The organism is Caulobacter sp. GW821-FHT10A10 (genome assembly GCF_059415745.1).
This window is the reverse complement of record NZ_JBWKNV010000002.1, coordinates 556,663-668,716: the sequence shown is the minus strand read 5'-3', so window position 1 is coordinate 668,716 and position 112,054 is coordinate 556,663. Positions and strand designations below refer to the sequence as shown.

The window sequence follows — 112,054 nt, the reverse complement described above, 5'->3', positions numbered from 1 at the left end:
TGCGAAATATCGCCATCATCGCGCACGTCGATCATGGCAAGACCACCCTCGTCGACCAGCTGCTGGCCCAGTCTGGCGTGTTCCGCGCCAACGAGGCGACGACCGAACGCGCCATGGACTCCAATGACCAGGAGCGCGAACGCGGCATCACCATCCTGGCCAAGTGCACCAGCGTCCTGTGGAACGGTGAAGCGGGCGAAACCCGCATCAACATCATCGACACCCCCGGACACGCCGACTTCGGCGGCGAGGTCGAGCGGATCCTCGGCATGGTGGACGGCTGCGTCCTGCTGATCGACGCCGAAGAAGGCGTCATGCCGCAGACCAAGTTCGTGCTGACCAAGGCGCTGAAGATGGGCCTGCGCCCGATCCTCTGCATCAACAAGGTCGACCGCGCCCACGCCGATCCGGACCGCGTGCACAACGCCGCCTTCGACCTGTTCGCCGCCATCGGCGCCACGGACGAGCAGCTGGACTTCCCGCACATCTACGCCTCGGGCCGCTCGGGCTGGGCCACGCTGGACATGAACGTGCCCAGCGACAACCTCGCCCCGCTGTTCGACCTGATCGTGCGCCACGTGCCGGAACCCAAGCAGATCGCCAAGCGCGACGAGCCGTTCCAGATCCTGAACGTGCTGATCGAAAGCGACCCGTTCCTGGGCCGCCTGCTGACCGGCCGCATCGAAAGCGGCAAGGCCGTCCCGGGCATGGCCATCCACGCCCTGGACCGCAACGGCAAGGAAATCGAGCGCGGCCGCATCACCAAGGTGCTGGCCTTCCGCGGCCTGAAGCGCCAGCCGATCGACGAGGGCGCGGAAGCGGGCGACATCGTCGCCATCGCCGGCATGTCCAAGGCGACCGTGGCCGACACCCTGTGCGCCCTGGAAGTCACCGAGGCCCTGCCCTCGCAGCCGATCGACCCGCCGACCATCTCGATGACCGTCTCGGTCAACGACAGCCCGCTGGCCGGCCGCGAAGGCGACAAGGTCCAGTCGCGCGTCATCCGCGACCGCCTGCTGAAGGAAGCCGAGAGCAACGTCGCCATCCGCGTGACCGAGAGCACCGAAGGCGACGCCTATGAAGTGTCGGGCCGCGGCGAACTGCAGCTGGGCGTCCTGATCGAGAACATGCGCCGCGAAGGCTTCGAGGTCTCGATCTCGCGTCCGCGCGTCGTGTTCCAGGCCGATCCGGAAACCGGCAAGCGCCTCGAGCCGATGGAAGACGTCATGATCGACGTCGACGACGAGTTCTCGGGCATCGTCATCGAGAAGCTGTCGCTGCGTAAGGCCGAGCTGAAGGACATGGGTCCGTCGGGCGCGGGCAAGACCCGCATCCAGCTGACCGCTCCGTCGCGCTCGCTGATCGGCTATCAGGGCGAGTTCCTGACCGACACCCGCGGCTCGGGCGTGCTGAACCGCGTGTTCAGCCACTACGAGGGCTACAAGGGCGCCATCGACCAGCAGCGCAAGGGCGTGCTGATCTCGAACTCGGACGGTGAAACCGCGGCCTACGCGCTGTGGAACCTGGAAGAGCGCGGCACCATGTTCGTCGGCGCCGGCGAGAAGACCTACCAGGGCATGATCATCGGCGAGAACGCCCGTCAGGATGACATGGACGTCAACCCGATGAAGGCCAAGCAGCTGACCAACGTCCGCGCCTCGGGCAAGGACGAGTCGATCCGCCTGACCCCGCCGCGCAAGATGACCCTCGAGCAGGCCATCGCCTACATCGAGGAAGACGAGCTGGTGGAAGTGACCCCGAAGAACATCCGCCTGCGCAAGCAGACCCTGAACCCGTCGTTCCGCAAGAAGCGCGTCAAGGAAGACTAGTCTTCCTGGCCCTTCGGGGATCTTCAGGGACATGAAAAGGCCGCCGATCCGAAAGGGTCGGCGGCCTTTTTCGTTTGGGCTTTGGCGCCCGGCCCCTACCGCCCGCTCACCCGCCAGATCACGTTCCCCACGTCGTCGGCGACCAGCAGCGCGCCCTTGGCGTCGAAGGCCACGCCGACCGGGCGGCCCAGGGCCTCGCCCTCGTCGTTGAGGAAGCCCGTCAGCACGTCACGCGGCGCCTCCGACGGCTTGCCGCCGGCGAAGGGCACGAAGATCACCTTGTAGCCGCTGTGCGGCCGGCGGTTCCACGAGCCGTGCTGGCCGATGAAAGCCCCGCCCTTGAACGGCGACGGCAGGGCCGAGACCGCGTCGAAGGTTAGGCCCAGCGAGGCCGTGTGCGGCCCCAGCGCGTAGTCGGGAACGAGGGCCCGGGCCACCAGGTCGGGCCGCTGCGGCGCGACCCGTTTGTCGACGTGGGCGCCGTAATAGCTATAGGGCCAGCCGTAGAAGCCGCCGTCCTTCACCGAGGTCAGGTAGTCGGGGACCAAGTCGCTGCCGATCTCGTCGCGCTCGTTGACCACGGTCCACAGGGCGCCCGTCGAGGCCTCCCAGCCCATGCCGTTGGGATTGCGCAGGCCGCTGGCGAACAGTCGCTTGGCGCCGGTGGCCAGATCGATCTCCCAGATCGCCGCCCGCCCTTCTTCTGCCGCCATGCCGTTCTCGGCGACGTTGCTGTTGGAGCCGACGGTGGCGTAGAGCCGCTTGCCGTCGGGGCTGGCGATCAGGCTCTTGGTCCAGTGGTGGTTGCGCGGCCCGGCCGGCAGGTCGGTGACCCGCACGCCCTTGGCCGTGATCGTCGTCTCGCCGCCCTTGTACGGAAAGCGCAGCACCGCGTCGGTGTCGGCCACGTAGAAGGCGTCGCCGACGATGGCCATGCCGAACGGCGAATTCAGCCCCGACAGGAAGGTCGCGCGCAGGTCGGCCACGCCGTCGCCGTCGGTGTCGCGCAGCAGGGTGATGCGGTTGGCGCTCTTGGTCGCCGCCCCCGCCCGCTTCATGACGACAGCCTGGATCTTGGCCTTCAGGCCCTTGTTGTCCTCGGGCTTGGGCGGAGCGTTGGTCTCGGCCACCAGCACGTCGCCGTTGGGCAGGACCTGGATCCAGCGCGGATGGTCCAGCTTGTCGGCGAAGGCCTTGACCGCCAGGCCTTGCGCCGGCTTCGGCGTCGCGCCTTCCGGCCAGCCCTTGGCCGGCGCTATGTTCAGCGTCGGCAGCAGGGTCTTCTTGGGGGCCGGCAGCTGGGGATTTGGGCCCGTGCCGGCGGCGACGTCGAGCCTGGCCCGCTCGCCGCAGGCCGCGACGCCCAGCAGGGCCAGGGCCGCGGCGGCGGTCAGGACACGTTTCATGTTCGGGCGCGCCACCCTCAGGCGCGTCGGCGGAAGAGACCCAGCAGGGCCAGCAGCACCACCGCGCCGATCGTCGAGATCACCAGGCTGCCCAGCCATCCAGTCGCCCCCAGACCCACCATGCTCGCCAGGAAGGCGCCGATCAGCGAGCCCACCAGGCCGACCACCAGATTGGTCAGCAGCCCATGATCGCGCTTCATGATCTTCTCGGCCAGCCAGCCGGCGAAGACGCCGATGATGATCGCGCCGATGAAACCCACGCCGTTCATGCCGTCATTCTCCTGTTCGCCCTCGGGTGTCAGGAAAATGCGTAGGGTGCGGCAGAGGTTGCCTGCCGCCTGCGGCGCCCCCTCAGTCGCTCCGCGACAGCTCTCCCAGAGGGGGAGCATCTTGACGTCGAAGATCCTCCCCCTTTGGGGGAGGTGGCCCGGAGGGTCGGAGGGGGCCGGCGCGGCGGAAAGTCTTGGCGCCTCGACCTCGCCAAGCCATGGTCCCCGCCCACACCGCCCGAGCCTCCCATGGTCCACCCCGTCTTCGCCGACCTGCCCGTCACCGTCTTCGAGGAGATGAGCGGCCTCGCCCGCGATCTGGGGGCGATCAATCTGGGTCAGGGCTTTCCCGACGACCAGGGGCCGATCGCCTTGCGGCGCAAGGCCGGGCAGGCGCTGATCGAGGGCTCCAACCAGTATCCGCCGATGCGCGGCCTGCCCCAGCTGCGCCAAGCGGTCGCCGCCCACTACGGCCGCACCCAGGGCCTGAACCTCGACCCCGACCGCGAGATCATCGTCACCTCGGGCGCGACCGAGGCCCTGGCGGCGGCGTTCCTGAGCCTGATCTCGCCCGGCGACGAGGTGGTGCTGTTCCAGCCGCTCTACGACGCCTACCTGCCGATGGTGCGACGGGCCGGCGGCATCCCGCGCCTCGTTCGCCTGACGCCGCCGCACTGGCGGTTCGACCGGGCGATGCTGGAGGCCGTGTTCAGCGAGAAGACCAGGCTCGTCGTGCTCAACAGCCCGCTGAACCCGGCCGGCGTCGTCACCCCCGACGAGGACCTGGCGCTGCTGGCCGAGTTCTGCGTGCGCTTCGACGTCACGGCCGTCTGCGACGAGGTCTGGGAGGCCGTGGTCTTCGACGGCCGCGCCCACAGGCCGCTGATGACCTTCCCCGGCATGCGCGAGCGGACGGTGAAGATCGGCTCGGCGGGCAAGATGTTCGGCATGACCGGCTGGAAGGTCGGCTTTCTGTGCGCCGCCCCGCCGCTGGCCAAGGCCCTGGCCGGCGCCCACCAGTTCCTGACCTTCACCACCCCGCCCAACCTGCAGGCCGCCGTCGCCTTCGGGCTGGAGGAACCCGGCGACTGGTTTACGGCCATGCCCGCCGGCCTGCAGCGCTCGCGCGACCGGCTGGCGGCGGGGCTGCGGGAGGCCGGTTTCGCGGTGCTCGACAGCGGCGGGACCTATTTCCTCAATGTGGACCTTACGGCCTCAGGGATCGACGAGCCCGACCGCGCCTTCGCGCTCAGAGCCGTTCGCGAGCATGGCGTGGCGGCTATCCCGGTCTCGGCCTTCTACGCGGAAGACCCGGTCACCAACGTGCTGCGGCTGTGCTTCGCCAAGGCCGACGACGTGCTGGACGCGGCGGTGGAGCGGCTGGCGCGGGCGAAGTGACCCCGCATCTCGCGGCGCTGGACAACCCGACATTGGCCTGACCAATATCCCCGCCAATGACGACGCCGGCATTACCAGCGTTGCGCGACAGGGAGAGGTGGATGCGGCGGATCTTCGGATGGGCCTTGGCGGTCGCGGCCGCGTTCCTGGCGACCTCGGCGGCCCTCGCCGGCCCCACCCTGAACCGCGCCGACCTGCGCGCCGGCCAGGACCTGTCCGGAACCTGGAACTATTCGGTCGATCCCTATCGCGACGGCGTCGCCGGTTTCCATCGCGGCCCGCCCGGCGTCGGCCACCGGCGCTATGACGACAGCGACGTCGACCAGGTGACCCGCGCCGATCCCAAGGCGCTCTACGAATACGACATGCGCCGCTCGCCGACGGCGACCCTGCCCGCCTCGTGGCTGACCCATGCGCCGGAGATGCGCCACTACCAGGGCCTGGTCTGGTACCAGCGGCGGTTCGACAGCGTCGCCCTGAAGCCCGGCCAGCGCGCCTTCCTGCGCTTCGAGGCCGCCAACTACACCGCCAAGGTGTTCTTGAACGGCCAGGCCGTAGGCGAACACGAGGGCGGCTTCACGCCGTTCTCGTTCGAGGTGACGGGCCTGCTGCGGGCCGGCGAGAACCAGGTGACGGTCGGCGTCGATTCCACGCCGTCGGCCGACGGCGCCCCGCCGCCGGTCACCGACTGGGAGAACTATGGCGGCGTCACCCGGCCCGTGCGGCTGGTGATCACCCCGTCCACCTTCGTCGACGAGGCCTGGGTGCGGCTGACCCGCGACGGCAAGACGATCGCCGCCGACGTGCGCCTGGACGGCCCATCGGCGGCCGGCCAGACGGTCAGCGTCAAGGTCGCCGGCCTGAACCTGACGGGCCAGGCGGGCGCCAACGGCGTGGCGACGCTGTCGGCCCCCGCGCCCAAGGGCCTCAAGCGCTGGGCCCCCGGCGCGCCGGCGCTCTACGACGTCCGCGTCGAGGCCGGCGACGACGTGCTGACCGACCGCGTCGGCTTCCGCACCATCGAGGTGCGCGGCGGCGAGATCCTGCTGAACGGCAAGCCGGTGTTCCTGCGCGGCATCTGCCTGCACGAGGAGGAGCTGGGCGAGAACCCGGCCCGCACGATCACCGAGGCCAACGCCCGCGCCCTGCTGGGCGAGGCGCGCGACGGCCTGCACGCCAACTTCGTGCGCCTGGCCCACTATCCGCACTCGGAGGTCACCACCCGCGTCGCCGACGAGATGGGCCTACTGGTCTGGAGCGAGATCCCGATCTACTGGCTGGTGGCCTTCGACAATCCCCGCACCCTGAAGCTGGCCCGCGACATGCTGGCCGACTCCATCCGCCGCGACCGCAACCGCGCCTCGATCGTGCTGTGGAGCGTGGCCAACGAGACCCCGGTCAGCGACGCCCGCAACGCCTTCCTGGGCACCCTGACCGACGACGTCCGCGCCCTGGACGACACCCGCCTGGTCACCGCCGCCCTGCTGGCGGCCCGCAAGACGGTGGACGGTCATGCCGAGCAGTGGATCGACGATCCGCTGGCGGCCAAGCTCGACGTGCTGGCGGTCAACACCTATGCCGGCTGGTACGGCGACGACCCGCTGGACGCCGTCTCCAAGATCACCTGGCGGGCCACCGACAAGCCGATGGTGTTCTCCGAGTTCGGCGCCGACGCCCTGGCCGGGTTCAGCGACCCGGTGCTGATGCGCAAGTTCTCCGAGGACTTCCAGGCCCGCTACTACGTCCAGACCCTGGCCATGGCCGCCAACGCCCCGTCCTTGCGCGGCATGTCGCCCTGGATCCTCAAGGACTTCCGCTCGCCCCGCCGCCAGCATCCGGTCTACCAGCAGGGCTGGAACCGCAAGGGCCTGATCTCGCCCACCGGCCGGCGCAAGGCGGCTTTCAAGGTGCTGGCCGACTACTACGAGAAACTGGCTGGTCAGGGGCGCTGAAGCGAGGCCAGTTGACGCCTGTACATTGAATGATGAAACTACGCGCCTCGGTTGAAGGGGCGCAGCGTGTACAAGCAAGTCTTCACGGCGGGCCTGTTGCTGGCCGGCGGAATTGTGGGCCTGACGGCGAGCCCCACCTGGGGGGCCAAACCGGCGTCGCCCGCCGTCCAGCCCGTGGTTCTGGCCCTGACCTCGCCCGTCCGCCAGCTAGAGGCCCAGAGCGGGCGCGGCGAACCCGACGCCCAGTACGCCCTGGCGATCCTCAAGGCCCGTGGCCTGCGCGGCGTGGTCCGCGACGAGGCCGGCGCCCAGGCCCTGAAGGCCGCGGCGCTGGCGCCCAGGCCGCCGCAGTCCATCACCACCTATATCGCGGGCCTCAACGGCGCGCCGGGGCGGGTCTCGACCATCATGGTTCCCGACGCCGGCCTGTCCGCCCCGGTCGCCAGGCAGTCGGAGGCTTGCGTCGAAGCGTTGGCGGGCATCTCGCCCTCGGCCCAGGCGGCTGCCTGCGGCGCGCAGAGCGCCACCTTGAGAGGCCTATGGATCAAGGCGCAGCCGTGGCGCCCTCACGCCCTGCCGTCGTGCTGGGGCGACGACCGCCGCTGCCGGGAGCTGCGCGAGCGGGTGGCGCGCCTGAACGCCCGCGATCCCGCCGCCGAGGCCGCCGCCGCCATCCTGCGCGGCGACTTCCGACTGGGCGGGACCAACCACATCGGCCCCATGCCGACAGGCTGGAACCTGCCGGGCGTCGCCTGCCGGACCTGGTCGCGCGAGATGATCGGCAAATGGCATGTGAATCAGGACGTGATCATGCCGGGCGACGCCGAGCACAGCGGCGCGTCCGAGGATTTCATCGCCGCCTATAACCGCGCCATGATCGCCAACCCGGGCTTCGCCTATGCCGACATCTGCTTCGACGAGGACGGCAAGCCTTCCGGCGCCTACGAAGGGCCGGTGCGCACGGCGGCCGAGGCGGCCCGCTCGCGGGACGTTTCCAAGCTGAAGGCCCTGCCGACCGACGTCGATGTCAACGCCCGGGACCCGTTGGGCGAGACCGCGCTCGGCTGGGCCATGGCCAATGGCGACGAGGCGCTCGCGCGGGGGCTGCTGGAACGCGGCGCCGATCCGAACCTGCGCTCGGAGGACGGCCCGGCGCCACTGGCCCTGGCGATCGAGCGCGGCCAGACGAGCCTGGCCGCCCTGATGACCGCCAAGGGCGCGCTCATGACCGGCTTCACGGGGCTTTGCGACTTCCGGGACGAGGGCCTGTCTCCCGAGTCGCCGACCGTGCGCGGCTGCACCTGGGCCGGGCTGCTGGCCAGGAAGCGGGCCTATGACCAGCTGGATGCGGCCGGCGCGGCCGGCCTGCTGCATACGATCAAGCCAGGCGGCACGATGCTGGACGGCATGGACGAGGTGCACGTCGCCCTGTCGGCGGCGCTGAAGGCGGGCGACCGCGAGGCGGTCGATCGCCTGCTGCCGCACGCCGGAGCGGACGACTGGCGGATCTCAGCGGTGTTCGACGAGCTGCGCGCGGCCGGCCGGGGCGATCTGGTTCTGGCCTATGCCGCCGGCCGCGGCGCCGATCTGGCCCGCAGTCCGGCCGAGGCCGAGCTGTGGCGGGCGGCGGCGAAGGGGCGCAAGGCCGAGGCGCTGAATTTCCTGCGCGACTACGGCGCCGACCTGAATCTGCTGCCGGCGAGCGAGCTGGACGACTGCCGAACGGCGGCGCGCAAGGGCGACGAGGCGCGGCTGCTGGCCTGCGTCGAGGCGGCGGCGGCGCGACGCGCCCGCCTCGAGGCGGCCGTGACGGCCGGCGACGTCGCCGGCTTCCAGGCCCAGATCGCCGAGGCGGCCGACCTGCGCGAGCGCGGCAAGCCGACCCTGCTATGGCTGGCTTCGACCACCGGATCGGCGGACATGGTCCAACTCGTGGTGACCCGTGGCGCGCGCGAGGCGCGGGCGGCCGAAACGAACGCCCCCTCGCTCTATGCCGGCGCGTATCGACCGACGGCCACGCCGCGTCCCGGCGCGGCCTATCCGGCGGCGGCGGGCGGGGGATCCTTCGCCATCGCCACGGCGGCCCTGCGCGGCGACGCGGCGACGGTGCGACTGCTGGCCGAAGCGGGGATCGAGTCGCCCGAAGCCGCTCTACGGAGCCTGGGCGGCCTCGGCAATCCGCCGCCGGGCCAGAGCCGGAATTTCCTAGACGCCGACGTCGACACCTCTTCCCTGCCCGCCGGTCCCGAGCCGGCCAAGCTGGCGGCGATGACCCTGCTGGCGGCCGAGGCGGTGCGCCTGCGCGGCGGCCAGACCCTGGACGACGCCTTCGCCAGCGCCGTCTACACCGGCTATGACGACGTGCTGACGATGATGATCGCCGCCGGCTACCAGCCGGCCAAGGCCAAGGAGCCGGGCCGCGTCTGGTTCAACTGGGCGGGCCTGGGCAATCCGTGCAAGCCGTCGACCGGCCGCCTGCTGCTGCGGGCCGGCCTGCCGACCGACTACCCACCGACGGCGTTCAGCGCCTGGCCACCGCTGCACACCCTGGCCGCCGGCTGCATGAACCCGCGCAGCGTCCCGGTGCTGCTGGAGGCCGGCTACGACGTCAACCGCCTGGACGACGAGGGCCGGACGGCGGTCGACCAGGCGCTCACCTACCGGCGCGACGCCCTGGTCGCGGCGTTGCGCGCCGCCGGCGGCAAGACCGCCAAGGAGCTGGACGCCAAGGCGGTCGCCCGCCGGTCCGAGAAGCGCGCCGAGGAGATCGACCTGGATCTCAGCCAATGGGTGGACCAGGAGTCCTGAGGCTCAGAGCGTCGCGGCCAGGGCGGCCATCTGGTCGGCGGCGATCCCCCAGCCTTCGTGGAAGCCCATCTGCTCGTGGGTCGCCTTGTCCTCGGCGCTCCAGTGGCGGGCGGTGGCGGTGTAGCGGGTCTTGCCCTCGCCCAGGTCCTCGAAGCGGACGACGCCGACCATGAACGGTTTCTCGGAGGGAACCCAGGCGCTGGTGAAAGCGTCGGTGAAGACGATCAGCTCGTTTTCGATCACCTCCAGATAGACGCCGGGATTGGGCATTTCCTCGCCGTTCGGGCCGCTCATGACGATGTAGCTGTTTCCGCCGCTGCGGACGTCCATCTGCGCGTAAGACACGCGCCAGGGCGGGGGGCAGAACCACTTGGGCAGCAGCTCTGGCGTGGTCCAGCACTTGAAGAGCTTGTCGGCCGGGACGTCGATGATCCGGGTCAGGGTCAGTTCATGAGCGGCGGCGGGCGGCGTGAAGGCCATGGCGGGTCTCCGTCTTGCTGGAAGGACTGTTCGGCCCAAGGACGCTTGCGGTCCAGCCGCCCCGACATCGCACGCCGCATTTTTCGTCGGCGGTTGACCGGACCGCGCGCGGCGGTCACTGTGCGGACAATTCAAACAAACGTTTTAGGGAGCGCGCCGTGAGCCTGTTCGACCTTTCCGGCAAGGTGGCGATCATCACCGGATCCTCGCGCGGGATCGGCAAGGCCATCGCCGAGCGGATGGCGCAGCACGGCGCCAAGGTGGTGATCTCGTCGCGCAAGGCCGGTCCCTGCGAGGAGGTCGCTGCTGCTCTCAACGCCCAATACGGCGAGGGAACGGCCATCGCCGTTCCGGCCAACATCGCCTCTAAGGAGGACCTGCAACGGCTGGTCGACGAGACCCGCGCCGCCTTCGGCCGCGTCGACATCTGCGTCTGCAACGCCGCCAGCAATCCCTATTACGGCCCCTTGGCCGGCATCGCCGACAACCAGTTCCGCAAGATCCTCGACAACAACATCATCAGCAATCACTGGCTGATCTCGATGGTCGCCCCGGAGATGCGCGAGCGGAAGGACGGCGCGATCATCATCGTCAGCTCGATCGGCGGCCTGCGCGGCAACGCCATCATCGGGGCCTACAACATCTCGAAGGCCGCCGACTTCCAGCTGGCCCGCAACCTCGCCCACGAGTTCGGCCCCGACAACGTGCGGGTCAACTGCATCGCGCCGGGCCTGATCAAGACGGATTTCGCCAAGGCCCTGTGGGACGATCCCAAGACCCTGGAGCGCTCGACCGCCGGGGTGCCGCTGCGGCGGATCGGCGAGCCCGACGAGATCGCCGGGGCGGCCGTCTACCTGGCCTCGAAGGCGGGAAGTTTCATGACCGGCCAAGCCATGGTGGTGGACGGCGGGGCGACCATCTGAGCCAGGCTCCACCTGCGCGCGATAACAGCGATCTTTCGGTGCGGCCTAGGGACGCGGCCGTCCGAAATTAACCTCCAGCGGAGAACCTTGACGCTAGGAAAGGGCGGATGTTCGAGGACCGCCGCCCGTGAAGCGCATCCTGCCCCTGCTGCTCGCGCTCGTCGCCCTGGCCGGCGTCGTGGCGCCAGCCCGCGCCGCGACGACGCCGGCCTCGGCGCAGGCGCGCAAGCTGGAACAGCTCTATCGCGAGATCGGCGTGCAGCGGGCCGGACCGGCCCCGCAGGACAACGAAGACGTCGAGCGCGCCGGCCGCCGGGCCCTGCGCCAGCGCGGCGACACCCGCCTCTACGCCCTGTGGCGCGTGCTCTACGCCTACAAGAGCAACCACGTTCAGAAGGCCTTCGACGACTGGGAGGCGACCGTGCGCGCCACCGCCCGTGTCGACGACGATCCCGAGTTGGCGGCGCTGGCCGACCTGATGCAGGCCGCCTACGACCTCGACGCACGTGGACCGACGGGCATGGACGACGCCCGCTGGGCGCGGTTCCTGGGCGGCTCCGGCCGCGAGATCGGCCTGATGGCCGGGGTCGAGCGCATCCGCACCCTGGCGCGCAGCGGCCGCTGGACCGAGGCCAGCCATTTCGCCGGCCAGCTGTTCGAGGACCTGGGCGAGCGCGGCTCGATCGCCCGGCCGCTGCTGGCCGAGGCCCACCAGGTGCATTCGTACACGCTGTCTGACATCGGCGACAAGGACGGCGCCCTCGACCACATGGCCGAGGCCGCGCGCCTGGACGAGCGCGACGCCTTCTACATGCGCAAGATCGAGCGGCTGTACGACATCGCCTACACCGCCGCGGAGCTGGGCGAGATTCCCGCCGCCGAGCGCTTCGCCGAGGTGCACCATCGCATGAGCGTGGGGTCGGGCGATCCGGACCTGCTGACCTGGGACCAGAACCTCTGCGCGGTGATCGCCGACGCCCGCGACGATCCTCAAGGCGTGCTGCGCTGCCTGCGCGACGCCGGCGCGGTGCTGGTCGCGCCGCAGGACCGGGTGGCGGTCTCGATGCTGCGCCTGCGGGCCAAGGCCCTGGCCCAGACGGGGCGAGCCGAGGCCGCCCGCCGAGACCTGACCCTGCTGGACACCGCCCCGCCCCGCGCCGCTCGCCCCGATCCTGTGGGCCGCATGCTGGTCGAGGCGTTCATCGCCAACGCCGAAGGGCGCGGCAAGGACGCCTTCTCGCTGCTCGACCGCTGGCGCGTGGCCCATTCGCGCGAGACCAACGCCGCCCAGGCCGCCACCGCCTCGCAGATCTCGTCGGCGCTGGAAGCCGAGTTGCAGTCCAAGCGCACCGAGAGCGAGCGCCTGACCGCCGAGGTCGAGCTGACCCGGCGCCTCGCCCAGGCCACCGGCGTGATCGCCGCCCTGATGGCCTTGCTGGTGGTCGGCGGCGTCACCTGGGCGCTCTACATGCGCCGGGCCCAGGCCAATCTGAAGGACGCCCGCGGCCGGGCCGAGGCCGCCAGCGAGGCCAAGTCCTCCTTCCTGGCGGTGATGAGCCATGAACTGCGCACGCCGCTGAACGGCATGCTGGGCATGGCCCAGGCCTTGCGCGGCGAGAGCCTGGGCGCGGGCCAGCGCGAGCAGGTCGACCTGCTGATCGATTCCGGCGAGACCCTGCTCGTCCTGCTCAACGACATCCTCGACCTGTCGAAGATCGAGGCCGGCAAGCTGGAGATCGCGCCCACGGCCGGCGACCTGGCCCAGGCTGTCGGCCGGCTGGTCAACGGTTTCCAGCCGACGGCGCGCGAGAAGGGCCTCGACCTCACCTTCGACGTGGTCGGCGATCCGCCGCCGTGCCTGATGTTCGACGTCGTGCGGGTGCGCCAGTGCGTGGCCAACCTGGTGTCGAACGCCCTGAAGTTCACCAGCGAAGGCAAGGTCGCCGTGACCCTGTCTTGCGCGCTCGAGCCAAACAGCGGCCGCCAGTCGGTGCGGCTGACGGTCAGCGACACCGGCATCGGCATGACGCCGGCGACGCTGAACAAGCTGTTCGGCGCCTTCACCCAGGCCGACGCCTCGACCACCCGCAACTACGGCGGCTCGGGCCTGGGTCTCAACATCACCCGCCGTCTGGCCGAGATGATGGGCGGCTCGGTGACCGTGCGCAGCCGCGAGGGCGAGGGCTCGCTCTTCACCCTGCGCTTCCTGGCCGACGTCGCCGTCGGCGAGGCGGCCGAGGCGCCGGCGGCCGAGCCCGCGGCCCTGGAGCTGGACGCCCTGGCCTCGCTGGGCGGACGCCGGGTGCTGGTGGTCGACGACCATCCGGTCAACCGCCGGGTCATCCGCCTGTTCCTGGAGCCCTTCGGCTGCGAGTTGATCGAGGTCGAGAACGGCCAGGAGGCGCTGGACGCCGTCGCCGCCCACCCCTTCGACATCGTGCTGATGGACGTCAACATGCCGGTGATGGACGGACTGGAGGCCACCCGCCGCCTGCGCGCCGACCCGCGCTGGGTGCGCCTGCCGATCGTCGCCCTGACCGCCGACGTGATGCAGACCCAGATCCGCACCTGCCTGGAAGCGGGCATGGACGCCCACGTCGCCAAGCCGATCGACATGCGCAACCTGCTCTCGGTCCTGGCCCAGGTGGTGGTCGCCGCCCAGGCCCCGGGCGTTGCCCGCGCGCGGACGGCGGAGCGGGTCTGAGAACCTCCCCCTGTGGGGGAGGCGATCGCGCAGCGATCGGTGGGGAGAGGACGCACCTTCCAGCGTATCGAAAGCTGAAAACGGCCCCCCTCCGGCCTTTGGCCGCCTCCCCCAAAGGGGGAGGTTCTTTCAGTCGATCTCGAAGGTGTCAGGGCCGGAGGGCTGCGGGGCCTGCTGGGGCTTCGGGGGCGGCGGGGTCACGGGCGCGCGGCTTTCGGCGGCCAGCAGGGCCGAGACGCGCTTGAGCAGGTCGGCGGCGGTGAACGGCTTGACGATGTAGCCGTTGGCCCCGTCGTTGAGCGCCTGCTTGACGGTTTCGATGTCGCCCCGGGCGGTCATCATCATCACCGGGGTACGCAGGCGGCGCAGGCGGCGGATGACACGCAGGGCCTCCAGGCCGTTCATCCCCGGCATCTGGATGTCGAGCAGCACCAGGTCCGACTTGGCGTGACCCAGGGTCTCCAGGCCGACCGCGCCGTTGGGCGCCCCCGAAACGCGGTGGCCGGCCTGGCTCAGCACCAGGTCGACGAACTCGCGGACCAGCGGATCATCGTCGATCACCAGGATGGAGTGGGGCATCGGCGGGCTTTCGGGGGAACGCGTCGGGTACTCGACCAACTATAGCGCGCACGCCCGGCGCCTCGCACCCCCGCGCGCCGAATTCCGGCGGGGCGCGCTCTATTGTCGCGCTCAGCGGCAGAGGCGGTAGGCGCTGAGGTCCAGATGCAGATGGTCGGCGTGCGCGGCGTTGTAGTCCGGGCTCAGCACCGCCCCGAACACCTCGCAGGCCCCGGCCCGCGCAGTCCGCAGGAAACGCCCCTCGGGACCGGGCTTGCGGAAGTCGGCGGCCAGTGTCAGGCGGCGGCCGTCGGCGAGGCGGACGCCCGAAACGTCCAGGGCAGCGGCGCGGGCGTGCTGGCTGGGCCGCTCGCCGGGACGGCCGTAGATCGTGCGGCAGGCATAGGTCCCGAAGTGATCGACGCGGGTCAGCGGGCTGCCGAGAATCCGCTCGGCGGTCGGCCCCAGCACCTGCCGCTCCCAGACCGCGTAGCGTAGGGCCAGCGGGCAGGTCATCACCGGGGCGGCCGGCGACAGCAGGCTCGACGCCCGCACCGTGTCGCGGGTCGAGCAGAAGCCCTGGTCGCGCACCGGCTGGTCGATGGGCTCGATCCCGCCGGCCCGCAGCGCGGCGCGGCAGGCGGCCGGATCTGCGCCGATGCGCGACAGCTTGGCTTGCGTCGCCAGACCCAGCGGCTGGTCGATCGAGAACGGCTTCCACGGCAGGTCCTGCGGCGGCGCGATGCGATCGACCAGAGCGAAGACCAGCAGGCCGGCGAGGGCCGCGTCGAGCAGCAGGCCGCCGATCTCGGCCAGAACCAGGGCCTGGGGCGAAGCGGGTTTCACCCGCCTTCAACGGCGGGGCGAGCGTTCCGGTTCTGTGCAGCGGCTTGGCGAGCGGCGCGGAAACGGGCATGACCGCCTGCCCGGCTCGCAAGGGCCGCCGAAGAGACCGTCGATGTCCGTCGCCGCCGACCGCACCGCCCTGCTGGACCGCGCCCTGCTGCCGCGTTTCGGCCTGCTGTGCCTGGGCATCTGGCTGAACGCCGCCGACACCCTGGTCACCGCCACCATCATGCCCAGCGTCGCCCGCGAGATCGGCGGCCACCAGTATTTCGGCTGGTCGGTGGCGGCCTATCTGATGGGCTCGATCGTCGCCGGGGCGTGCAGCGGCAAGTTCTCGCAAGGCCTGGGCCTGCGCCGGGCCACAGCCTTCGCCGGGGTGGTCTACGCCGCCGGCTGCGCCATGAGCGCCCTGGCGCCCGAGTTCGTCACCTTCGTCGTCGGACGCCTGATCCAGGGGCTGGGCGCGGGGGCCGTGGTGGCCCTGTGCTACGTCGCCATCACCGCCCTGTTCCCCGAAAAGCTGTGGCCGCGCGTCTATGGCGCGGTGGCGGGCGTGTGGGGCGGGGCGACCCTGCTGGGACCACTGTTGGGCGGAGTCTTCGCCGCCGCCGGCTTCTGGCGGGGCGCGTTCTGGGCCTTCGTTGTCCAGGGCGTTATTTTCGTCGTCGCCGTGCTGGCCATGCTGCCGGGCGAGAAACGGTCCGAGAGCCGCACGCGCATCCCCAGCCGCCAGCTGGCCCTGCTGGTCGTCGGGGTCAGCCTGATCGGCGCGGCCGGGGTCGTGGCCTCTCCGGCGACCGCCGGGATCTGCGCCGTGCTGGGCGTGGCCGCCATGGCCGCCATGCTGGCCGTCAACCGCGCATCGCCCGACCGTCTGCTGCCGCGCTCGGCGGCCGACCTTTCCACCGCCACCGGCCTTGGCCTGCTGGTCATGTTCGCCTGCGAGGCGGCCGCCATCGGCTTCACGGTCTACGGCCCCGCCTTCATCCAGGCCCGCCACGGCGCCTCGCCCCTGGTGGCCGGCTACGTCACCGGCGGCATCGCGGCCGGCTGGACGGTCTGCGCCATGCTGGTCGCCCGTCTGAAGGTCGAGCACGAGCCCCTGGCCATCCGCGCCGGCGCGCTGGTGATCCTGGCCGGCGTCGCGGCCTCGGCCCTGGCGGTGTCGCGCGGCGGCCTGTGGAGCACGGGCCTGTCGCTGCTGGCCGTCGGCTGCGGCTTTGGCCTCTGCTGGGCGTTCCTGGCCCGTCGCACCATCGCCGGCGCACCGACGCAGGAGCAGGCCCTGGCCTCGTCGGCCGTACCCACGGTGCAGCTGATCGGCGGCGCGACCGGCTCGGCCGCCGCCGGCGCCATGGCCAACCTGCTGGGCTTCGGCCACGGCATCGACCCGACCGCCGCCTTCGCCCACGGCCCCTGGCTGTTCGGCGCCTTCGTGCCGCTGGCGCTGATCGGCTTCGCGGCGGCCTGGCGGCTGGCGCGGGACTGAGCTTGCGGCGAAGCTGGTCGGCGGCCACAACGCCAGGATGACCGACGATCCCCGCTTCGCCGACGCCGTCGCCGCAGACCGCCGTGACCAGATCACCCGCCGCCTGGCCGAAATCGCCCGGGAGGAAGGCGTGCGCATCCTGCTGGCCGTGGAATCCGGCAGCCGCGCCTGGGGCTTCCACTCGCCCGACAGCGACTACGACGTCCGCTTCGTCTACGCCCGGCCGGTCGCCGACTATCTCGCCCTGACCCCGCCGCGCGACGTCATCGAGCGGCCCATCGACGATGACCTCGACATCGGCGGCTGGGACGTGAGCAAGGCGCTGAAGCTGGTGGCGCGGGGCAACGCCGTGGTCTCCGAATGGCTGTCTTCGCCGATCCTCTACGCCGAGGATCCCGGTTTCCGGCAGGTATTCGAACCGGTGGCGGCAGCCTGGCGCGACCTGCACGGCGACGTCGCCCACTATCACGGCCTGGCCCGCCGCCAGTGGGGCAGCTTCATCGAGGGACGCGAGCAGGTGCGGCTGAAGAAGTACTTCTACGTCGTCCGCCCGGCCGTGGCCCTGCAATGGCTGCGCGAACACGGCGAGGCTCGGCCGCCGATGAGCCTGCCGCGCCTGCTCGACCAGGTGCGCCTGCCCGCCGACGCCGCCGAGGCTCTGGAGGACCTGCGCCGCCGCAAGCAGGCGGCCGGCGAGACCGTTGGCGTAGGCGAACGCATTCCCGCCATCGACGCCTATGTCCGCGAACAGATGGCCTGGGCGGTCGGCGCCAAGCCGTCGGTCGCGCCGCGCGATCCCGCCCTCTGGGCGCGGACCGAGGCGGCGTTTCGAGCGCTGGTCGGCTTCGAGGGCTGAAGGCGGCTCAGCGGTCGCTGGAGCTGCTGAGGGCGATCAGGGCCAGGGCCGGGTTCTGGGCGACGGCGAGCATCGACACGGCGGCCAGGGCGCTGTCGTCGCGGCCGTCGGCCTCGGTGGCCGCCCCGGGAATGGGCGTGACGATGGAGTCGGGCGGCGCGCCCGGCGCGGGGCCGATCTCCAAGTCGGGACGGTAGCGGAAGATCTCGGCGCGGACGGTGTCGACGCCCAGCGCCAGGGGCGCAAGGTCGATCTCGACGTCGCTTCCCACCGCCCGATCGGCGGCGTCCAGGCTCGGCAGGTCGTTGGGACCCAGCCGCAGGTCCAGCTTGCCGAGGCGATGGCGAACGCGGGGACGCACGGCCTGCAGCACCGGCCAGGGGATGGTGCAGCCCAGTTCGCGGCTGTAGAGGCCGGCCGCGTCGATCCGCAGCTCGACCCAATCCTCCAGCGGCTTGCGTCGCCAGGCCAGCCAGCCGAAGCCGGCGCTGACGGCCAGGGCGTAGACCACGCCCCAGGCGTCGCCGTACCACCAGGACTGTCCGGCCAGCACCAGGCCGATGGCCAGGCCGCCGAAGGGGACGCGGCGCTTCCAGCGCGCCTGGAACAGACTCTTGCGGCTGACGCGCCACACGCCCAGCTCCGGCTGGTCGGGGGCGTCCTCCTTGCGGTTGGCGAACCAGAAGGCGGCGACTGAAACCAGGCCGGCGACGAACAGCGGCGGGGTGACCTCCGGCGATCCGCCCCAGACGCCCAGCAGCAGGCCGCACCAGATCGCGGTGGTCGCCATCTCGTGCGCCAGTTCGCGGGTGGGCAGGTTCGCCTGCACGCCGTCGGCGACCTTGCTCAGGGGACTCATGCCATCCGAGCCGCGATCGGCCGGGACGTCTGGATCATCAGGGCGCGCATCGCTCATCACCCTAGGATAGCGCGACCATGGCGGCGCTCAACCCGCTTCCGCCAGGGCCGTCGCCTCGACCAGCCGCACCACGTCGCCCATGATCTCGGTGATCCGGAAATCCTTGGGCGTATAGATCCGCGCCACGCCCATCTGCTTGAGGATCAGGGCGTCGGCCTCGGGAATGATGCCGCCGGCGACGACGGGGATGTGGTCCAGCCCTTCGGCCCGCATCAGCCGCACGACCTCCTGCACCAGGTCGAGGTGCGAGCCCGACAGGATCGACAGGCCGACCACGTGGGCGCGGCTCTCCTTGGCGCGGCGGACGATCTCCTCCGGCGTCGAGCGGATGCCGTCGTACACGACCTCCATGCCGCACGCCCGGGCCCGGGTGGCGATCTGCTCGGCGCCGTTGGAGTGGCCGTCCAGGCCCGGCTTGCCGACGAGGTAGGTCAGGGTGCGGCCCAGCACCTGCGAGACCCGCTCGACCTCGGCCTTCACCGCCTCGACGTCCTCGGCCTCGCCGGTGGAGACCACGATCGCCACGCCCGTCGGGCCGCGATATTCGCCGAACACCTCGCGCAGCGCCCCGGCCCATTCGCCGGTGGTGACCCCGACCTTGGCGGCGGTGATCGAGGGTTCCATGATGTTTCGGCCATCAAGCGCGGCGGCCTTCAGGTCGGCCAGGGCGGCCTCGACGGCGGTCGCGTCGCGATCCGCGCGCCAGGCCTGGATGCGAGTGACGACCTCGGCTTCGAGCTTGGGATCGATCGTCTCGATGTTGCCCTCGCCGGCCGACAGGGGCGAGGGCTCGCTGTCGGTCCAGCGGTTGACGCCGACCACTGTCAGGTCGCCGGTCTCGACGGCCCTCACCCGCTTGGCGTTCGACGAAACCAGTTCCGCCTTCATGTAGTCGATGGCGCTGGCGGCGCCGCCCATCTCGTCGATCAAAGCCAGCTGCTCCAGCGCCCCCTTCGACAGCTCGGCGACCTTGGCCTCCACCACGTGGCTGCCGGCGAACAGGTCTTCGTATTCCAAGAGGTCGGTCTCGTAGGCCAGCACCTGTTGCAGCCTCAGCGACCACTGCTGGTCCCACGGACGCGGCAAGCCCAGGGCCTCGTTCCAGGCCGGCAGTTGCAGGGCCCGGCAGCGCGCGTCCTTGCTCAGGGTGACGGCCAGAGCCTCGATCAGGATGCGGTAGACGTTGTTCTCGGGCTGCGGCTCGGTCAGCCCGAGGGAGTTGACCTGCACGCCGTAGCGGAACCGCCGGGCCTTCTTGTCCTGCACGCCGTAGCGCTCGAGCAGGATCTCGTCCCACAGCTTGGTGAAGCTGCGCATCTTGCAGAGCTCGGTGACGAACCGCACCCCGGCGTTGACGAAGAAGCTGATCCGCGAGGCGACGATCTCGAAGTCTTCCTCGGGCACCTGACCGCCGGCGCGGACGGTGTCCAGCACGCTGATCGCCGTGGCCAGAGCGAAGGCCAGCTCCTGCTCCGGCGTCGCGCCGGCCTCCTGCAGGTGGTAGCTGCAGACGTTCATCGGGTTCCATTTCGGAACCTCGCGATAGCACCAGGCGATCATGTCGCCGATCAGCCGCAGGCTCGGCCCCGGCGGGAAGATGTAGGTGCCGCGCGACAGGTATTCCTTGATCAGGTCGTTCTGGGTGGTGCCTTGCAGCAAGGCCCGATCGGCCCCCTGCTCGTCGGCCAGGGCGACATACATCGCCAGCAGCCAGGCGGCCGGGGCGTTGATGGTCATGGAGGTGTTCATCTTCTCCAGCGGGATCTCGCTGAAGAGGGCGCGCATGTCGCCCAGATGGCTGATCGGCACCCCGACCTTGCCGACCTCGCCTCGGGACAGGATGTGGTCGGGGTCGTAGCCGGTCTGGGTGGGCAAGTCGAAAGCCACCGACAGGCCCGTCTGGCCCCGCGCCAGGTTCGAGCGATAGAGCGCGTTGGATTTCTCGGCCGTCGAGTGGCCGGCATAGGTGCGGAAGATCCACGGCGGATCGGGCGCGTGCTGATAGGCCTTGTCCGACATCCTGCGCTCCCGGCGATCTTTTCTGGTTATCGCCGGATGATGCGCCGGTGTTGGGTGCGGTGCAATATGAGGCTTCGCAGGTGCGAGGGTGGCCGAGCCCAAACCTCAAGGAACCTCCCCCAGAGGGGGAGGTTCCTATTCGCGCGTAAAGCTCTCCGGCACTTCCGGGTTCTGCCCAGCCTTGCCCCACAGCACGATCTCGTTGCCCCACAGATCCCGGAAGGCGTGGTTGTAACCGTTGAACTCGGCCCAGTAGTGGTCGCGCCAGAGCAGGGTGGCGCCCAGGCTCTGCGCGGTTCCCAGGATGCGGTCGGCGCTGTCGTCGTCGCCGATCAGGATCCAGATGCGCGGCTTGCGGCCGTCGGTCGACAGCGCGCGGGGCTCGACGCCCGTGCTTTCCGGGTGCGGGCGGGCGTTGGCGGCGTCGAAAATCCCCAGATGCAGGTTGCCGATCTGGCTGTCGGAGCCGTCGGGGTTCTTGAACTGACCGCCCGGGACCATGCGGTGATAGATCCCCTGCGGCCGGGCGTCGTTCTGCCAGCCGAACACCTCAGCGTAAAACTCGCCGGCCTTGGCGGGATCGTCGCTGGCCAGGTCGACGAAGATCAGGGTGTTGGTCACGGCGGAGTCCTTTAGGTCAGTCGAAGGCGATGGAAAGGGAAAGGTCGCGCCAGGCGTCGATGTCGGCCTTCAGGCCGTCGGCGGCGTAGGCGGCGTATTTCAGGGCGTCCTCGCCCAGCAGCAGGTGCAGGGGCGGCTCGGGCGCATCGACGATGGCCAGCACCGCCAGGGCGGCCTTCTTCGGATCCCCGGGCTCGGACCCGGCGTGGTCGGCCATGATCCGCTCGGCGTCGCGGGCCAGGCCCTCGTAGTCGGCGAGCTTGTCGGCGACGATGGTCTTGGAGCCCTTGGCGAAGCTGGTGCGCAGGCCGCCGGGGGCGACGTTGACGACCTTGATCCCGAGTTCCGCGACCTCGGCCGCCAGGGACTGGGTCAGGCCTTCCAGCGCCCACTTGCTGGCGCAGTAGACGCCAGTGCCGGCCCAGACCGCCAGGCCCGATACCGAGGTGATGTTGACGATCCGCCCCGAGCGCCGCGCCCGCATGGCCGGCAGCACGGCTTTGAGCACACTGAGCGGCCCGAAGACGTTGGTCTCGAACTGGGCGCGCACCTCTTCCAGCGAGGCTTCCTCCACCGCGCCCACCAGGCCGTAGCCGGCGTTGTTGACCAGCACGTCGATCTGGCCGGTCAGGCCTTCTGCGGCCTTCACCGCGTTCTCGACGGCGACCGGGTCGGTGACATCCATGACCAGGCCGTGGGCGCGGCCGGGCGCCAGGGCCTCGAAGGCGGCGACGTCGGCTTTCTTGCGCACCGTGCCGGCCACGACGTCGCCCCGCGCCAGGGCGGCCGCGGCGATCTCGCGCCCGAGCCCGCCGGACACGCCGGTGATCAGCCAGGTCTGGGTCATGGTGGATGGTCCTGTCGAACAAGATCCTCCCCCTCTGGGGGAGGTGGCCCAGAGGGCCGGAGGGGGGACGTTATCAGCTGACTAGGCGTTGGCCGTGTTCAGCAACAACTTCCCCCTCAGTCGCTCCGCGACAGCTCCCCCTTCAGGGGGAGCGTCCATTAATAGGGCTTATCGCCCTTCACCCACAGGCGGTGCATGGTCCGGAAGTACTTCTGGTCGTCGTACAGCGTGCCGGTGTGCAGGGTGCAGCGGTTGTCCCACATCAGGATGTCGCCAGGCCGCCACTTGTGGGCGTGGACGAAGCGCTCCTGCGTCATGAATTCCACCAGCTCATCGAGCAAGGCCAGCCCCTCGGGGCCGGGCTTGCCGATCACCTCGGTCACCGTGCCGGTCGAGGGCCACAGGGCCTTGCGGCCGTCCGAGGGGTGGGTGCGGATCAGCGGGTGCTCGACGTCGGGATTGGCCGCCTCCATCTCGGGCGACAGGATCATCTGCTCGCCGAAGGTGCGGGTGGCCATGAAGTGCTTGTAGCTGTGGTGCAGTTGCAGCGGCAGCAGCTCGGCCTGCTTCTCGGCGCTGAGTGCGTTCCAGGCGGCGCAGCCGTCGGCCAGCAGGGTGTCGCTGCCTTCCTCCGGCGCCTCCACGCAATAGAGCATGGTCAGCATCACCGGCTCGGGCTTGTAGCTGTAGTCGGTGTGCCAGCCGACGCCGTCGTTGTGGGCCCCGATCGGCTGGCCGTCGACGACGCGGTTGGAGAGGATGAAGATCTTCGGATAGCCCGGCAGGGTGAAGCGGGTCTGGGTGTGGTCTTCCGGATCGCCGAACCGGCCGATGAAGGCCATCAGGTCGTCCGGGGTCATCTGCTGATCGCGCACCAGAACCGCGCCGTGGGCGTGGAAGGCGGCCACGACGCCGTCCAGTTCGGCGTCCGAGGCGGTCGGCAGGTCGATGTTCAGGATCTCCGCGCCGAAGTCATCTTGCGCGCCCTTCTTGAGGGGCTTGGTGGCCAGGGCGGGCGGTGCTTCGGCGAGCATGGGATCGACCTTCGGGTGACTGTATGGCGGCAAGCCTAGGCGGCTGAAAAACCACGGTCTTGCCTCAGAGCGCCCTGTCTCTTTACCCCATCTCGTGCGCGTACGGTCAAAAGCCCGCCTCCTGTACGTCCCGGCGACAGCAGCGCCCGTTCGACGGGCGACGGCGCGGCGCGCCCCTGCGGCTGACCAAGTTTTCGTGCGCGCTGGAGCAAGACCGGGGCGTGTCACGGCGCCAGCCTTGAGGGGTCTTCTTTCCCTTCCCCAAACCCTTCCTCAAAGCGAGCGCCCGGCCGTGACCCTGTTCAGCGACGCCTTCTTCGACGGGCTGTCCAGCTCCACCCACGAGGTGGGGACGGCCGAGACCCTGCCGCCGGCCTGCTACACCGACGCCGCATTCTACGACTTCGAGAAGGCCGCCTTGTTCGACCGCGAGTGGCTGTGCGTGGGCCGGGTGGACCAAGTGCAGGAGCCCGGCGACTTCTTCACCACGGAGATCGTCGGCGAGCCGATCCTGGTCACCCGCAACCGGGCCGGCGAGATCAAGGCGATGTCGTCGGTGTGCCAGCACCGCGCGATGCTGGTGGCCGAGGGCAAGGGCAACGCCCGCGGCTTCGTCTGCCCCTATCACCACTGGGTCTATTCGCTGAACGGCGACCTGGTGAACGCCCCGGCCATGGACCGCACCTGCGGCTTCGACAAGAAGAAGATCAGCCTGCCGACCTTCAAGGTCGAGATCTGGCTGGGCTTCATCTTCATCAATTTCGACGCCGAAGCCGAGCCGCTGGCCCCGCGCCTGACGGCTGTCGAAGCCGCCATCGCCAATTTCGACCTCGAGACCGCCGAGGCGCTCGAACCCATGACCGGCCAGTTCGCCTGGAACTGGAAGGTGATGTTCGAGAACAACAACGACGGCTACCACGCCAGCAAGCTGCACCGCGGCGTGCTGCACGACTTCATCCCCAGCGAGCTGGCCAGCTTCCCGGAAGCTGAGCCGGGCGACGCCGGCTTCCTGCGCTACAACGGCACCCTGCACCCCGACGCCAGCTTCAACCCGACCCAGAAGGCGGTGCTGCCGATCTTCCCCAAGCTGTCGGACGAGGACCGGGGCCGGGCGACCTTCGCCAACATCCCGCCGACCCTGTCGCTCGTCATGACCAGCGACATGATCATCTACCTGATCCTGCGGCCCACCGGCCCGGAGACCATGGCCCAGGACACCGGCATCCTGGTCGCCCCCGGCGCGCGCGATAGCTACGGCTTCAAGGAGCGTCTGGAGATGATCATGACCTCGGCGGGCCAGATCATCGCCCAGGACATGCATGTCGACGAGCTGGTCCAGAAGGGCCTGCGCTCGCGCTTCGCCATCCGTGGCCGCTACTCCTGGCAGGAGGGGGCCCAGGTGCAGTTCAACCGCTGGCTCGCCCCGCGCTACCAGGCCCAGTGGGCGCGGCTGAAGGGCGCCGACGCCGCGCCCTCGACCCCGGTGGAGGCCGCCTGAGATGACCTCGCGCCTTCCCGTCGTCTTCTTCGGTCACGGCAGCCCGATGATCGCCCTGGAGACCAACGACACCACCAAGACCTGGCGGTCGATGGCGGCCGAGATCGAGGCCAAGCACGGCAAGCCCAAGGCCATCCTCTGCGTCTCGGCCCACTGGATCACCAAGGGCGTCGGCGTCACGGCGATGACCAGCCCGCGCACCATCCACGACTTCGGCGCCTCGTTCCCGCGCGCCCTGTTCGAGGTGCAGTACCCGGCGCCGGGCTCGCCTGACCTTGCGGCCCGTGTGCGCGACCTGCTGGCCCCGGAGATCCCGGTGGTGCTGGACGAGCGCCAGTGGGGCTTCGACCACGGAACCTGGTCGGTGCTGTGCAAGGCCTATCCCGACGCCGACGTGCCGGTGATCCAGCTGTCGATGGACGGGACCAAGTCTCCCGAATGGCACTACGAAATGGGCCAGCGCCTGGCCCCGCTGCGCGACGAGGGGGTGCTGATCGTCGGCACCGGCAACATCGTCCACAACCTGCCGGCCATGGACTGGGGCGACCGGCACTGCGCGCCCTACGACTGGTCGCAGCGCTTCAACGAGGCGATCAAGACGGCCATCGCCGATGACCAGCCGCTGACCGCCGTCGAGTTCGAAAAGCTGGGTGAAGACGCCCGCCGTTCGGTGCCGACCCCCGACCACTACTGGCCGCTGCTCTACGTGCTGGGCGCGCGCCTGCCCGGCGACGTCGCCCGCTTTTCACCCGACCACATCGAGCACGGCTCGCTGAGCATGACCAGCGTCACGCTGGCTGCGGCCTAAACGGAGATTCCGATGCCCTTCATCTGCGAACCCGGCCAGGTCCGTCCCGACGTCGCGCCCGGCGCCCTGCACCACCTGAAGGCCACGCCCGAGACCATCCACTGGGGCTATTTCGACCCGTCGATCAAGCCGGCCCTGCGCATCAAGAGCGGCGACCTGATCCAGGCCGAGGCCATCACCCACCACGCCGGCGACGCCCCCGACCTGATGATGGACGCGGCGATCACCAAGATCTTCACCGAGGTGCCGGAGGACGACCGCAATCCCGGCGTCCACATCATGACCGGCCCGATCTACATCGAGGACGCCAAGCCCGGCGACGTGCTGGAGGTGCGCTACCTGCGCATGGTCCCGCGCAACAACTACGGCTCCAACCTCGCGGCCAACTGGGGCTATCTCTACAAGGAGTTCGGCGAGAAGGAGCGGGTGACGATCTACGAGCTGGACGCCGACTACAACACCGCCAGCGCCCTCTACGCCTACGACTTCCCTGGCAAGTACCTGACGCCGGGCACGATCACCAACTGCCCCGAATGCGATCGCCAGAGCGCCCTGCCCGGCGTGCGCATCCCGGCTCGGCCGCACCTGGGCACCGCCGGCGTCGCGCCGGCCGTCGACGGCCGCGTCAGCACCATCCCACCCGGCCTGCACGGCGGCAATATCGACAACTGGCGGATCGGAGCCGGGGCGACGATGTACTATCCCGTGCAGGTGGAGGGCGGACTGTTCTCCATCGGAGATCCCCACGTCAGCCAGGGCGATGGCGAACTTTCAGGCACCGCGATCGAAAGTTCGCTCAACGTCCTGATGCAGATCGTCCTTCGCAAGGATTTCGAGACCCCCGGGCCTTTGCTGGAGACCCCCAAGTGGTGGATCGTCCATGGGTTCGACGAGGATCTCAACGTGGCCATGCGGCAAGCCTCCCTCAACATGCTGAGCCTGCTGTCCGACCACGTCGGCCTTTCCAAGAACGACGCCTATTCGCTGATGAGCGTGGCCTCCGACTTCGGCGTGACCCAGGTGGTCGACGGCAAGCAAGGCTGCCACGTGCGCATCCCGCGCGACATCTTTCCGAAGAAGACCTAAGGCCTTGCGCGCCTGGTCGTTCAGCACCGACAGCTATCCCCGCGCCGAACGCTCGGACGCCTGGCGCGAGGCCATGTCGCGCCTGGGCTTGCCGGTCGAGAGCCTGTCGGAACTGGAGCCGGCCTCGACTTCGGTGGTCTGCCTGACCAGCCCCCTGGGCATCGAGTTTGCTTTGGTCAACGCCGGCGCCCAGACCATCTCGGGCCGCCTGACCAACCAGCCGGCGGCGGTGTGGATGGCGGTGCTGCTCGACGGCCAGGCGGCGGTGGTCAGCGACGACCTGGCCGAGGACCTGTCGATCGGCGACATCGCCTTCGGCCCCACCGGCCAGGCGGCCGCCCTGCGCCTTTCCACCCGCTGCCGGCTGATGTTCGTCCGCGCACCACGCGTGGCCCTGAACCATCGTCTGGTCGCGCCGCGCGCCCTGCGGGTCGGTCGCCTCCGGGGCGAAGGCGGGGTCAAGCACATCCTCTCGGGCCTGCTGCGCTCGACGGCGGATTCGCTGGAGGACCTGACCGTCGACCAGCTGCGGCCCGTCGAGCTGGCCCTGGCCGAGTTCCTGGGCCTGTGCCTGCTGGAGGCCGGAGAAGAGCGCGGCGCCGCCTGGCCGACCGACGCCCGCAGCGCCCACCTGCAGCGCCTGCGCCAGACCATCGAGACCCTGCTGCCCGACCCGAACCTGACCATCCGCCGGGTGGCCGACGAGGAAGGCGTCTCGCCGCGCTACGTGCAGAAGCTGTTCGAGGGCGTCGAAGAGACCTTCAGCCACTATCTGCGCACCCGCCGGCTGGAGCGCTGCCGCAACGACCTGGCCAGCCCGCAGTTCGCGCGGCTGTCGATCTCGGAGATCTGCTTCCGCTGGGGCTTCAACGGCAGCGCCCACTTCAGCCGCGCCTTCCGCGACCAGTACGGCTGCTCGCCCCGGGATTTCCGCCGCAGCGTACGCGACGAGGAGCGGGTGGCGGCCTAGGTTCCAAAAGCCGCTATGGCGTCCGGGCGGCGGGCGTTGCTATGGTCACGCGCGGCGAAAGGCGGAAGGCCTTCGCGAGACCCATCCCAGTGGGTTGTCACCGTGTCTGGGAGGGGCGCATGGATTCCGACGACTTGGCGACGAACACGGACAATCCCGCGGGTCGGGCGGGAGGCCCGGCCACGCCGGCGGAGCTGCTGGCCGATGTCGCCAAGGTCGCCAAGATCGAGGTGGTGCCCCAGATCCTGGAAGTGATCTGTCGGACCACCGGCATGGGCTTCGCCGCCGTCGCCCGGGTCACCAAGGATCGCTGGGTCGCCTGCGCCGTGCGCGACGAGATCGGCTTTGGCCTGCTGCCCGGCGGCGAGCTGGAAGTCGCCTCGACCATCTGTGACGAGATCCGCGACAACGAGACCGCCGTGGTCATCGACCACGTTTCCGAGGACCCGGTCTGGCGCGATCACCACACGCCGCTGCAATACGGCCTGCAGAGCTACATCTCGACGCCGATCCACTACAACGGCCAGTTCTTCGGCACCTTGTGCGCCATCGACCCTCGCCCCGCCAACCTGCGGGGAACCCAGGCCCTGGCGACCTTCGAGCTGTTCGCCAAGCTGATCGGCAGCCATCTGGAGGCGCAGGATCGCCTCGTGGAGAGCCAGGCGGCCCTGGCCACCTCGCGCAACGACTCCGAACTGCGCGACCAGTTCATCGCCGTGCTCGGCCACGACCTGCGCAATCCCCTGGCCGCGATCAACGGCGGCGCCCGCCTGCTGCGCAAGCAGCCTTCGGGCGAGAAGGCCGAGTTCATCCTGGGCCAGATGGAGCAGAGCGTCGCGCGGATGGCGGGGCTGATCGACGACGTCATGGACTTCGCCCGCGTGCGGCTGGGCGGCGGCTTCGGGCTCGAAGCCCGCGCCGTCCCGCCGGAGGCGCTGAACCCGTCGCTGGAACAGCTGGTCGCCGAACTGCGCAGCGCCCAGCCGCACCGGCGGATCGAGTCCGAGATCGCCGTGAGCCAGACGGTCGTCTGCGATCCCGCCCGGATCGCCCAGATGCTGTCGAACCTTCTGGGCAACGCCCTGACCCACGGCGACCCGGCCCAGCCGGTGAGGGTCGAGGCCGCCACCCGCGACGGCCTGTTCGTGCTGTCGGTGGTCAATGGCGGTCCGGCCATCCCGCCGGAGACGATGGCCAAGCTGTTCCAGCCGTTCACGCGTGGGTCAGCCGAGATGCAGCAGGGCCTGGGCCTGGGGCTCTACATCGCCTCGGAGATCGCCCGCTCCCATGGCGGCGCCCTGGCGCTGGAGTCCGACGACCAGGAAACCCGCTTCTCGTTCTCCAAGCGGCTTTAGGGAGCGCGCCTATGAAGACCTTGCTGGCGATCGTCATGAGCCTGGGCTTGGGTCTTGTCGGCGGTGTCTCCGCCGCCTGCGCCGCCCAGTGGCCGAACGGGGCCAAGGCGGCCGTGGCCCTGACCTATGACGACGCCCTGGTCTCGCAGCTCGACAACGCCGTGCCGGCCCTGGACGCGGCCGGCTTCAAGGGCAGCTTCTTCCTGTCGAGCGTCAAGGCGGCCGACATTCCGCGCTGGCGGGCCGCCGCCGCCGAAGGCCACGAGCTGGCCAACCACACGATCTTCCACGCCTGTCCGGCGGCCAACTTCCCGGCCGATCCGCGCTATGTCGCCGAGGCCTACACCCCCGCCAGCCTGCTCAAGGAGATCGAGCAGCAGAACGTCCTGCTGACCGCGATCGACGGCAAGACGCGCCACGGCTTCGCCACGCCCTGCGGGGCCAGCAAGGCCGGCGGCGTCGACTATCTGGAGGCGCTGCGGGCCTCGGGCCTGGTGACCTACGCCCGGGGCGTGGTGACCACGCCGGAAGACCTGGCCGGCGCCAGGATCGACCCGATGCATGTGCCCTCGCGCGGCTTTCCGGAGAGCGTGACCGGCGCCCAGCTGATCGACTTCGCCAAGAGCGCCGCGGCCGGCGGCGGGGTGGCGGTGTTCCTGTTCCACGGCGTGGGCGGCGACTACCTCCAGGTCTCCAACCCGGCGCACCAGGAATTGCTGGCCTGGCTGAAGGCCCATCCCGACCAGGTTTGGGTGGCGCCGTTGCAGGAGGTCATGGACTGGGCCGCGGCCCACCCGTGAGGCTCTAGGGCTGATCGACATTCACCGGCCTGGGCTCATTTTCCACCGAGCCTCCCCGCGAAGGCGGGGATCCAAGCCGCGTTTGCGGTCGATCCACGGTCACGCCTCATCCTGAAATCCAGCTTGGGTCCCCGCCTTCGCGGGGATGCGCGGATTTGAAGGTCGCGAACAGCCGAATGTCGATCCGCCCTAAGCCTTCGGGCACTTGGCGCCGGTGTCGATCCAGGCCTGCACCAGTTCGCCCAGCTGCGCCTGCGTCCCCGGCGCGGGCTTGCGGCCTTCGCCGGGGTTCCAGGCCCAGCCGACCAGGTGGTCGTGGGCCATGTGCTGCTGCAGCTGGGCCAGGGTCTTGCCGCCGTTGCGGGCCGGATCCTTCAGCTGGGCGCAGATCGCCCCCAGCGACTTGCCCTGCCAGGCCATCTTCGCCGGGGCCACGGCCCATTTCGGATCGCCCGGCATGCTCTTGATGTGCTCGCCGAAGGTCGCGACGTTGGCCGGGCCGTGACACGACCGGCACGGCAGGCCGTCCGGCCCATGACCGGCCTCGCCGGCCACCATCGGCGGGTCGTGCGGATGCAGATCATCGCCCTGGGTCGGGACCCGCGTGGCCGGATGGCAGTTCAGGCAGCGCGGGCTCTGGATCACCTTGCCGGCCTCCGCGAACAGGGCCAGCGACCGGGCGGCCGGATCCTTGATCGACTGGAAGTCGGCTGCGGTCTTCAGCGCGACCGGAGGCGCGGCCGCCCCGGCGGGTACTTCGCCCTGGGCCAGGGCGCCCGCCGCCAAGGCTCCACCCGCGAGGGCGAGGCCGGCGATCAGCAGCAGGGCGGCGGGGCGGGACATCGGCATCTCCGTTTCCCCCCGCCTGCAACGGCCAGGATCAGGCGCCGGTTGCCTCGTTCAGGAAGCGCTCGATCCAGACGGCGATGCGGCGGCTGTCGTTGGGCGCGGCCAGCGAGGCCACCGCCGCATCGGCCTCGGCCTCCGAGAACCGCGTGCCGCGCCGGCTCTCGATCAGCGCTCTGGCGTAGGCGACGTCGAACTCCGGGTGGAACTGCATCGACATGGCCTTGTCGCCATAGGCCAGCACGCCGAACGGGGTGAAGGCGCTGCCGGCCAGCACCCGCCCGCCGGGGGCCAGGGCCACGACCTGGTCCTGGTGCGAGCCCGGCGCGCTGACGCTGGAGCCGTCATCCATCCAGCCGGCCGCGTGCGAGACCGCATAGCTCTGCAGGCCGATGCCCCAGCCGCGCTCGGACTTCACGGCGCTGCCGCCGAAGGCCTCGGCCATCACCTGGTGGCCGAAACAGACCCCGACGATCGGCGCCTTGTCGCGGGCGTTGGCCAGGAAGCCCTTCAGCGGCGCGATCCACGGCAGGTCGTCATAGACGCCCGCCGAGCTGCCGGTGACCAGCCAGGCGTCGCAGGCGTCGACCGTCTTGGGCAGCTCGCCGGCCTGGACGTCGAAGGTCGTGTAGTCGTGGACCGGCCCCAGCAGCCGCTGGAACATGCCGCCGTAGCGGCCGTGGTCGGGGATCAGGCTTTTGGGCGGCTCGCCCGTCTCCAGGATACCAATACGCATCGTCTTCCTGCCGCAGGTCCTATCGCGTCGCGCCGGGCTTCCACAGCACGTCCCGCGCGCCGTCGGAATTGGCGCGTCGGGCGGCGACGAACAAGAGGTCCGACAGGCGATTGAGATATTTCAGCGCCGGCTGGCCGACGATCTCGCCCTCGGTGGCGGCCAGGGCCACGCAGGTGCGCTCGGCCCGGCGGCAGACGGTGCGGGCCACGTGCAGGGCGGCCGACAGCGGCGAACCCGCCGGCAGCACGAACGAGGTCAGGGGCGAGAGACGTTCGTTGATCAGGTCGATCTCGGCCTCCAGACGCTCGACCTGGGCCTCGACCACGCGCAGCGGCTCCCATTCGGGCTTTTCGTTCTGCTCGGGGGTGGCCAGATCCGCGCCCAGATCGAAGAGGTCGTTCTGGATCCGCTCCAGCATGGCGTCGAGCTCTAGATCCTCGCCCGCGTGCTGGCGGGCGACGCCGATGAAGGCGTTGGTCTCGTCGACCCCGCCATAGGCCTCGACCCGCAGGGAGGCCTTGCTGACCGGCTCGCCCGTCGACAGCCGCGTCGAGCCCTTGTCGCCCGTGCGGGTATAGATGCGGTTCAGGACGACCATATGGTTACCCTCTGAAACAAAGCTGCAAAATCAGCGGGCTAGAGCAAGAGCATGGCAGCCGAAAGTGTTCGCGGTTTCGGCGCCCGCCATGCTCCAACTAATGAATCCTAGCGGTGGCTCCACCAGAAGGCGGCCACCAGCACCAGCACGGCGACGAACTGCAGCACCACGCGCAGCCGCATCAGCCGGTTGGAATAGGACCGGCCGAAGTCGCCGCCGCGGAACAGGGCGTAGATCCCGACGCACAACGTCGCCAGCACGGCGAACAGGGCGACGGGGATCAGGATCTGAAACAGGTTGGCCATGGCGCCAACCTAGAGGGTGACAGCCGAAATCGAAACGATTTCGGCGGCCGTCACCCTCCAAATTTCGATGGCGGGCCTCCAGGGAACGCCAGCACAGCCAACTCACCCCAAAGTTCACAGAACACGTTCGGCGAGTGCGTTCGTTGAGTGCATTTGTCGCATCGACGGACGATGAGCGCTACCATAGAACGAAAACCAGCCAAGGTTCATCGATTTTGGCTATATTTGTGGGTTGAAATCCCTTGCGCACAAGGGTAGACGCCCCCACTTGAATTCACAGTGCGCGTTCGTTGAACATGATCGACACCCAGCCGCGGATCGTTCAGCGCAGTTTGTTTCCGCGGTCGGTCTGGAGAGAAGACGACATGTCGCAGAGCGCCCGGCTCACCGCGGCTCCCTCCGAACGGGAAGAAGCCCTGGCGGAAGTCCGCCAACTGATCATCGACCTTCGCGACGCCGCCCAAGACGGCCGCGATCTCGCCCGCCGCTACGCCGACGTCCTTCAAAACGTCGTCGACGAGTACTGCATCGAATTTGAAAAGCGCGCTGAAGCCGCGCTCGCCCGCCTGGAGGCCGCCGCATGAGCTTTGTTTCCGTCAACATCGAGTCCGGTTCCGAAACCCCGGTGAAGCTGACCCGCCGGGCGCTCGCCAAGCAGCGCACCCGCGAGCGTGTCCTGTCGGCCGCCCGCCAGCTGTTCAGCGAGCGCGGCTACGAGGGCGCCACGATCCGTGACATCGCCCAGGCCGCCGGCATGTCGACCGGCGCGGTGTTCGCCAGCTTCTCGGACAAGAGCGAGCTGTTCGACGAGATCCTGACCGCCGACTACGAAGTCATCTACGCCCAGATGAAGCAGGCCGCTCGCGACGGCGAGAACGTCGCTGACGCCCTGCTGGGCCTGTTCGGCGTCGCCTACAGCTTCCACCTGGAGCAACTGCCGCTGCTGCAAGCCAGCATCGCCGTTTCCTGGACCCGTTCGGACGCCGCCGAGAAGCGCGCCCGCGGCGACATCAAGCACCTGTTCGCCCTGATCAACGACGCCCTGGAGCGCGGCGTGAAGGCCGGCGAACTGAAGGCCGACGTCAACACGAAACTCGTGGCCGAGATCGCCTGGGACGTGTATGTGGCCAACTATCGCCGCGCCGTCTTCGACGGTTGGACGGTCGAGAACCTGGTGGCTCACCTGCGCGAACAGCTCACGCTGATCCTCGCCGGCGCGCGCGCCTGAGGACGGTCCCGCCGGGGGGCGGATCGTCCCCCGGTCGACCAGGCCAACGAAAAGAATGACGATGCGGACGTCCGTTGGGGTCGGGCGTTCGGGTCGATGTGCAATCAGCGCTGCGTGTCCGGAGGGGGAACTGCGTGGGCGTACGTGACGAACAGAAACAGGCGACGCGCGAGCGCGTGCTCGAGGCCGCGCGCGACCTGTTCAACGAGACCGGCTACGAAGAGACGACCATCCGCGCCATCGCCGAACGGGCGGGCGTGTCGGTGGGCAGCGTCTTCACGACCTTCGCCTCCAAGGCCGAGGTGCTCAGCCATGTGATGCAGCGGCGGCTCGGCGATCTTTATGCCGAGTTCGACCGGGTGCTGCCGTTCCTGCGCGGAACCACGGCCGATCGACTGTGCTCGATCTTCGCCATCCACTACGAGTTCGAGACGCGGCGCGTGCGGCTGTTCCTGGCCCACATCGCGGCCTCCTACAGCCCGACCAACGACCCGGGGGTCACCCCCTACGGCCGCAACGAACACCTGGCCGACATGCTGGAGATGGTGCTGCGCGACGGCGTCGGCCGCGGCGACGTGCGCCCCGACCTCGACTTCGCCCTGACCGTGGAAGTGCTGAAGGCCTGCTACGCCTCCAACTACCGCCTGGCGGCCGCCCAAGGCGCCGACGCCGCGACGATGTCGGCGGCCATGGACCGCCAGATCGGCCTGATCGCCAACGGCTGGACGCCTCGGGCGTAGGATCCCTCTCCCCTTGCGGGAGAGGGTGGCCCCGCGGAGCGGGGTCGGGTGAGGGGTCTCTCAGAAATCGAAGCTGGTGCGGTGTCCAGGCCGGGTGAGGCGTCTCAAGTCTGAGAGCCCCCTCATCCGTCGGCCTTCGGCCGCCACCTTCTCCCGCAAGGGGAGAAGGACCCTAGTTCCCGTCTTCCAGCAGCCGCCGCGCGATCACCTGCGCCTGGATCTCCCCCGCCCCCTCGAAGATGTTGAGGATGCGGGCGTCGGCCAGCAGGCGGCTGGCGGCGTATTCCATGGCGAAGCCGTTGCCGCCGTGGATCTGCAGGGCGTTGTCGGCGGCGGCCCAGGCGACGCGGGCGGCGATCAGCTTGGCCATGCCGGCCTCCAGGTCGCAGCGCTTGCCCTCGTCCTTCTGGCGGGCGGCGAAATAGGTCAGCTGGCGCACGCCCATGATCTCGGCCGCCATCATGGCCAGCTTGTTGTGCACCCGGGGGAAGGCGAAAATCGCGTCGCCGAACTGCTTGCGGTCCAGCGCGTAGGACAGCCCGACCTCCAGCGCCGCCTGGGCCACGCCCACCGCGCGAGCGGCCGTCTGGATGCGGGCGCTCTCGAAGGTGGCCATCAACTGCTTGAAGCCCTGGCCCGGCACGCCGCCCAGCAGGTTCTCGGCCGGCACGGCGAAACCGTCGAAGCCCAGCTCGTATTCCTTCATGCCGCGATAGCCGATGACGCCGATCTCGCCGCCGCTCATGCCCTGGGCCGGGAAGTCGTCGCCTTCGACGCCGCGCGGCTTGGGGGCCAGCAGCATGGACAGGCCGCGATAGTCGGTGGTGGCCGGATCGGTGCGCACAAGCAGGGTCATGACGTCGGCGCGGGCGGCGTGGGTGATCCAGGTCTTGTTCCCGGTCACCACGTACCGGTCGCCCTCCAGCACCGCGCGGGTGCGCAGGGACCCGAGGTCCGAGCCCGTATTCGGCTCGGTGAAGACGGCCGTCGGCAGGATCTCGGCGCTGGCGATCTTGGGCAGCCAGTATTGCTTCTGCTCCTCCGTGCCGCCGGTCAGGATCAGCTCGCCGGCGATCTCCGAGCGGGTGGCCAGCGAGCCGACGCCGATCCAGGCCCGCGACAGCTCTTCGGAGACCACGCACATGGCCGTCTTGCCCATGCCGCTGCCGCCGTATTCCTCCGGGATGGTCAGGCCGAACACGCCCAGCGCGCCCAGTTCCTCGACCAGCTCGATCGGGATCAGCTGGTCCTTCAGGTGCCAGTCGTGGGCGAAGGGCGTGACCTTCTCCTCGGCGAAGGCGTGGAACTGGTCGCGGATCATCTCGAAGGTCTCGTCGAGACCGGTATGCTCGAGCGTAGGACGCCCCCGAGCCTCGGCCAGGCGCTGGGCGACGCGGGTCTTCACCGCTTGGGTCCCGCCCTCGACCATCAGCTTCATGATGCCGTTCGAAAACAGGCGGTTCATGACGGCGCGGTCGGTGACCAGGTGGGCGGGGCGCACGATCTCGCCCTGATTCATCGGCACGCCACCGATCAGCTGGGCGGCGTATTCACTGAACAGAAGCTGGGCCAGCAGGGCCTCGATCTCGCCGAACCGCCCCTCGCCTTCCAGCCGCTCGGCCCAGCCGGCGACCTGGTTCATCAGCTCGGCATAGGCGGCGTACCAGCCAAAACCATGCACGGCGTGCTGCTGGGCGTCCGCCAGCTTGCGGTCGATCTTGCCGTTCTCGCCGCTGACGGCCGCCTTCACGGCTGGCTTGGCCTCGGCCACGAACAGCTGCGCCGAGGTCGCCGCTTCGCGCAGCAGACCGGTCAGGCCGGGAAGGATCAGGGACTTGGACTCCTGGGCGACCGCGTCGGTCATGGCTCTCGAACTCCCCTGCGCCGTACTTTTCTTTTCCGGCACTCTGATCTCTTTCGCACCTGCGAGCAATGCCGCGACGCAGCATGCGGTTGCGCGCGGCACACCGCCTAGTGGAGCGCCCTGAACAGCCCGTTGAACGTGAGATCTTCTGGCCCGCACAGCCTTTCGAGCAAAGGATCGGAAAGCTCTTCCCGCCAGGACGTCGCGGCCGCTTGCAACCACGATAAGGCCTGCGCGACGCTATTGGCCGGCTGGAGCTGCAATCGATGCCCTTCGCGCTGGTAGCGGCGCAGATTCTCGCTTTCCGCCCCGCTGAGCTGAGCAAGCTTCATCAGATAGATCGCCGCCATGAACACAGCACCGTATTCCTGAGGATAAGACGCGACCAACCGGTTCGTGACGACGCCCAGCCCCGACAGGCTGTTCGCGATACGCAGGCTGGTCAGGTCTTCGATCGTGGCGTCATCAGCCAGCGATACCGCCAGCAGCCAGCCGTCCCGGATGGCGCCGAGCCCGCTCCTGTCACGCTTTCCTTCGGCGATGCCCCATTCCGTGAGGAAACCCCGGTAAATCCGTCGATAATCCTGTCTTCGCTGAATATCGGGAAGAGCCCCCCGGCAGAGCTCCGCTGCTTCACCTGACATATCGAGCAGCCTCATGGTGTGGGCGAGGGTAACCGTGCAGCCCAGTGAGACATTCTTCTGTTCGGCCGCTTGCTCTGCGGCTTGTAGAGCGATGGTCTTGCGTGTCTCCTTATCGAAATCGGATGGCAGGCCTTCGACCAACACCGGCCCAGCGTGCAACATGCTATTATAAGTCTTTATGAGCGTCGTCTCTCCGGTATCGATCGTCTGGCGCACAAGATTGCGCCACAACTCGCCCAGATCGGAATAGAATGCCTTTTCGGCGACTGTGATAATAGCGACCGCCACGTGAGCGTGCCGGGTCGTAATCTGCCCACCATGCATGATGGCGGCCGCTTCTTCACCGAGACGCTTTACGACCCTATGCATGATCTGATGACGATTGACGCCCAAGAGATCCGCCAGCACGTCCCGCTGCACGCCTGCGATGCCGACCGCGTGCGGCGAGGCCACGTACAACAAGGCATCGAACAACGTGTGTGTCGTTCCTTCAATCTGAACAGACCGCAAGCGTTCCAGCATCAACTGCACGTGCCTGCGAAGGCCCGCCGCATCGTACCTAACGCTGAGAAGACCTCCATAGAAGGATAGCCGGTCAATCTCAGGCCGCCCCTCGACCGCGCGTAGCAACAGTTCCACGCGATGCCGATGGGACCCTGCCCTTTCCACAGGGCCGTCACCCAGCGCCTTGGCGCTGCTCCAGGCATGGATGACGGCATTGGCTTCCGAAGGGTCAATGCCTCGCAGCACCGCATCGGGTTCCTTGGTCAGCTGAGCCTCGAAGACCAGCTTGCCGCAGCCCTGCGAGATCCAGTCGATATCCCGAGCCGCCAACAGGAAGGTCACATTCGACTGTTCCCGTTCCGCAAGAGCCTGGGCGCAAACCAGTACATCCTTGCAAATGTTCTCGGCGTCATCGACGACCACTAGAATGTGTTTTGCCGCATCAAGGGACATCAGCGTCTCGGGCGAAAGGGCGCTGTCCGTCCGCTCCCGCCATAAGACCGTCCAGCCGCGCTGACACAGATCGGCCGCCGTTTGATAAAGAAGCGTCGACTTTCCTTCCCCGCTCGCGGCCACGATGGCCTGCATCACGCAGCGCCCTCCGTTTCGCGCCAGCACTCGCAGCCTTTTGGACAACTCGTCCGCCTTGCTACGTCTCGCTATGAGCGTTGACCTGCCATGTCGCCAATCAGGAGGGGAACCATCGAAAAACTGGCGGAGCGCCGTCTGGCTGAGTTCCTGTAGCTGTTCGAGATCCTCGGTGGTGATCACGCGCCAACCGGTGGCGCCAAGAGGCGGCGGAGCTCCGATCTCCTTGCGCCCAGATATTTTCGGCTTGGCCGGCAAGGAGCGTTCCGGCACGGGAACCACCGGCACCGGCACGGCGGCAGGCTCCGTAATCACCTGTTCGCGCGGCGCCTTTTCGACGTTGTCGGCCCGATCGTCCGCTAGTTCCATCCTGGCGGATAGCTCCCCGAAGATCGTATGTACGTCAACACCGCCGTAAGCAACGAAACGGCCGCGATCTATATAGGGCCTGAGCTTAGTGAATAGGTCCTGGTATTTTTCGTTGATGATCCGCTGATTTTCTTCCCGGAAGCACCACAGGATGTTCAGCTTTAAACTCTCGCTTCTCGACATCTCGGAAAGAGCGGTAGTCACGACGTCGTCCCAGCCGCTGTAGCCGACCACCAGGAGGTTTCTCTGTTGCAGCAGACGCGAAAGCGAAGCTTTCAGGATCGGCCTATCACGCATCAATTGGCCTTGCGTATGGAGCGTATCGCTAAGACGCCAATATCCATGCAAATGAACAATCTCGACTTCACCCCGCTCCATCTCGGCTAGGCGATAAAACTCACCATCGCCATCAAGTACGCGCTTCCTCGGCACCAGGCCTTTTTGCCTTAGCGCCAGTGAAATGAACGGATCGAAGTTCGTCGTGAGAATGGGGCCTGGAAACTGCTCCACGTGCCGACAAAGGCTCGCCAATTGAGTCACGCCTGCCGTCAGAAGCCAATCGTCAGGACATCCGTCGTCAATGAAATTATCGGGTGCGCCGGGGAGACGAGCACTGCGGACGGCGCGATTGAGAATTTTCTCGATACTTTCGGGACCGAATGAGCCATTGATGAAGCTCATCGTGTTTCGGTACTGGTCGCCTGGAGCCTCGCTGCGTCTCAGCCTTTCCTCGAAGCGTTCGAGGAACTCTTTCTTCTCGCGAAACGAGCGTCCCCGGTCTTCGATTTCGCGACGGGCCGCCTCGATCATTCCTTTGACGTTCGGAACGCCCTTGCCGTCCTGAAACGAGACTGCGGATCCTACGAGAAACGCCACGGGCAGGTCTCGTCGCGTAATGCCGTACAACTCGTCCTTCGGATGAATTTCGATCATGCTTGCCCCCTCGGCGAGCAAAGCAGCGATCGCCACAAACGCAAAGCACCTCCGCTCGAAATGTCCGTTTTTCACCGCCGCGTAGCTTGCCTCGGAACAAATGCCCCAAGCCCGTTCCACTGGTCGCCCCGAAAAAATTTCAACATGAACGAATTCTGTCGAACGACCTGACGGCTCGGTTCAGCTTCGCCCTGCCATGTTGCGTCTCACGGGGCCGACGCGCCCCGGCAAAATCATAAGGGACGAAGGACTCTCGCCATGCAAAAGACCACCACTCTGAAGACCATCGGTCTGACCATCGCCGCCGCCGCCACCGCCTTCACCATGGCCGCGGCCCCGGCCGCCAACGCCGTCGAACAGCGCCTGGGCGGCGTCGTCGGCTGCGAGGCCTCGGGCAAGAAGCAGGAAACCGGCGCCGTGATCGGCGGCCTGCTGGGCGCCGTCGCCGGCTCGAACCTGGCCAAGAACGACCGTGGCACGGGCACCGCCATCGGCGCCGTGGTCGGCGCGGGCGCCGGCTCCTACGTCGGCTGCAACATGCAGAAGAAGGACGCCCGCAACGACGTCGGCGGGGCCTACAAGACCAGCAACGGCATCCGCATCTCGCACAACATCGACGCCGCGCCGATGACCAAGATCAGCGGCAAGTACGTCGCCCGCTCGAACCTGAACCTGCGCGCCTCGGCCTCGACCCGCGGCCAGCGCGTCGGCTCGGTCGTCACCGGCGAGACCTTCCAGGCCCTGGGCCGCACCGGCGACGGCAAGTGGATCCTGGTCGGCCAGAACGGCGTCGGCGTCGGCTACGTCTCGAGCGCCTACGTCTACCGCGCCTAACGAACGCTAGGGGCGCGCCCCCAACCCCGTCCCCGCGCGCTCCGTGCGAGCCCGCCTGGCCCATCCCCCCTGGCCAGGCGGGCTTTTCGCGTTTGAGCTCCCTGCCCCGTCATCCCGGCCGAAGCGAAGCGTAGAGCCGGGACCCAGGGGCGGTCGCACAGCGTCGGCCAACGCCGGGGCGGTGAACCTAGGCGCCGCGCCCAGTCCCCCTGGGTCCCGGATAAGCCCTGCGGGCTTTCCGGGATGACGAACTTAGGGTGCAGTGGAAATACCCCCTCACCCCAGCGCGCTGACCCCGCCGAGCCAGGTCTGCCACACGATCACGAAGCCGCCATGCAGCAGCACCGCCGGCCACAGCGAGCCCGTCCGCAGCCGCATCAGGGCGCAGGAAAGCCCCAGGACCGCCGTGCACAGCAGGAAGTCCCAGCGCAGGAACGTCGTCGCGTGCGGCAGGAAGGTCAGGGTCTCGAACGGATGCCAGGCCACGTAAAGCGCGGTGGAGACGGCGACCCACAGCCAGGGCCGCCGGGTCTCCTCGCGGCCGGGCAGCAGCAGGCCCCGGAACGGAATCTCCTCACCCAGCGCCGGCACGATCCACACGATCAGCACACGGATCATCAAACCCGGCGCGGTCTCGGTCAGGCGATAGAGGCCGCTCGAAAAGCCGATCGCCGCCATCAGCGCGCCGCAGATCACGGCCGCCACCGCGCACCACCGCCAGCCGGCCGCGTCGGGCAGGGTCGTCAGGACGGCGACGAGGCGCCGCCGGAAAAGCGTCAGCCAGGCAGCCGTCAGCTGCGCCACTTCAGCGTGGTTTCCTTGACCGGGTTGACGAAGGGGCGACCCTCGGCGCGGCTGGCGGTCCATTCGCGCTTCAGCTGCTGGTACCACTTGGCCTGGGTGTCGGCGTCGTCGATCCAGATCAGGGCCGGGTCGTACTTCAGCCCCTCGTTCTGCAGGTTCACCATGCGGCCGTCCTGGCGCAGGAACTCGCGGGCGAAGGGGGCGATCAGGGCGCGGAACATCATCACCGGATGGTCCGACCAGATCAGCTGGCTGATCCGCGTGCTGGTCTCGGTCAGCGGCGTCAGGCAGGTCAGGGCCAGCACCTGACGCTTGCCGACCACGATGTGCTCCCAGCGATAGCCGGGGAGGCGGAAGGTGATCTCGATTTCGGGCGCGCCGCCGAGGATGTCGTACAGGCGGTTGGCCTTGCTGCGCCCGTGGCGGCGCATGACGAACCCTTCCGGAGAAGGCGCGAAGACCTTGGTCTTCTCCGACTGGCGTTTGGACGAGCGGGCCCACCAGGCCTCGTGCACGTAAGGCGCATGGGTGGGGTCCATCAGCCCGACCACCGCGTGGTCCATGTGGGTCTCGAAGATCATCGAGTCGACGATCTTGGCGTCGCCGCCGACCACGCCGGGGAAGGACGGCGGCGGCTCGGGCGGCTCGCCGTCGAAGCGCGGGTCGCCGCTGATCCAGACGAACACCATCCCCTGGCTCTCGGCCGCCGGATAGCGCCGCACGCGGATGCGCGAGACCTCCAGGCTCTGATCGCCGGTCAGCGACGGGATCGACGCGCAGACGCCGTCCGAGCCGAACCGCCAGCCGTGATAGGGGCATTCTACGCTGGAGCGGCCGTCGGCTTCCTGCGTCAGCTTGCCACCCGACAGGGGCGCGGCGCGGTGCGGGCAGACGTCGCGGATCGCGAACACCTTGCCGTCCTTGCCGCGGCTGACCAGCACCGGCTCGCCGAGGATCTCGTAGCGGACGAGCTTGCCGGTCTTCACCTCGCGCGACAGGGCCGCGTAGTACCAGGCGTCGAACAGGAAGCCCTTGCCGAACTTGGCGGGCGGGGCCTTGGCGGTCTTGGTCGCGGCGGGAGCGTCGTCTGCTGGCATGGGGCGGTTCTAGCGCCAGTCCGTTGGCGTTTTAAGTCCGCGCGACCCCTTACCCGTAAAATCCCCGCGAAAGCGGGGACCCAGGCTTTTTCTGCAACCCGCGGCGCTCGACGATAAAACACCTGGGTCCCCGCTTTCGCGGGGATTTTACGGAAGAGGTGTCAGCGCCCCGCCGTCTCCACCAGCCGCTGGTAGAACCGCACCATCTCTTCGAGGTTGGCCACGGTCATGTGCTCGTTGGTGCCGTGGATCATCTTGGTGCCGTCCATCGACAGGGTGATCGGCTGGAAGCGGTAGATGTCGTCGGCGATCGGCGACATGAAGCGGCTGTCGGTGGCGGCGATCACGAGCCCCGGGGCGACCGGCGCGCCGCTCTCGTTCCCGGCCAGCGAGGCCAGGGTCTTCCAGCCGCCCGACGCGGTCGACGAGACCGGCGAGGGATCGTTGGGCGCCCGCTCCCAGGCGAAGGTCACCGGCAGGTCGCCGACCGCCTTCCTGGCGCGTGCCATCACGGCCTGCGCGGTGTCGCCCGGCGCGATGCGGTAGTTGATCCAGGCCGTGGCGTCCTGCGGCAGGACGTTGTCCTTGGGCGAGCCCTTCAGCATGGTCGGGGCCGTGGTGGTGTGCAGCATGGCCGCCCCGGCCGGCGAGCGAGCCGTCTGCTTGATCAGCAGCGGCGAGAACAGCCAGGTGTTGGCCGCCGCCATCTTCACCACCGGCGAGGCGCTGGGGGCCAGGGCCTTCAGCATGTCGGCGCCGGGGCCTTCGAACTTCATCGGATGCGGATGGTCGGCGATGGCCAGCACGGCGCGGGCCAGGGTGGTCACCCCGGTCTGGGCCGGCGGGGTCGAGGAGTGGCCGCCCGGGGCCGGGGCGGTGATCCGCATCGTGCCATAGCCCTTCTCGGCCACGCCGATGATCGCCGCCGGGCCCTGGGTGACCGGGTTGTCGGCCACCACCACCATGCCCTCGTCGAGCACGAACCAGGCCTTGACCCCGCGCGCCTTCAGCGTCGCCGCCACGGCCCGGGCGCCGGCGCCGCCGACCTCCTCGTCATGGCCGCTGGCGATGATCACGGTGCGCTTGGGGGCGAAGCCGGCGGCGGCCAGGCCGTCGACCGCTTCGAACAGGCCGATCAAGGAACCCTTGTCGTCGACCGAGCCGCGCCCCCAGACCGCGCCGTCGGCCACCACGCCGGCGAACGGCGGATGCTTCCAGTCCTTCTCGGTGCCGGGGGTGACCGGCACCACGTCCTGGTGGGCCATCAGCACCAGCGGCGGCAGCGACGGGTCCGAGCCTCTCCAGGTGTAGATCAGGGCGTGGCCGCCGACGACCTCACGGGTCATGGCCTTGTGGGCGGCGGGATAGGTGGTCCGAAGCCAGGCGTGCAGAGCGTCCCACTGGGACAGGTCGTTCTCGGCGGCGTCCTGGTGGCTGACCGTCTGGAAGCGGACGGCCTCGCCCAGGTGGGCGGCGGCCTTGGCGGCGTCGAACGGACGGGCGGCGGCCAGGGGGACATCACCCGCCGGGGCGGGGGGCTTGAAGGTCGCCGTGCGCACCAAGACCACCCCAGCCAGCACCGCGACGACGCCGACCGTGCCCAGCGCGACCTTGCTCTTCCACCCCATGACGCCCCTCCGCGAATGTCAGGACGCGACTGTGCGACGGGGCGGCGTGGTTGCCAATCCCCATTTCGATACGCGATGGATCGAAATTTAGAACTGCCTATTCCCTACCCTTCCCGTCATTCCCGCCCTTGTGGCGGGAACCCCTCTGACAGCCGCAAGGGCGGATGGGGCGGACTGCCGAGCAGTCCGCTGGCGCTTCACTTGCGAGCGGAACCAGGGTTTCCCGCCACAAGGGCGGGAATGACGGGAGATTGGGAGAAAGCCCCCTACCCCTTCACGTGCGTTGTCGGACGGTCATGGCCGTCCGACAGCTCCTCGCGCCACTGGCCGCGCTCGTCCTCGTAGGTGATGCCGACCGTGTCGCCCGCCACCTTCTGCTCGCCGGCCGCGCGCTTGGCGGCGGCAAGGGCGGCGTCATGGCTGGGGAAGGTCTCGGAGAACACCGCGCCCAGCTTGTAGGCCCAGCCGCCGTCGTGCTCGACGATGGTGTAGGTGATGTCGGTCATGGGCGATGCTCCTTCAGAGGCGAAACTGGAAGCAGAGGGACGCGGTTCCGGCTGCCACGTCTTGGACGCAGGCGCTTCATTCTCGCGCCACACCAAATTCGTCATCCCGGCCGCAGCGCAGCGTAGAGCCGGGACCCAGGGGACTGGGCGCCGGCGGGTCGGCTGGCTCCCGGCGTCGGCGGCGACGCGGTGCGGCGGCCCCTGGGTCCCGGATAAATGCTGCGCGCTTTCCGGGATGACGGCGGTGGGGGATCACCCCTCCCCGGCCAGTTCCTGCACCTCCTCGAAGGTGCGCAGGCCCGGGCGCTGGGCGCAGACCAGCACGCCCATGTTGCCGGGCAGATGCTGGTTGGCCAGCATCTTCTCGTGGGCGGCGGGGATGTCGTCCCAGGGGAACACTTCCGACAGGCAGGGATCGACGCGGCGGTCGATGACCAGCTGGTTGGCGGCGCTGGCCTGCATCAGGTTGGCGAAGTGGCTGCCCTGCACGCGCTTCTGGCGCATCCACAGGAAGCGGGCGTCCATGGTCAGGTTGAAGCCGCTGGTGCCGGCGCAGATGGCGACCATGCCGCCGCGCTTCACCACGAACACCGACACCGGGAAGGTCGACTCCCCCGGGTGCTCGAACACCAGGTCGACGTCCTTGTTTCCCGTGATCTGCCAGATGGCTTTGCCGAACTTGCGGCTCTCCTTCATGTAGTCGGAGAATTCGGGGCCGTTGACCTTTGGCAGCTGGCCCCAGCAGTTGAATTCCTTACGGTTCAGCACCGCCTTGGCGCCCATCGACAGTACGAACTCACGCTTGTCGTCGTCGCTGACCACGCCGATGGCGTTGGCGCCGGCCACCGCCGCCAGCTGCACGGCGAAGACGCCGAGGCCGCCCGAGGCGCCCCAGACCAGCACGTTCTGGCCGGGCTTCAGCTCGTGCGGCTTGTGGCCGAACAGCATGCGGTAGGCGGTCGCCAGGGTCAGGGTGTAGCAGGCCGCCTCTTCCCAGGTCAGGTGGCGGGGCCTGGGCATCAGCTGGCGCGACTGCACGCGGCAGAACTGGGCGAAGCTGCCGTCCGGCGTCTCATAGCCCCAGATGCGCTGGCTGGACGAGTACATCGGGTCGCCGCCGTTGCACTCCTCGTCGTCGCCGTCGTCCTGGTTACAGTGGATGACGACCTCGTCGCCCAGCTTCCAGCGCTTCACCTTGGCGCCCACCGCCCAGACGATGCCGGAGGCGTCGGAGCCGGCGACGTGGAAGGGATGCTTGTGGCCGTCGAGCGGGCTGATCGGTTCGCCCAGGGCGGCCCAGATGCCGTTGTAGTTGACGCCGGCGGCCATCACGAGGACCAGCACCTCGTCCTCGCCGATCTCCCAGGTCGGCACCACCTCGACCTGCATGGCCGAGCCCGGCGGGCCGTGGCGCTCCTTGCGGATCGTCCAGGCGTACATCGACTTGGGCACGTGGAAGGGCGGCGGGATCTCGCCGATCTCGTAGAGGTCTTTGACAGGCGACGCAGTGGTCGCGAGGGTCGCGGTATCCATCTCACTCCCCGGCTCTTGGCCCCGGCTCTTCGGCGCTGCAACATGAACGCCGAAAGGACTGATTGCGCTCCGCGGTACGGTTCGGCGCATACGAAAAACGCGCCGCCGGGCCGTCGTTCTTATCGTGTTCTCCGGCCACGCTCGGCAGGCCGGTACGCCTGAGGCTGTGACAAGCCTTCGGATCTGGCAAGCGGAATCCTTGTGCGTCGCAGCATGGTTGCACATGAAACCACCTGCCGAGCCTGAGGTTGCGTGCTTCCCATTCGCGCCGCGCCGGGCGAGGTTGCGGGCATGACGCCGACCATCCCCCCGATGCTGCACGTCTCGCGCCCCACGGGCTCGATCATCCTCCTGGAGCTGGACGCCCCGCCGGCCAACGCCCTGAGCCTGCCCCTGCGGGCCCAGCTGGTCCGAGCCCTGGACGAGATCGCCACCGACGACGACGTGCGCGCCGTGGTGCTGACCGGCCGGGGGGCGGTGTTCTGCGCCGGCGATGATCTGCGCGAGGCGGCCGTGCGCGGCGACGAGGCCCTGGCGGCGGTCGAGGACTTCAACCGGCTGATGGACTGGGTCGAGGCCCTGCGCGTGCCGACCATCGCCGCCATCGACGGCTGGTGCTTCGGCGGCGGGCTGGAGCTGGCTTTGGCCTGCGACATCCGCCTGGCCAGCGACCGGGCGGTGTTCGCCGCCTCGGGCGTCAATATCGGCCTGGTGGCCTCAGCGACGCGACTGCCCAAACTGATCGGCGCCGCCCGCGCCAAGGCCCACCTGCTGACGGGCGCGAAGTTCGATCCGGCCCGCGCCCTGTTCGACGGGATCGTCACCGCCGTCCACACGCCGGCCACCCTGCTGCGCGAGGCCATGAAGCTGGCCGAAGCCATCTCCGCCTGCGCCCCGCTGGCCGTGGAGGCAACCAAGCGGATCGTCGATGGAAAATCCTACGTGGAAGAGGAACTGCCGGCCTTGATCGCCAGCGCCGACCACAAGGAAGCGATCGCGGCCTTCATGGCCAAGAGAACGGCCGACTTCCGGCGGAAGTAGTCGATCCCTCTCTCTTTGAGAGAGGGAGGGGCCCGCCGCGCAGCGGTGGGAGGGTGAGAGGTGACAAACTCTCCGGACGAAGCGCGAGCCTTGCCCACCACCGCCTCCCTAGGCCTTGTGCCTAGGGTCCAGTGTTCAGTCGCTCAGATCTTGGCAACCGCGCGACCACGCCGGCGGCGCCCCTCCGAGGATGCACAGCCTGGCCCGGCCATGGGTCCTCGCCACAAGGGCGAGGAAGGCGGTGAATTGATGAGCCGCCCAGCCTCTCCGGCTAACGGCGTACCCTCTCACCCTCCCACGCCTTGCGGCGCGGGCCCCTCCCTCTCTCCATGAGAGAGGGATTTTTAGACCGGCCGATCGCCCGCGATCGTGACGCGGAAGCCCGAGCGAACGTCGGGGAAATAGTCCCAGATCGCCTGGTGCCAGGTGCAGCGGTTGTCCCAGAAGGCCACCGAATTGGGCCGCCAGCGGAAGCGCACCTGAAAATCCGGGTTGCCGGCGTGGTGATAGAGATAGCCGAGGATCGCCGCGCTCTCGGCCTTGGGCAGGCCGGCGATGTGGGTCGTGTAGGACGGATTGACGAACAGGCTCTTGCGGCCGCTCACGGGGTGGGTGCGCACCACCGGGTGGGCCGTGCAGTTGTACTGCCGGTCAAGGTCGGGGAAGAGCGCCTTGTAGATCGGGTTGGCGTCGTGGACGGCGGTGAGGCCCTCCAGATAGGTCTTCATCCGGTCCGACAGGGTGTCATAGGCCGCGTACATGCTGGCGAAGACGGTGTCGCCGCCGTCGTCGGGCACGACCGGCATGTGCAGGATGCTGCCCAGGGGCGGTTCGGGATCGCAGGTCAGGTCGGAGTGCCAGCTCTCGCCGGCCACGAATTTCGAGTTTTCATCGGCGTGGATGGCCACCACCTCGGGATGGTCGGCCAGGCCCGGCACGCCCGAATGAATGGCCAGCGGCCCGAACTTGCGGCCCAGGGCCTTGTGGGCGTCGTGGGTCATCTGCTGGTCGCGGAAGAACAGCACCTGGTACTGGGTCAGGGCCTGGTGCAGCTCCTCGAACTGCCGGTTCGACAGCGGCTGGCCCAGGTCGACGCCGAACACCTCGGCGCCGATCCGGCGGGTCATCGGCTTCACTTCCAGCACGTCGTAGGCCATCTGGACTTCTCTCAAGCTTTCAGGAACTGGCCGCGCACGTAGACGAGCGGCGGCTTGGACTCGTCGATGCGGACGGAAACCACCCGGCCGACGAGGATCTCGTGGTCGCCGCCGTCGTGGGCGGCGTGAAGTTCGCACTCGACCGCCGCCACGCCGCCGGCCAGCACCGGGGCGACGGTCGCGCCGGCCTCCAGGGCGGCCAGAGCGAAGCGGTCGTCGCAGCCCGACCTGGCGAAGGCGTAGGCCAGCTCGCCCTGGTCGGCGGCCAGGATGTTGACGCAGAACACGCCGGCCTCGCGCACGGCGGCCAGGGTGCGGCTCTGCCGCTTGAGGCACGCCAGCACCAGCGGCGGATCCATCGACAGCGACGAGAAGGCGCTGACGGTCGTGCCCGACAGCTGTCCGTCCAGCGCCGTGGTCACCACCGTCACACCGGCCGCGAACCCGCCCATGGCCTTGCGGAACAGGGCGGGATCGGCGTCCCTGGCCAGGGCCGCGCCCATCACTCGCCCCCGAACGGGTTGTCGCCATAGACCGGCGGGGCGCGGTTGGCCGCCTCGCCCGTCTCGGCCCGGCCGCAGACGGCCAAGGCCGTCAGGGCGTAGACCAGGGCGCTGTCCACCAGGTCCTTCGGCGTCGGCCGCCAGCGGGCGAAGCCCGTGGTGATGGCCGGGATGCGGTGCATGTTGAAGACGTTGTGGTCGCGCCACATGCTCGAATAGACCGGGGCGGCCTTGGCGACCGGATGGCCCAGCGACAGCTGGGTGGCCACGTCCACGGCGCCGACCAGCGGGGCCACCTCGGCGGCGTCGGCCTCGAAGCCGTGGCGCACGACCACCGGCTCGATCTCGATCCCCGACAGCCCCGTCTTGCGCGCCATGGCCTCCAGCGAATGCTGGATGTCGGCCACGCGCTGGCGGGGGTTGAGGCCCACTTCCAGATAGAGGTTCACCCGCTCGGTCCCCGCCCCGAAGGCGTAGGGGATGCCGCCGCGGATCGAGGCCAGCTGCGACTTCGGCTGGGCCGTGCCGCCGGGGCTCTCGTACAGGCTGGCCTTCTCCCACTCGCCGCTCCAGGCGTGGATCGCCTCGGTCAGTTTGCCGATCTTGTAGAGCGGGTTGGGGTGCTCTGCGGCCGTGGCCGGATGGGTCAGCAGCGGGGTGAACACCCCCTCGCCCCAGACCGTGATCCGAAACACCGCATAGCCGCAGCCGACCCAGGTCAGGCCGAAGTCGCAGCCCTCGGCGGCGATGGCGTAGTCGGGGGCGACGCCGCCGTGGTGGAACAGGTAGTGGGCGCCGATGTCCTTGCCCATATAGGCGACGCCGCGATGCTCCTCGATCGGCTCGGGGCCGATCTCGCCGGGGCAGGCGGTCAGGTACATCTTGCCGGCCAGCTCGTAGCCGGCCGCCTTCAGCGCCTTGGCGGCGATCAGGAAGCAGGCCATCGGCCCGCGGTCGTTGGCGATCGGATAGCCGTAGAGCTTGCCGTCCTCCAGCCAGCACTTCTCCCACTCGGGATTGGCCAGGGTCGAAGGGCTGTACTTGTAGGCGTCGAGATCCGGGTTCCAGGTCGGCGCCTCGGTGTCGAGGTGGGCGGTGAACAGCAGGTTTTTGCCGACACCCTTGCCGCCGTGCGTGCCGATGACGTTGGGACGCTCCGGCGTCGCCCCCACCTTGCGCGGCGAGAAGCCCTCGCGCGCCATCCAGTCGTAGACGTAGTTGGCGACCTCCAGCTCCTTGCCCGAGGGGGCGGGGATATTGCCCAGGGTCAGGGCCAGTTCGACGATCTCGCTTTCGCTGATCGCCGCAGCGATGGCGGCGCGGTCGGCTTCCGTGACCGTGTAGGGGGCGGCGACGCCCGGGATGTTGGCGAACCCGTCGGCCATCACGCGGCCTCCTTCCAGGCTTTGGCGATCTCGACGCTGTCGGTGAGGATCGCGGTGTTCAGCGCCATGGTCTTCAGAGCCACCTCGTGCAGGTCGGGCTCGTAGGTCGCGCAGGCGTCGGCGGCGACGAAGACGTGGTAGTCGAGGTCGAAGGCGTCGGCGGCGGTGGCCGCCACGCAGCACTCGGTGGTCAGGCCGCAGACGACCAGGGTGTCGACGCCCATGGCCTTGAGCCGGGCGTCCAGGTCCGTGCCGACGAAGCCGCTGTAGCGGGTCTTGGCCACCACCAGCTCACCTTCGGCGGGCTGGGGTCCGTAGAAGGCGCTGCCCGGCTGGCCGGCGCGGCACAGGGCCGCCTCGCTGTCGGGATCGCCGCCGCGACGGCGCATGCGCTCGTTCCACGACGGGCTGTCGGTGTTCGGCGAGGTGAACAGGCCGACGAACACCACCGGCACGCCGGCTTCCCGCGCGACCGCGACCAGAGCCGCCGCCGCATCCACGGCCGGCGCCGCCATGCCCATGTCCACGCCGTACTGGCCCAGCAGGCCGTCCGGCGAGGCGAAGTCGACCTGGATGTCGATCACCGCCAGCGCTGTGCGACCCGGCGCGATCCAGGCCGGAAAGCCGCTCACGAGAACACCGAGCGCAGGCCCGGCAGGATCTCCGCCCCGAACATCGCCAGGCCTTCCACATAGTCCGGGAAGATCAGCATCAGCCCGTCCAGCTCGCAGTCGGTGACGAAGGCCTGGATCTGCTCGGCGCAGGTGGCGGGCGAGCCGACCACGGTATGGGTCATGAACGCGCCCTGCTGGGCCGCGACGCTCGACAGCTTCTCGGCCGGCACGCCCCAGCTTTCCAGCATGGCCAGGATCGCGCCCATGTCGGCCCCGTCCTTGTAGCGCTGGACCAGGGCCTCGGCCCCGGCGTCGCTCTCGGCGTGGACGACGGTGCACATGGCGTAGGTCTTGATGGTCTTGCCCATGCCCTGGGCGGCGAGCTTGGCTCGGCGGCTGGCGTCGCGGCGCTCGTCGGGCGTGCGGCCGCCGATGAAGCAGACGTCGGCCTCGCGCACCGAGAACTGGAAGCCCCGGTCGCTCATCCCCGCGCAGACCAGCTCCGGACGCGGCCGGCTGAGCGGCTTCGGCTTGGACTGGCAGTCCTTCATCGTGAAGAACCGGCCGTCGAAATCGACGCTGTCCTCGCTCCACAGCCGCTTGACGATCTGGGTCCATTCCTCGGTCAGGACATAGCGGTCGTCGTGGGTCAGGGCGTCGTCCCAGGCGCCCATCTGGGCGAACTCGCCGCGATAGGCGCCGGCCACGATGTTGAGGCCGGCGCGGCCGCCGCTGATGTGGTCGAGGGTGGCGATCATCTTGGCGGCCACGGCCGGGTTCTGCAGCAGCGGGTGGATGGTGGCCCAGATGCGGACGTTCTTGGTGGCCTCGGCGATGCCGGCCATCATCGTCACCGACTCCAGGGCCGTGCCCCAGTGGTCGGTCTCACCGCCGAAGCCGCGGAACTTGCCCATCGACATGACGAAGTCCATGCCGACCTGGTCGGCGGCGACGGCCGCGGCCTTGTTGCTCTGGTAGAGGCCGTCGAGGGTGGGCGTGGTCTTGGAGATGATCCAGCCGCCGTTGGCCACCGGCAGGAAGACCCCGAAGTCCTTGTGCTTGGAAGGGCTGTGGAACATGGCGGACATCCTTGATTACGCGGCGTCTTGCAAAAGGGTGGGAAGCGGCTCGCCGATCGGCTCGGCCTCGGCGGCCTTGCGCGGCGGGCGCATGAACAGGGCGGCGACGAAGATCACGCCGATCACCGCGGCGAAGACCTGGAAGGCCGGGGCGAAGCCGCCCAGCTGGTCGCGCATGAAGCCGCCGATCGCCGGCCCCAGGGCCGAGGCCGCGCCGGCCAGGCAGACCAGCGAGAAGAGCTCGAGATTGTTCTTCCGGCCGTAGTAGTTGAGCAGCAGGATGCTGACGGCCAGCACGGTCATGCCAAAGCCGATGCCCACCCCGACGGCGAACAGCATCATCAGCGGCCAGGTGGTGGCGTGGGTCAGGGCCAGCAGGCCGACGGCCATCACCCCTTGCGCGCCCGCCAGCAGCCAGCGCGGATCGATCCGGTCGCCGACCAGACCGCCGCCCAGGCGCGCGGCCACCTGCATCAGGGATTCCAGGCTGATCGCCGAGATGGCGATGGTCATCGGCACGCCCAGCTCGCCGAAGTGGCTGGGGGCCAGGCTGACGGCGGTGACTCCGCCCAGCAGGTGGGCGAAATAGGCCGCCAGAATCACCCAGAACTGCGGGGTGCGGACGGCCTCTTTCACAGTCCAGTCGACGGCGGTGCGGTAGACGCGGGTGTTGGCCGGCGCGTTCTCGACATCCTCGGCGACGGCCTTGTCGGTCTCGGCGGCGGCCGCGTCCAGCCAGGCCTTGCCACCGACCAGGGCGGTGCACAGCACGCCGACGACCAGCGAGGCGGCCGCCTGCATCCACCAGTAGGGCCGCCAGGCACCGCCGGCGATCTCCATCCCCGACAGGGCCATCCACGGCCCGACCACCCCGCCCAGCGAGCCGACGGTGAAATAGATCCCGAACGGCAGGGCGCGCTTCTTGAACAGCATGCCCAGCACGTGGGTGCCGGGGATCAGGGCCATCATCTGGTAGCCGACGCCCAGCAGCGCCGTGCCGACGAGATAGACGGTGAGCCCCGGCGTCGCGGCCAGGCAGGTGAAGCCCGCCACCATCACCGCCGAGCCGGCCAGGATGGTCGGCCGCACGCCGAGCTTGCGGATCAAGAGGGCCGGCAGCCACGACGAGCCGCCGCAGAACGCCCCCAGCAGGGTGAAGCCGGTGAAGGCCGGGCCGAAGCCCCAGCCCTGCTCCTTGATCATCGCCGGCAGCACCACCCCCAGCGACGAGAAGGTCGAGGCGGTGATCAGAAACAGCAGCAGGGCGAAGACCGACAGGATCAGCCAGGCGCGCCAGGGGGAGGTCGACATGGCGAAGCTCCTTTTCGGGGGAAAAAAGGAAACGACGCGCCCGTTGCAGCGGGCGCGCCGCAAGGGGACTAGAACTTTCGGGACAGGGTCACCCGCCACTCGCGGCCCTTGGAGGGCAGCGCGCCGAGGTTGGCGTAGGTGTCGGCGTCGGGGGTGAAGTAGAGCTTGTCGAACAGGTTATCGACATTGAGCGTGGCCGTGTACGGACCGTACTCGTAGTAGGCGCTGGCGTTGGCCACGGCGTAGGCCGGATAGACCACCGCGCCCGGCAGCACGCCCGAGGTCTTGGTCACGTGCGTCACGCCCAGCGTGCCGCCGACCTTGCCCCAGCCGTGGGCGTCCGACGTGTAGGAGCCGTAGAGGCTGACCACCGACTTCGGGATCAGGGTGTAGTCGTAGTCGCCGGTCCCGACGACGCTGCTGTAGCTCCACACCACGTAGGAGCCGCCGAAGCCGTTGGCGCCCGAGACGCCCGCGGCCCAGGCCGGGATGTACTGGAACGAGGTGTCCGGACCCTTGACCGAAGTGTGCTGGCTGTTGCCCGAGAAGGTGAAGCTGAAGTGCTCGCTGGCGAGATAGCGCACCTCCAGTTCCACGCCCTTGGCGCGGGTGCCGGTCACCGTGCCGGCGATGCCGGTCAACTGGGTGCGGTTCTGGCGGTAGCCGGCCAGCGAGCCGACCAGGGCGCCGTTCAGCCACTGGAACTTGACGCCGGTCTCGGCGAGATCCCCGTCCGACAGCCAGGTGCCGGTGTTGACCAGGCCCGGGGCGATGTCGCCCGCCTGGCTCATCTCCAGCGACGAGGTCTCGGCATAGGTGATGTAGGGCATCAGGCCCAGCGGCAGCTTGTAGGTGGCGCTGGCGGTGTAGGTCCACTTGCCCTTCGACGCCTTCTGCACGCCCGCCACGGTGTAGGACAGGTAGCCGGTGTCGTTGGAGGTGACGTCGTAGTCGTCGTAGCGGCCGCCCAGCATCAGGTTCAGCTTGCCGCCGATCATGATGTCGCTGGTGAAGAAGACGCCGACGTCGCTCCACTGGCTGGAGTTGTCGTTCTCCCACTCCACGCCGTCGCCGGCGTTGAACGGGCTGCCCAGGATGTCGGTGGCGGTGGCCCCGTAGGAGAGATCGCGGCGGTCCAGCGCGATCATGCCGCTGTTGTAGCTTTCGCGGCGGCGGCCGTCGAAGTCGCGGTAGGAGGCGCCGACGAACGACTTGGTCTCGACCGCGCCGTCCAGGAAGTCGTGGTCGATGTTGTAGGTCAGGCGGGCTTCCCAGACCTTGCTGTCGAACCAGGCCGGATAGCCGTAGGACGAGAAGCGCTTGTTCTCGAGGTCGTCGTAGAACAGCTGCAGCTTGATCGAGCTGTCGGCGCTGAGATCCTTGGCCAGATCCCAATAGAAGGTGTTGGTGCGGGTCTTCGAGAAGTCGGCGGCCGAGACGTAGACCGTGCGCGGCGACAGCTTGGTCGTGCCCACCCCGACGTCCAGCGTGTGCAGGGCGTCGCTGGTCGGGTAGCCGTAATAGGCCAGGTACATCGACGCGGCGTAGGGGTAGTAGCCGATCTCGTTCGGCGTCAGGCGGCCGTTGCCGTCGCTGTCGGTCAGGCTGGTGTCGCGGCCGGTGATGTAGGTCCCGTTGTCGATCAGGTCCTGGGTCAGGCGGTTCCAGCCGGCCGTCTGCACGTCGCCGTCGGAGTGGTAGAGCATCGCGCCCATGGCGGTGCTCCAGCCGTTCCCGAGGTCGAAGTCGGCCGAGATCTCGCCCGTCTGACGCTTGGGATAGATGCCGTGGTAGTAGCTGTGGCTGTCCTCGGCCTCGCCGTAGAGATAGACGCCGCCGACCACGTCGCCGAACGACACCGGCAGGCCGACCTGGGCCGTGGCGTTCTTCTTGTTGTAGCTGCCGTAGGTGGCCGTCACCTCGCCCGTGGGCTCGGAAAGATAGCCGCCCTCGTTCTTGCCCGACTTCGGAATGAAGTTCAGCAGGCCGCCCACCTTGCCGGGACCGTAGATCGGGGTCGGCGGACCGCGCACGACCTGGATCTGCTCGGCCGCGCCGATCGGGGTGGAATAGGTGCCGCGGTTCTCGACCCGCTTGAAGCCGCGGAAGTAGTTCTCGGCCAGGGTGCCGCGAATGTTCAGCGAGCCGGGCACGCCGTAGAAGCTGGCGGTGTAGGTGCCGGGCGAGACGGCGGTCAGGCCGTCGATGGTCTCGATGCCGTAGCGCTGCAGGGTCAGGTCGGAGACGAAGCTGGCCGAGCGCGGCGTCTCGATCAGCGGCTTGTCGAGGCCGAACACGGTGTTGTTCGGCTGCTTCTCGATCAGGCCGGCCTTGTCGCGGGCCTTGACGACGATCTCGTCGACGGCGTCCGGCGCGGCGGCGGGATCCGGCGCGGCCGCGTGAGCGGCGCCGGCCAGGGCGAGCAGTACGGCGGCGGAGCAGCCCGCCAACAGCATCCGTTGGTTCGACATGACGTCCTCGTTCGAGGCCGTCGCACCTTCCGCCCTCGGCGGTTATCCCCAGGGGCGACACCTCGTGGAGAAACCATCGCCTCGCCCGGTTCCCGGCGTCCGGAGCCGCATCTGTAATTTCACTCAAAATGTTCGGGTCGCCCAGGATTTGCCCCGCCGTGCGCGGCTTCCGCCCACGGCGGGACCAGAAAACTTGATCCAGGGCGAACGAGACCCCGACTCAAGCGCCGTGCGCCAGCCGTGCGCCCCGGTTCAACCCGGCGTGCTCCAGCGCCGTCAGCACCGCCACGGCGCCCACCTGGGCCAGCACGAAGGCCAGGCCCAGCGGCGCGGGTCGGAACAGGACCAGCACGGCGAGGCTGGCGACGATCCAGGCGGCGTTGCCAGCGATCGCCAGCCAGACCAGGCCCGCGTTCAAGAGACGCGTGCCGCTCATCCAGCCGAACAGGGCCGCGACCGGAAACAGCGACGCCCCCGCCCAGAACAGCAGCGCCTGCGGCAAGCCCAGCAGCGGCGACAGCGGCGCGGCGGCCGCCGCCATCAGGGCGCCGGCGGCGAGACAGGTGACCGCATCGACGGCGAGCACGCGGCGGACGAAGGAAAGATCGGCGGTCATGGGCTTGGCCCTCCTTTGATGACACCGAAAGGGTCGCCGCCGCCGTGCGGTCCGTCGATTACGCGGGAGGTAATGGGCAAGGTGCGCGGGGGCGGTCTAGGGTTGGCGCCGTCCGAAAGGAGCCCCCCATGCCCGAGACCTTCGGCGACCACCTGCGCGCCTGGCGCCAGCGGCGGCGGATGAGCCAGATGGATCTGGCGCTGGAGGCCGAGATCTCGACCCGGCACCTGTCGTTCCTGGAGACCGGCCGCGCCCAGCCGAGCCGCGAGATGGTGCTGAACCTGTCGCAGCGGCTGGAGACGCCCCTTCGCGAACGTAACCGCCTGCTGGTCGCCGCCGGCTTCGCCCCGGTCTATCCCGAACGCGACCTGACCGACGCCGGCCTCGAAGCCGCCCGCAAGGCCGTCGAACTGATCCTGGCCGCCCACATGCCCTATCCTGCCCTGGCCGCCGACCGGGCCTGGAACCTGGTCGCCGCCAACCCGGCCGCCCTGATGCTGCTGGACGGCGTGCCGCCCGCCCTGCTCGGGCCGCCACCCAACATCATGCGCGTGGCCTTGCACCCCGACGGCCTGATGCGCCGCGTCGCCAACCCGGCAGAGTGGCGGCGGCATCTGGTCGAGCGCCTGCGCCGGCAGGTGGCCCACGGCGTCGATCCCCTGCTGGCCGACCTGCTGGACGAGGTCGGCGCCTATCCCGCCCCGCCGACCGACGACCGCCGCCCCACCGATCTCGGCGGTCTGGCCGTCCCCTTGCGGCTGAGCTTGGGCGACACCACCCTCTCCTTCATCAGCACGACCACGGTGTTCGGCGACGCGGTGGACGTCACCCTGTCGGAACTGACGCTGGAGACCTTCTTCCCGGCCGATCCGGCGACCGCCGCGGCCCTTGCAAGCGTCGGGGCGAACCTCGCGGCGAGCATCTGACGAAAATGTAATCTGCGGCTGAACGGCCCAGCTGTTTACAAACGTCTTACAACGCACCACGTTTCTATCCATGGTCGCACTGAACACACCCCTGAGCGTCAGGTTGTCCGAGGAGGACGCCCTGTTCCTCGCCGGTCTCGAACTGGAGGGGGCCGTGACGGCCAGCGACAAGGTGCGCGGCCTGATCCGCCAGGCCCGCCAGCGCGCCCAGACGCCGGCGACCTGGGAGGCCGCCCTGGCCGCGGCCCACGACATCGCCGCCCCGGCCCTGAAGGCCCTGCGCGCCGCCGAGCTGGCCAGCGATCGCCATTCCACCGTCGCCGTCGCCCTGACCACCGCCGTCGAGGAGATGCTGGCCGTGCTGCTGGCCGCCCCGGCCGAGTTGGCCGGCGGCGATCCCGAGCGGCTGGCCCGGCACGAGGCGCGGCTGGTCGACGCCGCCGCGCGTCTGACCGAACAGATGCTGCGCTGGGGCGTCACGCCCAGCGCCCCCGCCTACGATCCCACGATCGTCTCCCGCCGCGTCGCCGCCCTGGGCGAGCTGACGCGCCTGATCACCGCCGCGGCCGACCGCCCGGCGAGCGTTTGACGAGGTTCCCCATGGCAGATTCCCTTCGCGCCCGGGTGGGCCGCATCGTCAGCGGCGGAGCCCACGCCCTGATCGACGCCCTGGAAGAGGTGATGCCCGACGCGCTCGGCCAACAAGCTTTGCGCGAGGTCGACCAGGCCGTCGACGAGGTGCGCGCCGAGTTGGGCCGCGCCATCGCCGCCCGCCATCTCGCCGCCAAGCGCCTGACCGAGCAGTCCAGCCGCCACGACGACCTGTCGGCCCAGATCGAACTGGCCCTCTCGCAGGATCGCGAGGACCTGGTCCGCGCCGCGCTGGAGCACCAGTTGGACATCGAGGCCCAGGTCCCGGTGCTGGAGACCGCCGTCGCCGACGCCGCCCAGCGCCAGGCCGAACTGGAAGGCTATCTGGCCGCCCTGCAGGCCACCCGCCGCGAAATGGCCGAGGACCTGACCGACCTGTCGGCCGCCCGCGCCAAGGCGCCCAAGCCGCCGACCGGCGCCGAGCTGTCCCAGGGCGCCAAGCTGTCGGAGCTGGAACGCCTGACCCGCCGCCACCGGGTGGAGGAGCGCCTGGCCGCCCTGCGCGCCGCCAGGCAGGAGGGCTGACCGCGATGTGGAGCTTCCTCGCCGCCGACGGCAACACCCTGTTCCTGGCCGCCCTCCTGCTGATGCTACTGATCGGCGCGGTCGAGGCCGCCGGCCTCGGCGCGGGCCTGGGCCATGACGGCCTCGATGGGCACGACCTGGATCACCCCTCGCTGCTGGGCTGGCTGAACGTCGGCCGGCTGCCGCTGTTGATGATCATCGTGGTCTTCCTGTTCGCCTTCGGGACCGTGGGCATGGTGCTGCAGCAGCTGATCGCCGGGGTGTTCAAGCACCCCGCCCCGATCTGGATCGCCGGCCCTCTGGCCGCCGCGGTCGCCCTGCCCTTCACCCGGGTGCTGGGACGGCTTCTGGCCCGCATCCTGCCCGGCGACGAGACCACCGCCGTCTCGCGCGACACCCTGGTCGGCCGCGTGGCGACCATCGTCACCGGCCAGGCCAAGGTCGGCTCGCCGGCCCAGGCCCGGGTGCGCGACGCCCACGGCCAAGCCCACTACGTGATGGTCGAGCCCGACGAGGACGGCGAGACCTTCGACCAGGGAACCAGCGTCATCATCGTGCGCAACGCCGGAGCCCGGTTCCTGGCCATCCGCAACGAAAGCGACGCCCTGCGCGAGCGCTGATCCCTTCCTCCCTTCCTTCCTCCCTTCCTCCCTTCCTCCCTTCTTCGCTTATCCAAACTTCGGGGGTTACCCACATGCCTGCCTTGATCGAAATCGGCGTCATCGCCGGCGGCAGCCTGCTCGGCCTGCTGATCCTGGGCCTGATCCTGGCCCGTCTCTACAAGCGCGCCTCCAAGGAGACGTCCTTCGTCCGCACCGGCTTCGGCGGCGAGAAGGTGGTGATGAACGGCGGGGCGCTGATCCTGCCGGTGTTCCACGAGACCATCCCCGTCAACATGAACACCCTGCGCCTGGCCGTGGCCCGCAGCGCTGAGCAGGCCCTGATCACCAAGGACCGCATGCGCGTCGACGTGCTGGCCGAGTTCTACGTGCGGGTGCAGCCCAGCGCCGAGGCCATCGCCAGCGCCGCCCAGACCCTGGGCCAGCGCACCATGCATCCCGAGCAGCTGAAGGATCTGGTCGAGGGCAAGTTCGTCGACGCCCTGCGCTCGGTGGCCGCCGAGCTGACCATGACCGAGCTGCACGAGCAGCGCACCCACTTCGTCCAGAAGGTCCAGCAGGTCTCGTCGGAAGACCTGCTGAAGAACGGCCTGGAGCTGGAGACCGTGTCGCTGACCGGCCTCGACCAGACCGCCATGGAATATTTCAACCCCTCGAACGCCTTCGACGCCGAGGGCCTGACCCGGCTGACCGAGGAGATCGAGCTGCGCAAGAAGCTGCGCAACGACATCGAGCAGGACACCCAGGTGCAGATCCGCACCAAGAACCTGGAGGCCCAGCGCCGCACGCTGGAGATCAGCCGCGACGAGGAATACGCCAAGCTCGAGCAGGAGCGCGAACTGGCCATCCGCCGCGCCGCCCAGGCCGCCGAGGTCTCGCAGAAGGAAGCCGAGAAGGCCCGCGAGGCCGAGGGCGCCAAGATCTCGGCCCAGCAGCAGATCGAGACCGCCAAGATCGAGGCCGACCGGGCCGTGGCCCAGCAGCGCATCGCCATGGAGCAGGAACTGGGCGAGCGCGAGATCGCCAAGGAACGCGCCGTCGAGACCCAGACCATCGAGAAGGCCAAGGCCATCGAGTTGTCCGAACAGGACCGCGCCATCGCCGTCGCCGAGAAGTCGCGCGCCCAGTCCGAGGCCCAGGCCGACGCCGACAAGGCCCTGGCCCACGCCGTCGCCGCCGAGGAGCAGGTCAAGACCGTCCGCGAACGCGAGGCCGCCGACCGCCAGAAGATCATCGAGCTGATCGAGGCGACCAAGGAAGCCGAGCGCGAGGCCATCGCCGTCCGCGTGGCCGCCGAGGCCGAGAAGACCGCCGCCGCCGACCGGGCCGAGGCCCTGCGCGAGGAAGCCAAGGGCGCGGCCGACAAGACCCGCATCGGCGCCGAGGCCGAGGCCCAGGCCGTGCGCCTGGCCGCCGAGGCCGCCCGCGTGCGCTACGCCGTCGACGCCTCGGGTCAGGAGGCCCTCAACAAGGCCGCCAACCTGCTGTCGGCCGACCAGGTGGCCATGGCCATCCGCATCAAGCTGATCGAGAATCTCGACCGCATCATCGCCGAGTCCGTCAAGCCGCTGGAGGCCATCGACTCGATCCGCATCGTCCAGGTCGACGGCCTGAACGGCGCGACCGGCGGGGCGGCCAACGACTCCGGCGCTGGTGGTTCGAACGGCGGCGGCAACCTCGCCGACCAGGTGGTCAGCGGCGCCCTGCGCTATCGCGCTCAGGCCCCGTTGCTCGACCAATTGATGGCCGAGGTCGGCCTGAACGGCGGCGCCCTGTCGGGCCTGACCGCCCCGCTCTCCGAGACTCCGACGCTGACGGCCGTGGTCGAGGACGCTCCGGCGCCCCGTCGCGGCAAGAAGGCCAAGCCCGCCGCCATCGCCGCGCCGGTGGAGGTCGAAGAGGTCGAGGCCGAGGAAGAAGGGGACGAGGAGGCGTAAGAGCGCCCCTCAGTCCGACACATCAGAAGCCATCGCCCGGGAAACCCGGCGATGGCTTTCTTGTTTAGGAACCCTCCCACTGGTCATCCCGGCCGAAGCGCAGCGAAGAGCCGGGACCCAGGGGCCGCCGCGATGCGCCGGCTACCGTGAGGGCGCCCTGTCAAAATGCGGCGTCCAGCCTCCTGGGTCCCGGATAAGCGCTACGCGCTTTCCGGGATGACGACGGAGAGGGATGCGGATCCTCAGATCCGATTGTACGGATACCGATCCCGGATCATTCGCTGGAAGAACCGTCCCTTCGAGCGCGACCGCGTGAAGGCGGCCGTCACCCGTTCGGGCACCCCGACATAGACGTACTCGTCGCCGTCGATGAAGGTGACGATCAGCTTGCCGTGTTCGGGTTCGTAGTCGATCGCTCGGATCGCGGTGGAATTCACGAGCATGCGCGAGACCTTTCCTGAGAAGGGTTCGGACGGGTGTCTTCGAAGCTGAAAGCGCATGGACGCGGCGGCCGGTTCCGCCTTGGCCCTCTCGGCTTTGAGCTTCAACCCTGAATACGCTTAAGCTCCTCCCGCGCGCGCCGCCTTGCGCCGCGTCAAAAGGGGGAGAAACAACGCCATGCAAACCCACGCCCTGGTCGCCATCGTCACGCTGGCCGCCCTGATCGCTTACATCTGGATGATCCTGCGGGTGGGCGGCGCGCGTCGCCGCACCGGCATCCAGGCCCCGGCCATGACCGGCGATCCCGACCTCGAACGCCATGTGCGGGTGCAGGCCAACACCTTGGAATGGCTGCCGATCTTCCTGCCGTCGCTGTGGCTGTTCGCCATCTACTGGAACGACCTGTTCGCCGCCGCGGCGGGCGTCGTCTGGATCCTCGGCCGGATCATCTATGCGCTCAGCTACACCGCCGATCCCAAGAAGCGCGGCCTCGGCTTCGCCATCCAGGCCTTCACCACCTTCGTCCTGCTGCTGGGCGCGCTGGGACGCGTGATCTGGGTGGCGGTTACGGTGGGGATGTAACGGCAGACCTCCCCAACTCCCGTCATTCCCGCCCTTGTGGCGGGAAGCCCTGGCTCCGCTCGCAGGTGAAACGCAAGCGGACTGCCAAGCAGTCCGCCCCATCCGCCCTTGCGGCTGACAGAGGGGTTCCCGCCACAAGGGCGGGAATGACGGGCGGATAGGGGTGGGAAGAGATCCAACGAAAGCCTATAGCCCCGCTCATGGTCCTGCCCGTCGATCCCGCCCGCTACAGCGCCTTCCTGGCGGCCATGTTCGTCATGGCCATCACGCCGGGGCCGGCCAACCTGTTCGCCATCGCCACCGGCATGGAGAAGGGCAAGGGCGCGGCGCTGCTGGGCGTGGTGGGGATGAACAGCGCCAGCCTGTGCTGGTTCGTGGCCGCCGCCCTGGGCCTGGGCGCGCTGATCGCCGCCTTTCCCGCCGCCTTCCACGTGCTGGCCCTGGCCGGCGCGGCCTATCTGGTCTGGCTGGGGATCAAGTCGATCATCGGCGCCCTGAAGCCGGCCAACGGCGAGGGCGCGGCCCTGGCGGCGGTGCGTCCGCCCAGCGGCCGCTCGGCCTTCCGCGACGGCTTCACCGTGCAGATCGCCAATCCCAAGATCCTGGTGTTCTTCGCCGGCGTGCTGCCGCCGTTCATCGACGTCCACCGGCCGCTGGTCCCGCAGCTGATCATGTTCGCCTGCGCCACCATCGGCATGGACCTGATCAGCATGAGCGCCTACGGCCTGGGCGGCGCGGCCCTGGCCACGCGGATGAACGAACCGGCCTTCCGCAAGGGTTTCGGCCTGCTGGTGGGAGCGCTGCTGATCGGCGCGGCCTGCCTGATCGTCGCCCGAGGCTAGCGGGCTTCCAGCCGCCCCTTTTTACAACCGGGCAACGTGATGGCCTTGGCGAAACCGTAAAGCTGCGCCATCCGTTACGGTACGGGAGTAACGAGTCGTCGCAAAGGAGCGCGCCATGTCCCTCAAGAAGGCCAACTGGCTCGCGATCGCGGCGGTCACCGCGGCGCTCAGCGCCTGCGCCACCGCCACCCCATACCAGCCCGTCGCACCCGGCCAGAAGGCCTCGGGCGGCTTTTCCGAACTGCGCCTCGAGGGCGACCGCTACCGCGTCACCTTCGCCGGCAACAGCCTGACCGGCCGCGAGACCGTCGAGCGCTACCTGCTCTACCGCGCCGCCGAACTGACCGTGCAGCAGGGCTACGACTGGTTCGAGACGGCCGACCGCCGCACCGACCGCACGGCCCGCACCGTGATCGACGAGGATCCGTTCATGCGGCCGGGCTTCGGCTACGGCTATCCGTACGGCGCCTGGCGTCCGTCCTGGCGCTACTACGGCCCCCGCTACGGCGGCTGGCGCGCCTGGGACCCGTTCTGGGGCGACCCCTTCTTCGCCAACCGCGCCGAGATCCGCACGATCGAGAAGTTCGAGGCCAGCGCCGAGATCGTCCTGCACAAGGGCGCCAAGCCCTCGGGCGACCCCCGCGCCTACGACGCCCGCGAGATCGTCAAGAACCTCGAGCCGAGCATCCAGCGCGCTCCGGCCGGCTGATCTCTTCCTTCTCCCCTTGCGGGAGAAGGTGTCGGCGAAAGCCGATGGATGAGGGGTCTCTCAAACGCAAAACGCCGCGACAGCCGATCAGCTGTCGCGGCGTTTCTGTACGTGCAACCCCTCACCCGACCCCACTTCGTGGGGCCACCCTCTCCCGCAAGGGGAGAGGGATCGCGACTAAGCCACGCAGGCCTCGAAGCCCTTCTTCAGCTCGGCCTCGTCGAGGTCGCGGCCGATGAAGACCATGCGGCTGTAGCGGTTGTCCTTGTCGGTCCAGGGGCGCTGGAAGTCGCCTTCCAGGATCATGTGCACGGCCTGGAACACCAGGCGGCGCTCCTCGCCCTTCACGTCGATGATGCCCTTGGCGCGCAGGATGTCGACGCCCTTGGCGGCCAGCAGGTTGTTGAGCCAGACGGTGATCTTTTGGCCGTCCACCGGCTTGTCGAGCGTCAGGGAGATCCCTTTGACGCCGTCGTCGTGGATGTCGCTCTTGTGGTCGTGATGATGATGGTCGTGGCCATGGTCGTGACCGCAGTGCTCGTCATGCACGTGGTCATGATCGTGATGATGACCATGATCGTGGCCGCAGTGCTCGTCGTGCACGTGGCCCGGCTCGCCGTGGGCGGGGTTGAGGAAGTCCGGCTCCAGCTCGGTGATCCGCTCCAGGTCGAAGCTGTGCTTGCCGATGATGGCGCTCAGCGGGACGTTCGAGCGCTGGGCGCGGTGGATCGGGGCCAGCGGGTTGATCTTGCGGATCCGGGCCTCGACGTGGCGCAGGTCGTTCTCGTCCACGAGGTCGGTCTTGTTGAGCACGATCTGGTCGGCGAAGGCGATCTGCTCGACGGCTTCCTTGGAGTCGCTCAGCCGCAGCATGATGTGCTTGGCGTCGACCAGGGCGGTGACCGAGTCGAGATAGGTGCGGGCCTTGACGTCTTCGTCGACGAAGAAGGTCTGGGCCACCGGGCCGGGATCGGCCAGGCCCGTGGTCTCGACGACGATGGCGTCGAAGCCGCCCTTGCGCTTCATCAGGCCGGACAGCACTCGGATCAGGTCGCCGCGCACCGTGCAGCAGACGCAGCCGTTGTTCATCTCGAACACTTCTTCGTCCGCGCCGACCACCAGGTCGTTGTCGATGCCGACCTCGCCGAACTCGTTGACGATCACGGCGTAGCGCTTGCCGTGCTCCTCGGTGAGGATGCGGTTGAGCAGCGTGGTCTTGCCGGCGCCGAGATAGCCGGTCAGCACGGTGACGGGGATCTTGCCGGGGGCGGAAGCGGTCTGGGTCATGGCGGGTATTTAGGGCGGCGAGAGGCGAAGCGAAAGCGGCGAAGAAACACGCCTCCCTCTTCTTCCCGTCATTCCCGCCCTTGTGGCGGGAAACCCTGGTTCCGCTCGCACGTGAAGCACAAGCGGACCGCCAGCGGTCCGCCCCATCCGCCCTTGCGGCTGACAGAGGGGTTCCCGCCACAAGGGCGGGAATGACGGGAGATTAAAGCCCCTATGTCTTCAGGAACGCCACCGCCAGGCCGACCAGCACCAGGGCCGCGCCGAGGATCGTCTCCTCGTAGCGCTCCAGCCAGTCGAGGTTCAGGCGGCGCACGCCGGCCAGGGAAAGGCCCGTGAACAGCAGCATGCCCGCCGCCGTCGCCGCCAGCAGCACCACGCTCAGCAGCAGGAACGCGGCCCAGCCGTGCTTCATCCCGGCCAGGTAATAGGGAAGGAAGGCCTCGCAAGGCGACAGGGTCAGCAGCACCACCAGGGCCATGATCGCCGCCCGGTCGGACGTATAGGCGCGGCGGCCGGCCTCCGGCAGGCCGTGGCTGTGGCGGCCGCGCGCTATATAGAAGAGACCGACGGCCACCATCAGCCCGCCGACCACCCAGTGGAACAGGCCGCCGAGCTTCGGCTCCAACGCCAGGCCGGCGATCACCAGGAAGAGGCCCAGCAGGATGGTCAGGGCCACGTGGCCCAGGCCAGCCAGCAGGGTGACGCTCAAGGTCCGCGCCGCCGACCATTTCTGCGCGCGGCCGACCAGCACGAACGGCAGCCAATGGGTTGGCAGGGCCGCATGCAGGAAGGCCACCATGAAGCCGGTGGCCGCGATCGAGGCGAAGAAGGCGGACGTCACGCCCGCGCTATAGCCTGTTACAAAATAACGAACTAGGGGACTCTTTGGGGCGGCGGCCACGAGCCGCATATTGAATCTCGTCAAGCGCTTGAGAGGCGTCCTTGGCCGTTGACTCACAGCCTTTCGGCGCTATAAGTGCGCCCCTCTCGCCCGCCGGGTCTCCTCGCGGGCGTTCCGTTATTTTGCGAACAGCACGTTATTTAAGGCGCTAACCTATGTACGCGGTCATCAAAACCGGCGGCAAGCAGTACCGGGTCCAAGCCGGCGACCTGCTGGTCGTCGAGAAGCTCGACGGTCAACCTGGCGCGGAAGTCGCGTTCGGCGAAGTTCTGCTGCTGGGCGAAGGCGAGGCCGTGACGGTCGGCGCCCCCACCGTTGACGGCGCCGTCGTCAACGCCACCCTGATCGAAACCCGTAAGGGCGAGAAGGTGAAGATCTTCAAGAAGATCCGCCGTCAGGGCTACCGCCGCACCCGCGGTCACCGCCAGACCGAGTCGGTCCTGCGCGTGACGTCGGTTTCGGGCGCCGGCAAGGAAACCAAGTGGGACGGCGCGATCGACCTGACCCCGAAGGTCATCCTCGACGCCCGCGCCCGCGGCCTCGGCGACGCCGCCGTGCCGGCCACCATCCCGGAAGCTCCGGTGAAGGCCGAAGCCGCCCCCGCTCCGAAGAAGAAGGCCGCGCCGAAGAAGGCCGCGGCTTCGGAAGCTCCGGAAGCTGAAGCGTAAGATCCGCCAGGGTCTTTTTGGAATTGATCTGACCCAGGTCCGCTCGTCGGAAACCGGGTCGAAGATTAGGAGAGCATCATGGCTCACAAGAAATCTGGCGGCTCGTCGAGCAACGGTCGCGACTCGGAATCGAAGCGCCTTGGCGTAAAGAAGTTCGGCGGCGAGAAGGTTCTCGCTGGCAACATCCTCGTGCGTCAACGCGGCACCAAGTTCTACCCGGGCGCCAACGTCGGCATCGGCAAGGACCACACCCTCTTCGCTCTCGTGCAGGGCGCCGTGGGCTTCGTGACCAAGAAGAACAACCGTACCTACGTGACCGTGGCCCCGGTGGCCCAGGCCGCCGAATAGTACGATCAGAAGTCCCCCTTCGGATCGTGCTTCCAAAAGAAGACGATCCGGACGCGACGAATACGAAGCGGGCAGTCCGGACGCCGGACTGCCCGCTTTTGTTTTGTCCACGCTCCACGAAATAGCCCCATCACGGCAATTGGAGCGTCACGGTCCCGCACTATCTGAGGCCTGTCGGAGCGACGGCCTCGGCGTGAAGAAGGACCGGGAAAGGGAGACGCGCCATGTGCGTGATCGAAAGAAGCCCCGTCATCGAGACGCGGCGCCTGACGCTGCGGGCTCCGGACATGTCCGACGCCCCCCGCATCGCCAGCCTCGGCGCTGACTACGCCATCCCCAAGATGACCACCCGCATGCCCTGGCCCTACGCCCTGGGCGACGCGGAGGAGTTCGTGGCCCGCGTGCAGTCGCAGGACTGGAGCCGCGCGGCCACCTTCGCCATCGAGCTGGAAGACGCCGGCGTCGTCGGCGTGCTGGGCTTTTTCCCCAACGAGGACGGCCGGCTCGAGGTCGGCTACTGGATCGGCCGGCCGTTCTGGGGCCGAGGCCTGGCCACCGAAGCCTTGCAGGGCGGCCTGTCCTGGGCCGCGCACGACTGGCGGCGCAAGCTGGTCGTCGCCGGCCACTTCGCCGACAACCCCGCCTCGGGCGAGGTCCTGATCAAGGCCGGCTTCCTCTATACGGGCGTCGTCGAGGACAAGGCCTCGATCTCGCGTGGGGCGAGCGTGCCGACCCGGATGATGGTGTGGCTGGCTTAGCCTTAATCCCTCTCTCTTTGAGAGAGGGAGGGGCCCACGCTGCAAGCGTGGGAGGGTGAGAGGTTACACACTCTCCGAATAGAGCGCGACCGTTCAGGTCAGCATATCCGAGGGCCCGAGGCCAACGGTGAAACCCCTCACCCTCCCACCGCTTCGCGGCGGGCCCCTCCCTCTCCCTATGGAAGAGGGCTCAAGAAGGGGCGGCGGGAGGTAGAGACCCCGCGACACATCATGTAGAATGCATACCCATAATATGGGAGGCATCATGCATCGTCGCGTTCTGGCCGGTCTGGCGCTCGCTCTGGCCCTCACGGCGCCCGCCGCTGCTCTGGCCGAAGCCAAGAAGCCGCTCTATCGCGACCCGGTTTTCGATGGCGCGGCCGACGTCGCCATCGCCTGGGACAAATCGGACAAGCTGTGGCGGATGTTCTACACCAACCGCCGCGCCACCCTGAAACTGGAAGACCCCAAGGACGTCGCCTGGCTGCACGCCACCGCCATCGGCGTGGCGACCTCGAAGGACGGCCTGTCCTGGACCTACGCCGGCACGGCCGACATCCCGGCCGCCTGCACCGGCGAAACCCTGTGGGCGCCGGAGATCTTCACCGAAAACGGCGTCCACCACATGTTCCTGACCGTGGTGCCAGGGATCTTCCACCGCTGGAACCTGCCGGAGGCCACGGCGAAGATCGTCCACCTGACCTCGACCGACCTGAAGGCCTGGAGCTGCGCCGACACCCTCGACCTCGGCTCGGACCGGGTGATCGACGCCGGCGTCATCAAGGCCCCGCAGGGCGGCTACCGGATGTGGTTCAAGGACGAGCGCAAGGACAGCCGGATCTTCGTCGCCGACAGCCCGGACCTGAAGACCTGGACCCGCCAGCCGGCCTTCGTCGCCGACTTCGCCGGCGAGGGGCCCAAGGTGTTCTTCTTGGAAGGGTCGTGGTGGATGATCGCCGACGCCTGGAAGGGCCTGGCCGTGCTGCGCAGCAAGGACGCCGTGACCTGGGAGCGCCAACCGGGCTTCATCCTCGACAAGCCGGGCAGCCAGGCCACCGACCGCGACCTCGGCCACCATCCCGACGTCGTCGTCAACGACGGCCGGGCGCTGCTCTACTACTTCGTCGGCCAGGGCAAGGAAGACGAGGCCAAGACCGATCCGGTCTGGAACCAGCGCACGGTGATCCAGCTGGGCGAGCTGAAGGTGGTGGACGGCTGGCTGGCGGTGGATCGCGAGGCCGTGGTGAGCAAGGGGCTGAAGGCGCCGAAATGAAAGAACCTCCCCCTCTGGGGGAGGCGGCCGAAGGCCGGTGGGGGGAAGTTTTCAGCCGCCGCGGAAGTTGGCCGATCTCGCAAACACTCCCCCCACCGATCGCTTCGCGATCACCTCCCCCACAGGGGGAGGTTCCTCATGGTCGGCCTCAAGCCGCCCGGTGGGTGTGGATCACCTTCTGCGGGCCCTCGCGGAAGCGCTTCTCCGCCGTGACGATCCGCTCGCACAGGGCGTCGAGGTCGCTGAGCAGCGAATAGGTGGCGTAGATCGGGATTTCCATCATCGCCACCTGCGCCCGGGGCATGAACTCGCAGTACTTCTTCCACGAGATGTGGCTGTCGCGGGCGTTCATGGCGCGCTGGCCGAGCGGGTTCCACAGGTCGAGATCGACCAGCTCGTCGCGGCATTCCTTCATCACCGGCAGGGCGATGTAGAGGAACAGGAAGGTCGGGGTGGCGGCGCGGCTGAACTGCGGCTGCACCTGCATGTGCCAGATGCGGAAGGCCTCGAAGAAGTTGGCCTTGCGGGTCGGATCCGGCGGCAGCCAGGTGGCTTCCTGGTTGATCACCTCGGCGGCGCTGGCGGCGCGCTTGACCAGTTCGTCGGCGCTGCGGCCGCCGGCCATGGTCTTGGACAGGGCCGCGACCGGGATGTTCAGCTTCTTGGCGACGTCGGTGAAGCTGACCTGCTGGCCGCCCATCGGGGTGAACTGGCCGAAATTGGGGGCGTTGGGAGCCTTGGCGCGGCGGATGGCGGCGGCCTCGTGCTCGATCTTCTGGGCCTCGCGCTTCTTCTCGGCCTGCAGGCGATCGAAATCGGCCTCGTGCGCGGCCTGCTCTTCCGGCGTCATCCAGCGGGCGCGACCGGGACCATAGGTGCGCTCGAGCCGGTTGATCAGAACCAGGACATGGTTTTCGGACGGCCGGGTTCCGATGTCGCCGAGGAAGGCGCGGAAGTCGCGCCAGGTGCCGGTCACGCCGGTGCCGCGGCTCATCAGGATGTTGCGATGGATCGAGGCCTCGCCGGCGTATTTGCGGCAAAGCGTCTGCAGAGTCAGATCCTTGAGATCCTGATCCAGTTCGCCTCTGACGTTCACATCCGTCGACAACGTCAGCCTCCCCCTCCACGAGAAATAGAGAATTTTCGCCCCGGGACCGTTTGTCGCACCCGTACGTTTAACATTTCGTCACGATACCGAACAGCGTTCAAGGCAGCGTTTGTTTGTCGCAATCCCGACACGGGAAGCGTCCGAACGCACTTTCCCGAGGTTGCGCCAAGTCCATTTTACTCGACGCGAAACCCGTGTTGAGACAAAAGACGCCCATGAAATTCCTGGATCAATGCAAGATCTTCATCCGCTCCGGAAACGGCGGCGGCGGGTCGGTGTCTTTCCGACGCGAGAAGTACATCGAATACGGCGGCCCCGACGGCGGGGACGGCGGTCGCGGCGGCGACATCTGGATCGAGGCCGTCGAAGGCCTGAACACCCTGATCGACTACCGCTACCAGCAGCACTTCAAGGCCGGCACCGGCGTGCACGGCATGGGCCGCCAGCGCCATGGCGCGGCCGGCGACGACATCGTGCTGAAGGTCCCCGTCGGCACCGAGGTGCTGGAAGAGGACAAGGAGACCCTGATCGTCGATCTCGACACGGCCGGCATGCGCGTGCAGTTGGCCAAGGGCGGCAACGGCGGCTGGGGCAACCTGCACTTCAAGGGCCCGGTCAACCAGGCTCCCACCTGGGCCAACCCCGGCCAGGAGGGCGAGGAGCGCTGGCTCTGGCTGCGGCTGAAGCTGATCGCCGACGTCGGCCTGGTGGGCCTGCCCAACGCCGGAAAGTCGACCTTCCTGGCGGCCGCCAGCGCCGCCAAGCCGAAGATCGCCGACTATCCCTTCACCACCCTGACGCCCAACCTCGGCATGGTCGATCTCTCGACCAGCGAGCGCTTCGTCCTGGCCGACATTCCCGGCCTGATCGAAGGCGCCAGCGAGGGCGCGGGCCTGGGCACCCGGTTCCTGGGCCACGTCGAGCGCTCGGCGACCCTGATCCACCTGGTCGACGCCACCCAGGACGACATCGTCGGCGCCTGGACCACGATCCGCGGCGAACTCGAAGCCTATGGCGACGAGCTGGCCGACAAGTCCGAGATCCTGGCGCTGAACAAGATCGACGCCCTCGACGAGGAGACCCTCGCCGAGAAGCTCGCCGAGCTTGAAGAGGTCGCCGGCGTCAGGCCGATGCTGGTTTCGGGCGTCTCGGGCCAGGGCGTGACTGAGCTGCTGCGGGCCGCCTACCGCCAGGTGCGCGAGCGCCGCGGCGAGGTCATCCCCGAGGACGAGGACGAAGGTCCGGTCGAGGAGACGCCGGGGGGCTGGCGGCCGTGAACCTGGGGGTCGGGGGACCGCTGGGCCAGGCCCGGCGGATCGTGTTCAAGGTCGGCTCGGCCCTGCTGGTCGACGCCGCCACCGGCGCGGCCAACAAGGGCTGGCTCGAAGCGTTCTGCGCCGACGCCGCGGCCCTGCGCGCGGCCGGCAAGCAGGTGGTCGTGGTCTCGTCCGGCGCGGGGGCCCTGGGTCGCCGCCGCCTGGGCCTCTCGGGCCGCAAGACCACCCTGCCGGAAAAGCAGGCCGCCGCCGCCGCCGGCCAGAGCCTGCTGATGCGGGCCTGGGAGGAGGCGTTCGAGCCGCATGACGTCGGCGTCGCCCAGATCCTGATGACCCGCGACGACACCGAGATCCGTCGCCGCTGGCTGAACGCCCGCGCCACGGTCGAGACCCTGCTGTCGCTGGGCGTGGTGCCCGTGGTCAACGAGAACGACACGGTGGCCACCGAAGAGATCCGCTACGGCGACAACGATCGCCTGGCCGCGCGCGTCGCCCAGCTGGCCGGCGCCGACCTCTTGGTGCTGCTGTCCGACATCGACGGGCTCTACACCGCCGATCCGCGCCGCGACCCGACCGCCACCCACATCGCCCGGGTGAGCGAGATCACCTCTCAGATCGCCGGCATGGCCGAGGGCGCCAACGCCTCGGCCGGGGTCGGCACCGGCGGCATGGCCACCAAGATCGCCGCCGCCCGCATCGCCCGGGCCGCCGGCTGCGCCACCCTGATCACCCTGGGCTCGCGCCCGCGTCCGCTGGCCGCCATCGAGGAGGGCGCCCCCGCCACCCTGATCGAGGCCGGGGCCTCGCCCGCCGCCGCCTACAAGGCCTGGATCGCCGGCTCGCTGGCCCCCCAGGGCTGGGTGACGATCGACGCCGGCGCCGCCGCAGCGCTCCAGAAAGGCAAAAGCCTGCTGGCCGCCGGGGTCCGCGCCGTGGAGGGCCCGTTCGACAAGGGCGACGCCGTCCGCGTCCGCGACGAGACCGGCCGCGAGGTCGCCCGGGGGCTTGTCCGCTACGACAGCGCCGACGCCCACAAGATCGCCGGCCTGCGCAGCGACGCCATCGAGGCGGAACTGGGCTTCACCGAAGGCCCGATGATCCACGCGGACGACCTGGCGGTGAATAGCTGATCCTTCTCCCCTTGCGGGAGAAGGTGGCGGCCGAAGGCCGACGGATGAGGGGTCGCAACCACGAAAAACGCCGCGACGGCTGATCGGCCGTCGCGGCGTCTTGCTTTTGAGAGACCCCTCACCCGACCCCACTTCGTGGGGCCACCCTCTCCCTCAAGGGGAGAGGGACTATTTGAGAAACCCCTCCACCGCCCGCGCGAAAACCTCCGGCTGATCCGCCATGATGAAGTGGCGGCTGTTCTCGACACGCACCAGCTTCACGCCGGGCAGGTCGCCGTACTCGCGCATCCACAGCGCCCCCACCACGCCGGGCGGCAGGGCGCTTTCGGGATCGACGGCGTAGACGGCGGTCACCGGCGTCTTCATCGCCACGAGGCCCGGCCGGGCGTCCAGGGTCATCACCTCAGACAGCGCCTTGGCCACGGCGCGGCGGTCCGAGGCCAGCGACCAGGCGACGATGGCCTCCTGAGCGGCCGGGGTGCGCGACAGGCCCTTGGCCGTGGCGGCCTGCTGGGCGGCGAAGGCCTCGGGGCTGGCCGACAGGATCCCCGCCGCCATGCGGTCGGCGAACGGCCTGGCGCTGGCGGCCGTGGCGCTCGGCCCGAACATGGCGCTGTAGAACGGCAGGCTGTCGACGGTCATCAGCCGGCCGACCAGTTCCGGATGACGCTGGGCCAGCAGCAGGCCCGACAACCCGCCCATCGAGTGGCCGATCACCGCCGGCCTTTCCAGCTTGGCCGCGCGGACATAGGCCGCCAGGGCCTCGACCACCGGATCGACGAACGGCCCGTCGCCGCCCGTCCACGGCTGGCCGGCGAAGCCCGACAGCTGCACCAGATGCACGCGGTGCGTGGCCTTCAGTCGCTCGGCCAGGGGCCGGAACGCCTCGCGCGACGAGGCCAGGCCCGGGATCAGCATCACGTCGGGCCCCTGCCCCACCACCTCGACCGTCAAGCGATCGGACGTGAAGGCCGCCGGTTCGGCCCGGGCGGTCGCCACGGCGACGCCCAGGCCCAGAAGGGCCGCCAGGAAGATGGCGCAGGCGCGCGCGATCGCGCGGCCGCCAGGGATGGCGAACGACATCAGGTCTCTCCTATGGGGTGGGGAAGCAACGTCCTCAGCGGACGTGCGGGTTCTCGAAGATCTCTTCGATCGCTCGCTCGAACACGGCGGCGATGCGGTAGGCGAGATCGAGGGAGGGGTCGTGTTTCTCGGTCTCCAGGGCGTTGACCGCCTGGCGCGAGACGCCCAGCGCCTGGCCCAGCTGCTCCTGGGTCCAGCCGCGCTCGACGCGCAGCAGCTTCAGGCGGTTCTTCATCGCGTGCTCCGGATGAACGGCGAGACGACGCCGAACACCGCCCAGAACAGCGGATAGATCAGCCAGCCCGGCACGTGCGGGGCGTGGGCGTAGCTCTCGCCGAAGCCCCAGACCGAGAACAGCGCCATGGCCACGCCGGCCGAGACGATGAACTGCCTGGCCACCAGGGCGCGCACGAACTCGTCGGACTCGGCCATCATGGCCAGGGTCGCCCAGATCTGCCCGACCACCGGGGCCGAGACCACCAGGGCCAGGGCCCAGGCCGCGACCGGGGTCTTGATGTCGTCGAAGGCGCCGAAGATCGCGCCGACATTGACCAGCACGTACGGAACCATGAAGGCCCAGGTGCGGATCGCGTAGCGCTTGTGCGCCGAGGTCTGGAACTTGCCGATGGCCAGCATGGCTCGCCTCCCGTTGATGTAAGGCAAACCTGACACGAGCAAAATGTCATGTCAACCTGACATCATGTCAGGAAAACACGACATCACTTCGGATAGGGCGTCAGCGAGTAGGGCCGCGCGGCGGGCTTCACGCCCCAGGCCTTGTTCGGCGTCGCGCTCATGGTGAAGACCAGTTCGCCGCCGGTCCGGATCTCGGCGTCGCGCAGGAAGACGCGGTCCAGCGGCTTGCCGTTCAGCGTGACCTTGCCGACGTAGGGGTGACCGTCCGACAGCCCCTGCGTCCGCACCGTGAAGCGCTTGCCGCCGTCGAGGGTCAGCACCGCCCGCTCCACGAACGGCCGGCCGATGACGTACTCGTTCGAACCCGGCGCGACGGGGTAGAAGCCCAGCGCCGTGAACACCAGCCAGGCCGACATCTGGCCGAGGTCATCGTTGCCCGAAAGCCCCTCGGGCGTGGGCTTGTACTGGCTCTCGACGATCTGCTTGAGGCGAGCCTGGGTGCGCCAGGGCGCGCCGGCGTAGGCGTACATGTAGGCTACGTGGTGGCTCGGCTCGTTGCCGTGGATGTACTGGCCGATCAGGCCGGCGATGTCCTCGGCGTGCGAGTAGTCGAGCTTGGAGTTGTCGTACTCGAACATGGCGTCGAGCTTCTTCACCACGGCCGCGTCGCCGCCCATCCTGGAGACCAGCCCGCCCAGGTCGTGCGGGGCGAACCACGAATACTGCCAGGCGTTGCCCTCGGTGTAGTCGGAGCCGTAGTTGATCGCCGTCGGGTCGAAGGGCTCGCGGAAGGTCCCGTCGCTCTTTCGGGCGCGCAGGAAGCCGGTCTTGGGATCGAAGCTGTTCCTCCAGTTCAGCGATCGCTTCTCGAAGGCCGCGGCGATATCGGCCTTGCCCATCGCCTTGGCCATGCGGGCGATGGTCCAGTCGTCGAAGGCGTATTCGACGGTCTTCGACGCCGCCTCCGGCTCGCGGTCGATCGGCACGTAGCCCAGGGCCATGTAGTCGGAAAGGCCGCCATAGGGGCCGTAGGTCGCGCTCGCGACCATGGCCTCCAGCGCCGCGTCGGCGTCGAGCCCGCGGATCCCTTTCATCCAGGCGTCGGCGACCACCGGCACGGCGTGATAGCCGATCATCGTCCAGGTCTCCTGGCCGTGGAACGCCCAGACCGGCAGGATCCCGTAGGGGCTGACCTTCTGCGAGGCGACCAGCGAATTGACGAAGTCGGCGTTGCGCCGTTCCGGCTGCACCAGGGTCAGCAGCGGGTGCTCGGCGCGGAAGGTGTCCCACAGCGAAAAGGTCGAGTGGTAGGCGAAACCTTCCGCCTGGTGCACCGCGTTGTCGGGACCGCGCCAGCGGCCGTCGACGTCGCCGGAGACGCTCGGCGCGATCAGGGCGTGATAGAGGGCGGTGTAGACATTGGTCCGCATCGGGGCCGGCGCGGCGATATCGAGCGCGCCCAGCGCCTTTTCCCAGTCAGCCCGGGTGCGGGCGCGAAGACCGTCGAAATCGAAGCCCTTCTCGTCGCTGTCGAGATTGGCCAGGGCCCCGGCCTCGTCGACGGTCGAGATCGCCACCTTCACCACCAGCGGCCCGTCGATCTTGCCGAAGTCGAACACCCCGACCAGGGCGCGGCCCTCCAGCTGGGCGCGGTCGGCGCCGGTGCGGCCGGGCTGCTTGAAGCCCTTGTAGGGGACGTCGGTCTCCGTGCTGGTCAGGCTGCGGCCGACCATCGGCCGGCTGAAGCGGATGGCGAAATAGAGCTGCCGGCCGGGCGCCCAGCCGCGCGTCTCGCGCATGCCGGTGACCGTCCCATCCTCGCGCACCCGGATCCGCGACCACGAGACCTTGCCCGGATAGTTGTAGATCGAGCTTCGCAGGTCGAGCAGCACCTGGGCCCGCGCCCCCGGCTCGAACGTGTAGCGATGCAGGCCGGTGCGAACACCCGCCGTCAGTTCGGCCCGCACATGGCTGTCGGTCAGGGTGACGGCGTAGTAGCCGGGCTGGGCGACCTCGCCGTCGTGGGTGAAGCGCGAGCGGTAGCCCGAGCCGGGGACCTTCGGATCGCCAGGCTCCAGCCTGGCCTCGCCGCTGACCGGGGCCAGCAGGATGTCGCCCAGGTCCGAATGGCCGCTGCCCGAGAAGTGGGTGTGCGAGAAGCCGATGATGGTCGGGTCCGAGCGGCGGTAGCCGGCGGCGCGGGCGTAGCTCTGCTTGAACGGCAGGACGTCGGTGTCGGGCGACAGCTGCACCATGCCGAACGGCGCCACCGCGCCGGGAAAGGTGTGCCCCTCCCCGTCCGTGCCGATGAACGGATCGACGGCCTCGTAGGGTGTTTTGACCGGCGCCTGGGCGAACGCGGGGGCCGCGCAAAGGGCCGCGAGCGCGGCGAGCACCAGTCCAGGACGCATTGGGGTTTCCTCCTCGGAAGGCGCGAGCCTAGACGGAAGGTCCCGCGCCCGTCACGCCGCTTCCAGCTGCGCTGGCGCCGAATCCAGCCTTTCCCCATTCCCCCCGAGGCCCAAAGCGCCTAGGTAAGGCTCACTCTGAGCATATCCGGGGACGGACGAGCCATGGACGACGCGGCCGGTGGCCTGCAGGCGACGATGAGGGCGATGGGCCAGGCGGCTCGCGAGGGCGCGCGCGCGCTGCGCCTCGCCACGCCAGCCCAGCGCACCGCCGCCCTGACCGCCATCGCCGCCGCCATCCGCGCCGACGCCCCCGCCATCCTGGCCGCCAACGCCCGCGACCTGGAGAAGGCCGGCAAGAACGGCCTGACCGCGCCGATGATCGAGCGGCTGATGCTGAACGAGGCCCGCCTCGAAGGCGTGGCCGCCGGGGTCGAGGCCGTGGCCGCCATCCCCGATCCCCTCGGCGTGGAGACCTCGCGCTGGACCCGGCCGAACGGCCTGGACATCGCCCGCGTGCGCACGCCGATTGGCGTCATCGCCATGATCTACGAGAGCCGCCCCAACGTGACGGCCGACGCCGCGGCCCTGACCCTGCGCTCGGGCAACGCCGTGATCCTGCGCGGCGGCTCGGAGTGCATCGAGTCCAACCTCGCCATCCACGGCGCGGTGCTGAAGGGGCTGGAGGCCGCCGGCCTGCCGACCCAGGTCGTGCAGATGGTGCGGACCACCGACCGCGCCGCCGTCGGCGCCATCCTGTCGGGCCTGGACCGGTCGATCGACCTGATCATCCCGCGCGGCGGCAAGAGCCTGGTCGCCCGCGTCCAGGCCGAGGCCCGCGCCCCGGTGCTGGGCCACCTGGAAGGCCTCAACCACGTCTTCGTGCACGCCGCCGCCGACCTCAAGAAGGCCGCCGACATCGTGCTGAACGCCAAGATGCGCCGCGTGTCGGTGTGCGGCTCGGCCGAGACCCTGCTGATCGACCGCGTCGCGGCCGCCAAGCTGCTGCCGCCGATCGCCGACGTGCTGATCAAGGCCGGCTGCGAGATCCGCGGCGACGCCGCCTCGCGCGCCATCGAGCCCGACCTCAAGGCCGCCAGCGTCGAGGACTGGACCACCGAGTACCTCGCCCCGATCATCGCCGTGGCCGTGGTCGACGGCGTCGAGGGCGCGGCCGAGCACATCGCCACCTACGGCTCGGGCCACACCGACGCCATCGTCACCGAGGACGCGAACGCCGCCGAGGCCTTCGTCGCCAAGGTCGACAGCGCCATCGTGCTGGTCAACGCCTCGACCCAGTTCGCCGACGGCGGCGAGTTCGGCTTCGGGGCCGAGATCGGCATCGCCACCGACAAGCTTCACGCCCGCGGCCCGGTTGGGGCCGAGCAACTGACGACGTTCAAGTATGTGGTTCGCGGGACCGGCCAGACTCGTCCCTGAGGCCGGTCGTCCCAGCGCCCAGCGCCTCGGCTTCCACCTGGAGGCCGGGATGCGCGTCGGGCTGTTCGGCGGCAGCTTCAACCCGGCGCACGAGGGCCACGCCCACGTGGCCGAGACCGCCATGCATCGCCTGGGCCTGGACCGGGTGATCTGGCTCGTCTCGCCGCAGAACCCGCTGAAGTCCTCGCACGAGACCCGGCCCCTGCCCGAGCGCATGGCCCAGGCCCGCAAGTGGGCGCGCGGCTCGGGCATGATCGTCTCCGACGCCGAGACGCGCCTGGGCTCGCAGTACACCATCGACACCCTGCGGGTGCTGAAGGCCCGCTATCCCGGCGTGAAGTTCGTCTGGGTGATGGGCGCCGACAGCCTGGCCACCTTTCACCGCTGGCGCGGCTGGACCCAGATCATGCGCTCGGTCCCGGTGGCCGTGGTCTCGCGGCCGTGGGCGGCGCTGAAGGCCCGCACCTCGCCGGCCGCCCGCCGCTTCGCCTTCGCCCGCCGCCCGGCCAGCGCCGCGTCCACCCTCGCCGATGCCGACACGCCAGCCTGGGTCTACCTCACCGGCCCACTGAACTTCGCCTCGTCGACGGCGCTTAGGGCGCGGCCGCCCAAGGGCTAGGCTGGATCGCGCCTAGTGCGGCGCGATCGGCCCTGTCCACAGGGTGGCGACGTCGCCGTCGGACGCGATCGAAAGCGTCCATCCCGTCCGTCCAGCCATCTCGCCGTTCAGCGTCAGCGAACCGCCTTCCGAGCCATGGACGCTTCTCAGGTCCTCCAACCGTACCTGGGCGATGTCGCAGCCGGGATGCGCGCAGCTGAACCGCCAACGGCCGGGCGCGGCCAGCAGGTCCGCCAGCCGCTTCACGCCGAGGCTCGCCACCGCGTCGGACGACGCCTTGAACGGCGGCCAGCCGGCCCCCGCGCAGTCGCGACCGCCCGGGGCGACGAGCAGATAGTCGTCGGCCACCGACAGCCGGTCGGCGACGCTGGGCGGATCGGCGCGACGGACGGCCACATCGGCGGCCACGGGCTCGAAGAGGATGGTCAGGGTCTGCTGGCGGCAAACGCGGTCGGCGATCGGGCGCGGCGCCATCCGCACGTTGATCTTCCGCAGGGCGTAGGCTTCGGGCGTCCCGTCCTCGATGCTTACGGAGGGATCCGCGCCCACGGCCTGGGCCAGCACGCGGGCGACGAGCTTCGCCGACGGCGGATCGCGGACCTCTTTCAGCGTCAGTCCGTTCTCGCCCGCCAAGGCCGCGACCGGCGACGACGCGAGCAGCAGCAGCCCCGCCGCCCAGCTCGAAAACCCGCCTCCACGCACGATTCACCCCTCCTCGAACCGCCGCAATATAGCCCGCCGCCGCCCTGCGACCACGATCCCCCTCACGTTTCGAGTCTTTCCGTGCTAAGAGAGGCTTTGCGCGAAGCCAATAAGGAGCATTCCGCTGCGTAGCGACCCCGCGCCGACGGCGCACGAGGGACCGGCTGGAGCCGAATCCTCGACTGAAAATCCGACGCTCAGTACGGACCTGAACATCAAGGCGCTCGAGACGCTGATCCTCTCGCGCCTCGACGACGACAAGGCCCAGGACATCGTCCACATCGACCTCACGGACAAGAGCTCCGTGGCCGACAGCCTGATCGTGGCGTCCGGCCGCTCGCACCGTCACGTCGGCGCCCTGGCCGACCACGTGCTGCGCGCGCTGAAGGACCACGGCCTGGGCAAGGCCCGGGTCGAAGGCCTGCCGCACTGCGACTGGGTGCTGATCGACGCCGGCGACGTCGTCGTTCACCTGTTCCGCCCCGAAGTGCGCAGCTTCTACAACATCGAGAAGATCTGGGCCGTCGACGCCCCGCACCGGATGCCGTCGGCTTCGTCGAACTGATCTCTCGTGGGCAGGCCCCGCTCCTGAGCAGCGCTCGGAGCGGGGTTCTCCGCCCTGCTTTCCCAGAATGAAGATCACCATCCTCACCGTCGGGAAGCTCGGCCGCATGGTCGAGGCGCAGCTGGCGCTGGACTACGCGTCCCGCGCCACCGCCTCCGGCCGCGCCCTGGCGCTGGGCCCCGTCGAGATCCTCGAGGTCGAGGCCCGCAAGCCGGGCAAGGCCGCCGAGGCCGAGGTGCTGCGCCCTCACCTGGAAGGCGCCTATGTCGTCGCCTGCGACGAGCACGGCAAGGTCCACACCTCGCGCGCCTTCGCAGGGCGCCTGGAGCGTCTGCGCGACGACGGCCAGCGCAGGATCGTGTTCCTGATCGGCGGGGCCGACGGGCTGGACCCGTCGATCCTTGGCCAGGCCAACGAACTGCTGGCCTTCGGCCCCCAGACCTGGCCCCACGCCCTGGCCCGCGCCATGCTGGCCGAACAGGTCTACCGCGCCGTCACCATCCTGTCGGGCTCGCCGTACCACCGGGACTGAGGCGACGGCGATCAACCGCCTTTCATCTTTCTTCCCGTCATTCCCGCCCTTGTGGCGGGAACCCCTCTGTCAGCCGCAAGGGCTGATGGGGCGGATCGCTGGCGATCCGCTGGCGCTTCACCTGCGAGCGGAGCCAGGGGTTCCCGCGACAAGGGCGGGAATGACGGGAGGTTGGTGGGGCGAGGCCTTTGAAACCGCCGCGCCCTCAGGCAGATAGGGACGCAATGTCCCGCCGCTTCGCGATCGCCGCCGTCAGCGCCGCCGCCCTGCTCCTGACCGGAGCCGGGGCCGTCGTCGCGCAGCAGGTCGGCGACCAGCGCACCCGCGACCTCCAGCAGGCCGCCGACACCCGCCGCGAGATCGAGGACCTGCGGGCCGAGCTGACCCGGCTGAACCAGCAGCAGGTCTCGGCCGGCGCCGACGTCGATATCAAGCGCCAGCGGCTGGAGGTCCTGCACCGCCGTGAGTCGGCGCTGATCGGCGAGATGGGCCGCGACCGGGGCCAGCTGGCCCGGCTGCTCAGCGCCCTGCAACTCTTCCGCCGCAACCCGCCGCCGGCCCTGCTGGTCAATCCCGGCGACGCCCGCGACGCGGTGCGGGCGGCGATCCTGATCCGCGCCATGACGCCCGAGCTGCAGGCTCGGGCCGACGCCTACGCCCGCCAGGCCCGCGCCGTCGGGGCCCTGCGCCGCGAGGCCGCCGCCGCCTCCGAGCAGCTTTTCACCGCCGAAAGCGCCGTGGCCGACCGCCGGGGCGAGCTGGAGCGGATGATCGTCGAAAAGACCGAGCTGGAGCGCGCCTACGCCCAGGACGCCATCGCCGCCGACCAGGAACGCCGCACCCTGGGCGCCCTGACCGACGGCCTGACGACCGCCAGCACCGGCCCGCTGGCCCTGCGCGCGCCGGCGCCCGGCGACGTCGTGCGCCGTTTCGGCGAGGCCCTGCCGGTGGGCGGCAAGTCCGAAGGCCTGTCGATCCGCACGGCCAAGGGCCAGGCCGTCGGCAGCCCCGCGGCCGGCACCGTCGAATACGCCGGTCCGCTGAACGGCTGGGACATGGTCGTCATCGTCCGGACACAGGGCGCCTATCACCTGGTCATGGCCGGCATGGCCGACGTGAAGGTCGCCCCCGGACAATCGGTCGCGGCCGGAACGGAGCTCGGCAGCATGACGGACCGTGGACCTTTGGAGCCGGAGCTCTATCTTGAAGTGCGCGAGAACGGCGTTCCGGCCGACCCGGGACGCTGGCTCAAGCAGGAGTCGCGGTAGACGACTTTTTCAGCGATGATGGATGTTCATCGACGCGCGGCCCGCGTCGGGGATGGACGGGGCCGGACGATTTAAACGCGGCGCGCGCCGCAAAGGGAGCCTTCTAGGCCTTATGCGCAAGTACCTGCTCATCGGTGTTTCGGCCTTCATCCTCGGCGCGGGGACGATGGCCTATGTCAGCCCCATCGCCCAAGCGACCATCCCCTCGCAGAAGGCCAAGACCTACAAGCTGCTCGAACTGTTCGGCGACGTGCTCGCCACGGTCGAGGACCAGTACGTCACCGAGGTCGACGACAAGAAGCTGATCGAGGCGGCCCTCGACGGCATGCTGACCAGCCTCGACCCGCACTCGGGCTACCTGTCGCCCGACAGCTTCGAGGACATGCAGGACACCACCCGCGGCGAATACGGCGGCCTCGGCATCGAGGTCACCAGCGAGGACGGCGTGGTCAAGGTGATCTCGCCGATGGACGGCACCCCCGCCGACCGCGCCGGGATCCACGCCGGCGACTACATCACGGCCGTCAACGGCCAGTCGGTGCTGGGCCTGACGGTCAACGAGGCCGTCAAGCAGATGCGCGGCCCGGCCGGCGAGACGGTGACCATCACCATCGCGCGCGAGAAGACCGACCCGTTCGACGTCAAGCTGGTGCGCGAGGTCATCAAGCCCAAGGCCGCCATCGCCCGCATGGAAGGCGACTACGGCTATGTGCGCTTGCCCGGCTTCAACGAGAAGTCCACCGACGCCCTGTCGGCGGCCATCACCGACCTGAAGACCAAGAACCCGCAGATGAAGGGTCTGGTCTTCGACCTGCGCAACAATCCGGGCGGCCTGCTCGACCAGGCGCGCGGCGTGGCCGACCTCTTCCTGCAAGGCGGCGAGATCGTCAGCCAGCGCGGCCGCAATCCGCGCGACATCCAGCGCCTGAACGCCACTCCGGGCGACATCCTGAACGGCATGCCGATGGTGGTGCTGATCAACCAGGGCTCGGCCTCGGCCGCCGAGATCGTCGCCGGCGCCCTGCAGGACCGCCATCGCGCCGAACTCGTCGGCATCACCAGCTTCGGCAAGGGCTCGGTCCAGACCGTGATCCCGCTGCGCGGCGGCGCCGACGGCGCGCTGAAGCTGACCACGGCCCGCTACTTCACCCCGTCGGGCCGCTCGATCCAGAAGACCGGCATCGAGCCCGACCTGGAAGTGGCCCAGACCAAGGACCAGGCCCAGGACATCGCCAACCGCGTGTGGTTCAGCGAGGCCAGCTTCAAGAACGCGCTGAACGCCGACGAAGGCAAGGCCCGCAAGGGCGTCCACACCCCGGCCGAAGCGCCGCCCGCCGGCTTCGACGAGAAGAAGGGCGACTTCCAGCTGGAACGCGCCGTCGCCGTGCTGAAGGCCGGCTCGGTCGAGGCCGTGGCCAAGCTGCCCAAGCCGCAGCCGAAGATCGCCGAGGTCACCGCCAAGGCGGCCGCGGCCGCCACCGGCAAGCCGGCGGTCGACAAGAAGTAAGGACGCCTTCCAGCGTTCGAACGAAGAGCCGCCCGTCGAAAGATGGGCGGCTTTTTTTGATCCTTCTCCCCTTGCGGGAGAAGGTGTCGGCGATAGCCGACGGATGAGGGGTCTCTCAGATCCGAAAGGTCGCGCCCAGCCGAACCGCCATCGCGGCGGACAGGGCGTTCAACCCCTCACCCGACCTCCCTCCAGGAGGCCACCCTCTCCCGCAAGGGGAGAGGGATCACATCCCCAGCGCGGCGATCAGCACCACGGCCAGGCCCAGGGCCAGTCCCGCCCCTGCCCGCAGCACGGCGGCCAGGCAGACGGCGCGGGCCTCGGGGGCCGCGGTGGTGGAGAAGCGGGCGATCTCGGTCATGCTCATCGGACGAGGCCTCCTGATCCGAAGCTTGCGCCCGAGGATCGGCCGGCGGAAAGCGTCGTAAAGCCGTCACGGGCCATCACGTCGCCTGGCGGTCATTCCTTCACCGCCCGCGCCGCAAAAATCGGCGCCCAGACACCCGCTATTTCGCCGCAGCTTTCGCCAAACGGCGTTAACCATATCTTGGAAGCTTGCCTCGTAAGGCTCGTCCATGGCCGCCGTGTTCTCCCGCAAGCCCGCCTACACCGCCGCCGCGCCCGCCGTTGACGCGGGCGGCGGCGACCTGCGCGCGCGCCTGCTGGCGGCCGCCGGCAATCCCTATATCGGCGCCAGCGCCGCGGCCTTCCTGTTCCTGCTGAGCCTGGCCGTGCTGGTGATGATCACCGGCGATCCCAAGGCCGGCGCGCCCGTGCTGCGCCTGGAGCTGACCAAGATCGGCGCCACCACCAACGCCCCCGAGGGCTGGCGCGAGGCCCTGGCCCCGGAAGGCGCCGAGGAAGCCCCGCTGCTGCCCGGCGCGATGGACCTGTCCGAACACCCCTTCGCCCGCCACGCCGCCGCGCCGGAAACCGAGAGCGAAGCGGTCGACCTCGCCGCCCCGCCCGTCCCGTCCGGCGGCGCCCTGGTCCAGGCCCCGCTGCCCGGCCTGTCGGTTCCCGGCCCCGGCGGCGGCCCCCTGCCGGTGATCGGCCCCGACGGCCGCACGGTCGCCGAAGCCTATGCCCGCCCGTTCACGCCCGACGGCCGCCCGCGCGTGGCCCTGGTGATCGGGGGCCTGGGCCTCAACGCCCAGACCACCCGCGCCGCCATCGAGACCCTGCCGCCCGAGATCACCCTGTCGTTCGCGCCCTATTCCGAGGGCCTGCAGGGCTGGATCGACCTGGCCCGCTCGCACGGCCACGAGGTGCTGCTCGAGACGCCGATGGAGCCCAACGACTATCCGGCCAACGATCCGGGACCCTACACCCTGATCGCCGCCAACCGGCCCGACGAGACCGTGCGCAAGCTGGAATGGCTGATGTCACGCGCCACCGGCTATTTCGGCCTGACCAACTATCTGGGCTCGAAGTTCCTGGCCTCGGATCCGGCCATGGCCACCTTCATGGCCTCGCTCAAGGCCCGGGGCCTGGCCTTCGTCGACGACGGCGCGGCCGCCCGTCGCGGCGGGCCGATCCCGCGCGCCTCGGCCGAGCGGGGCATCGACGATGATCTGTCCGGCGAGGCCATCGAGGGCCAGCTGCGGGCCCTGGAAGCCGGCGCCGGCGCGCGCGGCGCGGCCCTGGGCGTGGGCTTCGCCTACCCCGTCACCATCAGCCAGGTGCGCAACTGGGCCGGCGGGCTGAACGCACGGGGCGTGCAACTGGCCCCGGCTTCGGCTATCGCCAGGCGATGAGCGCCAAGCAAGACCTCTCCCTCTACCGCCCCAATGTGGGCGTCGCCCTCTTCCACCCGACCGACGGCCGCGTCTGGCTGGGCATGCGTCACAAGCAGGAGCCGCCCTACAACTGGCAGCTGCCGCAGGGCGGCGTCGACGAGGGCGAGGACCTGGAAGCCGCCGCCCGCCGCGAACTGCACGAGGAGACCGGCGTCACCTCCGTCGAGCTGCTGGGCCGCACCGAAGGCTGGCTGACCTACGATTATCCGGCCGACTTCCTGGGCACGAAACGCGCCCGGGGATACCTGGGCCAAAAGCAGGTGTGGTTCGCCTTCCGCTTCACCGGCGAGGAATCCGAGATCGATCTGGCCGCCCACGGCGACGTGGAGTTCGACGCCTGGCGCTGGGGCGCTCTCGACGAAACGCCCGAACTGATCGTACCCTTCAAACGCGGCGTCTACGAACAGATGGTCGCCGCTTTCTCGGGGTTCGCGCGCGTCGCCTGACACCCAAGGCTCGCGCCCAACCTCACACGGGGCTTGGAGGCGCGGGCGTGACCAGAACCATCCTGATGATCCACGGCTACGGCATGACCGGCGACGGCTGGTCGCCGGCGGCCGAGGCGTTTCGCAAGGCCGGCTATGCGGTCGAGACCCCGACCATCCGTCCGAAACTGCGCGTGCCCGCCTCGCCCTCGGCGGAGCTGGGCGGCCTGACCCTGGCCGACTACGTCGCCGAGCTCAGCGCCCTGGCGGCGGTGACGGCGGCCCGCGACGGGATCAAGCCGATCGTCTTCGGCCACTCGATGGGCGGGCTGATCGCCCAGAAGCTGGCCGAGAGCGGCCTGACTTCGGGGATCGTGCTGTTCGCCCCCGCCTCGCCGGCCGACGCCCGGGGCAAGCCGAAACTGTCTCCCCTGATCACCTTCCTCAACGCCGTGCTCAGCCAGGGCGGTCCGCCCAAGCCGGTGAAGATGTGGAAGACCGGCTTCAAGTTCGGCGTCGTCAACGCCGTGCCCTCCGCCCGCCACGACGCCCTCTACGCCTCGGCGGTCTATGACAGCGGCCGGGTGCTGCAGGACCTGGCCTATCCCGACCGCGACCCCTCGCGCACCGCCCATGTCGACGCCGCCAAGGTGACCGTGCCGGTGCTGGTGCTGGCCGGAGCCCGCGACCGCACCACGCCGGTCGAGGACGTGCGCCTGGTCGGCCGCAAGTACGCCGGCGCAGACTATCGCGAATATCCCGACCACGCCCACTGGCTGATCGACGAGCCGGGCAGCGCGGCCCTTTACGACGCGGCCAAGGCCTGGCTGTCTGAAAAGGGCCTGGGTCCGGCCTCCGCCCCGCCGCCGGCCAAGGCCAAGGTCGAGCCGAAGGCCGAACCGACGCCCGCTCCGACGCCGGCGGCTGCGCCCGAACCCAAGGCGGAAGCTCCAGCGCCTGCCCGCGCGGCCACTCCGGCCGCCAAGCCCAAGGCTCCCGCCAAGGCGAAGACGCCCAGCAAGGCCAAGGCCGTGGTCGCCGAACCGGCCGTGAAGCCCGCCGCCAAGGCGCCGGCCAAGCCCCCAGCCAAGCCGAAGGCGGCCCCCGCGCCGAAACCGGCCGCCTCAAAGCCGATCGCCCCCAAACCGGCCGCCAAGGCCGAGGTCGCGCCTGCTCCCGCCAAGACCGAGGCCAAGCCCAAGGCCGCGCCGGCCAAGACCGCCAAGCCGAAGACGCCGCCGCCCGCGCCGGTCGAACCGGCTCCGGTGGCGAAGGCCCCCGCCAAGTCGGCGCCCAAGCCGAAGACCGAAGCCAAGGCCGCCCCCGCCGCCAAGGTCGCCAAGCCCAAGGCGCCCGCCAAGGCCGCGGCGCCTCCCGCCGAACCGGCCAAGCCGGCGACTGCGAAGCCTGCGCCGAAAGCCAAGCCAGCTACCGCCGCCAAGGCCGAACCCGCGCCGGCGCCGGCCAAGGCCGCGCCGAAGGCCAAGAGCGCCCCGGCCGCGAAAGCCGCTCCCAAGGCCGACGCCAAGCCCAAGGCGACCCCGAAAGCCGCCGCAACCAAGACTGCTGCGACAACGACGCCCGCCAAAACTTCGCCACGCGGCAAGAAGAGCGTGTAGGCTCCATTGAAACGCTCGTATCAGTCACACGGGCGGGGTTGACCTAAGAGGCGGGCGTGAAGGCTCCGGTGATCATGGTCCACGGCGCCTTCTGCGGCGGCTGGACATTCGATGTGTTTCGCGCGCCGTTCGAGGCCGCCGGTCATCAGGTGCTGACGCCCGACCTGCCCGGCCGCGCGCCCGGCGAGTCGACCGTCGGCCTGTCGATGAGCGACTACGCCCGCGCCGTCGTGCGCCTGATCCGCTCGTGCGAGACGCCGCCGATCCTGATCGGCCACTCCATGGGCGGCCTGGTGGCGCAGCTGGCCGCCGGCCGCGCCCCGGTCGATCGCCTGATCCTGCTGGCCCCCTCGCCGCCCTGGGGCGTGCACGGGGCGAGCCTGGAGGAGGCGGTCTCGGCCGTCAGTCTCTATTCGCTGGGTCCCTACTGGCTGCAGGCCATCGCGCCGGACTACGGGGTCGTGCGCCGCTACAGCCTCGACCGCCTGCCCCGCGAGACCCGCCGCGCCCTCTACGCCCGCATGACCTCGGAAAGCGGCCGAGCGCTGTGGGAGACGCTGAACTGGTGGCTCGACCCGTTCATGACCACCAGCCCCGGCCCGGTGAAGGCCCCGGTGCTGGCCATCGCCGGCGGCCAGGACGTCGTCCACCCGCCCGCCACCGTCCGCCAGACCGCCGCCCGCCTGGGCGGGGTGTTCCGCGAGTTCCCGGAAATGAGCCACTGGCTGCCCGGCGAACCGGGCTGGGAAGACGTGGCCCAGGCCTGCCTGGACTTCATCGCCGCCGAGGACCGGGCGGCGGCGTAAGGTTCCTTCTCCCCTTGCGGGAGAAGGTGTCGGCGAAGCCGACGGATGAGGGGTCGCGCGAACGAAAACGCCGCGACGGCCGATCGGCTGTCACGGCGTCCTGCTTCTGAGAGACCCCTCACCCGACCTCCTTCGGAGGCCACCCTCTCCCGCAAGGGGAGAGGGGTTTAGTGCGTCGAAAACACCTTCAGCCCCAGGATCCCCGAGACGATCAGCGCCAGGCAGACCAGCCGCGCCGCCGTGGCGGGTTCCTTGAACACCAGGATGCCGACGATGGCCGTGCCGACGGCGCCGACGCCGGTCCACACCGCGTAGGCCGTGCCCAGCGGCAAGCTCTTCACCGCCCAGCCCAGCAGGCCCATGGAGGCGACGAGGCTGATCGCGGTCAGGATGGTGGGGATCGGGCGGGTGAAGCCCTCGGTGTATTTCAGGCCGACGGCCCAGCCGATTTCGAAAAGGCCGGCGATGAAGAGGATGATCCAGGCCATGACCTGCTCCCGTTGATCGCGCGCCCGGCCCTTGGCCTCGGCGTCGCGAGAAGCGGGGTCGTCCCCGGAAAAAAGCAAAGGCGCGGGGTCGTCCCCGCGCCTTGCCTAGATAGCTTCTGGATCCCGGAGGGCAAGCCCTCCTCTCATCACTGCGAGGTGTAGAGGATCTGGGCCTGCTCGAAGTTCTTGCCGACCGAGCTGTCGTCCAGCTTCTTGATGCGGACGTAGACGAGGCCGGCCTTGCCGCCGGCAGCGTTGTTGTCCCAGGTCACCGTCAGGCGCTTGACGTCGGTGACCAGCTGGTCGTTGCGGATCAGGCGCAGCTGCGGGCTGTTTTCCCAGCTGGCCCAGTCGTGCAGGGCGGTGGCCAGCGCCTGGGCCTGCTCGGGGCCTTGAGCGTGCTGGACGTTCAGGGTGCAGACGTTCTTGTTCGAACCCGGGTTGTCGAGGACGATCTGGTAGGGCTTGCCCAGGTCCAGGGTCCACAGGTCGCGCTTCTTCTTGAAGCCCGCGGCCTTGGCCAGGGCGTTGAAGTCGCCGCCGACCACGGCCGGCTTGCAGATGGTGTCGAGGACGCTGAGGATCCGCACCGAGACCGGGTCGGTCGGCGGCGGCGGACGCACGGGTTCCGGAGCGGCCGCGGCGGCGGCGGCTTCGGGCGTGCCGGCGGCCGGAGCCGGAACCACGGGCGCGGCCTGATCGGCGGGCGCGGCGGCCGGGGCTTCAGCGGGAGCTTGGGCCGGGGCGGCGGCGGGAGCGGGTTGCTCCTGGGCAACGGCGGTCGAGACGACGCCGAGGGCGATCAAGCTGGCGAGCGCAAGGCGCATAGTCTGGATATCCCCTAGAGACTTGGAGGTCGGCATTAAAACCGACGAGCGTTCCCTCGCAACCCTTATGGTGACGGATTGCGGCGCGTATGGGGTCACAATCGTAATTTTTTATCGCTCCCCCTGAAGGGGGAGCTGTCGCGGAGCGACTGAGGGGGAATTGGACAGCGAAATCGGCCAGCCTCTCGGCAGCTGAAAACGGCCCCCCCTCCGACGCTTCGCGCCACCTCCCCCAGTGGGGGAGGATCTTAGAAACGAAAACGCCCCCGCTGTTTCCAACGAGGGCGTTTCCAGATCGGTCGAGAGAAGCAGCCCTTAGCCGGCCACTTCCACCGCGTGTTCGGCCAGGATCGTGAAGCCGTCCGGACCCACGTCGGCGAAGCCGCCCTGGATGTCGAACAGCTTGACGGTCGCGCCGTCGCGCACCGTCACCCGGCCCTCGCGCAGCGTCGTCATGAACGGCGCGTGGTTCGGCAGGACGCCGAAATCGCCTTCCGTACCCGGCGCGTCGACCTGGTCGACGTCGGCGGAGAACAGTTCGCGCTCGGGCGCGACGAGGGAGAAGTGCAGCTTGGCCATCAGTCGTAGGTCTCCACGGCGCCCAGGGCCGCTTCGATGTCTTCGTCGGTCTGGATCTCGGTACCGCAGAACGGACAGAAGCGGATGGTGGTCAGGACCGTGCCCGTCTCACCATCGGCTTCCCGTTGACCCAGGTTCAACAGGATCAGGCCGCTGTCGTGCTCGATGAGGGAGGCCTCGGCGTCCGAAGACACCGCGTCCTCCAGCTCCTCGCAGCAGAAGTGGCCGAGATCGCCGTCTTCTTCGGTCATCAGGCGTCCGCCGCCATCTTCTCGGCCTTGGCCACGGCTTCTTCGATCGGGCCGACCATGTAGAAGGCGCCTTCCGGCAGGTGGTCGTATTCACCGTCCACGATGCCCTTGAACGAGCGGATCGTGTCCTTCAGCTGGACGAAGGCGCCCGGCGTGTTGGTGAACTGCTCGGCCACGTGGAACGGCTGCGACAGGAAGCGGCTGATCTTACGGGCGCGAGCGACCGTCAGCTTGTCCTCTTCCGACAGTTCGTCCATGCCCAGAATGGCGATGATGTCCTTCAGCGCCTTGTACTGCTGCAGGACTTCCTGGACGCGGCGAGCAACCGTGTAGTGCTCTTCGCCGATGACCAGCGGGTCCATGATCCGCGAGGTCGAGTCCAGCGGATCGACGGCCGGGAAGATGGCCTGGGCGGCGATGTCGCGCGACAGAACGGTGGTGGCGTCCAAGTGGGCGAACGAAGCGGCCGGGGCCGGGTCGGTCAGGTCGTCGGCGGGAACGTAGATGGCCTGGACCGAGGTGATCGAACCCTTGTTGGTCGAGGTGATGCGCTCCTGCAGGTTGCCCATCTCGGTGGCCAGGGTGGGCTGATAGCCCACGGCCGAGGGGATGCGGCCCAGCAGAGCCGACACTTCGGCGCCGGCTTGGGTGAAGCGGAAGATGTTGTCGACGAACAGCAGCACGTCCTTGCCTTCTTCGTCACGGAAGTATTCCGCGATCGACAGGCCGGTCAGGGCGACGCGGGCGCGGGCGCCCGGGGGTTCGTTCATCTGGCCGTAGACGAGGGCGCAGCGCGAGCCTTCGGTCGAGCCGTTGTTGGCCTTCGGGTCGACGTTGACGTTCGACTCGATCATCTCGTGATAGAGGTCGTTGCCTTCGCGGGTGCGTTCGCCCACGCCGGCCAGAACCGAGTAACCGCCGTAAGCCTTGGCGATGTTGTTGATCAGTTCCTGCATCGTCACGGTCTTGCCGACGCCGGCGCCGCCGAACAGGCCGATCTTGCCGCCCTTGGTGTAGGGGCACATCAGGTCGATGACCTTGATGCCCGTGACCAGCACTTCAGCGGTGTTGGTCTGCTCGGCGAAGGTCGGGGCGTCGCGGTGGATCGGGCGCGACAGGTCCGACTGGATCGGGCCCTGCTCGTCGATCGGCTCGCCGATGACGTTCATGATGCGGCCCAGGGTGCCCGGACCGACCGGCACGCGGATGGCTTCGCCGGTGTCGCGCACGGGCTGGCCGCGGACGAGACCTTCGGTGGCGTCCATGGCGATGGCGCGGACGGTGTTCTGGCCCAGGTGCTGGGCGACTTCGAACACCAGGCGCTGGCCGGTGGCGGTGTTGGTGGTCTCAACGGCGTTCAGGATCGCCGGCAGCGGGCCGGTGAACTCGATGTCGACGACGGCGCCGATGATCTGAACCAGACGGCCGGTGGCTTCGCCGGCGACCGGAGCAGCAGCCTTCGGAGCAGCGGCGGCCTTCGGGGCGGCCGGCTTCTTGGCGGCCGGAGCCTTGGGAGCAGCAGCAGCGGCCGGAGCGGCGGCGGCGGCCTTCGGGGCGGCGGGCTTCTTGGCGGCGGCCGGCTTTTCAGCGGCGGCGGCGGGAGCCTTAGCGGGGGTCTTGGCCATGGCGTGCGGGTCTTTCGTGCGTCTCTGCGTGCGTTTTTGGCGTTAGGCTAGATCAGACGGCTTCGGCGCCGGAGATGATCTCGATCAGCTCCTTGGTGATCTGGGCCTGGCGGGAACGGTTGTACTCGAGGGTGTAGCGCTTGATCATGTCGCCCGCGTTCCGCGTGGCGTTGTCCATGGCCGTCATCTGGCTGGCGTAGAAGCCGGCCATGTTGTCGAGCAGGGCCGACAGGATCTGGACCGTCAGGTTGCGCGGCAGCAGGGTCTCGAGGATGGCCTCTTCCGAGGGCTCGTACTCGTAGACCGCGGCCGGACCGGACGCGACTTCACCGCCCTCGACCACGGCCGGGATCAGCTGCAGCGCGGTCGGGATCTGCTGCACCACCGACTTGAAGCGGCTGTAGAACAGGGTGACCACGTCGATGTCGCCGGCTTCGTAAAGCTTGGTGACGACGTCGGCGATCGGCTGGGCCACCGACAGCGTCAGCTGGCGGTAGGCCGACAGGTCGAAGTTCTCGACGATGCGACCGGCGTAGAGGCGACGCAGCTGGGCGGTCACCTTCTTGCCGACGCAGACGATCTTCACGTCCTTGCCCTGGGCGATCAGCCCGTCGATGTGGGCGCGGGCCGCGCGCACGATCGACGAGGTGAAGCCGCCGGCCAGACCACGGTCCGCCGCGGCCACCACCACCAGGTGACGGTCGTCGCGACCGGTGCCGGCCAGCAGCGCCGGAGCGCCGTCGCCCGACACGCCGGTCGCGAGGTTGGCGATGACGCTGGCCAGACGCCGGGCGTACGGACGGGCGGCTTCAGCCGCGTCCTGGCTCCGGCGCAGCTTGGCAGCCGCCACCATCTGCATCGCCTTCGTGATCTTTTGCGTCGCTTTGACGCTCGAGATCCGATTGCGCATTTCCTTCAAGCTGGCCATTCGGCGCTACTCTCTCCGAGCGGTTCCGAGGGGGCTTAGGCGAAGGTCGACGAGAAGCTGTCGAGCGCGCTCTTCAGCGACGCTTCCAGGTCCTTGTCGAGGGCCTTCTTGGTGGCGATGCCGGTCAGCAGGTCCTGGTGGGCGCTGTGCAGGCGGGCCAGGAACTCGGTCTCGAAGCGACGCACCGACGAGGTCGGGATCTTGTCGAGATAGCCGCGGGTGCCGGCGTAGATCACGCAGACCTGCTCTTCGACCGACAGCGGCGCGTATTGCGGCTGCTTCAGCAGCTCGGTCAGGCGCTCGCCGCGGGCCAGCATCTTCTGGGTCGAGGCGTCCAGGTCCGAGCCGAACTTCGCGAAGGCGGCCATTTCGCGATACTGGGCGAGTTCGCCCTTAATCGGACCGGCGACTTGCTTCATGGCCTTGATCTGGGCCGACGAGCCGACGCGCGACACCGAGATGCCGACGTTCACGGCCGGGCGGATGCCCTGGTAGAACAGGTCGGTTTCCAGGAAGATCTGGCCGTCGGTGATCGAGATCACGTTGGTCGGGATGTAGGCCGAAACGTCGTTGGCCTGGGTTTCGATGATCGGCAGAGCCGTCAGCGAGCCCGAACCGTTGTCTTCGTTCAGCTTGGCGGCGCGTTCCAGCAGACGGGAGTGCAGGTAGAACACGTCGCCCGGATAGGCTTCGCGGCCCGGCGGACGGCGCAGCAGCAGCGACATCTGGCGGTAGGCGACGGCTTGCTTGGACAGATCGTCATAGATGATCAGGCCGTGCAGGCCGTTGTCGCGGAACCACTCGCCCATGGCGCAGCCGGCGAACGGGGCCAGGTACTGCAGCGGGGCCGGCTCCGAGGCCGAGGCCACGACGACGATGGTGTATTCCAGGGCGCCGTGCTCTTCCAGGGTCTTGACGATCTGGGCGACGGTCGAGCGCTTCTGGCCGATGGCGACGTAGACGCAGTAGAGCTTGGCGCTCTCGTCCTTGCCGGCGTTGGCGGCCTTCTGGTTCAGGATGGTGTCGATGGCGACGGCGGTCTTGCCGGTCTGACGGTCGCCGATGATCAGCTCGCGCTGGCCGCGGCCGACCGGGATCAGGGTGTCGATCGACTTCAGGCCGGTCTGCACGGGCTCGTGCACCGACTTGCGCGGGATGATGCCCGGGGCCTTCACGTCGACGCGGCGACGCTCGGTGTATTGGATCGGGCCCTTGCCGTCGATCGGCTCGCCCAGCGGGTTGACGACGCGGCCCAGCAGGCCCTTGCCGACCGGCACGTCGACGATCTCGCCGAGGCGGCGGACTTCGTCGCCTTCCTTGATCTCGGCGTCAGCGCCGAAGATCACGGCGCCGACGTTGTCGCGCTCGAGGTTCAGGGCCATGCCCTTCACGCCGGCCTTCGGGAATTCGACCATCTCGCCGGCCTGGACGTTGTCCAGACCGTAGATGCGGGCGATGCCGTCGCCGACCGACAGAACTTGGCCGATGTCCGAGACGGCGGCTTCCTCGCCGAAGTTGGCGATCTGCGACTTGAGGATGGCCGAAATTTCGGCGGCGCGGATGTCCATGGCTGGGTCGGGCTCTTTCTTAGGGCTCTCTGCGTACGTACGTTTTTTGCGCGGTTATACGCTTAGGCGCGCTTGAGGGCGAATTTCAGGGAATCGAGCTTCGAACGGAGCGAAGCGTCGAACAGTCGGGAACCGACACGCACCTTGACGCCGCCCAGGATGGACGGGTCGACGCGGGTCGAGATTTCGGGGGTCTTGCCGAGCGCCTCGGAGACGCCGGCGGTGACGGCCTTCAGCTGGGCGGCGGTCAGCGGGGCGGCCGAGATGACCTCGGCGGCGACCACGCCGCGGTGCTTGGCCGACAGGGCGACGAAGGCGTTGATCGCGCCGACCAGCTCGATGGCGCGGCCGTTGGAGGCGATCAGGCCCAGGAACTTGGCCGTGAGAATGTCGAAACCGGCCTTCACGGCGACGGCGGTCAGGCCCTTGGCCTTGTCCTCGGCCGAGAACGCCGGCGAGTCGATCAGACGGCGCAGGTCGGCGCTGTCGGCGATCAGGGCCTTGAGGTCCTTCAGGTCGCGTTCGACCTTCGCCAGGTTGCCGCCTTCGATCGTCAGTTCGAACAGGGACTGCGCATAACGCTGACCCGCATCCGTCGCCTTGGTTTCTTCCGCCACTTGTTCCGCCCGGTGTGCGTTGCAATCGCCGCGGAAGAGAAGCTGCCCCCTCTTCCCGGCTTAAAGACTTGATCGCGCTTGAGAAAAGCGCACGGGCGGCCCGCGCATTCACGCTGCCCTTCCCGAAGCCCGGCGCCTGATAACACGGGGTGTTCGCAGTCGCAACCAAGCCGAGACGATCGCGTTCGGCCAAGTTTCGGAAAAAAGCCGTTTATCCGTCAGACGTTGACGCGGCGGAAGACGCCGGAGGCCGCGCCGGCCAGGGCGCCGTCCGGCGTGCGGGCCTCGGCTTGAGCGAACACCAGACTGCGAGTGGCCCGTTCGATCCAGCCGCGCAGGGCCAGGTCGCCGCCTTCTCCCTGGCCGTAATCGACGGTCAGCGACACCGGCGCGGCGTCGGAACCGGCGGCGTTCTTCAGGGCCTCTTCCAGCAGGGCGGCGATCGACTGGGTCATGAGCGACACTTAACTCCCGGACGGACGAAAGAAAAAGGCGGCGGAACAAGCCCGCCGCCCTGTCAGGCGATGATCGAGGAAAACAGCCGGAGGAGATTAGGCCTCCGGTGTTGGAGAGGCCTCAGGCGGCCTTGGCCGAAGCGTTGCAGCGCTCCAGTTCGTCGGCGGCCAGGGCCTTGGCGTCGCCGCCGAAGGCCGAGACGCGGCCGGCTTCTTTCACCAGCGCCTTGCACGAGGCGACGCTGAGAGCCCGCGACGGCGCCGAGGCGGCGACGCAGGCGGCGTCTTCGCAGACGAAGACCGCGCCGCCGGCGACGATCTTGGTCTTGGCGGAGACGGGTTTTTCGAGAGTGACCGCCAGGCGGCCGTCGGCCAGGGCGGGGGCGGCGGCGAGCGCGCAAACGGACAGGGCGGCGACAGCCGCCAGGGCGCGGAGCTTCATGGGAAAAGCCCTCCAGCTTCGGGGATGATGGAAAGATCGATGATCGGCGCGTAAGCTGTACTGGCCGTCGGGATGCGAGGGACACGTCTCTTGCCCAGACTTCTCTGGCGAAAGACTGGCGTCGGTATCCCCACCGGCGCCGCGCAACCGAACTAAGCACTGCTTAGATATCAGCGTTCAGAAATAGCGCAAGCGCGTTTTTGTTCGCGTGCGCATATTTTATCGAAACGGAGGTTTTCGGCCGCGAGGCCAGCGCCACCTCCCCCCTCCCGTCATTCCCGCCCTTGTGGCGGGAACCCATGGTTCCGCTGACACGTGAGGCGCAGGCGGCGTGCCGAGCACGCCGCCTCATCCGCCCTTGCGGCTGAAAGAGGGCTTCCCGCCACAAGGGCGGGAATGACGGGAGATTTGGAGAGGTCAGCGATCAGGATTCCGAGGCCGTAGACCCCGAAACTTCACAGCCCCAGGATCGAGTCGATCCGGCTTTCGGCCTGGGCGTGGATCGCGCGCTGCTCGACCATGCCCTCCATGCGGGCGTAGCGGCCGTCCTTGCCGGCCTTGCGGCGCAGGCCGTCGGCGGTGACCAGCACCGGCGGACGGCGGGCGTCGGTCAGGGCGCCCAGCAGAGCGGCGAACACCGCCCCGACGGCGGCGGCGGCCACGGGGCCGGCGAAGTCGATCAGGGTCTCGCCGAACACCGCGTGCATCTCGAGCAGCAGGTGCTCGCGATTGACCTGGTGCGACAGGATCTGCAGCGACCAGGCCGCCACGCCCTGCACGACGCCGGCCAGCACGACCGCGATCACCACCCCCACGAAGCGGGGGCGCCAGAAGAGCCCGAGCAGGGCTCCCAGGAACGCGAAGGCGGCCAGCAGGATCATGGAAGGAAACTAAGACCCTCCTTTCTCAAGGTCGGGTTAAGAGCCCGCCGCGGCGGGGCGCCGCACCTTACGCACGCGTGATCTTTCCCAACCGGAATTTCCGTCCTACGGTGACGGCAATTCAAACTAACGTTTAAACAGGGAAGAAGCGCCATGCGCGAAGCGGTCATCGTCTCTTACGCTCGGACCGGTCTGGCGAAGTCCGTCCGCGGCGGCTTCAACAACACCCATGGCGCGGCCATGGCCGGCCACGCCATCCAGCACGCCGTGTCGCGCGCCGGCCTGGAAGGCGCGGAAGTGGAAGACGTCGTCCTGGGCTGCGGCGGTCCCGAAGGCGCCACCGGCATGAACGTGGCCCGCAACGCCGCCATCTGGGCCGGCCTGCCGGTCACCACCTCGGGCCAGACCGTCAACCGCTTCTGCTCGTCGGGCCTGCAGGCGATCGCGACCGCCGCCAACTACGTCCGCAACGACGGCGCCCCCGTGGCCATCGGCGGCGGCGTGGAGTCGATCTCGCTGGTCAACGCCGGCGGCCACATGAACCGCTTCCACATCACCGAAGAAAAGCTGATGCGCGAGAAGCCCGCGCTGTGGATGGCGATGATCGACACCGCCGACATCGTGGCCAAGCGCTACAACGTCGGCCGCGAATACCAGGACGAATACGCTCTTCGTAGCCAACAGCGGATTGCGGCAGCGCAGGCCGCCGGCCTGTTCGACGACGAGATCGTGCCGATGGCCACCAAGATGAAGGTGGTCAACAAGGAGACCAAGGAAGAGAGCCTGGTCGACTACGTGGTCAGCAAGGACGAGTGCAATCGTCCGGAGACCACGCTGGAAGGCCTGGCTAAGCTGGAGCCGGTGAAGGGTCCCGGCAACTTCGTCACCGCCGGCAACGCCAGCCAGCTGTCGGACGGCGCCGCCGCCGTGGTGGTGATGGAGGCCAAGGAGGCCGCCCGCCGCAATCTGGAGCCGCTGGGCCTGTTCAAGGGCTTCGCCATCGCGGGCTGCGAGCCCGACGAGATGGGCATCGGCCCGGTCTTCGCCGTGCCGCGCCTGCTGGAACGCCACGGCCTGAAGGTCGACGACATCGACCTGTGGGAACTGAACGAGGCCTTCGCCAGTCAGTGCCTCTACAGCCGAGACCGCCTAGGCATCGATCCGGAGAAGTACAACGTCAACGGTGGCTCCATCGCCATCGGCCACCCGTTCGGCATGACCGGCGCCCGCTGCGCCGGCCACCTGCTGCTGGAAGGCAAGCGCCGCAAGGCCAAGCTCGGCGTGGTGACCATGTGCATCGGCGGCGGCATGGGCGCGGCGGGTCTGTTCGAGATCTTTTGATCCTCGCCCTTAACCTCCTCGTCATCCCGGAAAGCGCGCAGCGCTTATCCGGGACCCAGGGGACTGGGCGCGGCGAATGGATCATCCGCCCTTCCAGGAGCCGGCGCATTGCGGCGGCCCCTGGGTCCCGGCTCTCCGCGCTACGCGCTCCGGCCGGGATGACGGTCTAATAGTGCGCGAGGATCAGACCCCCAGATCCTTCCGCACGAACCGATAGGTCTCGCGCTTCTCGCAGGCGCAGGCCTTCATCTGGCCGTCCGGCGTCCACCACACCAGCAGCGGATAGGCGAAGTTCACGCCGTTGGCCTTGAGCAGCGGCCGCAGGTCTTCGACCGACTTGCGGCCGGCCTCGATGACGGCGGTGCGGGCGATGTCGCCGTCGGCGGGTTTCACGCCCGGGGCCTTCCAGGCCTCGACCGGGGTGGCGTCCCACTTTTCGGCCAGCTCCCAAGAGCGGTTGATCCACAGCTCGGCCACCGTCGCGCGCTCCACCGGCGTCGATTTCGGCACGCCGTTGCGGTCGGCGCGGGCGATCTCGATCAAGCGGGTGTCGATCCCCGCCTTGTGCAGCTTGGGATACTCTTCCTTCTTGAAGCGGATGCAGTCGGGGCAGGTGCGGAAGCTGACCATGTAGAGCTTGCCGCCCTTCAGGCCCGGCGACACCCAGCCGGAGCCTTCGAGGATCTTGGCGATCTCGGCCTGGTTCTTGGTGATCGTCTTGGGCCGCCAGCGCAGGTCGAAGTTCCACCACGCCCAGAGGCCGGCGCCGACCACCGCCACGACGACCACCAGGCCGGCCCACAGCTTGAACTTCTTCATCTCTACCGATCCTCTGGGGATTGCTTGAGCTGGTGATAGGACGCCGCGCGCGTCGCGGCGACGGCAAAATTCCTGAAAGCCGCTTGAGGCCCGCGTCGGGGACTCTAGATTGGCGCGATGTCCATGTCACAGGCGCCCGCGACCGCCGCCCCCCTAGAAATCGACCTGCCCGACGAGGCCGCCACCAAGGGCCTCGGCGAGCGGCTGGCCGCCGTGCTGTTTCCGGGCGCGGCCCTGTGCCTCTACGGTCCGCTCGGCGCCGGCAAGTCGACCCTGGCCCGCGCCCTGGTGCGCGCCCTGACCTCGCCCGAGGAAGAGGTGCCCAGCCCGACCTTCACCCTGGTGCAGTTCTACGAGGCGGAAGGCTTCCCGCTGGCCCATTTCGACCTCTATCGCCTGGAGGATCCGGACGAGGCCTACGAGATCGGCCTGGCCGAAGCCCTGGAGGACGGCGCGGCCCTGATCGAATGGCCCCAGCGCCTGGAGGGTCGTCTGCCGCCCGACCGACTCGATGTAGAGATTTCGCCGGTTCTGGATGAGCCGACGGGCGAGGCCCGCCGCGTCCGCATCACCCCGTACGGCGCCTTCAAGGAACGCAAGCTTGAGCTCTGACCGCGAAACCCTGAAGGCCGACTTCCTGGCCCGCCAAGGCTATGGCGACGTGCGCCGCCAGCCGCTGGGCGGCGACGCCTCGACCCGCTCCTACGAGCGCCTGCATCGCGGCGAGCAGACCTTCATCTTCATGGACCAGCCGCCGGCCCTGGAGACCGCCCCCTGCCCGCCGAACGCGACGCCGGACGAGCGCCGCGCGCTGGGCTTCAACGCCGCCTATCGCCTGGCCGCCGGCCGGGTGGACGCCTTCGTGGCCGTGGCCGGCTGGCTGCGCGCACAGGGGCTTTCGGCTCCCGAGGTGCTGGCCGCCGAACCGGCCCTGGGCCTGGCTGTGCTGGAAGACCTGGGCGACGACCTCTATGCCAGCGTGATCGCGGCAGGCGGCGACGAGCCCTTGATGTACGACGCCGCCGTCGACGCGCTGGTGGCGCTGCACGCCGCCAAGCCCCCGGCGGTGCTGGAAGCCGGCGGCTCGACCTGGCCGCTGCTGACCTATGACGACCTCGCTTTGCAGATGGCTCAGGACCTGTTCGTCGAGTGGCTGCCCAAGCTGAAGCCCGTGACCTTCGACGCCGCCGCCCTGGAAGAATGGCAGGCGCTCTGGAGCCCGATCCGCGCCCGGGCCGAGGCCGGAGCCAGCGTCTTCTGCCATCGCGACTATCACGCCGAAAACCTGCTGTGGCTGCCCGATCGCGTGGGTCCCGCGCGCGTCGGCCTGATCGATTTCCAGGACGCCGTGGTCGGCCACCCGGCCTGGGACTTCTCGATGCTGCTGCACGACGCCCGCCGGGATGTCTCTCCGGAGATCGAGGCTCGCGGCCTCGACCGCTACCTGGCAGCCCGCCCTGACCTCGATCGCACGCAGTTCCTGGCCGACTATCACGCGCTGGGGGCGCTCAACATCGCCCGCATCCTCGGCATCTTCGCCCGCCTGGTCACCCGCGACGGCAAGCCGAAGTACGAAAGCTTCATGCCCCGCCTGTGGCGCTATCTCGACAGCTGTCTGACCGATCCGGCGCTGGCGGGGCTGAAGGCCTGGTTCGACGCCCACGTCCCGGCGGAGGCCCGCTCGTGAGCGCCTCTCCGAAAAAAGCGATGGTGCTGGCCGCCGGCCTCGGCACCCGCATGCGCCCGCTGACCAACGACCGGCCCAAGGCGCTGGTGGAAGTCGCCGGCCGCACCCTGGTGGATCACATGCTCGACCGCCTGGCCGAGGCCGGGGTCGAGACCGCCGTGGTCAACGTCCACGCCTTCGCCGACCGGCTGGAGGGTCATCTGAAGGCCCGCACCGGCGCCCCCACGATCGTCATTTCCGACGAGCGCGGCGAGCTGCTGGAAACCGCCGGCGGTCTGCGCAAGGCCCGGCCGCTGCTGGGCGAAGAGCCGGTGTTCGTCGCCAATATCGACTCCGTCTGGACCGAAGATGGCGCGGCCGCGATCGACAGCCTCGCCAAGGCCTGGGATCCGGAAAGGATGGACGTCTGCCTGCTGCTGGCGCGGCTGGACCGCACGCTCGGCTTCGACGGGGCCGGCGACTTCTTCCTGGCCGACGACGGGGTGCTGACCTTCCGGGGCGAGGCCCCCAGCGCGCCTTTCGCCTATATGGGCGTGCACATCTGCAAGCCGGACCTGGTCGATGACGGCCCCGAGGGCGCGTTCTCGCTGGCGACGATCTGGCGCAAGCTCGCGCCCCAGGGCCGCGTGCACGGCGTGGTGATGGACGGCTTCTGGATGCACGTCGGCGATCCCGGCGCCCGCGACGAGGCCGAGGCCAAACTGGCGCAGGCGCAAACGGGATGAGCGGCCCGGCCGGTTCCGGCTGGTTCTCGATCCCGGCCCACCGGCCGTTCGTCGACGACGTGGCCGCCGGCCTCCTCGAGCGGCTGGCCCACCTGGGTCCCGACGCCCTGTCGCACGCCACCCTGCTGACCCCGACCCGCCGCGGCGCCCGCGCCCTGGCCGACGCCTTCGTGGCGGCCGGCGGCGGACGGGCCGTGCTTCTGCCGCAGATCCGCCCCCTGGGCGACCTCGACGAGGGCGAGCCGCCGTTCGAGCCAGGCGATCTGGCGCTGGACCTGCCCCCGGCCGTCTCCAGTCGTCGCCGCCGGTTCGAGCTGGCGCGGCTGGTGCACGACAACGCTTCCCTGCTCGACAGCCCGCCCAGCGCCGGCCAGGCCCTGGAGATGGCCAAGGCCGTGTCGGACCTGCTCGACAGCTGCCAGATCGAGGAGGTCCCGATCATCGAGCGCCTCGACGGCCTGGCCGACGGCGATCTGGCCGCCCACTGGCAGGTCTCGGCGCGGTTCATCCGGGCCATGGTCGAGGGCTGGACCGCGCGATTGGCGGACCTTCAGATGATGGACGTCGCCGCCCGGCGGGTCGAACTCCTGAACGCCCTGACCAAACAATGGACCGACAATCCGCCGCCCGGCGTCCTGGTGGCCGCTGGCTCTACGGGCACCGCCCCGGCGACGGCGAACCTGCTGATCGCCATTTCCAAGGCGCCGCAGGGCTGCGTCGTCCTTCCTGGCCTGGACGAAGATCTTGCTGACGACGCCTGGGCGCGCGTCGAGGAACAGCACCCGCAGGGCGCCATGCGCCGTCTGCTCCATCGCGCCGAGGTCGATCGCGGCGCCGTCCGTCGCTGGCGCGCCGAGGCCGACAGCCGCGGCCGCTGGCGTCGCCGCCTGGTCAACGAGGCCCTGCGCCCGGCCGAGGCCACCGCCGACTGGCTGGCCCAGATCGCCAAGCTGCGGGCGGAGTCCGCCACGCTCGACCCCATCGCCGAGGGCCTGTCGGGCCTCTCTTTGGTCAATGCGTCCGGCGAGGAAGAGGCGGCCCTGGCCTGCGCCCTGCTGCTCCGCGAGGCGCTGGAGACGCCGGGCAAGACCGCCGCGCTCGTGACCCCCGACCAGCAGCTGGCCCGTCGGGCGGGGCTGTATCTCGCCCGCTGGGGCGTCGTGCCCGACAGCTCGGCCGGCGCGCCCCTGGCCGCCTCGCCCCCCGCCGTCCTGGCCCGCAAGCTGGCGGGGCTCGTCCTGGCGCCGCTGGATCCCGTCGGCCTGCTGGCCGTGGCCAAGCACCCGCTGCTGAAGGCCGAGGAGGCCGCCCGAACGCTGGAACTGCGAGGCCTGCGCGGCTCGGCTCCAACCGACGCGGCCGCCCTCGAACGCCGCATCGCCGCCTATCCCGAGGCCGTGGAGCTGGCCCGCCGCATCCACGCCGCCGTCGAGATCGCCGCCGAGCCTTACGCCGCCGGCCCCGTCGCCCCGCCGCACCTAGCGGCAGAAGCGCTGGCCAAGGCGCTGGAGAGCCTGGCCGAGCCCCAGGCCCTTTGGGCCGGCTCCGGCGGCGAAGCCCTGGCGGCGCTGATCTCGGCCCTGATCGACGACGGCCAGGCCCTGCCGCCGACCAATCCCCTGGGCTTCCTCGACCTGCTGGGCCGGCTGGTCGACGAGGAGACCCTGCGGGTCGGCGGCGCCACCCATCCTCAGCTGCGCATGCTGGGCGCCATCGAGGCCCGCCTCGTGCGCGCCGACCGGCTGATCCTGGCCGGACTGGAAGAAGGCGTCTGGCCGCAGGCCGCGCCGATCGACCCGTTTCTGTCGCGGCCGATGCGCGAGAAGCTCGGCCTGCCGCCGCCCGAGCGCAAGATCGGCCTCACCGCCCACGACTTCGCCCAGGCCGCCAGCGCCCCCGACGTCATCCTGGTGCACAGCCAGCGCCGGGGCGGCGCGCCGGCCGTCGAAAGCCGCTGGCTGTGGCGGATGAAGACCCTGGCGCGCGGCGCCAACCTGACCCTGACCGAGCGCCCCGACGTGCTGGACTGGGCCCGCGCCCTGGACGCCCCCGGCCCCTACGCCCCGGTAAGGCGCCCTGCCCCCTGCCCGCCGGTCGCCGACCGTCCGCGCAAGATGGCCGTCACCCGCGTCGAGGCCCTGACGCGCGATCCCTACGCCGTCTGGGCGCGCGACATCCTCAAGCTCTATCCCCTCGACCGTCCCGACGAGCCGGTGGAGGCCCGGGCGCGCGGCACGGCCATCCACGCGGCCTTCGAGGTGTTCGCCGAGACCTACCCGCAGGCGCTGCCGGCCAACGGCGCGGAGATCTTCGAGGGCCTCTACATCGCCGAGCTGGTCGCCGCCGGCATGCCGCCCTCGGCCCTGGCCCGCGAACGCGCCCTGGCCCGCGAGGCGGCCCTGTGGGTCATGGACCTGGAGGCCCGCCGCCGCGCGGGGGCGGAAAAGATCGTGGTCGAGGCCGCCGGCGAGATCACCTTCCAGGTCGACGGCCGTCCCTTCACCCTGACGGCCAAGACCGACCGCCTGGAGCCGACCCGCGACGGGCTTTCCGCCCACATTCTCGACTACAAGACCGGCGCCGCCCCCAGCCAGAAGCAGGTCGACACCGGCTTCTCGCCGCAGCTGACCCTGACGGCCGCCATCCTACAGAACGGCGGCTTCCCCGAACTCGGCCCGCGCGCGCCCGGGGACCTGACCTATGTCCGCGTCACCGGCCGCCGCCCGGCCGGCGAGGAGCAGACCCGCGCCAAGGCCGGCGGCGAGAGCGAAGACGCCGCCCGCAAGGCTTTCGACGGTCTAGTCGAGCTGATCCGCAGGTACGACGAGCCGACCCGGCCGTATCTCTCCCGCACCGCCCCGCAGTTCGTGCACGACCATGCGGGGGACTACGGCCACCTGGCGCGGGTGTTCGAGTGGTCCACCAGCGGCGATGAGGGGGACGGGGAATGAGGGCGGCTGCCTGCTCAAGGAACCTCCCCCTCTGGGGGAGGCGGCCGAAGGCCGGTGGGGGGGCGTTTTCAGCCGCCGCCGTGTTGGCCCGTGTCGCAAAGACTCCCCCCACCGATCGCTTCGCGATCGCCTCCCCCAGAGGGGGAGGTTCCTCGTGACCGTCCTCGACCCCCAGCGCATCGCCGCCGACCCGGCGATCTCCGCCTTCGTCACGGCCAACGCCGGCTCGGGCAAGACCAAGACCCTGATCGACCGGGTCGCGCGCCTGCTGCTGGGCGGCGCCGAGCCGGCGGCGATCCTGTGCGTGACCTACACCAAGGCCGCCGCCGCCGAGATGCAGCACCGGCTGTTCGACCGGCTGGGCAAGTGGTGCATCACGCCCGACGACGCCCTGCGCGCCGAGATCGCCGACCTCGTGGACCGCCCGGCCAACGAGTTCGATGCGGCCGCCCTGTCCAAGGCCCGCAGCCTGTTCGCCAAGGCGCTGGAGACGCCCGGCGGCCTGAAGATCCAGACCATCCACGCCTTCTGCGAAAAGCTGCTGCGGCGCTTCCCGATCGAGGCCGGGGTCTCGCCCGGCTTCCAGGTGATGGACGACGGCGCCTCGTCGGCCGTGGCCCAGGCCGCCCTGCACAAGCTGGCCGACCACGTCACCCACTCGGGCGACGTGTTCGCCGACGCCTATGCGCGCTTCTCGGTGGCGCTGGATTTCGCCTCGTTCGAGGCGATGTTCGCGACCTTCGAGCACCAGCGCTCGGGCATCGCCGCCTATCTCGATCGCTGCGGCGGGCTGGAGGGCGTGATCGCAGACCTCTGGACGGTCTGCGGCTTCCCCGAACCGACCACCGCCGACGAGGTCGCCGCCGAGGCCATGGCCGATCTCGACCGGGTGCTGTGGCGCTCGGTCGCCGACGTGCTGGCCGGCGGCGGCAAGACCGACATCAAGTGCGGCGAGCAGATGCGGACCGTCGCCCTCAATCCCGGCGCGACGCTGGAAGACGCCCTGGCCGCCCTCTTCACCGAGAAGGGCGTCGGAACGCCCGCGACCTGGCCGGCCAAGACCTCGGGCTTGAAGAGCCGCGAGGATCTGCGCGAACGCCTGCTGGCCGAGCAGGAGCGGCTGGAAGAAGCCCGCGAATACCTCCGCGCCGCCAAGGTGGCCGAGGACAGCGTCGCGGCCCTGCGTCTGGCGGCGCTGTATCTCGCCAAGTTCATCGAGGAGAAGCAGGCCCATGGCGCCCTCGACTTCTCCGACCTGATCGAGAAGACCCGCGACCTGCTGACCAAGCGGGTCGATGCGGCCTGGGTGCTCTACAAGCTGGACGGCGGCGTCAGTCACATCCTGCTCGACGAGGCCCAGGACACCGCCCCCGAGCAGTGGGAGATCCTGTCGGCCCTGACCGAGGACTTCTTCGCCGGGGCCGGGGCGCCGGGCCGCGACGGCAAGGCCGCCGACGGCCGCACCCTGTTCATCGTCGGCGACGAGAAGCAGTCGATCTATTCGTTCCAGGGCGCCCAGCCAGAGCGCCTGCTGATCGAGACGCAGGGCTACATCGCCCGCATCGAGGCCGTCGGCCGGACGGGCAAGGCCGTGCCGCTGTCGATGTCCTACCGCTCGACCCAGCAGGTGCTGAGCTTCGTCGACGCCCTGTTCGAAGCGCCGGACGCGCGACTGGGTCTGGCCCCGACCGGCGAGGACATCCCGGGCCACGAGGCCTTCCGCCGCGACCATCCGGGGTGCGTGGACCTGTGGCCGCTGGAGCGCGAGCCGGTCGCCGCCGAGCGCGAGGCCTGGGATGCGCCGCTGGACGTCGAGACCGAGCAGGGCGCCAACCGCCGCCTGGCCGAGAAGATCGCCGCCGAGATCAAGGCCCTGGTCGAGCGGGGCGATGCGGTGTTCGACAAGGACAGCCGGACTTGGCGACCGGCGCACTACGGCGACGTGCTGGTGCTGGTGCGGCGGCGCAAGGCGCTGTTCGAGGAGGTGCTGCGCGCCCTCAAGCGTAGAGGCGTGCCGGTGGCCGGCGCCGACCGGCTGTCGCTGTCGGCCCACATCGTCTTCGACGACCTGCTGGCGCTGGGCCGCTTCTGCCTGTTCCCGGACGACGACCTGACCCTGGCGGCGCTGCTGAAGAGCCCGTTCTGCGGCCTGGCGGACGATGATCTCTACGCCCTGGCCAAGGGACGGCGCGGGACGCTGTGGACCGTGCTGGCCGCCCGGGCCGACGAGCGGCCGCTGTGGCGCGAGGCCCACGCCCTGCTGGACTGGGCCCTGACCGCCCGCCGTCGCCGCCAGCCCTACGAGTTCTACGCCCTGTTCCTGGGCAAGCTGGACAGCAACGGGACCAGCAACCGCGCCCGCGCCCTGACCCGCCTGGGCGAAGAGGCGGCCGACGCCCTGGACGAGTTCCTGGCCCAGATCACCAACGCCGAGGCCCGGGGCGTGCGGGACCTGGAGACCCTGGTCGCCGAGTTCGCGGCGCTCGACATCGTGGTCAAGCGCGAGATGGAGGGCGTGCGCCGGCAGGTGCGGGTGATGACCGCCCACGGCGCCAAGGGGCTGGAGGCGCCGATCGTCTTCCTGCCCGAGACGACGATGAAGGGCGGGGCGCGCGGCTCGCCGCTGCTCGCCACCGCCGACAAGGGCTATGTCTGGTGCGCCTCGGGCAAGTACGACTGCGAGGCCTCGGCGAGCGCCCGGAAACTGCGCGAGGACAAGGCCCAGCAGGAGGCCTATCGCCTGCTCTATGTGGGCCTGACCCGGGCGCGCGATCGCCTCGTGCTGTGCGGGCGCATCGACGCCCGCACCAAGGACGAGAACGTCGGCGGCTGGTACGCCGCCGCCCGCGCCGCCTTCGCCCATCCGCTGATCGAGGGCGACACCCGGACGGTCGACGAAGAGACCGGAGTGCTGCGCTACGGCCCCGATCCCCTGCCCGCCCCGCCGGCGGCGCAGGCCGAGGAAGCCAAACCCCACGCCCTGCCCGCCTGGGCCCGCAAGGCGGCCGATCCGGTATCGGCCGGCGCCCGCTGGGCCGCGCCCTCGGCGCTGGAGGCCGAGGAAGAAGCGGTCGGCTCGGCGCCCTCGCCCCTGGCCAGGATCGAGGGCCTGGGCCGCTATCGCCGGGGCGAGGTGATCCACCGGCTGCTGCAGCTTCTGCCCGACATCGCGCCGGCCGAGCGCCGAGCGGCCGCCGCGCGGCTGCTGGCGGCCGAGCGCGACCTGACCGATCCCCAGCGGGCCGAGATGACCGCCGCCGCCTTCGGGGTGCTGGAGGACGACCGCTTCGCCGCCGTCTTCGGCCCCGGCTCGCGCGCCGAGGCCGCCCTGGCCGGAGCCGCTTCCAGGCTGCCGCAGGGCATGGCGATCTCGGGCCGGGTCGACCGGCTGGTGGTCTCGCCCGACCGCGTGCTGGTCGTCGATTACAAGACCAACCGCCCCTCGCCCGACCGCATCGAGGACGCCGACCCGGCCTATCTCGCCCAGATGGCGGTCTATGCGGCGGTGCTGGCCGAGATCTTCCCCGGCCGCGAGATCGACGCCGCCATCGTGTGGACGGATGGTCCCAAACTGATGGCCGTTCCAGAAAACGTGCGGGCGGCGGCGCTTTCGCGCCTCTTCTGAGTTATTGCCGGGCGGCTTTCCCACGCCTACATCTTCGGACAAGAGGCGGCTGGAACCGCCACTGTTCTCAATTCCGCGTCGCGGCCGCCCCCGACCCGCGACGCCAGCCAGGAGCCTGACCCATGAGCACCGTGACGGTGACCGACGCCACCTTCGAACAAGACGTCCTGCAAGCCGAGGGCCCCGTGCTCGTCGACTTCTGGGCCGAGTGGTGCGGCCCGTGCAAGCAGATCGCCCCGGCCCTGGAGCAGATCTCCGAAGAGCTCGCCGACCACGTGGTCGTCGCCAAGATCAACATCGAGGACAGCCCGACCACCCCGTCGCGCTACGGCGTGCGCGGCATCCCGACCATGATGCTCTTCCGCGGCGGCCAGATGACCTCGATGAAGGTCGGCGCCATGCCCAAGGCCAAGATCCTGGAATGGCTGACCGAAGCCGGCGTCCAGCAACCGGCCTGAGCCTCGGCTTAGACGTCTGACGAAGAGCCCCGACCGGAAACGGCCGGGGCTTTTTCGTTTGGCGCCAAAGATCCTCCCCCTCTGGGGGAGGTGGCCCGAAGGGCCGGAGGGGGGTCGTTTTCAGCCGCCGGAGAGGTGGCCGGCTTCGCAGACACGCCCCCCACCGATCGCTACGCGATCGCCTCCCCCACAGGGGGAGGTTCCTTGCCTAGAACCCCCGCAGTTCCCCCCAGACCTCGAACGCATCCCGCCGCGAGCGCCACTGGTTCACGGCCGCGTCCTCGTCGGCCACGCCCAGCGCCATGCCCGAGAACACCATGTGGTCGTCCGGCAGGCCCAGGAACTCGGCGGACAGCTTGCCGTAGGCCGACCAGAACTCCTGGGCGCAGGTGGCCAGGCCCGCTTCGGTCGCCAGCAGCATCACCGTCTGCATGTACATGCCCAGGTCCGACCACTGCGGCGGCCCCAACTGGCGATCGATCGAGAAGAACAGCCCCACCGGCGCGCCGAAGAACTCGGCGTTGCGGGCGAACTGCTTCAGGCGGCCCAGCTTGTCCTCGCGAGGGATTTCCAGCGCGCCGTAAAGGTCCTCGCCCACCTGGAAGCGGCGACTCCGGAAGGGCTCCCAGAGATTGGCCGGATAGACGGCGTATTGCGCCTCGTCGGGCGAGCCCAGACGGGCGGCGACCTGGGCCTTGAAGTCGGCCAGCGCGTCGCCGGCGATGGCGTGGACCTTCCAGGGCTGGAGGTTTCCGCCCGAGGGCGCGCGGGCGGCGGCCTCGAGGATGGCCCGCACCGTCTCGCCGGAGACCGGATCGGCCTTGAAGGCTCGCGCAGAAAACCGCGCGGCGACCGCTTCCGACACGCTCATGCCATCAGGCATCAAGGCCTCCCTAACCAACGCGCCCTATCGAGCGTCTCGATCGTTGGCTAGCATCCGGCCGCAAGGTCAAGGCAAGGGGCGTCGAGTTTGAAGGTTCTGCTGCGCAACATCTTCCTGGCGCTGTTCATCGTGCTGTTCGTCGGCCCGATCCTGGCGGTGCTGGTCTATCGCTTCGTCCCCGTGCCGGCGACGCCGCTGATGGTCATCCGCGCCGTCGAGGGCAAGGGCTGGGACCACCGCTGGCGGCCGCTGTCGAAGGTCTCGCCCAGCCTGCCGCGCGCCCTGATCGCCGCCGAGGACCAGCGCTTCTGCGACCACCACGGCTTCGACGTCGAAGCCCTGCAGAAGGCCTACGCCAGCAACGAGAAGGGCGGCAAGATCCGCGGCGGCTCGACCATCAGCCAGCAGACCGCCAAGAACGTCTTCCTGTGGCCGGACCGCTCCTACCTGCGCAAGGGCCTGGAGGCCTGGTTCACGGTGCTGATCGAGCTGGGCTGGGGCAAGGAGCGGATCATGGAGGTCTATCTGAACTCCATCGAGTTCGGCCCCGGCATCTACGGCGCCGAGGCCGCCGCCCAGCGCTACTTCAAGACCAGCGCCGCCAGGTTGACCCCGGCCCAGTCGGCGCGACTGGCGGCGATCCTGCCCAGCCCCCTGAAGTGGAAGGTCGTCAAGCCGGGCCGCTACGTTCAGAAGCGGTCGCGCAAGATCGGCGCGGCCTCGGGCGCGGTGCGCCGCAACGGCCTCGAAGCCTGCGTGATCTGAACGAAGAAAAAGAGGGAGGAAGTCCGATGGCGATAGCGCCAGGTCCCACGCTGGAGACCGCCCGCCTGATCCTGCGCCCCACCGGCGCCCAGGACCTCGACGGCTGGGCCGAACTGATGGGCGACGCGCAGGCCGCCCAATATATCGGCGGCTACCAGAACCGCGACACCGCCTGGCGCGGCATGGCCAGCATGGCCGGCTCGTGGGCGATGAACGGCTTTGGCATGTTCTCGCTGATCGAGAAGACGACCGGCGAGTGGGTCGGCCGCATCGGCCCCTGGCGGCCGGAGGGTTGGCCGGGGACCGAGGTCGGCTGGAGCCTGATCCGTCGCGCCTGGGGCAAGGGCTATGCGGTGGAAGCCGCGAGCGCGACCATCGACTGGGCCTTCGATCACCTGGGCTGGGACGAGGTGATCCACTGCATCCACCCGGACAACGTCGCCTCGCAGCAGGTGGCGACGCGGTTGGGGTCGAGGAACCGGGGGCCAAAGCCGCTGCCGGCGCCGTATTCGGAGGTGCCCAACGAGGTTTGGGGGCAGACGAAGGACGAGTGGAAGGCGCGCAGCTAGCTTATGCGACACTCAAGGGACCTCCCCCTCTGGGGGAGGCGGCCGAAGGCCGGTGGGGGGACGTTTTCAGCTTCCGAGGCGTTGGCCGACTAGGCAGTCACTCCCCCCACCGATCGCTTCGCGATCACCTCCCCCACAGGGGGAGGTTCCTCAAAGGCGGGCGTCCCGACCTAAGCCCTCGGCCGCCACCCGTCCGGCGCCAGTTCGAACCCTTCGAACCGGAACCCCGGCGCCACGGTGCAACCCACCAGGGTCCACGCCCCCAGCGACACCGCCGTCTGCCACCAGCCGACCGGCACCACCACCTGCGGCCGGCAGCCGGCCCGCAGGTCCGGACCCAGCGTGTGCGGCGTCATGCCGACGCCGTCGGGCGGCGACAGGGTCAGCGAGATCGGGGCGCCGGCGTACCAGTGCCAGACCTCGACCGCGTCGATGCGGTGCCAGGCCGACATCTGCTCGGCCTCCAGCAGATAGTAGATCGCCGTCGAGGCCGGGCGGCCCTCGGCGTTGGGGGTGTCCTCGAACACCCGCACGTACCAGCCGCCCTCGGGGTGCGGCGCCATTCCCAGCAGGCGCACGATCTCATTGGCGCCCAGGTCGCCAGAGATGCCGGCAATCGTCATCGAACTCATCCCTTGAAACTGTCCTTGGCCGCGCGGATCTCGGCGAAGGCCTGGGCCGGCGCCAGGCCGGGCCGCAGCAGCGGCGCGCGCAGGAACGGATTGGTGGCCTTCTCCAGGCCGATGCTGGTGGGCACGGTGGCCTCGCCGCGCTCGCGGGCGGCGAACACCGCGTCCGCCCGCGCCTTCAGGGCCGGATCTGTGTCGACCGACAGGGCGAAGCGGGCGTTGGAGGCGGTGTATTCGTGGGCGCAGTAGACGGTGGTGTCGTCGGGCAGGGCCGCCAGGCGCGACAGCGAGGCCCACATCTGCTCGGGATCGCCCTCGAACATCCGCCCGCAGCCCAGGGCGAACAGGGTGTCGCCGACGAAGGCGATACGGTCGGCCGCGTCGTGATAGGCCACGTGACCCAGGGTGTGGCCGCCGCTGTCGATCACGGTGAACTCCGTCTCGCCCAGCACCACGACCTCGCCGGGTCGCGCCTCATGGTGCAGCGGCGCTATTCTGGTCACTTCCTGCGGTCCGATGATGGTCGCGCCGGTGGCCGCATGAACCTTCTCGTTGCCGCCGGCGTGGTCGGGGTGCCAGTGGGTGTTGAGGATCATGTCGAGGCCCCAGCCCAGCTTTTCCAGCTGCGCGAGGATGGCGTCGGCGTCCGGCGTGTCGATGCAGGCGGTCTTGCCGGTCGCGACATCGCGCACGAGAAAGCCGTAATTGTCGGACAGGCAGGGAAACTGGTGGATTTCGAGCGGCATGCGGACGGCCTCGGTCACGGACGGGGGTCGGCGGGCGTGACGTGAAGGATTCGCCCGCCTAAATAAGTGACGCCTGGGCCACGGAGATTCAATGCGCCGCGACGTGCTCGACCTCAGGGCCTTCTACGCCGCCCCGCTCGGCCGGGTGGCGCGGGAGATGCTCGGCCGCAAGGTGGCCGAGGCCTGGGGCGACGCCAACGGGCTGGACGTGCTGGGCCTGGGCTACGCCACCCCCTTCCTGGACGAATGCCGCGCCAAGGCCCGCCGCGTCGTGGCCGCCATGCCCGCCACCCAAGGCGTGGAAGTCTGGCCCGGCGGCGAGCGCAACCAGGCCGCGCTCGTCGAAGAAACCGCCCTGCCCTTTCCCAACGCCATGTTCGACCGGATCCTGGCCGTCCACGCCCTGGAGGAGGCCGACGACCCGGCCGCCGTGCTGCGCGAGATCTGGCGGGTCATGGCGCCGTCCGGCCGGCTGATCGTCGCCGTGGCCTCGCGCGACGGGGTCTGGGCGGGGGCCGAGAGCACGCCTTTCGGGCACGGCCGCCCGTTCAGCCGCAGCCAGCTGGAAAGCCTGCTGCGCGAGGCCGACCTGGAGCCCGCCGGCTGGACCCGCGCCCTCTACGCGCCGCCGATGGCCTTCACCGCCGGCTGGGCCGAGGGCTTCGAGCAGGTCGGCGCGCGCCTGTGGCCGCGCTTCGCCGGGCTGATCCTGATGGAGGCGGTCAAGCAGACCTTCGCGGTCAAGCCGCGCGGCACGCGGGCCCGGGCGCGGGTGTTCGCGCCGGTCATGCCGCCCGTTCCGGCGGGCGCGGCGCCTGTTCGGAAGGCGCCGGGAACCGTAAGGACCGGAATACTATTGGAAGCTGTGGCGGCAGGGCCTAGCCTGGAGTCGCCGACACAGCCGTAACCGGCCGCGTATGAAGGGGATGCCGCGCCATGAAGATGATCGTCGCCGTGATCAAGCCCAGCCGCCTGGACGCCGTGCTCGAAGCGGTCACAGAAGCCGGCGCTTCGGGCCTGACGGTGACCGAAGTGCGCGGCTACGGCCGCCAGAAGGGCAAGACCGAGGTCTATCGCGGCGCCGAGTACGAGGTGAAGCTGCTGCCGAAGGTCAAGCTCGAGATCGCCGTGCCCACCGACGTGGCCGACGCGGTGATCGAGGCCCTGCAGCGCACCGCCAACACAGGCAAGATCGGCGACGGCAAGGTCTTCGTCATGGACCTGGAGCAGGCCCTGCGCATCCGCACCGGCGAGCGCGACGCCGCCGCCATCGCCGGCTGACCGCCGCAACGCGCGGCGGGATGATTTAAAACAAGCCAGGCCCGCAAGCGGAGCCTTAGTCTGTCGCGCGCGTTATGGGTGACAGTACGGGCGTAGGGGCGACATGGCAGAAT

General features: G+C 69.4%; 109 protein-coding genes and 1 pseudogene (2 of these 110 running past the window's edge). 56 read left to right on the top strand and 54 right to left on the bottom strand.

What is annotated here, in order from left to right; all coding sequences use genetic code 11:
- Positions 1-1,829 carry the 3' portion of a translational GTPase TypA gene (typA, locus tag AC07NS_RS08000; protein ID WP_494602627.1) on the top strand. It extends 7 nt beyond the left edge of the window, so only the last 1,829 of its 1,836 coding nucleotides appear in the window; its start codon lies off the left edge, out of view; the stop codon is at positions 1,827-1,829.
- A 95-nt stretch (positions 1,830-1,924) separates the two neighbouring features.
- Here the strand turns inward: typA and AC07NS_RS07995 are convergent, their stop codons facing one another.
- Both AC07NS_RS07995 and AC07NS_RS07990 read right to left on the bottom strand, forming a co-directional pair.
- Entirely contained in the window at positions 1,925-3,235 is a 1,311-nt protein-coding gene (locus tag AC07NS_RS07995; RefSeq protein ID WP_494602626.1) for a PQQ-dependent sugar dehydrogenase, read from the bottom strand.
- 17 nt (positions 3,236-3,252) lie between these two features.
- Positions 3,253-3,504, bottom strand: a complete 252-nt coding sequence (locus AC07NS_RS07990; protein ID WP_110119265.1) for a GlsB/YeaQ/YmgE family stress response membrane protein — start codon at positions 3,502-3,504, stop codon at positions 3,253-3,255.
- 249 nt (positions 3,505-3,753) lie between these two features.
- Here AC07NS_RS07990 and AC07NS_RS07985 point away from each other — a divergent pair, with 249 nt between their 5' ends.
- The 3 genes from AC07NS_RS07985 (at position 3,754) to AC07NS_RS07975 (ending at position 9,662) form a co-directional block, all read left to right on the top strand.
- Positions 3,754-4,902, top strand: coding sequence for an aminotransferase (locus AC07NS_RS07985; protein WP_494602625.1), 1,149 nt, complete (start codon positions 3,754-3,756; stop codon positions 4,900-4,902).
- Positions 4,903-5,003: 101 nt separating this feature from the next.
- Positions 5,004-6,854 carry a glycoside hydrolase family 2 protein gene (locus tag AC07NS_RS07980; protein WP_494602624.1) on the top strand — a complete coding sequence of 617 codons (1,851 nt, stop codon included), beginning with the start codon at positions 5,004-5,006 and terminating at the stop codon, positions 6,852-6,854.
- Between the two features lie 66 nt (positions 6,855-6,920).
- Positions 6,921-9,662 carry an ankyrin repeat domain-containing protein gene (locus tag AC07NS_RS07975; RefSeq protein WP_494602623.1) on the top strand — a complete coding sequence of 914 codons (2,742 nt, stop codon included), beginning with the start codon at positions 6,921-6,923 and terminating at the stop codon, positions 9,660-9,662.
- 3 nt (positions 9,663-9,665) lie between these two features.
- Here AC07NS_RS07975 and AC07NS_RS07970 read toward each other — a convergent pair whose 3' ends face one another.
- A complete protein-coding gene (locus AC07NS_RS07970; RefSeq protein WP_494602622.1) occupies positions 9,666-10,142 on the bottom strand; it encodes an SRPBCC family protein in 477 nt (158 codons plus the stop codon).
- 158 nt (positions 10,143-10,300) lie between these two features.
- On the opposite strand from AC07NS_RS07970, the gene AC07NS_RS07965 reads away from it, so the two are divergent.
- Entirely contained in the window at positions 10,301-11,065 is a 765-nt protein-coding gene (locus AC07NS_RS07965) for an SDR family oxidoreductase (protein WP_494602621.1), read from the top strand.
- 127 nt (positions 11,066-11,192) lie between these two features.
- Positions 11,193-13,769, top strand: coding sequence for a hybrid sensor histidine kinase/response regulator (locus tag AC07NS_RS07960; protein WP_494602620.1), 2,577 nt, complete (start codon positions 11,193-11,195; stop codon positions 13,767-13,769).
- Between the two features lie 129 nt (positions 13,770-13,898).
- On the opposite strand, the gene AC07NS_RS07955 is transcribed toward AC07NS_RS07960, so the two are convergent.
- Positions 13,899-14,348: a response regulator transcription factor gene (locus AC07NS_RS07955; RefSeq protein WP_494602619.1), complete on the bottom strand. Its 450-nt coding sequence runs from the start codon at positions 14,346-14,348 to the stop codon at positions 13,899-13,901.
- A gap of 111 nt (positions 14,349-14,459) precedes the next feature.
- On the bottom strand, positions 14,460-15,173 hold the full coding sequence (locus tag AC07NS_RS07950) for an extensin-like domain-containing protein (RefSeq protein WP_494602618.1): 714 nt from the start codon (positions 15,171-15,173) through the stop codon (positions 14,460-14,462).
- A gap of 112 nt (positions 15,174-15,285) precedes the next feature.
- Between AC07NS_RS07950 and AC07NS_RS07945 the strand changes: the two genes are divergently transcribed.
- Positions 15,286-16,662, top strand: coding sequence for an MFS transporter (locus AC07NS_RS07945; protein ID WP_494602617.1), 1,377 nt, complete (start codon positions 15,286-15,288; stop codon positions 16,660-16,662).
- A gap of 37 nt (positions 16,663-16,699) precedes the next feature.
- A complete protein-coding gene (locus AC07NS_RS07940) occupies positions 16,700-17,518 on the top strand; it encodes a nucleotidyltransferase domain-containing protein (protein ID WP_494602616.1) in 819 nt (272 codons plus the stop codon).
- Positions 17,519-17,525: 7 nt separating this feature from the next.
- Here the strand turns inward: AC07NS_RS07940 and AC07NS_RS07935 are convergent, their stop codons facing one another.
- From AC07NS_RS07935 to AC07NS_RS07915, 5 genes are all read right to left on the bottom strand, one after another.
- On the bottom strand, positions 17,526-18,377 hold the full coding sequence (locus AC07NS_RS07935; protein ID WP_494602615.1) for a hypothetical protein: 852 nt from the start codon (positions 18,375-18,377) through the stop codon (positions 17,526-17,528).
- A gap of 87 nt (positions 18,378-18,464) precedes the next feature.
- Complete coding sequence (locus AC07NS_RS07930; RefSeq protein ID WP_494602614.1) at positions 18,465-20,456, bottom strand: methylmalonyl-CoA mutase family protein; 1,992 nt, start codon at positions 20,454-20,456, stop codon at positions 18,465-18,467.
- Between the two features lie 135 nt (positions 20,457-20,591).
- A complete protein-coding gene (locus tag AC07NS_RS07925) occupies positions 20,592-21,077 on the bottom strand; it encodes a VOC family protein (protein ID WP_494602613.1) in 486 nt (161 codons plus the stop codon).
- Positions 21,078-21,093: 16 nt separating this feature from the next.
- A complete protein-coding gene (locus tag AC07NS_RS07920) occupies positions 21,094-21,924 on the bottom strand; it encodes an oxidoreductase (RefSeq protein ID WP_494602612.1) in 831 nt (276 codons plus the stop codon).
- Between the two features lie 158 nt (positions 21,925-22,082).
- A complete protein-coding gene (locus AC07NS_RS07915; protein ID WP_494602611.1) occupies positions 22,083-22,958 on the bottom strand; it encodes a TauD/TfdA dioxygenase family protein in 876 nt (291 codons plus the stop codon).
- Between the two features lie 292 nt (positions 22,959-23,250).
- Between AC07NS_RS07915 and AC07NS_RS07910 the strand changes: the two genes are divergently transcribed.
- The 6 genes from AC07NS_RS07910 to AC07NS_RS07885 all read left to right on the top strand — a co-directional run bounded on the left by AC07NS_RS07910 (position 23,251) and on the right by AC07NS_RS07885 (position 29,475).
- Entirely contained in the window at positions 23,251-24,456 is a 1,206-nt protein-coding gene (locus tag AC07NS_RS07910; protein WP_494602610.1) for an aromatic ring-hydroxylating oxygenase subunit alpha, read from the top strand.
- A gap of 1 nt (position 24,457) precedes the next feature.
- Positions 24,458-25,264: a 4,5-DOPA-extradiol-dioxygenase gene (ygiD, locus tag AC07NS_RS07905; protein WP_494602609.1), complete on the top strand. Its 807-nt coding sequence runs from the start codon at positions 24,458-24,460 to the stop codon at positions 25,262-25,264.
- Between the two features lie 12 nt (positions 25,265-25,276).
- Complete coding sequence (locus tag AC07NS_RS07900) at positions 25,277-26,350, top strand: acetamidase/formamidase family protein (RefSeq protein WP_494602608.1); 1,074 nt, start codon at positions 25,277-25,279, stop codon at positions 26,348-26,350.
- A 4-nt stretch (positions 26,351-26,354) separates the two neighbouring features.
- On the top strand, positions 26,355-27,320 hold the full coding sequence (locus tag AC07NS_RS07895; protein WP_494602607.1) for a helix-turn-helix domain-containing protein: 966 nt from the start codon (positions 26,355-26,357) through the stop codon (positions 27,318-27,320).
- Positions 27,321-27,439: 119 nt separating this feature from the next.
- A complete protein-coding gene (locus tag AC07NS_RS07890; protein WP_494602606.1) occupies positions 27,440-28,675 on the top strand; it encodes a GAF domain-containing sensor histidine kinase in 1,236 nt (411 codons plus the stop codon).
- Between the two features lie 11 nt (positions 28,676-28,686).
- A complete protein-coding gene (locus tag AC07NS_RS07885; protein WP_494602605.1) occupies positions 28,687-29,475 on the top strand; it encodes a polysaccharide deacetylase family protein in 789 nt (262 codons plus the stop codon).
- 189 nt (positions 29,476-29,664) lie between these two features.
- Here the strand turns inward: AC07NS_RS07885 and AC07NS_RS07880 are convergent, their stop codons facing one another.
- The 4 genes from AC07NS_RS07880 to AC07NS_RS07865 form a co-directional block, all read right to left on the bottom strand.
- Positions 29,665-30,318, bottom strand: a complete 654-nt coding sequence (locus tag AC07NS_RS07880; protein ID WP_494602604.1) for an Isoquinoline 1-oxidoreductase subunit — start codon at positions 30,316-30,318, stop codon at positions 29,665-29,667.
- Positions 30,319-30,355: 37 nt separating this feature from the next.
- On the bottom strand, positions 30,356-31,057 hold the full coding sequence (locus AC07NS_RS07875) for a type 1 glutamine amidotransferase (RefSeq protein WP_494602603.1): 702 nt from the start codon (positions 31,055-31,057) through the stop codon (positions 30,356-30,358).
- Between the two features lie 19 nt (positions 31,058-31,076).
- A complete protein-coding gene (locus tag AC07NS_RS07870; protein ID WP_494602602.1) occupies positions 31,077-31,655 on the bottom strand; it encodes a cob(I)yrinic acid a,c-diamide adenosyltransferase in 579 nt (192 codons plus the stop codon).
- A 107-nt stretch (positions 31,656-31,762) separates the two neighbouring features.
- On the bottom strand, positions 31,763-31,960 hold the full coding sequence (locus tag AC07NS_RS07865; protein WP_487289870.1) for a twin transmembrane helix small protein: 198 nt from the start codon (positions 31,958-31,960) through the stop codon (positions 31,763-31,765).
- Positions 31,961-32,325: 365 nt separating this feature from the next.
- Here AC07NS_RS07865 and AC07NS_RS07860 point away from each other — a divergent pair, with 365 nt between their 5' ends.
- From AC07NS_RS07860 to AC07NS_RS07850, 3 genes are all read left to right on the top strand, one after another.
- Entirely contained in the window at positions 32,326-32,544 is a 219-nt protein-coding gene (locus tag AC07NS_RS07860) for a CC0731 family SpdR-regulated protein (protein WP_110119254.1), read from the top strand.
- Positions 32,541-33,188, top strand: a complete 648-nt coding sequence (locus AC07NS_RS07855) for a TetR/AcrR family transcriptional regulator (RefSeq protein ID WP_494602601.1) — start codon at positions 32,541-32,543, stop codon at positions 33,186-33,188. The genes AC07NS_RS07860 and AC07NS_RS07855 overlap by 4 nt, the downstream gene beginning before the upstream one ends.
- Before the next feature lie 134 nt (positions 33,189-33,322).
- A complete protein-coding gene (locus AC07NS_RS07850) occupies positions 33,323-33,928 on the top strand; it encodes a TetR/AcrR family transcriptional regulator (protein ID WP_494602600.1) in 606 nt (201 codons plus the stop codon).
- Between the two features lie 172 nt (positions 33,929-34,100).
- Here AC07NS_RS07850 and AC07NS_RS07845 read toward each other — a convergent pair whose 3' ends face one another.
- Both AC07NS_RS07845 and AC07NS_RS07840 read right to left on the bottom strand, forming a co-directional pair.
- Positions 34,101-35,792, bottom strand: a complete 1,692-nt coding sequence (locus AC07NS_RS07845) for an acyl-CoA dehydrogenase family protein (protein WP_494602599.1) — start codon at positions 35,790-35,792, stop codon at positions 34,101-34,103.
- A 107-nt stretch (positions 35,793-35,899) separates the two neighbouring features.
- Positions 35,900-38,950 (bottom strand): P-loop NTPase, encoded by a 3,051-nt coding sequence (locus AC07NS_RS07840; RefSeq protein WP_494602598.1) that lies wholly within the window; start codon positions 38,948-38,950, stop codon positions 35,900-35,902.
- Between the two features lie 138 nt (positions 38,951-39,088).
- Between AC07NS_RS07840 and AC07NS_RS07835 the strand changes: the two genes are divergently transcribed.
- Complete coding sequence (locus tag AC07NS_RS07835; RefSeq protein WP_487289878.1) at positions 39,089-39,664, top strand: SH3 domain-containing protein; 576 nt, start codon at positions 39,089-39,091, stop codon at positions 39,662-39,664.
- Positions 39,665-39,940: 276 nt separating this feature from the next.
- On the opposite strand, the gene AC07NS_RS07830 is transcribed toward AC07NS_RS07835, so the two are convergent.
- The 4 genes from AC07NS_RS07830 to AC07NS_RS07815 all read right to left on the bottom strand — a co-directional run bounded on the left by AC07NS_RS07830 (position 39,941) and on the right by AC07NS_RS07815 (position 43,699).
- On the bottom strand, positions 39,941-40,468 hold the full coding sequence (locus AC07NS_RS07830; RefSeq protein WP_494602597.1) for a CPBP family glutamic-type intramembrane protease: 528 nt from the start codon (positions 40,466-40,468) through the stop codon (positions 39,941-39,943).
- Positions 40,456-41,565, bottom strand: coding sequence for a Rieske 2Fe-2S domain-containing protein (locus tag AC07NS_RS07825; RefSeq protein WP_494602596.1), 1,110 nt, complete (start codon positions 41,563-41,565; stop codon positions 40,456-40,458). The genes AC07NS_RS07830 and AC07NS_RS07825 overlap by 13 nt, the downstream gene beginning before the upstream one ends.
- Before the next feature lie 161 nt (positions 41,566-41,726).
- Positions 41,727-43,193, bottom strand: coding sequence for a M20 family peptidase (locus tag AC07NS_RS07820; protein ID WP_494602595.1), 1,467 nt, complete (start codon positions 43,191-43,193; stop codon positions 41,727-41,729).
- Between the two features lie 266 nt (positions 43,194-43,459).
- Positions 43,460-43,699 carry a DUF2188 domain-containing protein gene (locus AC07NS_RS07815; protein WP_494602594.1) on the bottom strand — a complete coding sequence of 80 codons (240 nt, stop codon included), beginning with the start codon at positions 43,697-43,699 and terminating at the stop codon, positions 43,460-43,462.
- Between the two features lie 78 nt (positions 43,700-43,777).
- On the opposite strand from AC07NS_RS07815, the pseudogene AC07NS_RS07810 reads away from it, so the two are divergent.
- A pseudogene (locus tag AC07NS_RS07810) lies at positions 43,778-43,915 on the top strand (hypothetical protein).
- A gap of 36 nt (positions 43,916-43,951) precedes the next feature.
- Here the strand turns inward: AC07NS_RS07810 and ccrA are convergent.
- The gene (gene ccrA, locus AC07NS_RS07805; protein ID WP_494602593.1) at positions 43,952-45,232 is read right to left on the bottom strand and encodes a crotonyl-CoA carboxylase/reductase; all 1,281 of its coding nucleotides are present in this window, start codon (positions 45,230-45,232) and stop codon (positions 43,952-43,954) included.
- A gap of 312 nt (positions 45,233-45,544) precedes the next feature.
- Here ccrA and AC07NS_RS07800 point away from each other — a divergent pair, with 312 nt between their 5' ends.
- Positions 45,545-46,273, top strand: a complete 729-nt coding sequence (locus AC07NS_RS07800) for an enoyl-CoA hydratase/isomerase family protein (RefSeq protein ID WP_494602840.1) — start codon at positions 45,545-45,547, stop codon at positions 46,271-46,273.
- Between the two features lie 344 nt (positions 46,274-46,617).
- Here the strand turns inward: AC07NS_RS07800 and AC07NS_RS07795 are convergent, their stop codons facing one another.
- The 8 genes from AC07NS_RS07795 to AC07NS_RS07760 form a co-directional block, all read right to left on the bottom strand.
- A complete protein-coding gene (locus tag AC07NS_RS07795) occupies positions 46,618-47,430 on the bottom strand; it encodes a TauD/TfdA dioxygenase family protein (protein WP_494602592.1) in 813 nt (270 codons plus the stop codon).
- Positions 47,431-47,441: 11 nt separating this feature from the next.
- Positions 47,442-47,933: a flavin reductase family protein gene (locus AC07NS_RS07790; RefSeq protein ID WP_494602591.1), complete on the bottom strand. Its 492-nt coding sequence runs from the start codon at positions 47,931-47,933 to the stop codon at positions 47,442-47,444.
- Positions 47,933-49,318, bottom strand: coding sequence for a zinc-binding metallopeptidase family protein (locus AC07NS_RS07785; protein WP_494602590.1), 1,386 nt, complete (start codon positions 49,316-49,318; stop codon positions 47,933-47,935). Before AC07NS_RS07785 ends, AC07NS_RS07790 begins: the two co-directional genes overlap by 1 nt.
- On the bottom strand, positions 49,318-49,950 hold the full coding sequence (locus AC07NS_RS07780; protein ID WP_494602589.1) for a cysteine hydrolase family protein: 633 nt from the start codon (positions 49,948-49,950) through the stop codon (positions 49,318-49,320). The genes AC07NS_RS07785 and AC07NS_RS07780 overlap by 1 nt, the downstream gene beginning before the upstream one ends.
- Positions 49,947-51,011 carry an LLM class flavin-dependent oxidoreductase gene (locus AC07NS_RS07775; RefSeq protein ID WP_494602588.1) on the bottom strand — a complete coding sequence of 355 codons (1,065 nt, stop codon included), beginning with the start codon at positions 51,009-51,011 and terminating at the stop codon, positions 49,947-49,949. Before AC07NS_RS07775 ends, AC07NS_RS07780 begins: the two co-directional genes overlap by 4 nt.
- A gap of 15 nt (positions 51,012-51,026) precedes the next feature.
- A complete protein-coding gene (locus tag AC07NS_RS07770) occupies positions 51,027-52,322 on the bottom strand; it encodes an MFS transporter (RefSeq protein ID WP_494602587.1) in 1,296 nt (431 codons plus the stop codon).
- Positions 52,323-52,390: 68 nt separating this feature from the next.
- Positions 52,391-54,793, bottom strand: coding sequence for a TonB-dependent siderophore receptor (locus tag AC07NS_RS07765; RefSeq protein ID WP_494602586.1), 2,403 nt, complete (start codon positions 54,791-54,793; stop codon positions 52,391-52,393).
- Positions 54,794-55,013: 220 nt separating this feature from the next.
- Entirely contained in the window at positions 55,014-55,409 is a 396-nt protein-coding gene (locus AC07NS_RS07760; protein ID WP_494602585.1) for a hypothetical protein, read from the bottom strand.
- Between the two features lie 128 nt (positions 55,410-55,537).
- Here AC07NS_RS07760 and AC07NS_RS07755 point away from each other — a divergent pair, with 128 nt between their 5' ends.
- The 5 genes from AC07NS_RS07755 (at position 55,538) to AC07NS_RS07735 (ending at position 60,068) form a co-directional block, all read left to right on the top strand.
- Positions 55,538-56,335, top strand: a complete 798-nt coding sequence (locus AC07NS_RS07755) for an MmyB family transcriptional regulator (protein ID WP_494602584.1) — start codon at positions 55,538-55,540, stop codon at positions 56,333-56,335.
- Positions 56,336-56,438: 103 nt separating this feature from the next.
- Complete coding sequence (locus AC07NS_RS07750; protein ID WP_494602582.1) at positions 56,439-56,924, top strand: hypothetical protein; 486 nt, start codon at positions 56,439-56,441, stop codon at positions 56,922-56,924.
- 11 nt (positions 56,925-56,935) lie between these two features.
- Complete coding sequence (locus AC07NS_RS07745) at positions 56,936-57,511, top strand: PspA/IM30 family protein (protein ID WP_494602581.1); 576 nt, start codon at positions 56,936-56,938, stop codon at positions 57,509-57,511.
- 5 nt (positions 57,512-57,516) lie between these two features.
- The gene (locus AC07NS_RS07740; protein WP_494602580.1) at positions 57,517-58,131 is read left to right on the top strand and encodes a YqiJ family protein; all 615 of its coding nucleotides are present in this window, start codon (positions 57,517-57,519) and stop codon (positions 58,129-58,131) included.
- A 74-nt stretch (positions 58,132-58,205) separates the two neighbouring features.
- Positions 58,206-60,068, top strand: a complete 1,863-nt coding sequence (locus AC07NS_RS07735; protein ID WP_494602579.1) for a flotillin family protein — start codon at positions 58,206-58,208, stop codon at positions 60,066-60,068.
- 242 nt (positions 60,069-60,310) lie between these two features.
- Here the strand turns inward: AC07NS_RS07735 and AC07NS_RS07730 are convergent, their stop codons facing one another.
- Entirely contained in the window at positions 60,311-60,511 is a 201-nt protein-coding gene (locus AC07NS_RS07730) for a KTSC domain-containing protein (RefSeq protein WP_110119204.1), read from the bottom strand.
- A gap of 175 nt (positions 60,512-60,686) precedes the next feature.
- On the opposite strand from AC07NS_RS07730, the gene AC07NS_RS07725 reads away from it, so the two are divergent.
- The 3 genes from AC07NS_RS07725 (at position 60,687) to AC07NS_RS07715 (ending at position 62,642) form a co-directional block, all read left to right on the top strand.
- The gene (locus tag AC07NS_RS07725) at positions 60,687-61,091 is read left to right on the top strand and encodes an MAPEG family protein (protein WP_494602577.1); all 405 of its coding nucleotides are present in this window, start codon (positions 60,687-60,689) and stop codon (positions 61,089-61,091) included.
- Between the two features lie 200 nt (positions 61,092-61,291).
- A complete protein-coding gene (locus AC07NS_RS07720) occupies positions 61,292-61,933 on the top strand; it encodes a LysE family translocator (protein ID WP_494602576.1) in 642 nt (213 codons plus the stop codon).
- 115 nt (positions 61,934-62,048) lie between these two features.
- Positions 62,049-62,642, top strand: a complete 594-nt coding sequence (locus AC07NS_RS07715) for a CC0125/CC1285 family lipoprotein (protein ID WP_494602575.1) — start codon at positions 62,049-62,051, stop codon at positions 62,640-62,642.
- Between the two features lie 177 nt (positions 62,643-62,819).
- On the opposite strand, the gene AC07NS_RS07710 is transcribed toward AC07NS_RS07715, so the two are convergent.
- Positions 62,820-63,929, bottom strand: coding sequence for a CobW family GTP-binding protein (locus AC07NS_RS07710; RefSeq protein ID WP_494602573.1), 1,110 nt, complete (start codon positions 63,927-63,929; stop codon positions 62,820-62,822).
- Positions 63,930-64,140: 211 nt separating this feature from the next.
- The gene (locus AC07NS_RS07705) at positions 64,141-64,770 is read right to left on the bottom strand and encodes a hypothetical protein (RefSeq protein WP_494602572.1); all 630 of its coding nucleotides are present in this window, start codon (positions 64,768-64,770) and stop codon (positions 64,141-64,143) included.
- 215 nt (positions 64,771-64,985) lie between these two features.
- Here AC07NS_RS07705 and rplU point away from each other — a divergent pair, with 215 nt between their 5' ends.
- From rplU to AC07NS_RS07685, 4 genes are all read left to right on the top strand, one after another.
- Complete coding sequence (gene rplU / locus AC07NS_RS07700; protein ID WP_110119189.1) at positions 64,986-65,498, top strand: 50S ribosomal protein L21; 513 nt, start codon at positions 64,986-64,988, stop codon at positions 65,496-65,498.
- Between the two features lie 78 nt (positions 65,499-65,576).
- A complete protein-coding gene (gene rpmA / locus AC07NS_RS07695; RefSeq protein ID WP_110119187.1) occupies positions 65,577-65,846 on the top strand; it encodes a 50S ribosomal protein L27 in 270 nt (89 codons plus the stop codon).
- 224 nt (positions 65,847-66,070) lie between these two features.
- Entirely contained in the window at positions 66,071-66,604 is a 534-nt protein-coding gene (locus tag AC07NS_RS07690) for a GNAT family N-acetyltransferase (RefSeq protein ID WP_494602570.1), read from the top strand.
- A 265-nt stretch (positions 66,605-66,869) separates the two neighbouring features.
- A complete protein-coding gene (locus AC07NS_RS07685; protein ID WP_494602568.1) occupies positions 66,870-67,877 on the top strand; it encodes a glycoside hydrolase family 43 in 1,008 nt (335 codons plus the stop codon).
- Between the two features lie 148 nt (positions 67,878-68,025).
- On the opposite strand, the gene AC07NS_RS07680 is transcribed toward AC07NS_RS07685, so the two are convergent.
- Complete coding sequence (locus AC07NS_RS07680; protein WP_494602566.1) at positions 68,026-68,985, bottom strand: hypothetical protein; 960 nt, start codon at positions 68,983-68,985, stop codon at positions 68,026-68,028.
- 215 nt (positions 68,986-69,200) lie between these two features.
- Between AC07NS_RS07680 and obgE the strand changes: the two genes are divergently transcribed.
- Together obgE and proB are read left to right on the top strand one after the other, a co-directional pair.
- The gene (obgE, locus tag AC07NS_RS07675; protein ID WP_494602564.1) at positions 69,201-70,262 is read left to right on the top strand and encodes a GTPase ObgE; all 1,062 of its coding nucleotides are present in this window, start codon (positions 69,201-69,203) and stop codon (positions 70,260-70,262) included.
- Entirely contained in the window at positions 70,259-71,392 is a 1,134-nt protein-coding gene (gene proB / locus AC07NS_RS07670) for a glutamate 5-kinase (protein WP_494602562.1), read from the top strand. The genes obgE and proB overlap by 4 nt, the downstream gene beginning before the upstream one ends.
- Positions 71,393-71,560: 168 nt before the next feature.
- Here the strand turns inward: proB and AC07NS_RS07665 are convergent, their stop codons facing one another.
- The 4 genes from AC07NS_RS07665 to AC07NS_RS07650 all read right to left on the bottom strand — a co-directional run bounded on the left by AC07NS_RS07665 (position 71,561) and on the right by AC07NS_RS07650 (position 75,522).
- The gene (locus AC07NS_RS07665; protein ID WP_494602560.1) at positions 71,561-72,475 is read right to left on the bottom strand and encodes an alpha/beta fold hydrolase; all 915 of its coding nucleotides are present in this window, start codon (positions 72,473-72,475) and stop codon (positions 71,561-71,563) included.
- A 34-nt stretch (positions 72,476-72,509) separates the two neighbouring features.
- Positions 72,510-72,710 carry a helix-turn-helix transcriptional regulator gene (locus tag AC07NS_RS07660; protein WP_494602558.1) on the bottom strand — a complete coding sequence of 67 codons (201 nt, stop codon included), beginning with the start codon at positions 72,708-72,710 and terminating at the stop codon, positions 72,510-72,512.
- Positions 72,707-73,111, bottom strand: coding sequence for a hypothetical protein (locus AC07NS_RS07655; RefSeq protein ID WP_494602556.1), 405 nt, complete (start codon positions 73,109-73,111; stop codon positions 72,707-72,709). Before AC07NS_RS07655 ends, AC07NS_RS07660 begins: the two co-directional genes overlap by 4 nt.
- 83 nt (positions 73,112-73,194) lie before the next feature.
- A complete protein-coding gene (locus AC07NS_RS07650; RefSeq protein ID WP_494602555.1) occupies positions 73,195-75,522 on the bottom strand; it encodes a GH92 family glycosyl hydrolase in 2,328 nt (775 codons plus the stop codon).
- Between the two features lie 162 nt (positions 75,523-75,684).
- Between AC07NS_RS07650 and AC07NS_RS07645 the strand changes: the two genes are divergently transcribed.
- Positions 75,685-76,959: a glutamate-5-semialdehyde dehydrogenase gene (locus tag AC07NS_RS07645; RefSeq protein WP_494602554.1), complete on the top strand. Its 1,275-nt coding sequence runs from the start codon at positions 75,685-75,687 to the stop codon at positions 76,957-76,959.
- Positions 76,925-77,578, top strand: coding sequence for a nicotinate-nucleotide adenylyltransferase (locus AC07NS_RS07640; RefSeq protein WP_487289934.1), 654 nt, complete (start codon positions 76,925-76,927; stop codon positions 77,576-77,578). The genes AC07NS_RS07645 and AC07NS_RS07640 overlap by 35 nt, the downstream gene beginning before the upstream one ends.
- A 12-nt stretch (positions 77,579-77,590) precedes the next feature.
- On the opposite strand, the gene AC07NS_RS07635 is transcribed toward AC07NS_RS07640, so the two are convergent.
- Positions 77,591-78,280, bottom strand: coding sequence for a hypothetical protein (locus tag AC07NS_RS07635; RefSeq protein WP_494602553.1), 690 nt, complete (start codon positions 78,278-78,280; stop codon positions 77,591-77,593).
- Between the two features lie 124 nt (positions 78,281-78,404).
- Here AC07NS_RS07635 and rsfS point away from each other — a divergent pair, with 124 nt between their 5' ends.
- The 4 genes from rsfS to AC07NS_RS07615 all read left to right on the top strand — a co-directional run bounded on the left by rsfS (position 78,405) and on the right by AC07NS_RS07615 (position 82,152).
- Positions 78,405-78,845: a ribosome silencing factor gene (rsfS, locus tag AC07NS_RS07630; RefSeq protein WP_494602839.1), complete on the top strand. Its 441-nt coding sequence runs from the start codon at positions 78,405-78,407 to the stop codon at positions 78,843-78,845.
- 67 nt (positions 78,846-78,912) lie between these two features.
- On the top strand, positions 78,913-79,377 hold the full coding sequence (rlmH, locus tag AC07NS_RS07625; RefSeq protein WP_494602552.1) for a 23S rRNA (pseudouridine(1915)-N(3))-methyltransferase RlmH: 465 nt from the start codon (positions 78,913-78,915) through the stop codon (positions 79,375-79,377).
- Positions 79,378-79,601: 224 nt separating this feature from the next.
- Complete coding sequence (locus AC07NS_RS07620) at positions 79,602-80,645, top strand: murein hydrolase activator EnvC family protein (RefSeq protein ID WP_494602551.1); 1,044 nt, start codon at positions 79,602-79,604, stop codon at positions 80,643-80,645.
- Positions 80,646-80,757: 112 nt separating this feature from the next.
- Positions 80,758-82,152 carry a S41 family peptidase gene (locus AC07NS_RS07615; RefSeq protein WP_494602549.1) on the top strand — a complete coding sequence of 465 codons (1,395 nt, stop codon included), beginning with the start codon at positions 80,758-80,760 and terminating at the stop codon, positions 82,150-82,152.
- Positions 82,153-82,378: 226 nt separating this feature from the next.
- On the opposite strand, the gene AC07NS_RS07610 is transcribed toward AC07NS_RS07615, so the two are convergent.
- Positions 82,379-82,519, bottom strand: a complete 141-nt coding sequence (locus tag AC07NS_RS07610; protein ID WP_487289944.1) for a hypothetical protein — start codon at positions 82,517-82,519, stop codon at positions 82,379-82,381.
- Positions 82,520-82,727: 208 nt separating this feature from the next.
- Between AC07NS_RS07610 and AC07NS_RS07605 the strand changes: the two genes are divergently transcribed.
- Genes AC07NS_RS07605 through AC07NS_RS07590 form a run of 4 tightly spaced genes read left to right on the top strand, consistent with a single transcriptional unit; the run spans position 82,728 to position 86,801 of the window.
- Positions 82,728-83,909: a divergent polysaccharide deacetylase family protein gene (locus AC07NS_RS07605; protein WP_494602547.1), complete on the top strand. Its 1,182-nt coding sequence runs from the start codon at positions 82,728-82,730 to the stop codon at positions 83,907-83,909.
- On the top strand, positions 83,906-84,397 hold the full coding sequence (locus AC07NS_RS07600; protein WP_494602546.1) for an RNA pyrophosphohydrolase: 492 nt from the start codon (positions 83,906-83,908) through the stop codon (positions 84,395-84,397). Before AC07NS_RS07605 ends, AC07NS_RS07600 begins: the two co-directional genes overlap by 4 nt.
- A gap of 47 nt (positions 84,398-84,444) precedes the next feature.
- Positions 84,445-85,995 (top strand): alpha/beta hydrolase, encoded by a 1,551-nt coding sequence (locus tag AC07NS_RS07595; protein ID WP_494602544.1) that lies wholly within the window; start codon positions 84,445-84,447, stop codon positions 85,993-85,995.
- Positions 85,996-86,051: 56 nt separating this feature from the next.
- Complete coding sequence (locus tag AC07NS_RS07590) at positions 86,052-86,801, top strand: alpha/beta hydrolase (protein WP_494602543.1); 750 nt, start codon at positions 86,052-86,054, stop codon at positions 86,799-86,801.
- A gap of 167 nt (positions 86,802-86,968) precedes the next feature.
- On the opposite strand, the gene sugE is transcribed toward AC07NS_RS07590, so the two are convergent.
- The 11 genes from sugE to AC07NS_RS07535 all read right to left on the bottom strand — a co-directional run bounded on the left by sugE (position 86,969) and on the right by AC07NS_RS07535 (position 95,462).
- Entirely contained in the window at positions 86,969-87,289 is a 321-nt protein-coding gene (sugE, locus tag AC07NS_RS07585) for a quaternary ammonium compound efflux SMR transporter SugE (protein ID WP_494602542.1), read from the bottom strand.
- A gap of 146 nt (positions 87,290-87,435) precedes the next feature.
- Entirely contained in the window at positions 87,436-88,116 is a 681-nt protein-coding gene (locus tag AC07NS_RS07580; RefSeq protein ID WP_494602541.1) for a hypothetical protein, read from the bottom strand.
- 315 nt (positions 88,117-88,431) lie between these two features.
- Positions 88,432-88,695 (bottom strand): ATP synthase F1 subunit epsilon, encoded by a 264-nt coding sequence (locus tag AC07NS_RS07575; RefSeq protein ID WP_494602540.1) that lies wholly within the window; start codon positions 88,693-88,695, stop codon positions 88,432-88,434.
- Positions 88,695-88,946 (bottom strand): hypothetical protein, encoded by a 252-nt coding sequence (locus AC07NS_RS07570; protein ID WP_110119153.1) that lies wholly within the window; start codon positions 88,944-88,946, stop codon positions 88,695-88,697. The genes AC07NS_RS07575 and AC07NS_RS07570 overlap by 1 nt, the downstream gene beginning before the upstream one ends.
- Entirely contained in the window at positions 88,946-90,571 is a 1,626-nt protein-coding gene (gene atpD / locus AC07NS_RS07565; RefSeq protein WP_494602538.1) for a F0F1 ATP synthase subunit beta, read from the bottom strand. Before atpD ends, AC07NS_RS07570 begins: the two co-directional genes overlap by 1 nt.
- A gap of 52 nt (positions 90,572-90,623) precedes the next feature.
- Positions 90,624-91,499 (bottom strand): F0F1 ATP synthase subunit gamma, encoded by an 876-nt coding sequence (locus AC07NS_RS07560; RefSeq protein ID WP_494602536.1) that lies wholly within the window; start codon positions 91,497-91,499, stop codon positions 90,624-90,626.
- A gap of 35 nt (positions 91,500-91,534) precedes the next feature.
- Positions 91,535-93,067, bottom strand: a complete 1,533-nt coding sequence (gene atpA / locus AC07NS_RS07555) for a F0F1 ATP synthase subunit alpha (RefSeq protein ID WP_110133024.1) — start codon at positions 93,065-93,067, stop codon at positions 91,535-91,537.
- A 62-nt stretch (positions 93,068-93,129) separates the two neighbouring features.
- The gene (locus AC07NS_RS07550) at positions 93,130-93,684 is read right to left on the bottom strand and encodes a F0F1 ATP synthase subunit delta (RefSeq protein ID WP_494602534.1); all 555 of its coding nucleotides are present in this window, start codon (positions 93,682-93,684) and stop codon (positions 93,130-93,132) included.
- 218 nt (positions 93,685-93,902) lie between these two features.
- Positions 93,903-94,139 (bottom strand): hotdog family protein, encoded by a 237-nt coding sequence (locus tag AC07NS_RS07545; protein WP_494602532.1) that lies wholly within the window; start codon positions 94,137-94,139, stop codon positions 93,903-93,905.
- A 121-nt stretch (positions 94,140-94,260) separates the two neighbouring features.
- Positions 94,261-94,581: a DUF8200 family protein gene (locus AC07NS_RS07540; RefSeq protein ID WP_492854374.1), complete on the bottom strand. Its 321-nt coding sequence runs from the start codon at positions 94,579-94,581 to the stop codon at positions 94,261-94,263.
- A gap of 455 nt (positions 94,582-95,036) precedes the next feature.
- Positions 95,037-95,462, bottom strand: a complete 426-nt coding sequence (locus AC07NS_RS07535) for a hypothetical protein (RefSeq protein WP_494602529.1) — start codon at positions 95,460-95,462, stop codon at positions 95,037-95,039.
- 153 nt (positions 95,463-95,615) lie between these two features.
- Here AC07NS_RS07535 and AC07NS_RS07530 point away from each other — a divergent pair, with 153 nt between their 5' ends.
- Positions 95,616-96,803 carry an acetyl-CoA C-acyltransferase gene (locus AC07NS_RS07530; RefSeq protein ID WP_494602527.1) on the top strand — a complete coding sequence of 396 codons (1,188 nt, stop codon included), beginning with the start codon at positions 95,616-95,618 and terminating at the stop codon, positions 96,801-96,803.
- 183 nt (positions 96,804-96,986) lie between these two features.
- Here the strand turns inward: AC07NS_RS07530 and AC07NS_RS07525 are convergent, their stop codons facing one another.
- Positions 96,987-97,622, bottom strand: a complete 636-nt coding sequence (locus tag AC07NS_RS07525) for a hypothetical protein (protein WP_494596898.1) — start codon at positions 97,620-97,622, stop codon at positions 96,987-96,989.
- 123 nt (positions 97,623-97,745) lie between these two features.
- Here AC07NS_RS07525 and tsaE point away from each other — a divergent pair, with 123 nt between their 5' ends.
- The 6 genes from tsaE (at position 97,746) to trxA (ending at position 107,068) form a co-directional block, all read left to right on the top strand.
- The gene (gene tsaE, locus AC07NS_RS07520; RefSeq protein ID WP_494602525.1) at positions 97,746-98,234 is read left to right on the top strand and encodes a tRNA (adenosine(37)-N6)-threonylcarbamoyltransferase complex ATPase subunit type 1 TsaE; all 489 of its coding nucleotides are present in this window, start codon (positions 97,746-97,748) and stop codon (positions 98,232-98,234) included.
- Complete coding sequence (gene amgK / locus AC07NS_RS07515; RefSeq protein WP_494602523.1) at positions 98,224-99,309, top strand: N-acetylmuramate/N-acetylglucosamine kinase AmgK; 1,086 nt, start codon at positions 98,224-98,226, stop codon at positions 99,307-99,309. Before tsaE ends, amgK begins: the two co-directional genes overlap by 11 nt.
- Positions 99,310-99,329: 20 nt before the next feature.
- Positions 99,330-100,034, top strand: coding sequence for an N-acetylmuramate alpha-1-phosphate uridylyltransferase MurU (murU, locus tag AC07NS_RS07510; RefSeq protein ID WP_494602838.1), 705 nt, complete (start codon positions 99,330-99,332; stop codon positions 100,032-100,034).
- A complete protein-coding gene (gene addB / locus AC07NS_RS07505; RefSeq protein WP_494602521.1) occupies positions 100,031-102,985 on the top strand; it encodes a double-strand break repair protein AddB in 2,955 nt (984 codons plus the stop codon). Before murU ends, addB begins: the two co-directional genes overlap by 4 nt.
- Positions 102,966-106,610: a double-strand break repair helicase AddA gene (gene addA / locus AC07NS_RS07500; protein ID WP_494602519.1), complete on the top strand. Its 3,645-nt coding sequence runs from the start codon at positions 102,966-102,968 to the stop codon at positions 106,608-106,610. Before addB ends, addA begins: the two co-directional genes overlap by 20 nt.
- Before the next feature lie 122 nt (positions 106,611-106,732).
- Positions 106,733-107,068, top strand: coding sequence for a thioredoxin (gene trxA, locus AC07NS_RS07495; RefSeq protein ID WP_487289975.1), 336 nt, complete (start codon positions 106,733-106,735; stop codon positions 107,066-107,068).
- Between the two features lie 208 nt (positions 107,069-107,276).
- Here trxA and AC07NS_RS07490 read toward each other — a convergent pair whose 3' ends face one another.
- A complete protein-coding gene (locus tag AC07NS_RS07490; RefSeq protein ID WP_494602837.1) occupies positions 107,277-107,939 on the bottom strand; it encodes a nitroreductase in 663 nt (220 codons plus the stop codon).
- A gap of 99 nt (positions 107,940-108,038) precedes the next feature.
- On the opposite strand from AC07NS_RS07490, the gene mtgA reads away from it, so the two are divergent.
- Positions 108,039-108,716, top strand: a complete 678-nt coding sequence (gene mtgA, locus AC07NS_RS07485) for a monofunctional biosynthetic peptidoglycan transglycosylase (RefSeq protein WP_494602518.1) — start codon at positions 108,039-108,041, stop codon at positions 108,714-108,716.
- A 26-nt stretch (positions 108,717-108,742) separates the two neighbouring features.
- Entirely contained in the window at positions 108,743-109,285 is a 543-nt protein-coding gene (locus AC07NS_RS07480) for a GNAT family N-acetyltransferase (RefSeq protein WP_494602517.1), read from the top strand.
- 170 nt (positions 109,286-109,455) lie between these two features.
- Here the strand turns inward: AC07NS_RS07480 and AC07NS_RS07475 are convergent, their stop codons facing one another.
- A complete protein-coding gene (locus AC07NS_RS07475; protein ID WP_494602515.1) occupies positions 109,456-109,908 on the bottom strand; it encodes a cupin domain-containing protein in 453 nt (150 codons plus the stop codon).
- Positions 109,909-109,913: 5 nt separating this feature from the next.
- Positions 109,914-110,660 carry a hydroxyacylglutathione hydrolase gene (gloB, locus tag AC07NS_RS07470; RefSeq protein ID WP_494602836.1) on the bottom strand — a complete coding sequence of 249 codons (747 nt, stop codon included), beginning with the start codon at positions 110,658-110,660 and terminating at the stop codon, positions 109,914-109,916.
- A 91-nt stretch (positions 110,661-110,751) separates the two neighbouring features.
- Between gloB and AC07NS_RS07465 the strand changes: the two genes are divergently transcribed.
- The 3 genes from AC07NS_RS07465 to AC07NS_RS07455 all read left to right on the top strand — a co-directional run.
- On the top strand, positions 110,752-111,567 hold the full coding sequence (locus AC07NS_RS07465) for a class I SAM-dependent methyltransferase (protein WP_494602514.1): 816 nt from the start codon (positions 110,752-110,754) through the stop codon (positions 111,565-111,567).
- 29 nt (positions 111,568-111,596) lie between these two features.
- Positions 111,597-111,941 carry a P-II family nitrogen regulator gene (locus AC07NS_RS07460; RefSeq protein ID WP_110120108.1) on the top strand — a complete coding sequence of 115 codons (345 nt, stop codon included), beginning with the start codon at positions 111,597-111,599 and terminating at the stop codon, positions 111,939-111,941.
- Positions 111,942-112,044: 103 nt separating this feature from the next.
- Positions 112,045-112,054 carry the 5' portion of a phospholipase D-like domain-containing protein gene (locus tag AC07NS_RS07455; RefSeq protein WP_494602512.1) on the top strand. Its footprint extends 1,499 nt past the window's final position, so the window shows 10 of its 1,509 coding nt (coding positions 1-10); its start codon is at positions 112,045-112,047; its stop codon lies off the right edge, out of view.

Coding starts and splice junctions, on each gene's coding strand:
- AC07NS_RS07875 (WP_494602603.1), bottom strand. CDS start 31,057: ATGCGTATTGGTATCCTGGAGACGGGCGAGCCGCCCAAAAGCCTGATC.
- AC07NS_RS07945 (WP_494602617.1), top strand. CDS start 15,286: ATGTCCGTCGCCGCCGACCGCACCGCCCTGCTGGACCGCGCCCTGCTG.
- AC07NS_RS07890 (WP_494602606.1), top strand. CDS start 27,440: ATGGATTCCGACGACTTGGCGACGAACACGGACAATCCCGCGGGTCGG.
- AC07NS_RS07545 (WP_494602532.1), bottom strand. CDS start 94,139: ATGACCCAGTCGATCGCCGCCCTGCTGGAAGAGGCCCTGAAGAACGCC.
- AC07NS_RS07580 (WP_494602541.1), bottom strand. CDS start 88,116: ATGCGCCTTGCGCTCGCCAGCTTGATCGCCCTCGGCGTCGTCTCGACC.
- AC07NS_RS07720 (WP_494602576.1), top strand. CDS start 61,292: ATGGTCCTGCCCGTCGATCCCGCCCGCTACAGCGCCTTCCTGGCGGCC.
- AC07NS_RS07655 (WP_494602556.1), bottom strand. CDS start 73,111: ATGCTGGCCATCGGCAAGTTCCAGACCTCGGCGCACAAGCGCTACGCG.
- AC07NS_RS07745 (WP_494602581.1), top strand. CDS start 56,936: ATGGCAGATTCCCTTCGCGCCCGGGTGGGCCGCATCGTCAGCGGCGGA.
- AC07NS_RS07735 (WP_494602579.1), top strand. CDS start 58,206: ATGCCTGCCTTGATCGAAATCGGCGTCATCGCCGGCGGCAGCCTGCTC.
- AC07NS_RS07970 (WP_494602622.1), bottom strand. CDS start 10,142: ATGGCCTTCACGCCGCCCGCCGCCGCTCATGAACTGACCCTGACCCGG.
- AC07NS_RS07800 (WP_494602840.1), top strand. CDS start 45,545: ATGCTGCACGTCTCGCGCCCCACGGGCTCGATCATCCTCCTGGAGCTG.
- AC07NS_RS07835 (WP_487289878.1), top strand. CDS start 39,089: ATGCAAAAGACCACCACTCTGAAGACCATCGGTCTGACCATCGCCGCC.
- AC07NS_RS07530 (WP_494602527.1), top strand. CDS start 95,616: ATGCGCGAAGCGGTCATCGTCTCTTACGCTCGGACCGGTCTGGCGAAG.
- AC07NS_RS07685 (WP_494602568.1), top strand. CDS start 66,870: ATGCATCGTCGCGTTCTGGCCGGTCTGGCGCTCGCTCTGGCCCTCACG.
- AC07NS_RS07790 (WP_494602591.1), bottom strand. CDS start 47,933: ATGGGCGCGGCCCTGGCCAGGGACGCCGATCCCGCCCTGTTCCGCAAG.
- AC07NS_RS07535 (WP_494602529.1), bottom strand. CDS start 95,462: ATGATCCTGCTGGCCGCCTTCGCGTTCCTGGGAGCCCTGCTCGGGCTC.
- sugE (WP_494602542.1), bottom strand. CDS start 87,289: ATGGCCTGGATCATCCTCTTCATCGCCGGCCTTTTCGAAATCGGCTGG.
- AC07NS_RS07570 (WP_110119153.1), bottom strand. CDS start 88,946: ATGACCGAAGAAGACGGCGATCTCGGCCACTTCTGCTGCGAGGAGCTG.
- ygiD (WP_494602609.1), top strand. CDS start 24,458: ATGACCTCGCGCCTTCCCGTCGTCTTCTTCGGTCACGGCAGCCCGATG.
- tsaE (WP_494602525.1), top strand. CDS start 97,746: ATGTCACAGGCGCCCGCGACCGCCGCCCCCCTAGAAATCGACCTGCCC.
- AC07NS_RS07715 (WP_494602575.1), top strand. CDS start 62,049: ATGTCCCTCAAGAAGGCCAACTGGCTCGCGATCGCGGCGGTCACCGCG.
- AC07NS_RS07775 (WP_494602588.1), bottom strand. CDS start 51,011: ATGTTCCACAGCCCTTCCAAGCACAAGGACTTCGGGGTCTTCCTGCCG.
- AC07NS_RS07640 (WP_487289934.1), top strand. CDS start 76,925: ATGTGGTTCGCGGGACCGGCCAGACTCGTCCCTGAGGCCGGTCGTCCC.
- murU (WP_494602838.1), top strand. CDS start 99,330: ATGGTGCTGGCCGCCGGCCTCGGCACCCGCATGCGCCCGCTGACCAAC.
- AC07NS_RS07525 (WP_494596898.1), bottom strand. CDS start 97,622: ATGAAGAAGTTCAAGCTGTGGGCCGGCCTGGTGGTCGTCGTGGCGGTG.
- AC07NS_RS07980 (WP_494602624.1), top strand. CDS start 5,004: ATGCGGCGGATCTTCGGATGGGCCTTGGCGGTCGCGGCCGCGTTCCTG.
- AC07NS_RS07865 (WP_487289870.1), bottom strand. CDS start 31,960: ATGGCCAACCTGTTTCAGATCCTGATCCCCGTCGCCCTGTTCGCCGTG.
- AC07NS_RS07935 (WP_494602615.1), bottom strand. CDS start 18,377: ATGAGTCCCCTGAGCAAGGTCGCCGACGGCGTGCAGGCGAACCTGCCC.
- obgE (WP_494602564.1), top strand. CDS start 69,201: ATGAAATTCCTGGATCAATGCAAGATCTTCATCCGCTCCGGAAACGGC.
- AC07NS_RS07660 (WP_494602558.1), bottom strand. CDS start 72,710: ATGAAGAACCGCCTGAAGCTGCTGCGCGTCGAGCGCGGCTGGACCCAG.
- AC07NS_RS07930 (WP_494602614.1), bottom strand. CDS start 20,456: ATGTCGGACAAGGCCTATCAGCACGCGCCCGATCCGCCGTGGATCTTC.
- AC07NS_RS07845 (WP_494602599.1), bottom strand. CDS start 35,792: ATGACCGACGCGGTCGCCCAGGAGTCCAAGTCCCTGATCCTTCCCGGC.
- AC07NS_RS07650 (WP_494602555.1), bottom strand. CDS start 75,522: ATGCGTCCTGGACTGGTGCTCGCCGCGCTCGCGGCCCTTTGCGCGGCC.
- AC07NS_RS07645 (WP_494602554.1), top strand. CDS start 75,685: ATGGACGACGCGGCCGGTGGCCTGCAGGCGACGATGAGGGCGATGGGC.
- AC07NS_RS07605 (WP_494602547.1), top strand. CDS start 82,728: ATGGCCGCCGTGTTCTCCCGCAAGCCCGCCTACACCGCCGCCGCGCCC.
- AC07NS_RS07690 (WP_494602570.1), top strand. CDS start 66,071: ATGTGCGTGATCGAAAGAAGCCCCGTCATCGAGACGCGGCGCCTGACG.
- AC07NS_RS07940 (WP_494602616.1), top strand. CDS start 16,700: ATGACCGACGATCCCCGCTTCGCCGACGCCGTCGCCGCAGACCGCCGT.
- AC07NS_RS07615 (WP_494602549.1), top strand. CDS start 80,758: ATGCGCAAGTACCTGCTCATCGGTGTTTCGGCCTTCATCCTCGGCGCG.
- AC07NS_RS07755 (WP_494602584.1), top strand. CDS start 55,538: ATGCCCGAGACCTTCGGCGACCACCTGCGCGCCTGGCGCCAGCGGCGG.
- AC07NS_RS07900 (WP_494602608.1), top strand. CDS start 25,277: ATGCCCTTCATCTGCGAACCCGGCCAGGTCCGTCCCGACGTCGCGCCC.
- AC07NS_RS07460 (WP_110120108.1), top strand. CDS start 111,597: ATGAAGATGATCGTCGCCGTGATCAAGCCCAGCCGCCTGGACGCCGTG.
- AC07NS_RS07490 (WP_494602837.1), bottom strand. CDS start 107,939: ATGAGCGTGTCGGAAGCGGTCGCCGCGCGGTTTTCTGCGCGAGCCTTC.
- AC07NS_RS07885 (WP_494602605.1), top strand. CDS start 28,687: ATGAAGACCTTGCTGGCGATCGTCATGAGCCTGGGCTTGGGTCTTGTC.
- AC07NS_RS07600 (WP_494602546.1), top strand. CDS start 83,906: ATGAGCGCCAAGCAAGACCTCTCCCTCTACCGCCCCAATGTGGGCGTC.
- AC07NS_RS07855 (WP_494602601.1), top strand. CDS start 32,541: ATGAGCTTTGTTTCCGTCAACATCGAGTCCGGTTCCGAAACCCCGGTG.
- AC07NS_RS07730 (WP_110119204.1), bottom strand. CDS start 60,511: ATGCTCGTGAATTCCACCGCGATCCGAGCGATCGACTACGAACCCGAA.
- AC07NS_RS07860 (WP_110119254.1), top strand. CDS start 32,326: ATGTCGCAGAGCGCCCGGCTCACCGCGGCTCCCTCCGAACGGGAAGAA.
- AC07NS_RS07560 (WP_494602536.1), bottom strand. CDS start 91,499: ATGGCCAGCTTGAAGGAAATGCGCAATCGGATCTCGAGCGTCAAAGCG.
- AC07NS_RS07610 (WP_487289944.1), bottom strand. CDS start 82,519: ATGAGCATGACCGAGATCGCCCGCTTCTCCACCACCGCGGCCCCCGAG.
- AC07NS_RS07480 (WP_494602517.1), top strand. CDS start 108,743: ATGGCGATAGCGCCAGGTCCCACGCTGGAGACCGCCCGCCTGATCCTG.
- AC07NS_RS07665 (WP_494602560.1), bottom strand. CDS start 72,475: ATGTCGTTCGCCATCCCTGGCGGCCGCGCGATCGCGCGCGCCTGCGCC.
- atpA (WP_110133024.1), bottom strand. CDS start 93,067: ATGGACATCCGCGCCGCCGAAATTTCGGCCATCCTCAAGTCGCAGATC.
- AC07NS_RS07820 (WP_494602595.1), bottom strand. CDS start 43,193: ATGGGGTGGAAGAGCAAGGTCGCGCTGGGCACGGTCGGCGTCGTCGCG.
- rpmA (WP_110119187.1), top strand. CDS start 65,577: ATGGCTCACAAGAAATCTGGCGGCTCGTCGAGCAACGGTCGCGACTCG.
- AC07NS_RS07985 (WP_494602625.1), top strand. CDS start 3,754: ATGGTCCACCCCGTCTTCGCCGACCTGCCCGTCACCGTCTTCGAGGAG.
- addA (WP_494602519.1), top strand. CDS start 102,966: ATGAGGGGGACGGGGAATGAGGGCGGCTGCCTGCTCAAGGAACCTCCC.
- AC07NS_RS07920 (WP_494602612.1), bottom strand. CDS start 21,924: ATGACCCAGACCTGGCTGATCACCGGCGTGTCCGGCGGGCTCGGGCGC.
- AC07NS_RS07710 (WP_494602573.1), bottom strand. CDS start 63,929: ATGACCCAGACCGCTTCCGCCCCCGGCAAGATCCCCGTCACCGTGCTG.
- AC07NS_RS07740 (WP_494602580.1), top strand. CDS start 57,517: ATGTGGAGCTTCCTCGCCGCCGACGGCAACACCCTGTTCCTGGCCGCC.
- AC07NS_RS07995 (WP_494602626.1), bottom strand. CDS start 3,235: ATGAAACGTGTCCTGACCGCCGCCGCGGCCCTGGCCCTGCTGGGCGTC.
- AC07NS_RS07785 (WP_494602590.1), bottom strand. CDS start 49,318: ATGGCCGACGGGTTCGCCAACATCCCGGGCGTCGCCGCCCCCTACACG.
- rplU (WP_110119189.1), top strand. CDS start 64,986: ATGTACGCGGTCATCAAAACCGGCGGCAAGCAGTACCGGGTCCAAGCC.
- AC07NS_RS07825 (WP_494602596.1), bottom strand. CDS start 41,565: ATGCCAGCAGACGACGCTCCCGCCGCGACCAAGACCGCCAAGGCCCCG.
- trxA (WP_487289975.1), top strand. CDS start 106,733: ATGAGCACCGTGACGGTGACCGACGCCACCTTCGAACAAGACGTCCTG.
- AC07NS_RS07770 (WP_494602587.1), bottom strand. CDS start 52,322: ATGTCGACCTCCCCCTGGCGCGCCTGGCTGATCCTGTCGGTCTTCGCC.
- AC07NS_RS07620 (WP_494602551.1), top strand. CDS start 79,602: ATGTCCCGCCGCTTCGCGATCGCCGCCGTCAGCGCCGCCGCCCTGCTC.
- atpD (WP_494602538.1), bottom strand. CDS start 90,571: ATGGCCAAGACCCCCGCTAAGGCTCCCGCCGCCGCCGCTGAAAAGCCG.
- gloB (WP_494602836.1), bottom strand. CDS start 110,660: ATGCCGCTCGAAATCCACCAGTTTCCCTGCCTGTCCGACAATTACGGC.
- AC07NS_RS07990 (WP_110119265.1), bottom strand. CDS start 3,504: ATGAACGGCGTGGGTTTCATCGGCGCGATCATCATCGGCGTCTTCGCC.
- AC07NS_RS07725 (WP_494602577.1), top strand. CDS start 60,687: ATGCAAACCCACGCCCTGGTCGCCATCGTCACGCTGGCCGCCCTGATC.
- AC07NS_RS07540 (WP_492854374.1), bottom strand. CDS start 94,581: ATGAAGCTCCGCGCCCTGGCGGCTGTCGCCGCCCTGTCCGTTTGCGCG.
- AC07NS_RS07475 (WP_494602515.1), bottom strand. CDS start 109,908: ATGACGATTGCCGGCATCTCTGGCGACCTGGGCGCCAATGAGATCGTG.
- rlmH (WP_494602552.1), top strand. CDS start 78,913: ATGAAGATCACCATCCTCACCGTCGGGAAGCTCGGCCGCATGGTCGAG.
- AC07NS_RS07765 (WP_494602586.1), bottom strand. CDS start 54,793: ATGTCGAACCAACGGATGCTGTTGGCGGGCTGCTCCGCCGCCGTACTG.
- AC07NS_RS07760 (WP_494602585.1), bottom strand. CDS start 55,409: ATGACCGCCGATCTTTCCTTCGTCCGCCGCGTGCTCGCCGTCGATGCG.
- AC07NS_RS07795 (WP_494602592.1), bottom strand. CDS start 47,430: ATGGCCTACGACGTGCTGGAAGTGAAGCCGATGACCCGCCGGATCGGC.
- AC07NS_RS07465 (WP_494602514.1), top strand. CDS start 110,752: ATGCGCCGCGACGTGCTCGACCTCAGGGCCTTCTACGCCGCCCCGCTC.
- AC07NS_RS07815 (WP_494602594.1), bottom strand. CDS start 43,699: ATGACCGACATCACCTACACCATCGTCGAGCACGACGGCGGCTGGGCC.
- addB (WP_494602521.1), top strand. CDS start 100,031: ATGAGCGGCCCGGCCGGTTCCGGCTGGTTCTCGATCCCGGCCCACCGG.
- AC07NS_RS07915 (WP_494602611.1), bottom strand. CDS start 22,958: ATGCTCGCCGAAGCACCGCCCGCCCTGGCCACCAAGCCCCTCAAGAAG.
- AC07NS_RS07880 (WP_494602604.1), bottom strand. CDS start 30,318: ATGTCCCGCCCCGCCGCCCTGCTGCTGATCGCCGGCCTCGCCCTCGCG.
- AC07NS_RS07575 (WP_494602540.1), bottom strand. CDS start 88,695: ATGGCCAAGCTGCACTTCTCCCTCGTCGCGCCCGAGCGCGAACTGTTC.
- AC07NS_RS07955 (WP_494602619.1), bottom strand. CDS start 14,348: ATGCCCCACTCCATCCTGGTGATCGACGATGATCCGCTGGTCCGCGAG.
- AC07NS_RS07870 (WP_494602602.1), bottom strand. CDS start 31,655: ATGGTCGTCCTGAACCGCATCTATACCCGCACGGGCGACAAGGGCTCG.
- ccrA (WP_494602593.1), bottom strand. CDS start 45,232: ATGGATACCGCGACCCTCGCGACCACTGCGTCGCCTGTCAAAGACCTC.